Annotated in this window: 100 protein-coding genes, 1 tRNA gene and 2 pseudogenes (1 of these 103 running past the window's edge); 63 read left to right on the top strand and 40 right to left on the bottom strand. The window is 59.7% G+C overall.

Annotation, left to right across the window (positions count from 1 at the left end; all coding sequences use genetic code 11):
* On the top strand, nt 1-282 hold the 3' portion of the coding sequence (locus L1C91_RS08650; protein WP_234858911.1) for an HAD-IIB family hydrolase. It extends 1,656 nt beyond the left edge of the window; 282 of the gene's 1,938 nt are visible here — the last part of the coding sequence; its start codon lies beyond the left edge, outside the window; the stop codon is at nt 280-282.
* Nucleotides 279-1,166 carry an HAD family hydrolase gene (locus L1C91_RS08645; protein ID WP_234858910.1) on the top strand — a complete coding sequence of 296 codons (888 nt, stop codon included), beginning with the start codon at nt 279-281 and terminating at the stop codon, nt 1,164-1,166. The genes L1C91_RS08650 and L1C91_RS08645 overlap by 4 nt, the downstream gene beginning before the upstream one ends.
* A gap of 39 nt (nt 1,167-1,205) precedes the next feature.
* Here L1C91_RS08645 and L1C91_RS08640 read toward each other — a convergent pair whose 3' ends face one another.
* Nucleotides 1,206-2,723, bottom strand: a complete 1,518-nt coding sequence (locus L1C91_RS08640) for a peptidoglycan recognition protein family protein (RefSeq protein WP_419178732.1) — start codon at nt 2,721-2,723, stop codon at nt 1,206-1,208.
* Nucleotides 2,724-2,872: 149 nt separating this feature from the next.
* On the opposite strand from L1C91_RS08640, the gene glf reads away from it, so the two are divergent.
* A complete protein-coding gene (glf, locus tag L1C91_RS08635) occupies nt 2,873-4,039 on the top strand; it encodes a UDP-galactopyranose mutase (RefSeq protein ID WP_234858909.1) in 1,167 nt (388 codons plus the stop codon).
* A gap of 380 nt (nt 4,040-4,419) precedes the next feature.
* Nucleotides 4,420-4,707 (top strand): annotated as a pseudogene (locus L1C91_RS08630) (RtcB family protein); the annotation flags it as partial.
* Nucleotides 4,708-4,762: 55 nt separating this feature from the next.
* On the opposite strand, the gene L1C91_RS08625 reads toward L1C91_RS08630, so the two are convergent.
* Nucleotides 4,763-6,355 carry a DUF5129 domain-containing protein gene (locus L1C91_RS08625; protein ID WP_234858908.1) on the bottom strand — a complete coding sequence of 531 codons (1,593 nt, stop codon included), beginning with the start codon at nt 6,353-6,355 and terminating at the stop codon, nt 4,763-4,765.
* An 80-nt stretch (nt 6,356-6,435) separates the two neighbouring features.
* Entirely contained in the window at nt 6,436-6,672 is a 237-nt protein-coding gene (locus L1C91_RS08620; RefSeq protein ID WP_234858907.1) for a hypothetical protein, read from the bottom strand.
* A gap of 410 nt (nt 6,673-7,082) precedes the next feature.
* Here L1C91_RS08620 and L1C91_RS08615 point away from each other — a divergent pair, with 410 nt between their 5' ends.
* From L1C91_RS08615 to L1C91_RS08565, 11 genes are all read left to right on the top strand, one after another.
* The gene (locus L1C91_RS08615) at nt 7,083-9,266 is read left to right on the top strand and encodes a hypothetical protein (protein WP_234858906.1); all 2,184 of its coding nucleotides are present in this window, start codon (nt 7,083-7,085) and stop codon (nt 9,264-9,266) included.
* Nucleotides 9,267-9,510: 244 nt separating this feature from the next.
* Entirely contained in the window at nt 9,511-11,448 is a 1,938-nt protein-coding gene (locus tag L1C91_RS08610; RefSeq protein WP_234858948.1) for a glycosyltransferase, read from the top strand.
* Complete coding sequence (locus tag L1C91_RS08605) at nt 11,441-12,004, top strand: phosphatase PAP2 family protein (protein WP_234858905.1); 564 nt, start codon at nt 11,441-11,443, stop codon at nt 12,002-12,004. The genes L1C91_RS08610 and L1C91_RS08605 overlap by 8 nt, the downstream gene beginning before the upstream one ends.
* 35 nt (nt 12,005-12,039) lie before the next feature.
* Nucleotides 12,040-13,005, top strand: a complete 966-nt coding sequence (locus L1C91_RS08600) for a decaprenyl-phosphate phosphoribosyltransferase (protein ID WP_234858904.1) — start codon at nt 12,040-12,042, stop codon at nt 13,003-13,005.
* Nucleotides 13,006-13,264: 259 nt separating this feature from the next.
* Nucleotides 13,265-14,341: an alpha/beta hydrolase gene (locus L1C91_RS08595; protein ID WP_419178731.1), complete on the top strand. Its 1,077-nt coding sequence runs from the start codon at nt 13,265-13,267 to the stop codon at nt 14,339-14,341.
* Between the two features lie 240 nt (nt 14,342-14,581).
* A complete protein-coding gene (locus L1C91_RS08590; protein WP_234858903.1) occupies nt 14,582-16,534 on the top strand; it encodes an alpha/beta hydrolase-fold protein in 1,953 nt (650 codons plus the stop codon).
* Nucleotides 16,534-17,097, top strand: a complete 564-nt coding sequence (locus tag L1C91_RS08585; RefSeq protein WP_234858902.1) for a DUF732 domain-containing protein — start codon at nt 16,534-16,536, stop codon at nt 17,095-17,097. The genes L1C91_RS08590 and L1C91_RS08585 overlap by 1 nt, the downstream gene beginning before the upstream one ends.
* 90 nt (nt 17,098-17,187) lie before the next feature.
* Nucleotides 17,188-18,114: a cutinase family protein gene (locus tag L1C91_RS08580; RefSeq protein WP_234858946.1), complete on the top strand. Its 927-nt coding sequence runs from the start codon at nt 17,188-17,190 to the stop codon at nt 18,112-18,114.
* Between the two features lie 110 nt (nt 18,115-18,224).
* Entirely contained in the window at nt 18,225-20,066 is a 1,842-nt protein-coding gene (locus L1C91_RS08575; protein ID WP_234858901.1) for a FadD32-like long-chain-fatty-acid--AMP ligase, read from the top strand.
* A gap of 121 nt (nt 20,067-20,187) precedes the next feature.
* Nucleotides 20,188-25,086, top strand: a complete 4,899-nt coding sequence (gene pks13 / locus L1C91_RS08570; protein WP_234858900.1) for a polyketide synthase Pks13 — start codon at nt 20,188-20,190, stop codon at nt 25,084-25,086.
* A 76-nt stretch (nt 25,087-25,162) separates the two neighbouring features.
* Nucleotides 25,163-26,710 carry an acyl-CoA carboxylase subunit beta gene (locus tag L1C91_RS08565; RefSeq protein ID WP_234858899.1) on the top strand — a complete coding sequence of 516 codons (1,548 nt, stop codon included), beginning with the start codon at nt 25,163-25,165 and terminating at the stop codon, nt 26,708-26,710.
* A gap of 563 nt (nt 26,711-27,273) precedes the next feature.
* On the opposite strand, the gene L1C91_RS08560 is transcribed toward L1C91_RS08565, so the two are convergent.
* The 5 genes from L1C91_RS08560 to trmB are packed head-to-tail and all read right to left on the bottom strand — an operon-like array spanning nt 27,274 to nt 32,463.
* Nucleotides 27,274-27,657 carry a DUF3054 domain-containing protein gene (locus tag L1C91_RS08560; RefSeq protein ID WP_234858898.1) on the bottom strand — a complete coding sequence of 128 codons (384 nt, stop codon included), beginning with the start codon at nt 27,655-27,657 and terminating at the stop codon, nt 27,274-27,276.
* A 17-nt stretch (nt 27,658-27,674) separates the two neighbouring features.
* Nucleotides 27,675-28,694, bottom strand: coding sequence for a lysylphosphatidylglycerol synthase transmembrane domain-containing protein (locus L1C91_RS08555; protein WP_234858897.1), 1,020 nt, complete (start codon nt 28,692-28,694; stop codon nt 27,675-27,677).
* 13 nt (nt 28,695-28,707) lie between these two features.
* Complete coding sequence (locus L1C91_RS08550; RefSeq protein WP_234858896.1) at nt 28,708-31,008, bottom strand: MMPL family transporter; 2,301 nt, start codon at nt 31,006-31,008, stop codon at nt 28,708-28,710.
* Nucleotides 31,009-31,043: 35 nt separating this feature from the next.
* Nucleotides 31,044-31,682: an NYN domain-containing protein gene (locus L1C91_RS08545; RefSeq protein WP_234858895.1), complete on the bottom strand. Its 639-nt coding sequence runs from the start codon at nt 31,680-31,682 to the stop codon at nt 31,044-31,046.
* A gap of 10 nt (nt 31,683-31,692) precedes the next feature.
* Nucleotides 31,693-32,463 (bottom strand): tRNA (guanosine(46)-N7)-methyltransferase TrmB, encoded by a 771-nt coding sequence (gene trmB, locus L1C91_RS08540; protein WP_234858894.1) that lies wholly within the window; start codon nt 32,461-32,463, stop codon nt 31,693-31,695.
* Between the two features lie 291 nt (nt 32,464-32,754).
* Here trmB and L1C91_RS08535 point away from each other — a divergent pair, with 291 nt between their 5' ends.
* Nucleotides 32,755-34,584, top strand: a complete 1,830-nt coding sequence (locus tag L1C91_RS08535; protein WP_234858893.1) for a phosphoenolpyruvate carboxykinase (GTP) — start codon at nt 32,755-32,757, stop codon at nt 34,582-34,584.
* Nucleotides 34,585-34,633: 49 nt separating this feature from the next.
* On the opposite strand, the gene L1C91_RS08530 is transcribed toward L1C91_RS08535, so the two are convergent.
* On the bottom strand, nt 34,634-35,392 hold the full coding sequence (locus L1C91_RS08530; protein WP_419178734.1) for a class I SAM-dependent methyltransferase: 759 nt from the start codon (nt 35,390-35,392) through the stop codon (nt 34,634-34,636).
* A 46-nt stretch (nt 35,393-35,438) separates the two neighbouring features.
* Between L1C91_RS08530 and L1C91_RS08525 the strand changes: the two genes are divergently transcribed.
* The gene (locus tag L1C91_RS08525; protein WP_234858891.1) at nt 35,439-36,533 is read left to right on the top strand and encodes a glycosyltransferase family 4 protein; all 1,095 of its coding nucleotides are present in this window, start codon (nt 35,439-35,441) and stop codon (nt 36,531-36,533) included.
* On the opposite strand, the gene L1C91_RS08520 is transcribed toward L1C91_RS08525, so the two are convergent.
* Nucleotides 36,460-37,443 carry an acyltransferase family protein gene (locus tag L1C91_RS08520; protein WP_234858890.1) on the bottom strand — a complete coding sequence of 328 codons (984 nt, stop codon included), beginning with the start codon at nt 37,441-37,443 and terminating at the stop codon, nt 36,460-36,462. The two genes, L1C91_RS08525 and L1C91_RS08520, sit on opposite strands and share 74 nt — an antisense overlap.
* 30 nt (nt 37,444-37,473) lie before the next feature.
* On the opposite strand from L1C91_RS08520, the gene L1C91_RS08515 reads away from it, so the two are divergent.
* Complete coding sequence (locus tag L1C91_RS08515; protein ID WP_234858889.1) at nt 37,474-38,631, top strand: DUF3068 domain-containing protein; 1,158 nt, start codon at nt 37,474-37,476, stop codon at nt 38,629-38,631.
* 3 nt (nt 38,632-38,634) lie between these two features.
* On the top strand, nt 38,635-39,972 hold the full coding sequence (locus tag L1C91_RS08510; RefSeq protein WP_234858888.1) for a hypothetical protein: 1,338 nt from the start codon (nt 38,635-38,637) through the stop codon (nt 39,970-39,972).
* On the opposite strand, the gene L1C91_RS08505 is transcribed toward L1C91_RS08510, so the two are convergent.
* Genes L1C91_RS08505 through L1C91_RS08495 form a run of 3 tightly spaced genes read right to left on the bottom strand, consistent with a single transcriptional unit; the run spans nt 39,869 to nt 42,772 of the window.
* The gene (locus tag L1C91_RS08505) at nt 39,869-42,109 is read right to left on the bottom strand and encodes an alpha-(1->3)-arabinofuranosyltransferase domain-containing protein (protein ID WP_234858887.1); all 2,241 of its coding nucleotides are present in this window, start codon (nt 42,107-42,109) and stop codon (nt 39,869-39,871) included. The two genes, L1C91_RS08510 and L1C91_RS08505, sit on opposite strands and share 104 nt — an antisense overlap.
* 34 nt (nt 42,110-42,143) lie before the next feature.
* Nucleotides 42,144-42,305 (bottom strand): DUF2613 family protein, encoded by a 162-nt coding sequence (locus tag L1C91_RS08500; protein WP_160291997.1) that lies wholly within the window; start codon nt 42,303-42,305, stop codon nt 42,144-42,146.
* Between the two features lie 14 nt (nt 42,306-42,319).
* Complete coding sequence (locus tag L1C91_RS08495; protein WP_041747831.1) at nt 42,320-42,772, bottom strand: universal stress protein; 453 nt, start codon at nt 42,770-42,772, stop codon at nt 42,320-42,322.
* Between the two features lie 87 nt (nt 42,773-42,859).
* Between L1C91_RS08495 and L1C91_RS08490 the strand changes: the two genes are divergently transcribed.
* Both L1C91_RS08490 and L1C91_RS08485 read left to right on the top strand, forming a co-directional pair.
* Entirely contained in the window at nt 42,860-43,993 is a 1,134-nt protein-coding gene (locus L1C91_RS08490; RefSeq protein ID WP_234858886.1) for a glycoside hydrolase family 3 N-terminal domain-containing protein, read from the top strand.
* Nucleotides 43,994-45,634 carry a VanW family protein gene (locus L1C91_RS08485; RefSeq protein ID WP_442872272.1) on the top strand — a complete coding sequence of 547 codons (1,641 nt, stop codon included), beginning with the start codon at nt 43,994-43,996 and terminating at the stop codon, nt 45,632-45,634.
* A gap of 4 nt (nt 45,635-45,638) precedes the next feature.
* On the opposite strand, the gene L1C91_RS08480 is transcribed toward L1C91_RS08485, so the two are convergent.
* The gene (locus L1C91_RS08480) at nt 45,639-46,685 is read right to left on the bottom strand and encodes a TDT family transporter (RefSeq protein ID WP_234858885.1); all 1,047 of its coding nucleotides are present in this window, start codon (nt 46,683-46,685) and stop codon (nt 45,639-45,641) included.
* 155 nt (nt 46,686-46,840) lie between these two features.
* On the opposite strand from L1C91_RS08480, the gene L1C91_RS08475 reads away from it, so the two are divergent.
* The 3 genes from L1C91_RS08475 to L1C91_RS08465 all read left to right on the top strand — a co-directional run bounded on the left by L1C91_RS08475 (nt 46,841) and on the right by L1C91_RS08465 (nt 49,849).
* Nucleotides 46,841-47,632 (top strand): hypothetical protein, encoded by a 792-nt coding sequence (locus L1C91_RS08475; RefSeq protein WP_234858884.1) that lies wholly within the window; start codon nt 46,841-46,843, stop codon nt 47,630-47,632.
* Nucleotides 47,629-49,686 carry a YhgE/Pip domain-containing protein gene (locus L1C91_RS08470; RefSeq protein ID WP_234858883.1) on the top strand — a complete coding sequence of 686 codons (2,058 nt, stop codon included), beginning with the start codon at nt 47,629-47,631 and terminating at the stop codon, nt 49,684-49,686. Before L1C91_RS08475 ends, L1C91_RS08470 begins: the two co-directional genes overlap by 4 nt.
* 89 nt (nt 49,687-49,775) lie before the next feature.
* Nucleotides 49,776-49,849: transfer RNA gene (locus tag L1C91_RS08465), tRNA-Gly, on the top strand.
* Nucleotides 49,850-49,936: 87 nt separating this feature from the next.
* On the opposite strand, the gene L1C91_RS08460 is transcribed toward L1C91_RS08465, so the two are convergent.
* Together L1C91_RS08460 and L1C91_RS08455 are read right to left on the bottom strand one after the other, a co-directional pair.
* Nucleotides 49,937-50,128, bottom strand: a complete 192-nt coding sequence (locus L1C91_RS08460) for a hypothetical protein (protein WP_234858882.1) — start codon at nt 50,126-50,128, stop codon at nt 49,937-49,939.
* Between the two features lie 3 nt (nt 50,129-50,131).
* Nucleotides 50,132-52,126, bottom strand: a complete 1,995-nt coding sequence (locus L1C91_RS08455) for an MMPL family transporter (protein WP_234858881.1) — start codon at nt 52,124-52,126, stop codon at nt 50,132-50,134.
* Between the two features lie 47 nt (nt 52,127-52,173).
* Here L1C91_RS08455 and L1C91_RS08450 point away from each other — a divergent pair, with 47 nt between their 5' ends.
* Complete coding sequence (locus L1C91_RS08450; RefSeq protein ID WP_234858880.1) at nt 52,174-52,638, top strand: GatB/YqeY domain-containing protein; 465 nt, start codon at nt 52,174-52,176, stop codon at nt 52,636-52,638.
* On the opposite strand, the gene L1C91_RS08445 is transcribed toward L1C91_RS08450, so the two are convergent.
* Nucleotides 52,610-53,320 (bottom strand): DedA family protein, encoded by a 711-nt coding sequence (locus tag L1C91_RS08445; RefSeq protein ID WP_234858879.1) that lies wholly within the window; start codon nt 53,318-53,320, stop codon nt 52,610-52,612. The two genes, L1C91_RS08450 and L1C91_RS08445, sit on opposite strands and share 29 nt — an antisense overlap.
* Before the next feature lie 43 nt (nt 53,321-53,363).
* On the opposite strand from L1C91_RS08445, the gene dcd reads away from it, so the two are divergent.
* The 6 genes from dcd to L1C91_RS08415 are packed head-to-tail and all read left to right on the top strand — an operon-like array spanning nt 53,364 to nt 58,209.
* The gene (dcd, locus tag L1C91_RS08440) at nt 53,364-53,927 is read left to right on the top strand and encodes a dCTP deaminase (RefSeq protein WP_046204486.1); all 564 of its coding nucleotides are present in this window, start codon (nt 53,364-53,366) and stop codon (nt 53,925-53,927) included.
* Nucleotides 53,924-54,739, top strand: coding sequence for an ABC transporter ATP-binding protein (locus L1C91_RS08435; protein WP_234858878.1), 816 nt, complete (start codon nt 53,924-53,926; stop codon nt 54,737-54,739). The genes dcd and L1C91_RS08435 overlap by 4 nt, the downstream gene beginning before the upstream one ends.
* 1 nt (nt 54,740) lies before the next feature.
* Complete coding sequence (locus L1C91_RS08430; protein WP_234858877.1) at nt 54,741-55,367, top strand: ABC transporter permease; 627 nt, start codon at nt 54,741-54,743, stop codon at nt 55,365-55,367.
* On the top strand, nt 55,358-55,972 hold the full coding sequence (locus L1C91_RS08425; RefSeq protein ID WP_234858876.1) for an ABC transporter permease: 615 nt from the start codon (nt 55,358-55,360) through the stop codon (nt 55,970-55,972). Before L1C91_RS08430 ends, L1C91_RS08425 begins: the two co-directional genes overlap by 10 nt.
* A gap of 3 nt (nt 55,973-55,975) precedes the next feature.
* The gene (locus L1C91_RS08420) at nt 55,976-56,908 is read left to right on the top strand and encodes an ABC transporter substrate-binding protein (RefSeq protein WP_234858875.1); all 933 of its coding nucleotides are present in this window, start codon (nt 55,976-55,978) and stop codon (nt 56,906-56,908) included.
* Nucleotides 56,908-58,209: a UDP-glucose dehydrogenase family protein gene (locus tag L1C91_RS08415; RefSeq protein ID WP_234858874.1), complete on the top strand. Its 1,302-nt coding sequence runs from the start codon at nt 56,908-56,910 to the stop codon at nt 58,207-58,209. Before L1C91_RS08420 ends, L1C91_RS08415 begins: the two co-directional genes overlap by 1 nt.
* On the opposite strand, the gene L1C91_RS08410 is transcribed toward L1C91_RS08415, so the two are convergent.
* The 5 genes from L1C91_RS08410 to L1C91_RS08390 all read right to left on the bottom strand — a co-directional run bounded on the left by L1C91_RS08410 (nt 58,185) and on the right by L1C91_RS08390 (nt 65,564).
* A complete protein-coding gene (locus L1C91_RS08410) occupies nt 58,185-58,505 on the bottom strand; it encodes a hypothetical protein (RefSeq protein WP_234858873.1) in 321 nt (106 codons plus the stop codon). The genes L1C91_RS08415 and L1C91_RS08410 overlap by 25 nt on opposite strands.
* Nucleotides 58,506-58,625: 120 nt before the next feature.
* Nucleotides 58,626-59,987: a YibE/F family protein gene (locus L1C91_RS08405; protein WP_234858872.1), complete on the bottom strand. Its 1,362-nt coding sequence runs from the start codon at nt 59,985-59,987 to the stop codon at nt 58,626-58,628.
* Nucleotides 59,988-60,018: 31 nt separating this feature from the next.
* A complete protein-coding gene (locus L1C91_RS08400; RefSeq protein ID WP_234858871.1) occupies nt 60,019-61,260 on the bottom strand; it encodes a pyridoxal phosphate-dependent aminotransferase in 1,242 nt (413 codons plus the stop codon).
* Nucleotides 61,261-61,589: 329 nt separating this feature from the next.
* Nucleotides 61,590-64,319, bottom strand: coding sequence for a (Fe-S)-binding protein (locus L1C91_RS08395; RefSeq protein ID WP_234858870.1), 2,730 nt, complete (start codon nt 64,317-64,319; stop codon nt 61,590-61,592).
* A 54-nt stretch (nt 64,320-64,373) separates the two neighbouring features.
* Nucleotides 64,374-65,564: an AI-2E family transporter gene (locus tag L1C91_RS08390; protein ID WP_234858944.1), complete on the bottom strand. Its 1,191-nt coding sequence runs from the start codon at nt 65,562-65,564 to the stop codon at nt 64,374-64,376.
* 755 nt (nt 65,565-66,319) lie between these two features.
* Between L1C91_RS08390 and dnaK the strand changes: the two genes are divergently transcribed.
* The 4 genes from dnaK (at nt 66,320) to L1C91_RS08370 (ending at nt 70,477) form a co-directional block, all read left to right on the top strand.
* The gene (gene dnaK, locus L1C91_RS08385) at nt 66,320-68,140 is read left to right on the top strand and encodes a molecular chaperone DnaK (protein ID WP_234858869.1); all 1,821 of its coding nucleotides are present in this window, start codon (nt 66,320-66,322) and stop codon (nt 68,138-68,140) included.
* A 16-nt stretch (nt 68,141-68,156) separates the two neighbouring features.
* A complete protein-coding gene (grpE, locus tag L1C91_RS08380) occupies nt 68,157-68,717 on the top strand; it encodes a nucleotide exchange factor GrpE (RefSeq protein WP_234858868.1) in 561 nt (186 codons plus the stop codon).
* Between the two features lie 149 nt (nt 68,718-68,866).
* Nucleotides 68,867-70,051 carry a molecular chaperone DnaJ gene (gene dnaJ / locus L1C91_RS08375; RefSeq protein WP_234858867.1) on the top strand — a complete coding sequence of 395 codons (1,185 nt, stop codon included), beginning with the start codon at nt 68,867-68,869 and terminating at the stop codon, nt 70,049-70,051.
* Between the two features lie 6 nt (nt 70,052-70,057).
* Nucleotides 70,058-70,477, top strand: coding sequence for a heat shock protein transcriptional repressor HspR (locus L1C91_RS08370; RefSeq protein ID WP_234858866.1), 420 nt, complete (start codon nt 70,058-70,060; stop codon nt 70,475-70,477).
* 172 nt (nt 70,478-70,649) lie between these two features.
* Here the strand turns inward: L1C91_RS08370 and L1C91_RS08365 are convergent, their stop codons facing one another.
* The 3 genes from L1C91_RS08365 to L1C91_RS09485 form a co-directional block, all read right to left on the bottom strand.
* Complete coding sequence (locus tag L1C91_RS08365) at nt 70,650-70,847, bottom strand: hypothetical protein (protein WP_081761669.1); 198 nt, start codon at nt 70,845-70,847, stop codon at nt 70,650-70,652.
* A 12-nt stretch (nt 70,848-70,859) separates the two neighbouring features.
* Complete coding sequence (locus L1C91_RS08360; RefSeq protein ID WP_234858865.1) at nt 70,860-71,834, bottom strand: SPFH domain-containing protein; 975 nt, start codon at nt 71,832-71,834, stop codon at nt 70,860-70,862.
* Between the two features lie 222 nt (nt 71,835-72,056).
* Nucleotides 72,057-73,298: an alpha/beta hydrolase gene (locus L1C91_RS09485; RefSeq protein ID WP_234858864.1), complete on the bottom strand. Its 1,242-nt coding sequence runs from the start codon at nt 73,296-73,298 to the stop codon at nt 72,057-72,059.
* Between the two features lie 423 nt (nt 73,299-73,721).
* On the opposite strand from L1C91_RS09485, the gene L1C91_RS08350 reads away from it, so the two are divergent.
* Nucleotides 73,722-74,516 carry a nitrilase-related carbon-nitrogen hydrolase gene (locus tag L1C91_RS08350; protein WP_234858863.1) on the top strand — a complete coding sequence of 265 codons (795 nt, stop codon included), beginning with the start codon at nt 73,722-73,724 and terminating at the stop codon, nt 74,514-74,516.
* Here the strand turns inward: L1C91_RS08350 and L1C91_RS08345 are convergent.
* The gene (locus tag L1C91_RS08345; RefSeq protein WP_234858862.1) at nt 74,513-75,655 is read right to left on the bottom strand and encodes an oxidoreductase; all 1,143 of its coding nucleotides are present in this window, start codon (nt 75,653-75,655) and stop codon (nt 74,513-74,515) included. The two genes, L1C91_RS08350 and L1C91_RS08345, sit on opposite strands and share 4 nt — an antisense overlap.
* A 150-nt stretch (nt 75,656-75,805) precedes the next feature.
* Here L1C91_RS08345 and clpB point away from each other — a divergent pair, with 150 nt between their 5' ends.
* The 9 genes from clpB to L1C91_RS08300 all read left to right on the top strand — a co-directional run bounded on the left by clpB (nt 75,806) and on the right by L1C91_RS08300 (nt 85,339).
* Nucleotides 75,806-78,361, top strand: a complete 2,556-nt coding sequence (gene clpB, locus L1C91_RS08340) for an ATP-dependent chaperone ClpB (RefSeq protein WP_234858861.1) — start codon at nt 75,806-75,808, stop codon at nt 78,359-78,361.
* A gap of 189 nt (nt 78,362-78,550) precedes the next feature.
* Nucleotides 78,551-78,718: a hypothetical protein gene (locus L1C91_RS08335; protein ID WP_234858860.1), complete on the top strand. Its 168-nt coding sequence runs from the start codon at nt 78,551-78,553 to the stop codon at nt 78,716-78,718.
* Between the two features lie 116 nt (nt 78,719-78,834).
* Nucleotides 78,835-79,665, top strand: coding sequence for a sulfurtransferase (locus tag L1C91_RS08330; RefSeq protein WP_234858859.1), 831 nt, complete (start codon nt 78,835-78,837; stop codon nt 79,663-79,665).
* 3 nt (nt 79,666-79,668) lie between these two features.
* Nucleotides 79,669-80,427: a hypothetical protein gene (locus L1C91_RS08325; protein WP_234858858.1), complete on the top strand. Its 759-nt coding sequence runs from the start codon at nt 79,669-79,671 to the stop codon at nt 80,425-80,427.
* Nucleotides 80,420-80,968 carry an orotate phosphoribosyltransferase gene (pyrE, locus tag L1C91_RS08320; RefSeq protein ID WP_234858857.1) on the top strand — a complete coding sequence of 183 codons (549 nt, stop codon included), beginning with the start codon at nt 80,420-80,422 and terminating at the stop codon, nt 80,966-80,968. Before L1C91_RS08325 ends, pyrE begins: the two co-directional genes overlap by 8 nt.
* Entirely contained in the window at nt 80,955-81,662 is a 708-nt protein-coding gene (locus L1C91_RS08315; protein ID WP_234858943.1) for a TrmH family RNA methyltransferase, read from the top strand. Before pyrE ends, L1C91_RS08315 begins: the two co-directional genes overlap by 14 nt.
* Before the next feature lie 31 nt (nt 81,663-81,693).
* Nucleotides 81,694-82,881 carry a glycoside hydrolase family 76 protein gene (locus tag L1C91_RS08310; protein ID WP_234858856.1) on the top strand — a complete coding sequence of 396 codons (1,188 nt, stop codon included), beginning with the start codon at nt 81,694-81,696 and terminating at the stop codon, nt 82,879-82,881.
* A gap of 126 nt (nt 82,882-83,007) precedes the next feature.
* A complete protein-coding gene (fbaA, locus tag L1C91_RS08305) occupies nt 83,008-84,042 on the top strand; it encodes a class II fructose-bisphosphate aldolase (RefSeq protein WP_021012278.1) in 1,035 nt (344 codons plus the stop codon).
* A gap of 154 nt (nt 84,043-84,196) precedes the next feature.
* Complete coding sequence (locus tag L1C91_RS08300; protein WP_419178733.1) at nt 84,197-85,339, top strand: FUSC family protein; 1,143 nt, start codon at nt 84,197-84,199, stop codon at nt 85,337-85,339.
* Here L1C91_RS08300 and L1C91_RS08295 read toward each other — a convergent pair.
* Nucleotides 85,336-86,625, bottom strand: coding sequence for an adenylosuccinate synthase (locus tag L1C91_RS08295; RefSeq protein ID WP_234858855.1), 1,290 nt, complete (start codon nt 86,623-86,625; stop codon nt 85,336-85,338). The genes L1C91_RS08300 and L1C91_RS08295 overlap by 4 nt on opposite strands.
* Before the next feature lie 48 nt (nt 86,626-86,673).
* Between L1C91_RS08295 and L1C91_RS08290 the strand changes: the two genes are divergently transcribed.
* The 4 genes from L1C91_RS08290 (at nt 86,674) to L1C91_RS08275 (ending at nt 91,467) form a co-directional block, all read left to right on the top strand.
* The gene (locus tag L1C91_RS08290) at nt 86,674-87,432 is read left to right on the top strand and encodes a hypothetical protein (RefSeq protein ID WP_234858854.1); all 759 of its coding nucleotides are present in this window, start codon (nt 86,674-86,676) and stop codon (nt 87,430-87,432) included.
* A gap of 63 nt (nt 87,433-87,495) precedes the next feature.
* Nucleotides 87,496-89,082, top strand: a complete 1,587-nt coding sequence (locus tag L1C91_RS08285) for a peptide ABC transporter substrate-binding protein (RefSeq protein WP_234858853.1) — start codon at nt 87,496-87,498, stop codon at nt 89,080-89,082.
* A gap of 88 nt (nt 89,083-89,170) precedes the next feature.
* On the top strand, nt 89,171-90,007 hold the full coding sequence (locus L1C91_RS08280; RefSeq protein WP_234858852.1) for an ABC transporter ATP-binding protein: 837 nt from the start codon (nt 89,171-89,173) through the stop codon (nt 90,005-90,007).
* On the top strand, nt 90,004-91,467 hold the full coding sequence (locus L1C91_RS08275) for a hypothetical protein (RefSeq protein WP_234858851.1): 1,464 nt from the start codon (nt 90,004-90,006) through the stop codon (nt 91,465-91,467). The genes L1C91_RS08280 and L1C91_RS08275 overlap by 4 nt, the downstream gene beginning before the upstream one ends.
* 138 nt (nt 91,468-91,605) lie before the next feature.
* Here the strand turns inward: L1C91_RS08275 and L1C91_RS08270 are convergent, their stop codons facing one another.
* Complete coding sequence (locus L1C91_RS08270; RefSeq protein WP_234858850.1) at nt 91,606-92,106, bottom strand: phosphoribosyltransferase; 501 nt, start codon at nt 92,104-92,106, stop codon at nt 91,606-91,608.
* Nucleotides 92,107-92,115: 9 nt separating this feature from the next.
* Nucleotides 92,116-92,244 (bottom strand): annotated as a pseudogene (locus L1C91_RS08265) (hypothetical protein); the annotation flags it as partial.
* An 86-nt stretch (nt 92,245-92,330) separates the two neighbouring features.
* Here L1C91_RS08265 and purT point away from each other — a divergent pair.
* A complete protein-coding gene (gene purT, locus L1C91_RS08260) occupies nt 92,331-93,539 on the top strand; it encodes a formate-dependent phosphoribosylglycinamide formyltransferase (protein ID WP_234858848.1) in 1,209 nt (402 codons plus the stop codon).
* A 94-nt stretch (nt 93,540-93,633) separates the two neighbouring features.
* Here purT and L1C91_RS08255 read toward each other — a convergent pair whose 3' ends face one another.
* A complete protein-coding gene (locus tag L1C91_RS08255) occupies nt 93,634-94,992 on the bottom strand; it encodes an FAD-dependent oxidoreductase (RefSeq protein WP_234858847.1) in 1,359 nt (452 codons plus the stop codon).
* 110 nt (nt 94,993-95,102) lie between these two features.
* Here L1C91_RS08255 and pta point away from each other — a divergent pair, with 110 nt between their 5' ends.
* Nucleotides 95,103-96,512 carry a phosphate acetyltransferase gene (gene pta / locus L1C91_RS08250; RefSeq protein WP_234858846.1) on the top strand — a complete coding sequence of 470 codons (1,410 nt, stop codon included), beginning with the start codon at nt 95,103-95,105 and terminating at the stop codon, nt 96,510-96,512.
* Entirely contained in the window at nt 96,513-97,715 is a 1,203-nt protein-coding gene (locus L1C91_RS08245; protein WP_234858845.1) for an acetate kinase, read from the top strand.
* Here L1C91_RS08245 and L1C91_RS08240 read toward each other — a convergent pair.
* From L1C91_RS08240 to L1C91_RS08230, 3 genes are read right to left on the bottom strand one after another with little or no spacing between them, the layout of a single operon-like run.
* Nucleotides 97,685-98,227: a hypothetical protein gene (locus L1C91_RS08240; protein WP_234858844.1), complete on the bottom strand. Its 543-nt coding sequence runs from the start codon at nt 98,225-98,227 to the stop codon at nt 97,685-97,687. The two genes, L1C91_RS08245 and L1C91_RS08240, sit on opposite strands and share 31 nt — an antisense overlap.
* Before the next feature lie 11 nt (nt 98,228-98,238).
* Nucleotides 98,239-100,452, bottom strand: a complete 2,214-nt coding sequence (locus L1C91_RS08235; protein WP_234858843.1) for a serine/threonine protein kinase — start codon at nt 100,450-100,452, stop codon at nt 98,239-98,241.
* Entirely contained in the window at nt 100,449-101,687 is a 1,239-nt protein-coding gene (locus tag L1C91_RS08230; RefSeq protein ID WP_234858842.1) for a hypothetical protein, read from the bottom strand. The genes L1C91_RS08235 and L1C91_RS08230 overlap by 4 nt, the downstream gene beginning before the upstream one ends.
* On the opposite strand from L1C91_RS08230, the gene L1C91_RS08225 reads away from it, so the two are divergent.
* Both L1C91_RS08225 and L1C91_RS08220 read left to right on the top strand, forming a co-directional pair.
* Nucleotides 101,686-102,612, top strand: a complete 927-nt coding sequence (locus L1C91_RS08225; protein ID WP_234858841.1) for an ABC transporter ATP-binding protein — start codon at nt 101,686-101,688, stop codon at nt 102,610-102,612. The two genes, L1C91_RS08230 and L1C91_RS08225, sit on opposite strands and share 2 nt — an antisense overlap.
* Nucleotides 102,612-103,367: an ABC transporter permease gene (locus L1C91_RS08220; protein ID WP_234858840.1), complete on the top strand. Its 756-nt coding sequence runs from the start codon at nt 102,612-102,614 to the stop codon at nt 103,365-103,367. Before L1C91_RS08225 ends, L1C91_RS08220 begins: the two co-directional genes overlap by 1 nt.
* Nucleotides 103,368-103,417: 50 nt before the next feature.
* On the opposite strand, the gene L1C91_RS08215 is transcribed toward L1C91_RS08220, so the two are convergent.
* The 4 genes from L1C91_RS08215 to L1C91_RS08200 are packed head-to-tail and all read right to left on the bottom strand — an operon-like array spanning nt 103,418 to nt 107,357.
* A complete protein-coding gene (locus L1C91_RS08215; RefSeq protein ID WP_234858941.1) occupies nt 103,418-104,872 on the bottom strand; it encodes a phospholipase D-like domain-containing protein in 1,455 nt (484 codons plus the stop codon).
* A gap of 38 nt (nt 104,873-104,910) precedes the next feature.
* Nucleotides 104,911-105,771, bottom strand: coding sequence for an exodeoxyribonuclease III (locus L1C91_RS08210; protein WP_234858839.1), 861 nt, complete (start codon nt 105,769-105,771; stop codon nt 104,911-104,913).
* Entirely contained in the window at nt 105,771-106,766 is a 996-nt protein-coding gene (locus L1C91_RS08205; protein WP_234858838.1) for an N-acetylglutamate synthase, CG3035 family, read from the bottom strand. Before L1C91_RS08205 ends, L1C91_RS08210 begins: the two co-directional genes overlap by 1 nt.
* Nucleotides 106,767-106,784: 18 nt before the next feature.
* Nucleotides 106,785-107,357 (bottom strand): peptide deformylase, encoded by a 573-nt coding sequence (locus L1C91_RS08200; RefSeq protein ID WP_234858837.1) that lies wholly within the window; start codon nt 107,355-107,357, stop codon nt 106,785-106,787.
* 29 nt (nt 107,358-107,386) lie between these two features.
* Between L1C91_RS08200 and L1C91_RS08195 the strand changes: the two genes are divergently transcribed.
* From L1C91_RS08195 to L1C91_RS08185, 3 genes are read left to right on the top strand one after another with little or no spacing between them, the layout of a single operon-like run.
* Entirely contained in the window at nt 107,387-107,629 is a 243-nt protein-coding gene (locus L1C91_RS08195) for a DUF3263 domain-containing protein (protein WP_234858836.1), read from the top strand.
* Entirely contained in the window at nt 107,622-108,245 is a 624-nt protein-coding gene (locus L1C91_RS08190; protein WP_234858835.1) for a LytR C-terminal domain-containing protein, read from the top strand. The genes L1C91_RS08195 and L1C91_RS08190 overlap by 8 nt, the downstream gene beginning before the upstream one ends.
* 2 nt (nt 108,246-108,247) lie before the next feature.
* On the top strand, nt 108,248-109,390 hold the full coding sequence (locus L1C91_RS08185; RefSeq protein WP_234858834.1) for a glutamate--cysteine ligase: 1,143 nt from the start codon (nt 108,248-108,250) through the stop codon (nt 109,388-109,390).
* Here L1C91_RS08185 and L1C91_RS08180 read toward each other — a convergent pair.
* From L1C91_RS08180 to L1C91_RS08170, 3 genes are all read right to left on the bottom strand, one after another.
* Complete coding sequence (locus L1C91_RS08180) at nt 109,387-109,917, bottom strand: acetyl-CoA acetyltransferase (RefSeq protein WP_234858833.1); 531 nt, start codon at nt 109,915-109,917, stop codon at nt 109,387-109,389. The two genes, L1C91_RS08185 and L1C91_RS08180, sit on opposite strands and share 4 nt — an antisense overlap.
* Nucleotides 109,918-110,016: 99 nt before the next feature.
* Nucleotides 110,017-110,187, bottom strand: coding sequence for a hypothetical protein (locus L1C91_RS08175; protein ID WP_234858832.1), 171 nt, complete (start codon nt 110,185-110,187; stop codon nt 110,017-110,019).
* A 169-nt stretch (nt 110,188-110,356) separates the two neighbouring features.
* Complete coding sequence (locus L1C91_RS08170) at nt 110,357-111,724, bottom strand: dipeptidase (RefSeq protein WP_234858831.1); 1,368 nt, start codon at nt 111,722-111,724, stop codon at nt 110,357-110,359.
* 188 nt (nt 111,725-111,912) lie between these two features.
* Between L1C91_RS08170 and L1C91_RS08165 the strand changes: the two genes are divergently transcribed.
* The 6 genes from L1C91_RS08165 to L1C91_RS08140 all read left to right on the top strand — a co-directional run bounded on the left by L1C91_RS08165 (nt 111,913) and on the right by L1C91_RS08140 (nt 115,287).
* The gene (locus L1C91_RS08165; RefSeq protein WP_234858830.1) at nt 111,913-112,059 is read left to right on the top strand and encodes a hypothetical protein; all 147 of its coding nucleotides are present in this window, start codon (nt 111,913-111,915) and stop codon (nt 112,057-112,059) included.
* 270 nt (nt 112,060-112,329) lie between these two features.
* Nucleotides 112,330-113,973, top strand: coding sequence for a chaperonin GroEL (gene groL, locus L1C91_RS08160; RefSeq protein ID WP_234858829.1), 1,644 nt, complete (start codon nt 112,330-112,332; stop codon nt 113,971-113,973).
* Between the two features lie 200 nt (nt 113,974-114,173).
* Nucleotides 114,174-114,308, top strand: coding sequence for a PorH family porin (locus L1C91_RS08155; protein ID WP_234858828.1), 135 nt, complete (start codon nt 114,174-114,176; stop codon nt 114,306-114,308).
* 104 nt (nt 114,309-114,412) lie between these two features.
* Nucleotides 114,413-114,574, top strand: coding sequence for a hypothetical protein (locus L1C91_RS08150; protein WP_021012248.1), 162 nt, complete (start codon nt 114,413-114,415; stop codon nt 114,572-114,574).
* Between the two features lie 249 nt (nt 114,575-114,823).
* Entirely contained in the window at nt 114,824-115,021 is a 198-nt protein-coding gene (locus tag L1C91_RS08145) for a PorH family porin (RefSeq protein WP_234858827.1), read from the top strand.
* A 104-nt stretch (nt 115,022-115,125) separates the two neighbouring features.
* Nucleotides 115,126-115,287, top strand: coding sequence for a hypothetical protein (locus tag L1C91_RS08140; protein ID WP_021012248.1), 162 nt, complete (start codon nt 115,126-115,128; stop codon nt 115,285-115,287).
* Nucleotides 115,288-115,343: the final 56 nt, after the last annotated feature.

The raw sequence follows: 115,343 nt of genomic DNA, 5'->3' as shown, positions 1-115,343 counted from the left end.
TGGGGATTCGCCGAAATCTCGCCCGCAGGAGTCACCAAAGCCAGCGGACTGAAATGGCTACTCGCACAAGAAGGCATCGACCCAGCACGCGTCGTCGCCTTCGGAGACATGCCCAACGACATCGACATGCTCGCCTACGTCGGCACCGGCGTCGCCATGGGCAACGCAGACCCGGCAGTCATCGCACAAGCGCAATGGGTCACCTCCCCCGTCGACAAAGACGGCGTCAGTGAATTCCTCGCACCCGTATTCCAACGCGAGGAAACACCAGGCCAGGTATGATCCACACCCCAAACACAATCACGGACACCCCCAACAGGGGCACCCCACCACGCCTCGTCGCCAGCGACATCGACGGAACATTCATCCGCAGTGATGAACGCGTAAGCCCCCGCCTCCGCGACGTCATTAATAAAATGACCGCCCAAGGCACCGTGCTCTGCCTCGCCACCGGCCGCCCACCCCGCTGGATCGCCCCAGTCCTACAACAAATCGACGTCCGACCCGTCTGCGTATGCGCCAACGGAGCCATCACCTACGACGCACGCTCCGACAGCATCATCAACTCCCACGTCCTCAACCCCGACGCCCTCAACACCCTCGTCGACGCAGCCACCACCCACTTACCCAACCCCACCTTCGCCGTCGAAAGAGTCAACCTCAACGACATCCACGGGTGCGGATACGCCACCGGAACCGGCGGGCCCCGCGACAAACAATTCGTCGTCGACCCCCGCTACGACCACGCCTGGGACTCCGACGAACACGGCATCGAAGAACACCCACAACTACTCGAAAAACCAGCCGTCAAACTGCTCATACGCTGCGAAAACATGCACAGCGCCGATATGTATGCGCTACTCGAAGACCACATCGACCCGGCTCTCGCCCACGCCACCTACTCCATCCCCGAAGGCCTCATTGAATGCGCCGCGCCGGGCGTCAACAAAGCAGCCGCAGTCGCAGAAGTCGCCGCAGCCATCGGCATCGACGCGCGGGACACCATCGCCTTCGGAGACATGCCCAACGACATCGAAATGCTCCGCTGGGCCGGCACCGGAGTCGCCATGGGCAACGCCCAAGACAACGTCAAACAAGCCGCAAACAAAGTAACCGCCACCAACGACCAAGACGGCGTGGCGGCGATACTCGAAACCTGGTTCTAGGATGGTTCTAGGCTGGTTCTAGTTGCCCAATTGGAGGCGCTAGTTGCGCAGCTCCTTCGTGGCGTTATCGATCGTCTTGATCACATCAATCAGGTCGTTCGCGTGGTTAATGATGCGATCGACATCCCCGGCACCCTTCGAGCTACCTAGCATGCTTGAACCGGATGCGTCACCGTCGTAACCACCAGTGCCGCCGGGGTTGCGGCCGCTACCGCCACCAATGCCTCCATTTCCACCGGAGGGAGGCCGAACGCCGGTATCAGGGTTCGGATTCGTATCAGTCACCGTCGTCCCACTCAAAGAATCGTACTTCTGCTTCGCGATCCGTCGAATGTCATCCATCCGCGCATACCCGCCGTCACCAGGGCACACAGTATTGCCGACGTCGCGGTGAGCGAAAATATTCGGCAGAGTCACGGCAGCACCGTAGGGGTACTTCGAATAGCTGGTGCCCTCGGAATAGTGCGTGTCATATCCCAACGGATCAAAGCCGGACACGCGTGCCTTCCAACCGGCCAGTTCGCCAACGGAACGGATCGTGGCGTCGGACGGGCGAACATTAGAGTAATCGCCCATCATCGAAATACCCATGGTGTTCTCATTAAACCCACCGGCATGCGCACCTTCCACAGCACGGTTGAGCCCACCGTAGCGGCCCTCGTAAATAGTGCCGAACTTATCAACCAACGCGTGGTATCCGATATCGCACCAACCGAGGCGCTGCGCATGGTACTGGTAGGTTCCACGCACCACGCCGGCGGCCTCCGCACGGGTGTAGTTGTTCGAACCCGCAGTGTGGTGAATGGTGATCGCATTGACCTCATCGTTATAGGTGGGCGAAGAGCAGCGCAGGTTCTCGTCCGCACCCCAACCGGCACGGCTAACCACACGGGTGATGCCGTCGGAATCTGCAGTCAGCTCGATCGCCGGGCCAGAATCTTGCGCGGCTTTGCCATCAATAAAGGTTGCCTCGAGGTCCGCAGGCGCCTCTGTCATGTCGACGCCAGCCGTGGACACCTGGATGCGGTTCGTCTTCTCCACAAAAACCGGCTCCGTACCATTTCGCCCATTGTTGACGCCGCGGGGGCCCTGGTCGACAGGTTCCGCATCGAACCACTCAGTCCACGTGCCATCGGGTCGCTCGGAACGGAAGAACGCCGCGATTTCTTTGTCGCCGCTCCAATTCAAGGCGAACATGTCGAAAGGCTCTTCGCGGTAAAACTCCTTGACCGCCTTCGGCCCGGGGGCCTCGCCCTGGGTGACGATCGCCGGGTCATCCACAACGATGTTGTCGCCGGCGTCGAAACTCGTGGACTCGATTGCGGCGGTGATCGGACCGGAACCATTGTCGTCGACAACGAGCACCGCGGCGTCATCACCCGAGGCGAACAAGCCAGACGGGGAGTGCGCGATACCGAAAGTCGCGGCCGTCGCCAGGGCGATCCCGGTGATAGAAGTCAAGGCTAGGGATGGGCGGAGGCTGCTGCGGCGGTTGATGCGGCGACGTGACGCGCCGGGCCGAGGGAGGAAGCCGGGCAGGTGCGGGGTGATGGGCATGCAAGTCCTAACTGTTACAGCTGTTGCGTGCGTATAGGATTGTTAACGGATGTTACCAGTGTTAATGAAGTTTCGCATGATATTTAGCGTGGTGGTGTGGCGCCGTGTGAACAGCACACACCCCGCACCGACGTGTAAATTTGAACAACATGACCTATGACCTCATCGTTGTCGGATCCGGCCTCTTCGGACTCACCATCGCAGAACGCGCAGCACACGCAAACAAACGAGTCCTCATCGTCGAAAAACGCCCCCACCTGGGCGGAAACGCCTACTCCGAAGCCGACCCCGACACCGGCATCGAGGTCCACAAATACGGCGCCCACCTCTTCCACACCTCCAACAAACGCGTCTGGGACTACGTCAACCAATTCACCACATTCACCGGCTACCAACACCGCGTCTTCGCCATGCACAAAGGCCAGGCCTACCAATTCCCCATGGGCCTAGGCCTCATCGCACAATTCTTCGGCAAGTACTACAGCCCCGAAGAAGCCAAAGCACTCATCGCCGAACAAGCCGCGGAAATCAACACCGACGAAGCCACCAACCTCGAAGAAAAAGCAATCTCCCTCATTGGCCGCCCACTCTACGAAGCCTTCATCCGCGACTACACCGCCAAACAATGGCAAACTGACCCCAAAGAACTCCCCGCCGGCAACATCACCCGCCTACCCGTCCGCTACAACTTCGACAACCGCTACTTCAACGACACCTACGAAGGCCTACCAACAGACGGCTACGCGGCCTGGCTAGAAAACATGGCCGCCTCTGACAACATCGACGTACGCCTCGACACCGACTGGTTCGATGTCCGCGAACAAGTACGCGGCGAAAACCCTGATGCTCCCGTCGTCTACACCGGGCCCCTCGACCTTTACTTCAACTACGAGGCCGGCAAGCTGGGCTGGCGCACCCTCGACTTCGAAACCGAAGTGCTTGACATCCCCGACTTCCAGGGCACCCCGGTCATGAACTACAACGACGCCGAATACCCCTACACCCGCATCCACGAATTCCGCCACTTCCACCCCGAACGCGCCGACACCTACCCGACGGACAAAACCGTCATCATGAAGGAATACTCCCGCTTCGCCGAAGGCGACGACGAACCCTACTACCCAATCAACACCCCGGAAGATCGCGAAAAGCTGCTCCGCTACCGCGAACTCGCAGAAGCAGAAACCGCCAACAACAAGGTCTTCTTCGGCGGACGCCTCGGCACCTACCAATACCTCGACATGCACATGGCCATCGCCTCTGCGCTGAGCATGTGGGACAACAAACTCGCCGAACTCCTAAGGGTCGACGCTTAAAAACGCCTAAAAACCTCCTCAAACCTCCTAAAGACGCTGCGGGCGGACCGCCCACACCCCCAACCCCTGCTACCCCCAGATGTGGTAGGGGGTATGGACTAACGGGGCGTCATTAATTAATTAATATCTTCCGCCATGCGTGCTAACGGATACAGGTTTCACTGGCAAGAACAGCAAACATTGCTGTAACCTGGTCCTTTGCGTACCCGCGCACTGGACAGCCAGTGTGCACAAAGGGGGAACCTCGTAGCCAACACACCTTAAACCCAAGGTAAAAGGCGCGCATAAACACAACACCTTCTCGTGTACTGGCACACGGTCGCCGGCAAACAGCCACACAGCGGCCGAAAACATTCGACCACTACATGGAAGGTTTTTTCATGCACAACGTAAAGGGCACCTGGGGCCAAACCCAGGACAACACCACCGCACAGAGCACCCGCGTACCAGTGCACAACTTCGCCAGCATTCTGGATCCCAAGGTGACCGAACAGGTCAGCCTGACCGCCAACATTCCCTCCGTCGCCCCACACGTCGCCCTCATGCCCGACGCCCACTACGGGCTCGGAAGCAGCGTCGGCACCGTATTCGGAACCAAAGAGGCCGTGATACCCGCCGCCGTCGGGGTCGACATAGGCTGCGGGATGATAGGGGTGCTCACCGACCTCAACGTCAAGGGAACATAGCGCAGTTTCAGGTGGCGGTGCGGGTCCGGGCTGGGGCTTACCAGCTGCTGGAGCCGCCACCACCCGAAAAACCCGGGGTGGAATAGCCGACCGACACCCCGGAGGAATCGCCCGTATCCCAAGAATTGTCGCTGGCCGTGTCGTGCGAATGCCAAGTGCTCATCACCACGTACGGCGTGTAACCGTGGTAGCCGACGCCGGGGCGCCAATCATCGGCACTAATGGTGGGCTTCGGATGCTTGGCGGATTCGGTGACCCCGTCGAGTTCCTCAGCACTGATTGCCTTCATCACCACCGCGGCGTCAGCAATGAGAAGCGTGAATGCGTCGACGAAGCCCTCCTGTTGGGGATCATCCATCAGGACTTTCGCGCGGGCTTGCAACTGCGTGAGTTCCTCGGCGAAGCGTTCGTTGCTGGTGCCGAGGGCTGCCTCCTTAAAGTCTTCGCGCAGGCGCATCGCTTCGCGGATACGGGTGGCCTTGTCACCATTTTCGATGTCGTAGAGCGTATCGATGTTGGACATCGCGTTGCGCATCAACGACAGGGAGTTGTTTGCCGAGTAAAGGTCCCGCCCATGCTTCGTGAGCTGCTTATCGGAGGGATTGTCGGGGATCTTAGCGAGGGTCGAATCGATGGACAGGAATTGTTTGCGGACCTCCTCCCATTGATGGCGAAGCTCAGAATCGGCGAGGTCGCTGCGCAGGCTGTTGGCACGGATGTCGTATTCGTCGAGCTTGGGGGCGATTTCGGCGTGGCCGGTGGTGACGGTTTCGTACAGTCTGCGGTCGCGCTTGCGGTCCTTGCGGGAATTTTTGAAGATGAGCCAGACGACGCCGATCGGGACGAGGATTCCGATGGGCAAAGCGGTGATTTTGCTGAACCAACTCTGCTGGCGGTCATCGTCGGGGGTGTTGCCAATGAGGGTTTCGGGGTCGATGGTGGCTTGGGCGCCGGCGAAGAGGCCGCCCGCGAGGTTGCCGCCGCGCAGCGAGGGCTTCATCGCTTCGAGGGAATTGTGAAGGCGGGGGCCGCGGTTGAGGGTGAGGGCGGCGCAGGCGTCGTCGCCGCAGTAGATGCCGTTGCGGCGGGGTTCGAGGCCGACTGCGACGATGAGGTGGCCGGGGGCCCATTTGGTGGCGCCATCGTTGAGGAGGTCGGGGCGCTGCTCCTTGGCGAAATTCAGCATCCCCTCGTTGAAATCCTCGCTGTTGTGCGCCAGCAGTAGGTAATCGACGGTGGTGACCTGATCGGGGAAATCGAGTTTTTCGGTTTCGGCGGTGAGGAAGGCTTCGTCTTCGTCGGTGAGCTCGGAGCTGTCGGACCAGACGGTGACCGTGACGTGGTCGGTGGAGGGGGTGGATTGTGTAGAGAGAGTGGCCTGTGCGGAGAGGGCGGGGTGCGAGGCAGGGAGTGCGGTGGTGGGGAGGGAAGTGGCGAGGATGAAGGTGGCGATGGCGAAGATGGAGAGAGCGGCGGTGAAGGTCGCTTTCAACGCTGCGGTTGATGCTGCGCTTAATACTGCGGTTGTCGCTGTGGGGGCGCTGGTGGTGCTGGTGGCGCTGGCTGTGGTGAGTGCTGCCATGGATGAATTTGGGCGGTGAAAGTGGCGGCGAGGGTGGGCTGTGGTCATGGGGCCAATGTTAACAACGAAAGGGTGGGTAGGTGCGGGGAAGGGGTGCTGAGGGGTTGAGGCTGCATGTGGTTGCGTTTTCAGGTGTTTTCAATAATGGATAGTCGCCCGGTGTTGGTTTTGAAGCGGGTGTGGGGAGCCAGCTGGTCTAGTTCGTTAATGGTGCATGAGATAACTAGTGGGGCTTCTAGCTGGGTGTCTTTAGCAGCCCTAGTGTGAAGGTAGGTTTGGGCGATTTCTTCCAGGTTAAGGGACAAAATGTGTGTCTGTTGGCGGCTGGTGCGGGTTTGTTTTCCCTCGGTGTCCCGGGCGTGCATGCGGGCGGTGACTTTAGCCAGAGCAGCCCGTAGGGTTGCGGCTTGGTTCGCGTGCAGTTGTTGTGATTGTCTCCGTGACGGGCTGAGGTGCGTTTGCTCGTTGCATTTATTGAAAAACGGTTTGAAAATGAGACCGCATGCAGGGTTGTGCGTGAGTGTCGCGGATGCTTGCGGTTAGGGTTCACGCACGGCTGTTCTGTGCAGGCGCCATCCACGAAAACTTCCCCGCCCCAAACCCTCTCGGCGCACGCACCTCCAACGCCGCAGCGCAGCCCCGGTGAGGCAACCCACCCCCGACCCCTCACACGCCTACCATTACCACAGTATTTCGCACGCCCCAGCCCCCGCGGCGCGGAGCCCCAGCCGATACGTCCCTCACGTCTTTTGCAGGAAACCACAGGAGGACCCCAGTGGACGGCACCCCTCGCCCCGAACCCCACCGCGCCCACCCCGACGCCGACGCCCCCACCCGCGCCACAAACATGCGGGACACAACCACACACCCCACAACCAAGCACTCATCCCCCTATTCCCTCTCCGTTTCCCTCTCCTCGGCCTGGCTTTCCGCCCTCATCCTGGCCGCGTTCGCCGGCGTCGGCGGCTGGGAACGCCGCTGGATGAGCGACGACGGCCTCATCGTTTTGCGCACCGTCCGCAACCTCCTCGCCGGCAACGGCCCCGTGTTCAATGCCGGTGAACGAGTCGAAGCGAACACCTCCACCCTGTGGCAGTACCTCATTTATGTGGGCGCCCTCCTCACCCCCGCCCGTCTGGAGATCATTGCGTTGTGGCTGGCCTTGGGCTTTACTGTGGCGGCGATGGTCGCGGCGTCATTGGGTTCGGCGAAGCTGTATCGCGTTAAGGGCTCCAATCTACGGAGCCGTCTGCTCTTCGTTCCGTTGGGTGGGTTGGTGTATCTGGCGTTGCCGCCCGCGCGCGATTTCGCGACCTCGGGTCTCGAGTGGGGCTTGAACATCTTTTGGGTCGCGGTCCTGTGGTGGGTGCTGGTGACGTGGGTGCGTAACGATTCGCCCGGTGTGCTCAGCTTCGCAGCACTGTGGTGCGGCCTGAGTTGGCTGGTGCGCCCCGAGCTTGCTTTGTATGGTGCGATCGCTGGGCTTGTGCTGCTGTTGGGGGCGGGTTCGTGGCGGCGGCGCGGCTTGATTATGGCGGCAGCTCTGCCTCTTCCCGCTGGTTATCAGCTGTTTCGTATGGCGTATTACGGTTTGTTGGTGCCGCAGACGGCGGTGGCGAAGTCCGCGAGCGATGCGGAGTGGTCGACCGGTTGGGCGTACGTGACTGACCTGTTTGAGCCCTACAGTTTGTTGTTTGGTGTGGTTGCTGCGGCGGTCGCTGGGGTGTTGGTTGCGGTGTGGTTTGGGGTAGATCCGCGGCTGTTGGCGTCGCGCGCGCGTGCTGTGGGCGTTCCGGTGGCGGCAGCTGATGGTGAGGATTCTGGGGTGATGACGTCGCGGGGGTTGCGGGTGCGTCGCCCTGTCACTGTTGTGGTTGTGATGCTGGTGTGTGGTGTGTTGCATGGGCTGTATGTTGTTCGTGTTGGTGGGGATTTCATGCATGGGCGCATGCTGTTGATCCCTTTGTTTGCGTTGTTGTGTCCGTTGATGGTGGTGCCGGTGTGGTTGCTGGCGGCGGGTGGCGCTGAGGCCAGCGGAAGGGGCGACGTCATCACCCGTAGCGCACCTAACGCACCTAGCGCCCGCAGCGACCGAAGTGCCCGTACCACCAGTGCGAAGGGCGATGCGCGCGGCCGTGCTGTTCTTCCGGCGTTGGCTGTGGTTGCTGCGGCTGCGGCCGGGGGTTGGGCGATCGCCACGGCGCATGCGGGCACCGATTGGCAGCCGCCGGATAAGGATCTGAATAAGGAGTTGGGGGTTATTGACGAGCGGGAGTTTTGGATGTGGTTTAGCGGCCACACTGCCCAGGATCCTCCGCTGGTTGCTAGCGACTTCCTCGATATTGACCGCATGTGGGGTTATGAGGAGGCGATTGAGCGTGCCTATGAGCAGCCAACGGGGATGATTTTGTCGATCCAGAGCCAGGAGCCGGGGCATCCCTTCAATTGGATGACGGTTCCGGGGATGGAGCCTGGCACTCCGGATCCGGATGGTTTGGTGACGCTCCGTCCGACGGTCGCCTACATCAACCTGGGCATGACCGGTATGAATGCGCCTTTGGATATTCGCGTGGTGGATACGGTGGGTTTGGCGAATCCGGTTGCTGCCCGTCAGCCGCGTATTGAGGGTGGCCGGATCGGTCACGACAAGATGTTGCCGTTGGAGTGGGCGTTGGCGGATTCTTCGACGCGGATGGATATGGTGCCGGGGTATATCAGCACTCCGGGGACTATTGAGGCGCGCCGGGCTATTCATACGGATGATTTTGTGCGGATTTATCGCAGTTATCGTCAGCCGTGGTCGCCGCGGGTGGCTTTGTCGAATATTAAGTTTGCGTTGACGAGGGGGCGGACGATCGAGTTGGAGAAGGATCCGGAGGATTATCGTGATCAGCCGGAGGTGCCGGGTGCGGTGTTGGCGTGGCCGACGGAGATTCATCTGGATGATCGTGAAGGCTAGTTTGGTCTAGCGTGGTGCAGTGCGTGCGGGTTGGGTGGTAGCCGCGCGCCGCATGCCGTGGTGGGGTTGCTGCGGCTAGGGTTGAGGGAGATATGTGCGTGCCTTCGTTGGGTGCGCGCGCGTCACGAGATCCGAAAGGCTAGAGGTTTTTACCTTGAGTGAACGAACGACCGTTAAGTCTGACACTGTCGCGAATGCCGGCGCCCAGAATGCTGGCGCTCAGAAGGGTGGGGGCCCTGAGCAGTTGCAGCGCGTGCTGTTGCCGCGTTTGGGTGAGCCGCATGATGTGCGCACCTTGTATGTGTTGGAGGCGGAGACTAACCGGGAGCGTGCCCGGTGGGATAATCGCACCCAGGTGCGTATTCCGGCTGGTTCTGAGTTGAGTTTCCAGACGTATTTCAATGCGTTTCCGGCGAGTTATTGGCGTCGCTGGTCGCAGTTGTCTCGTGTTCTTTTGCGTGTTGACGTCGCGGGGACTGCGCGTGTGGATGTCTACCGCTCGAAGATTGATGGCAGCCGTATTGGTGTTGAGGGCAAGGTTGTTTCCGATGGGGTGGCGGAGTTCGATTTGGATTTGGCGCCGTTTGAGGATGGGGGTTGGTATTGGTTTGATGTGACGGCGGAGTCGGATACGGAGATTGTGTCGGCTGGCTGGTTTGCGGCTGAGGCGCCTGGTCCGCAGGTGATGCCGGATGGTAGTACGGTGGGGCCGTTTGAGCCGCGGGTGACTGTGGGTATTCCTACGTTCAACCGTCCTGCTGATGCTGTTGCTGCTTTGGAGGCGTTGGCTTCTGATCCGGCGGTGGATGCGGTGATCGATACGGTTATTATGCCTGATCAGGGTAATAAGCATCCTGCAGATGAGCCTGGGTATGCTGCCGCGACTGAGCATTTTGGGGATCGGTTCTTTGAGTTCCGCCAGGGCAACCTTGGTGGTTCGGGTGGTTATTCGCGCATCATGTACGAAGCTTTGGGCGGTCCTGATGGAACTAAGCCTGCTGGTGCAAAGAAGTCTCCTTACATTTTGTATATGGATGACGATATTGCGATTGAGCCGGATAGCGTGTTGCGTGCGTTGCAGGCTGCGCGTTATGCGAAGACGCCGACGTTGATTGGTGGCCAGATGCTGAATTTGCAGGAGCGCAGCCACCTGCATTCGATGGGTGAGGTCATTAATCGCGCTGATTTCATGTGGACGTCGGCGCCGCATGTGCACTATGACCATGATTTTTCCGAGATGCCTTTGAGTTATAAGGGCAGTCCGAATGATAAGCCGGATGCGAAGAATTCTCGTGATCTGCACCGCCGAATCGATGTTGATTACAACGGCTGGTGGATGTGCATGATTCCACATGTGGTTGCGGAGCGTATTGGACTGCCGCTGCCGTTGTTCATTAAGTGGGACGACGCCGAGTACGGTTTGCGTGCTGGTAAGGCTGGTTTTCCGACGGCAACATGGCCGGGTATCGCGATTTGGCATATGGCGTGGTCGGATAAGGACGACGCGATCGATTGGCAGGCCTATTTCCATTTGCGTAACCGTTTGATTGTTGCGGCGATGGATCACGATGGCCCGGTCAAGGGCATTATTCGCTCGATGCAGAAGGCGACGCTGAAGCATTTGTTGTGCTTGGAGTACTCGACGGTCGCTATTCAGAATGAGGCGATGAAGGACTTCTTGGCGGGTCCGGATCAGTTGTTTGACATTTTGGAGACGTCGTTGCCGAGGATCGCTGCGATTCGTAAGACGTATCCGGATGCGGTGGTGTTGCCGACGGCTGCGCAGTTGCCGAAGCCGACGGGTGCACCGGGTGTTCCGACGAAGGATATTGGTGGCCGTTTGGCTCCGGTGAAGAAGGCTGTGTGGTTGGCGAAGGGTTTGAAGCATTCGCTGACTAAGGAAGATCCGGCGCATCATGATGTGCCTCAGGCGAATTTTGCTCCGATCGAGGCGCGTTGGTTTAGCTTGTCGCGTGTTGACGGCGCGACGGTGACGACGGCAGATGGTCGCGGCGTCGTGTATCGCCAGCGTGATTTGAATAAGGCGAAAGATTTGTTGAAGGAATCGCGGCGTTTGCAGAAGCTTGTTGAGGAGCGTTTTGATGAGCTTCGCGGGCAGTATCGCGCTGCTCATAGCCGTTTGAGCAGTCTTGATGCGTGGAAGGACATCTTTGATGCCTAGTTCTTCGCAGGCGCTGTTGCGTGATGTTGCCGACCGCTGGTCTGCGTGGAAGGCGGGCCCTGAGTGGGAGGCCGATGCGTTGGTGGCGATTCAGTCTGCGACTCATGACGTCGCGGGGGTTCTGCCGACTGCGCGTGTGATGTCGCACGTGGGGGAGCATGCCCTTGGTTGGTTGGGTTTGTCTGCTGCTGGCGCGTTGTTTGATAAGCGTCGTCGTCGCCAGTGGTGTGGGCTGGGTACGGCTGCGTTGGTTGCGCATGCGGCGAGTGTGGTGTTGAAGCGGGTTGTGCGCAGGCCGCGGCCTCATGATGAGCGCATCGTGGTTGGCGTGTCGACACCGTCGAACCATAGTTTTCCCAGTTCGCACGCGACGTCAACAACTGCGACGATGGCTGCGTTGGCTGTGATGACTGGTTCTTCTGTGCCTTATGTTGGTGCGGGCGCTATGATGCTTTCCCGCATGATTTTGGGTGTGCATTATCCGACGGATGTCACCTGTGGTGCCTTGGTAGGTGTGGCGGCGGCGAAGGCCGTCATGCCGTACTTTGAGGGTTAGACAAGCTTTTTTACTTCTTTGGGAGAAAGACGATCGTGAGCACTGGACTTGGATCTGAACCGCATACTCGCGGTATCGAGCCCACCGAGGGCAAACCTCCGAAGGGGCTTGTTGATGGGATGATCAAGGCGTTGCGCCCTAAGCAGTGGGTGAAGAACGTCCTGGTGCTTGCCGCGCCTGCGGCCGCGGGTTCTGAAGTGCTGCTGAATGGCCGCACCCTTGCCGATGTTGGCATTGCGTTTGTGGCTTTTTGCTTCGCGGCGTCATCAATTTATTTGATTAATGATGCTCGTGACGTTGAGGCTGACCGGGCGCATCCGAAGAAGCGTTTCCGCCCGATCGCTGCTGGTGTGTTGCCGGTGAATGTGGCGTATGTGATGGCGGTGGTGCTGATTGTTGCGGCGCTTGGGGTGAGCCTGTTGGCGACTGCCGGGCATGCCTTGGGCATTGTTGTCGCCGTTTATATTGCGCTGCAGTTGGGTTATTGCTTCAGTTGGAAGCATCAGCCGGTGTTGGATATCGCGTTGGTGTCCAGTGGTTTTATGCTGCGTGCGATGGCCGGTGGTGTTGCTGGCGGGATTGATTTGTCGCAGTGGTTCTTGCTGGTGGCAGCGTTTGGTTCGTTGTTTATGGCGTCGGGTAAGCGTTATAGCGAAATTTTGTTGGCGCAGCGTTCTGGCGCGAAGATCCGGAAGTCTTTGGAGGGGTATACGCCGACGTATTTGCGTTTCGTGTGGACGTTGTCGGCGACGGCTGTGGTGATGAGCTACGCGTTGTGGGGTTTTGGTTTGTCGAAGGCTGCTGGGGGCGCGGCGGGTGTGTGGTATCAGGTGTCGATGGTGCCGTTTACTGTGGCGATTTTGCGTTACGCTGCCGATGTTGACCGTGGTGATGGCGGGGCGCCGGATGAGTTGGCGTTGAGTGACCGTACGTTGCAGGTTCTTGCTTTGGCGTGGGTGTTCTGCGTCGGTATGGCCGTGTATGTGGTCCCGTTGGTGTAGGTGTGGGCTAGTACGTAGTTAGGCAGTGTTTCCCCAGGTGGCTTATGACTGGTGTGAATGTTGTTAAGTAGTGTTACCCCGAGGTTGGGGTAGTCAGGCGAAAGTGACTTGGTTTTTCTCCGCTGACGTGTACTTTAAAACTTGGTAACGTTTTGGTCTCGGTGGCCGATGTTCCACATGTTAAGCAATTTTGACCTCGGTAAAACTTGCTCGAAAAAGGCTCAATCTGGCCACCTTAGAGGCCCTACAAAGGAGTGCAATGACGACTCGACACACAGCCCGCACCGGCTTGCTCGGCACACTGCGCGGCATCAAGAGCTCCGCGAAGTCGATCTCGCGGAAGGTTGCAGCCACCGTTGTCGCGGCGGCAACCGTCTGCAGCATCGGAATGGTGGGCACGGGCACCGCCCACGCAGGCAACCGCGATTGGCTGCGCCCCGACAACACTGGCTCCTGCGATTGGGACCCGGTTGGTTTCTGGGTTCAGCGCTGTGACGTGTGGAGCCCCGCAATGGGCCGCAACATTCCCGTCCAGATTCAGCCGGCTGGCCGCGGCGGTAACGCTGGCCTCTACCTGCTCGACGGCATGCGTGCGACCGACTACTACAACGCGTGGACCCATGATGCTAACGCTCCTGCGGCCTACGTTGACCACAACATCACCTTGGTGATGCCTATCGGTGGCGCGGGTTCCTTCTACGCTGACTGGGATGCTCCGGCCAACCTGTCTTCCATGTCTTCGGCTCCGGTGATTTACAAGTGGGAGACCTTCCTCACCTCTGAGCTGCCGGCCTACCTGCAGCAGCACTTCGGTGTTGACCCGCACAACAACTCCGTCGCTGGTCTGTCCATGGGCGGCACCTCTGCGATCTCCTTGGCTGGTAATCACCCGGATCAGTTCCGTCAGGCAATGTCCTGGTCTGGTTACCTGACCACCACGATGCCCGGCATGCAGACCCTGCTGCGTTTGGCTCTGCTGGACACCGGTGGATTCAACGTCAGCGCAATGTACGGCATCTTGATCAACCCCCGTCGCTTCCACGATGATCCTTTCTGGGCCACCGGTGGGTTGCGCAACACCGATGTCTACATTTCTGCGGCTACCGGCCTGTGGGGTCCGCAGGATGCCGGTATTCCGACCATGCAGAAGATCAACGGCTCTGTTTTGGAGGCGGTGTCCCTGGAAACCACGCTGGTGTGGGAAGCCAAGGCGCGCGCTGAGGGCATCAATGTCACCAACCACTACCGCCCGAACGGTATCCACGCGTGGAACCAGTGGAATGACGAGCTCTACCTCACTCGCGAGCGCGTGCTCAACGTGATGAACGCCTGGTAATAATTCCTGGCGCCGCCCCTAGCCCCCGGATGTACTCTAAGTAGTGCGCCCGGGGGTTTTGCTATTGGGGTAGGGGGAACACGCCGGGCCGCCCCTAATGCAAAAGTCTAAAGTTTAACTTAAACTTGAGGGTGCTTTATTTTAAGTACTTCACGACTGCCCTTTCCGGAGGCGGGGAACCTCCGGAGACCGCGGGAGTCAATTCAGTCACCCCTTTTTTCAGTCACTTAAGGATCTTTCATGCGCGACACCGCAATCAAGACCCGCCGCAACAAGCTCATTGCCGCCCTCGCGGTTCCCTCCGCACTTGCGATCGGCACCGGACTCATCGTCTTCCCCGCCGACAAAGCCGAGGCTGAACAGCGCGATGTGCTGGCTCAGGGCTCGAGCTTCGGCAGCTCCGAAATCTCCGGCTACCTCAAGGACGACAATGTCCCCGAGCGTAGCCCCATCCGCACCGACTTCCCGAAGATTGACGGCCTGCCCGACGGCGTATCCGTCGAACGCCAGGAGTGGTTGTCGGACCGCCGGGTCGCACTGTTCATCCGCTCCGCTGCTATGCCCGAGCAGTTGGTTCAGGTGCAGCTGCTGTTGCCGCGCGATTGGTACTCCCAGCCGGGCAAGAAGTTCCCCGAGGTCTGGGCACTCGATGGTCTGCGCGCGACCGATAAGGAAAACGGCTGGACCATCAACACCAACATCCAGCAGTTCTTCTCTGATAAGAACGTCATCACCGTCCTGCCGGTCGGCGGCGAGTCCTCTTTCTATTCCGACTGGGACCGTGAGGACAACGGCAAGAACTACAAGTGGGAAACCTTCCTCACTCACGAGCTTCCCGCGGTGTTGCACAACGGGTACCGCTCCAACGGCACCCGCGGTATTTTCGGCCTGTCGATGGGTGGCACTGCTGCTGTTAACCTGGCTGAGCACCGTCCCGACATGTTCAACTTTGTCGGTTCTTTCTCCGGCTACTTGGATACCACTAGCCCCGGAATGCCGCTGGGTATTCAGGGTGCGCTGAAGGATGCCGGTGGGTACGATGCGACTGCAATGTGGGGCCCGTTGGGCTCTCAGAAGTGGGTCGACCACGACCCGAAGCTGGGTATCGAGGCTCTCAAGGGCAAGACCGTTTACGTGTCCGCTGGTAACGGTGCGGATGATTTCGGCCAGAACAACTCGGTCGCAACCGGCCCGGCCAACCCCGCGGGTGCCGGCCTTGAGGTTCTGTCGCGCATGACCACCCAGACCTTCGTCAATAAGGCGAAGGCTGCGGGTGTTCCCGTGATCGCCCACTTCCGCCCCTCCGGCGTGCACAACTGGCCGTACTGGCAGTTCGAGTTGACCCAGGCGTGGCCTCAGATTGCTGATGCGCTGGCTCTCGATAAGGAGGATCGCGGTGCGGATTGCGCCCCGGTCGGTGCGATCGCCGAGGCCACCAAGGGTGGCGAGTTCGGCAAGTGCGTTAATAACGAGTACGACATGGCCGGCGGTAAGGCGGAGGACTTCCGTAACGGTCGCGCCTACTGGCACCCGGAGACCGGCGCTCACGTGCTGGTTGGTCTGATCAGCGCCCGCTACTCCGAGATAGGTGCGGCGGATTCGTGGCTTGGCTTCCCGCTGACCGGCGAGCAAGGTACCCCGGATGGCGTCGGACGCTACGTGCACTTCCAGAACGGTTCCATTTACTGGACCCCGAAGTTGGGCGCGCAGCCGGTGCCGAAGGACATGTTCGATGCATGGGGCGCTACCGGTTGGGAGAACGGCCCGCTGGGTTACCCCGTGGCGGAGCCCAAGGAATTGGGCGGCAAGCTGGTTCAGCAGTTCCAGCACGGCTACGTCGTCCGCAATGGCGACAAGGCCTTCGTTGTTCACGGCGACATCGCTAAGCGCTACGGTTCGATGAACACCACTAATTCGAAGCTTGGTGCACCGACCTCTAACGAGATTCCGCTGAAGGGCGGCGTGGTGCAGCACTTCGATAATGGTTCCTTCTATTGGACCCCGGAGACCGGCGCGAAGTTCATCTTCAACGGCCCGATACGTGACGCCTGGGGTGCTAGTGGTTGGGAGAACGGCCCCTTCGGTTGGCCGACCAAGGACCAGGAGGCCATCGCCGCTGGTGGCGAGACCATATCCTTCCAGCATGGCACCATCAAGCAGGTCAATGGCCGCGTGATCGAGGAGCGCAACTAATGCGTGCCCCGAAGCAGTTGGTACGTAAGAATGCTGGCCTGGCGCTAGCCGGCGTGCTGCTGCTAGGCGGGCTTGCGGCCTGTGGCTTCGCGACGTCATCAAGTGATGACGCCGACCCTGCCGCAACGTCGAGCTCTAGCCTGGCGCGCGCAGACAAGGATGCTTCCGGGCAGAAGTCTGGCGACAAGAGTCAGGATGCGAAGGCTGGTGATTCGGCGAAGAAGGACCACAATGGTGGGGCTGCGAAGTCTGCTCAGGGTGGTGCCGCGGTCAATGACCAGCCTGCGGAAGAGGTGTCGGAGGTGCCTTCGTTTAAGGATGACTACAGCGACGAAGACCACGCCTACCTGGATGATTTGAAGGATAAGGGCATCGACCCGAAGGGGATCGAGGCGCAACTGATCGGCACCGCCAGCGAGGTGTGCCGCGCGAAGGATGCCGGGGGAGAGTCTTTCCTGGTTGAGCCCATCGCGGGGCAGTTGGTGGAGTTGGGGCACACGGATTTGTCGCTCGAGGATGCGCGGACTGTCATCACCCAGGCAGCACAGCGAGCTTATTGCTAACGCTGCTAGGGTGGTGGCCCCACACAACGTGACGGAAGGGTTGTACTGATGGGCCGAAACGCTAGGGGTGCTGGACAGGATCGTTCCAGCATCGGCAAGTTGTTGATCGCCGTGTTGGCGGTGTTGGTGGTTATCGTGATTGGCGTTGGGCTGATGCGCCATTTCGAGGGACCTTCGGACACTGGGCCAACGGAAACGACCACTAGCCCTGATGCTGAGGGCCCGAAGCAGCCGGAGTGGTGCCCGTCGGTGGAGTTTATTTCTGCCCCGGGCACGTGGGAGTCATCCTCGGATGATGATCCGCTGAATCCGACGTTTAACCCGATGAGTTTTATGCTCAGCGTCACTAATCCGTTGAAGGAGCGTTACCCGGAGGGTGAGCCGGGTGGCGTGAAGATTTGGACTGTCCCGTACGCGGCGCAGTTTAAAAACCTGGGTGCTATGCACGAGATGGGTTATGACGATTCCCGTACCGAGGGCGCCAATAAGGTTGCCGCGGAGCTGACGATGATGCACGAGCAGTGCCCGCTGACTGATTTTGTGATGGCTGGGTTCTCGCAGGGTGCGGTGTTGTTGGGCGATATTGCTAATGAGATCGGCACGCAGGATATTCCGGTTCCGGCTGAACGCATCAGGGGTGTCGCCTTGGTTGCGGACGGTCGACGGGAGCCTGGGGTTGGCCAGACGGCGGGTATTGAGGTTGGGGGTGTTGGCGCGGAGGTGTCGCTCCGGTCGCTCAATGCTCTTGCCCAGGTGGTGACGCCTGGTGCGACGATGCGTGGCCCCCGGCCGGGTGGTTTTGGCAGTTTGAATGATCGGGTGTTTGAGATTTGTGCGCCGGATGATTCGATTTGTGACGCCCCGTTGGGTGTTGATGATGCGATTGGTCGCGCGCAGGCACTGGTTGATGCCAATGGTGTGCATGCGATGTATGCGACAAACCCGGTGATTTTTGAGGGGACGACGACGAATCAGTGGTTGGTCCAGTGGGCTGAGAATCTCATTGGGGCACCGTAGTCCTTAGCGACACGCGGGGGGCGAAACATTACAGCAATGTAATGTTTGTCGCTCCCAAACCTATATATTTAGCGAGTGAAACAAAACACCAGCTTGAAAGGCTAAACACTATGGACTTGCATGCAGCAATCGGACAGTTCTTCGATGACAAGGGCAACATCGCCCTCCCACCGCAGATCACCCTCGCTGGCTTGGCTGAAATGATGTACCAGGCCGATGCTGCACAGGGTGGGGCTGGCCGCCACTGCATGCGTTTCTGGGATTACTCAGAATCCCGTGAAGGCGTTGCCCACGACTTCACTCGTGCAGAGATCAACACCCGCATCAAGGCTGTTGCGGCGCGCCTTCAGCAGGTTGGTTCCATCGGTGACCGCGTGGCGATCCTGGCGGGCAACAGCCCGGAGTACATCTTCGGCTTCATCGGCTCCCTGTACGCCGGCATGGTTCCGGTGCCGTTGTATGACCCGAACGAGCCCGGCCACGCTGATCACTTGGCGGCGGTGTTGGGGGATGCGCAGCCGAAGTTTGTGCTGACCAATAAGCGTTCCGCGCCGAATGTGCGCCGCATGTTCTCTGACCGCCCTGCGGCAGAGCGCCCCCGCATCTTGGGCGTTGACTCATTGCCGGATTCCTTGGCGGAGAGCTTTGAAAACCCCCTCACGCGCCCCGAGGCTGCGGCCCTGGTTGCGGCAACCGGCGCGCCCATCGATCTCCCGGCGTTCCTGCAGTACACCTCCGGCAGCACCCGCACTCCGGCCGGTGTGGTGTTGACCAACCGTTCCATCTTGACCAACGTGCTGCAGATTTTCACTGCAGCGGGCTTGAAGACTCCTCTGCGTATGGTCAGCTGGTTGCCGTTGCACCACGACATGGGCATTATTTTGGCGGCGTTTGTCACCATTTTGGGTCTCGAGATGGAAATGATGACGCCGCGGGACTTCATCCAGCAGCCAAAGCGCTGGATCCAGCAGATTAACCGCCGCGAGAGCGATAACGCGCTGTACACGGTGGTTCCTAACTTCGCTCTGGAGTTGGCGGTGGCCTATGGCCAGCCGGAGGAGGGCGAGCAGATTGATCTCAGCCACATTGATGGTTTGATCATTGGTTCGGAGCCGGTCACCCCGAAGGCTGTGAACGCTTTCCGCGAGGTGTTTGGCCCTTATGGGTTGCCGGAGTCGGCGATGCGCCCGTCCTATGGTCTGGCAGAGGCGTCGTTGTTGGTCACCACCCCGCAGTCTCCGGTGCGTCCGCGTGTGACGTGGGTGGATCGTGACAAGCTCAACCAGGGCACTGTCGTTGTGGTGGAGGAGGGCCCGGGGGCTGTGCCATTGATGTCTAATGGTGAGGTCGTCCGCCCGCAGCAGCTGGTCATCGTCGATCCCGAGACCCGCAGTGAGGTCCCGGATGGCACCGTGGGCGAGCTGTGGGCGCATGGCGACAACATGGCGTTCGGCTACCTTGATCGCCCGGAGGAAACCCTCGCGACGTTCCGCAATACGTTGGCACAGCGTTTGCCGGAGAACTCCCGTGCCGCAGGCGCACCGGAGGATGATCGTTGGATGGCGACGGGCGACCTGGGCGTGTTCATCGATGGGGAAATCCACATCACTGGCCGCCTGAAGGACCTGATTGTTATCGCTGGTCGTAACCACTATCCGCAGGATATTGAGTACACCGTCGACCACGCGAGCGAGCACATCCGCCCGGCAGCTATCGCGGCGTTCGCTATCGAGGGCGACGAGACCGAGCAGCTCGTTATCATCGCCGAGCGTGATCTCGACAAGACCCCTGAGGGTGATGACGCCGCGAAGCAGGCGATCCGCGCGGCCGTAACGGAAGCGCACGGGGTTCAGCCCCACGACGTCATCATTGTTGCGCCGGATGAAATCAAGCGTTCTTCTTCGGGCAAGATTGCGCGCCGGGTGGCTAAGAAGCACTACTTGGGGCAGTAATTTTCCCAGTGGCGGGGTGTTTGTCCGAATGCCTGCAAGGCGTAACGGATTGAGCTGATTCCTATATATAGTAGAGAAGAATTTTTTTCGAGCTTGATGAGGTAAAGGCGGCCCTAGGTAGATGACTACCCCGAACACTGCGGAGTCCACCGGTGCAATGACAGTTGCCCAGTTGCGTCAATGGTTGCGTGACTGGGTGTGCACCACGACTGGGCTGGATGCCTCCGAGATCAGTGATGATAAGCCGATGCAGTCGTTTGGCTTGTCGTCGCGGGATGCGGTGGTGTTGTCTGGTGAGCTTGAGAATCTGCTGGATGTTCAGTTGGATGCGACCATCGCCTATGAGTATCCGACGATTGCTGCTTTAGCTCAGCGTTTGGTTGATGGGCCTGCCCAGGGTGGGGCGGGTTCGTCGGCTGCTGCGGATAGTATCCGTGCGTACGCCAGTGGTTCTGCAGATGCCAGTGATCATGACGTCGCGATTGTTGGCTTGTCGGCGCGTTTCCCAGGGGCGGCAGATGCTGAGGCAATGTGGAAGCTGCTGGTAGAGGGCCGGTCCGCTACCGGTGAGCTGCCGCTTGGCCGTTGGTCGGAGTACGCCAGTGACGAGGTCATGGCTGCGAAGATGCAGCAGGTCAACACCACTGGCGGATATTTGGAGGACATTGCCAGCTTCGATGCGGAGTTTTTCGGTTTGTCGCCGCTGGAGGCGGCCAATACGGATCCGCAGCAGCGCATCATGATGGAGCTCGCGTGGGAGGCGTTGGAGGACGCACACATTCCTGCGAATGAGCTGCGGGGCGGCAATGTTGGCGTGGTTATCGGTTCCACCAACAATGACTATGGGGTGATGATCGCTTCGGATCCTGCGGAGGCGCATCCTTATGCGCTGACGGGTAATTCCAGTGCGGTGATCCCCAACCGTATTTCTTATGCTTTTGATTTCCGCGGCCCGTCGATCAGCGTTGACACTGCGTGTTCTTCGTCGTTGGTGGCGGTGCACCAGGCGGTTCGTGCGTTGCGTGCGGGCGAAGCGGACGTCATGCTTGCCGGCGGCGTCAATATTATGGCTTCGCCGTTTGTTTCCACTGCTTTCGGTGAGCTCGGCGTGATTAGTCCGAGTGGTGCGATCAAAGCGTTTTCCGAGGATGCGGATGGTTTTGTCCGTTCCGATGGCGCCGGTTTGGTGGTGCTCAAGCGCGTGAAGGACGCCGTTGCGGATGGCGACACGATTTATGCCGTTATCAAGGGTACGGCTGTGAATTCCGATGGCCGATCCAATGGTTTGACCGCGCCGAATCCGGATGCGCAGGTGGCTGTGTTGCAGCGCGCTTACGCGGACGCTGGCATTGAGCCGAGCCAGGTTGATTATGTGGAGGCCCACGGCACCGGCACTATTTTGGGTGATCCGATTGAGGCTACTGCGCTGGGTGCGGTGTTGGGTCGCGGGCGCGACGCGGATAAGCCGCTGTTGCTGGGCAGCGCCAAGACGAACTTTGGGCACTCCGAGTCCGCTGCGGGTGCTGCTGGTTTGATCAAGGTTGTGCAGGGTATGCGCAATGGGACGATCGCCCCGTCGCTGCACTTCGCGGGGCCGAACCCGTACATTGATTTCGATGCTGAGCATCTGGAGGTTGTTGAGGATCCTCGTGAGTGGCCGAGCTATTCGGGCCGCGCGGTTGCGGGCGTGAGTGGTTTCGGTTTCGGCGGAACCAACGCGCATGCCGTGGTCAGTGAGTTTGTGGCTACGGATTATCCCGAGTTGGCGGACCCCGATGAGGCTCCCGCTTTGCTGTTGGACGCTGATGATCCTACCCCGTTGGTTGTGTCGGGTTTGTTGCCTTCGCGTCGCCGTACTGCTGCAGCTGATCTTGCGCAGTTTATTGATGACGCCGCGATTGATGACGTCGCGGGTTTGCGCGCGGTTGCCCGTTCGACTGCTCGGCGTAACCATGGCCGTTCCCGTGCGGCCGTGTTGGCTGCGAATGCAGAGGACGCCATCAAGCGTTTGAGCATTGTGGCTGAGGGCAAGAAATCCCCAGGTATCGAGGTTGCGGATTCTCCCGACCAGGCTGGTCCAGTGTTTGTGTACTCGGGGTTCGGTTCTCAGCATCGCAAGATGGCGAAGGACTTGATGGCAAGCTCCCCTGTGTTTGCCGAGCGCATGCGCCAGCTTGATGAGATTGTGGATTTCGAATCCGGTTGGTCGGTGTGCGAGATCATCGCCGATGACGAGCAGACTTACAACACGGAGACTGCGCAGGTTGCGATCACTGCCATTCAGATTGCTCTGACGGATCTGCTGGCGCAGCTGGGTGCCCGCCCGGCTGCTGTGATGGGCATGTCCATGGGTGAGATTGCTGCCGCTTACGCGGCCGGTGGTTTGAGCGCTGAGGACGCGATGCGTGTGGCTTGCCACCGCAGCCGCCTGATGGGGGAGGGCGAGCAGTCCCTTCCCGAGGATCAGCTGGGTGCCATGGCAGTGGTGGAGTTCAGCGTCGACGACCTCGATGCCTTCATCGCCGACAACCAGGAGTTCGAAGGTATCGAACCAGCTGTCTATGCAGGCCCCGGCATGACGACCGTTGGCGGCCCGCGCGAGAAGGTTATTGCGCTGGTTGAACACCTGGAAGCTCAGGAAAAGTTCGCCCGCCTGCTCAACGTCAAGGGCGCCGGCCACACCAGTGCCGTCGAACCCCTGTTGGGCGAACTGGCAGCAGAAACAGCGGACATCACCCCGATGCCGCTGCACACACCACTGTTCAGCTCAGTCGACCGCGGTGTCACCTATCAGCCCGGCCAGGTTATTCACGACTCCGAATACTGGACGCGCTGCACCCGCGGCCGCGTCTGGTTCCTGGATGCCACCCAGGAGGCCTTCGCAGCTGGCCACATGATGCTTGTTGAAATCAGCCCCAACCCGGTGGCATTGATGGGCATGATGAACACCGCTTTTGCCTCCGGCAAGCCCGACGCGCAGCTGACGTTCGCGCTGAAACGCAAGGTGCCCGCGACGTCATCACTGTTGGAGCTCCTGGCCAAACTGTACGCTGTCGGCCAACCCATCCGCTTCGATCGGGTGCTAGGTGACGGCAAGCGCGTCAGCGCGCCGGGCATGCGGTGGAAGCATCAGCGCTATTGGACGGCGGCCCGCCCGACCTCCACCCAGCGCACCGACCTTCCGGGTAGCCGCGTGAACTTGCCTGATGGTGCGGTGGCGTACTCCATCGTCGCTGACATGGTGCCCAGCGCTTTGGCGTTGATCGAGACTGCAGCGGAGGACGCGCTGCCGGGGTCGTCTGTCTTGGCGTCCGAGGAGCACGCGAGCCTGCCGGCGTCTGGTGACATTACGACCGTGGTCAATCGTCATATTGGTGGCGCGGTGATCAAGGTTTACCGCGTGATGGACGACAAGACCGTCCTGCTGGCCGAGGGTTTTGCTGCAGCCGGGCTACCTGGTTTTGGTGAGGCGGCGGGCGTGGTCGCTGGGGCTGCCACAGACGGTGGCGCTGCTGCGGCGTTTGCACCCACCGGTGGCATGCCGCTCGCCGCAGAGGTCGCGGAAGAGGCCGACGATTCCATGCGTTGGGACCCGGCCTCTGGCGAATCGGTGGAGGATCGCATGCGTGCGATCGTCTCCGAATCCATGGGTTACGACGTCGACGATCTACCCGGTGAGCTCCCGCTGATCGACCTAGGCCTCGACTCGCTGATGGGCATGCGCATTAAAAACCGCATCGAGCATGACTTCGCAATTCCGCCGCTGCAAGTGCAGGCGCTGCGTGATGCCTCTGTCGCAGACGTCGTGAAATTGGTGGAGGACCTCGTCGCCGGCCGCACATCTAGTGATGACGTCGCGACGGTTACTGCCCCAGAACCCTCCGCTGCGGACGGTGGCGACAGCTCCGAGGAGCCGCCGGTGGCTGCAACCCAGGCAACTGGCGTGGGTGTTGCACCCCGTGATGCATCCGAACGCCTCGTGTTTGCGACCTGGGCGACCATGACGGGCAAGGCGGCAGCCGGCGTCACCAGTGAATTGCCTGAGGTAGACGACGCCACCGCAACTAAGATCGCCGAGCGTCTCACCGAACGCGGCGGGGTAGAGATCACCGCGCAGCAGGTGCGTGAAGCTGGGGCGTTGGAGGACCTCGCCAACATCGTGCGTGAAGGCCTCGAAACCGAGGTAGAGGGCAACATCCGCGTGCTGCGGGCTAGGCCAGAAGGCTCCACCAAGCCGGCTGTGTTCATGTTCCACCCCGCAGGTGGCTCCTCTGTGGTCTACCAGCCGCTGATGCGTCGCCTACCCGAAGACATCCCCGTCTATGGTGTTGAGCGCCTGGAAGGGCCGCTGCCCGAGCGTGCCGCCGCATACCTGGATGAAATCAAGCAGTACTCGGACGGATTGCCTGTCGTGCTGGGTGGTTGGTCATTTGGTGGCGCCATCGCCTACGAGGTAGCCCACCAACTGGCACAACCCGGGGCGCCGGAGGTCGAGGTGGCGCACATCGTGCTGCTCGATACCGTCCAGCCTTCCGAGCAGGTCCCCGACACTGTGGAAGAAACCAAGGCCCGGTGGGAGCGCTACTCGGCCTTCGCGAAGAAGACCTACGGCCTGGACTTCCCCGTGCCCTACGAACTGTTAGAGACCGCCGGTGAGGACGCCATGCTGCAAATGATGGCGGACTTCCTCGCAACCACCGACGCCTCCGAACACGGGCTTAGCGCCGGCGTACTCGAACACCAACGCGCATCCTTCGTCGACAACCGCATCCTCGACAAAGTCGATCTTGCGCAATGGGCCGACGTGAAGGTGCCCGTGTTGCTGTTCCGCGCGGAACGTATGCACGATGGCGCCATCGAACTGGAACCCAGGTATGCCAAGATTGACCTAGACGGTGGATGGTCGGCTATCGTTGACGAGTTAGACATCATCCAGCTCCGCGGCGACCACCTGGCAGTTGTCGACGAGCCAGAGATCGCCAAGGTTGCGGCTCGCCTGGCGCAAGCAATCGGCGAATAAGCCCCCACCGGGTGTAAAACCTAAAACATGTGGATGACACATGACCACGATTTGTTAAGAGAGGCAGTAAGGCACAGTGAGTAGCACTACGGCAGAAAAGCTTGCTGACCTGCGCGCACGTCTAGAGCAAGCGCAGGACCCCGGCAGCGAGCGAGCACGCGAAAAGCGTGACGCCGCGGGACTAACCTCGCCACGCCAACGCATCAACCGCCTGCTCGACAAAGGCTCCTTCGTCGAAGTCGGAGCCCTCGGCCGCACCCCCGACGAACCCGACGCCCCCTACGGTGACGGCGTCGTCACCGGCTACGGTCGCATCGGTGGACGCCCCGTCGCCGTGTACGCCCACGACAAAACTGTCTACGGTGGTTCCGTCGGCGTCACCTTCGGCCGCAAAGTCTGCGAAATCATGGACATGGCCATCAAAATCGGCTGCCCCGTCATCGGCATCCAAGACTCCGGCGGCGCCCGCATCCAAGACGCCGTCACCTCCCTGGCAATGTACTCCGAGATCGCCCGCCGCCAACTACCCCTGTCCGGCCGCAGCCCCCAAATCTCCATCATGCTGGGCAAATGTGCCGGCGGCGCCGTCTACGCGCCCGTCACCACAGACTTCGTCATCGCCGTCGAAGGCCGCGCCGAAATGTACGTCACCGGCCCCGACGTCATCAAAGAAGTCACCGGAGAAGTTATCACCTCCGCAGAACTCGGCGGTGCCCTCCAACAAGCCCACAACGGCAACGTCTCCTACGTCGCCACCGACGAAGAAGACGCCTTCAACTACGTCCACGACCTACTCGACCACCTACCACTCACCTGCCACGAACCCGGCCCCCAATTCTGGGCCCCCAGCGATGACGCCGTGTCAGCCGACGAAGCACTCGACAGCTTCATGCCCGACGACACCAACGCCGGCTACGACATGCACGACCTCCTCGGCAAACTCTTCGATGACGACAACTTCCTCGAAATCCAAGGCGAATACGCCCAAAACATGATCACCGGATTCGCCCGCATCGACGGCAAATCCGTCGGCGTCATCGCCAACCAACCCCTCGTCTACGCAGGCTGCATCGACGCCGACGCCGCAGACAAAGCCTCCCGCTTCATCCGCATCTGCGACGCCTACAACATCCCCCTCCTCTTCGTCGTCGACACCCCCGGCTACCTCCCCGGCGTCGACCAAGAAAAACAAGGCCTCATCCACCGCGGCGCCAAACTAGGCTTCGCCGTCGTCGAAGCCACCGTCCCCAAAGTCTCCCTCATCGTCCGCAAAGCCTACGGCGGAGCCTACGCAGTCATGGGATCCAAAAACCTCACCGGCGACATCAACCTCGCATGGCCCACCGCACAAGTCGCCGTCATGGGAGCCGCAGCAGCAGTCGTCATGATCCAAGGACGCCAACTCGCAGCCGCACCACCCGAGCAACGCGACTACCTTAAAAAAGTCTTCATGGACTTCTACGACGAAAACATGACGAGCCCCTACGTCGCAGCAGAACGCGGATACATCGATGCAATGATCGCACCCAGCGAAACCCGCACCGCCCTCCGCCAAGCCTTCCGCCAACTCGAAACCAAACAAGAAAAAACCCTCGCCAAAAAGCACACCATCATGCCCATGTAGGGGGATGGTGGGGGAGCTGATGTAGTCGCTGTTCACTTGGCTTCGACGGCGCCACCGCTGTGCTCACGCCCCTAGTGCCAATCATGACAGTGAAATTAGCCTCCGCGGAGGTGGCTGCCTAAAACTGCGCCTTAGTGCCGAGCCTGCCTGCCTGCCTGCTGCGTCGGCGATGCGGCCGTGCGCTAGTGGAGGCCAAAAAGATGAAATAGTTCACAATATTATGGATTCTATGGTATGGGGCATTATTGTTCGCTAGGCTGCTTTTCAAGCAAAACTAATTAGCTGTCTTGAAGGTTCCACTGCTCGTCCCACCATGGGTTTGGAATCCCAACGGTTTGAGCATCATAGGGTTATTGCCCCAGGGCGGGCGACGCAGAGTTATGCGGATACACCACTCAAAAGGACTTGACCGATGCTGATGCTACGGGCGCTTATATCGTTGAATCCTTACGTGTCATCGACAGGCATACTGGAGAGGAAGTCGACCGGGTGAGGTTACCTAAGCCAGACTCTGAAAAGCACTTTCGGCAGTATACTTCTATGGCGTTCGCGCCTGAAGGGTTCTAGTCTCTGCTGTTCAGGGTGAGCAGCAGCCGCCAGCCGAAGAGCAGCAGCGCACTCATCACGGTAGCCACGATGATGAAGCTCCAATGCGGAACCCGGCCGTTATACAACGTCCATTCGACGAGTCCCACCACCACGGTGAGCGCCCACACCCACACACCTTGAGTGAAAAGAGGCAACCGTCCACGGCTGCGCTGCAGCCCGTGGACCACCAGCCATCCCAACAACACGCCGGTACCAAACTGAGCGACCGTGTGCAGCCACTCTTCGAAAGACAGGCTATGGTGCGCCATGTGGGCCAACAGAGAAAAAGCACCGATTGCCATCAGGTCGGCAAGGAGTCCCGGTAAGCCGTCGGTGCCCTGGCGTTCAGAAAGTTTCATAACGCCCAAGATAACAGCTATTCCTCGGCTAGCTGTTCCCGCACCGAATCCGCTAACTTATCCTTCGTCGCCGCATACACAATCCACCCAATGCCGGTCACCATGAAAAACGTAATCAGGCGATAAATCAACACCGTGCCCAACGCATCCACACCCGTCATCCCCACAGCCACCAGTGTGCCCGTCATCGCCGTCTCCACCGGCCCCAAACCCCCCGGTGTCGCTTGCACCGACCCCGCAATCTTCGCCGTCACGAAAGCCAAAATCACCCCAGTGACAGCAGGCCCCGTCGTCGGCCCCTCAACCGCATGCACCACCGCATGCCCCGTCACCGCCCACATGCACGCCCACAGCGCCACAATGTCGAAAACCCAATTGCCCAGGGACAACGCCGACACCCACACGAAACGCGGGGCAGTCAGCTTCACCGACTTCAAGCGATCCAATTGCAGCTCGGCCAGCTCCGCCCAGGCGGGTTTGCCGACGATAGCGCACACCCAACGCGCAGCGGGAAGCAGCACATCCGGGTGCTGAATCAACCAAAACACACTGCCCGCCGCCAACAGCGGCACAATTATTGACGCCGGGGGGATTGACGCCCCAAGAAACAATACGCCGATCACGCCGAGGGTGAGCAGCCACATCGTGGACATCAACCCAGACAGGACGATCTGCCAGGAGCACACCAGGTTGGTCGCCCCCCAGGACTTCATGGTGCGGAAAGAATACAGAGCGGCAAAGGCCTGCCCCGCAGGCAGCGTTGACGACCAAGAGTTGGCAATAAAAGTCAACCGCAGTGTCGAACCATGCCCGGTATGTGTGCCCCCGGCGGTCAGCAAACTACGAAGAACCTCCGCCATACACACCATCGCCAGCAGCGCCGCAGCCACCGCCACCAACAGAGGCCCAACCTCGGCGCTGAGCGCTCGCGCAAAGGACTGCTTCAGCGCATCCCAGTGCCGGTAACCACCCCAGACGAGCAACAGCAGCAGCACGGCGCTGAAGATCTTCTGGCGAGTACCGAACGTGGGCTTCATGGAACTACTCCCTTTAGGACTCTTCCTGCAGGCGCTTAACCAGCTGATCAAACGGGATCAGGTCCGGGTCATCAGTCGTAGTTCTACCACTACGCACCGGCCGAGTATCGACCTGCACATCATCCACAGTCGGCTCCGTGGCGACCTGAAGCGACGCGGCGTCAACGCTAGAACCATGCCCGAAACCACCGATGGCAGTCAGCCACCTGGGCCCCCACCAGTTATCCTCGCGCAGCAAATGCATCACCGCAGGCACGAGCAACATGCGGATCACCGTCGCATCCAACAACAGCGCAGCGATCATGCCGAAGGCGATGTACTTCATCATCACGATCTCAGAGAAACCGAACGCGCCACACACCACGATCATGATCACAGCCGCCGCCGTAATGATCGACCCAGTGTGGGCGGTACCGTACACAATCGCATCATCCGTGGACTTACCCTTGCCACGCGCCTCCACCATGCGGGAGACCAAAAAGACCTCATAGTCGGTGGATAAGCCGTAAACGATGGCCATGATCAGTACCAACACGGGGCTCATCAGCGGGCCCGGCGTGAAACCAAACAGCGAAGCCCCAACACCATCAACGAACATCAACGTCAACACGCCCAGCGTGGCGCCCATACCCAGGATCGTCATGATCACAGCCTTCGCAGGCAGAATCACCGAACTGAACACCAGCGACATCAAAATGAACGTCGCAGCGACAATGTAGAGCGCCATCCACGGAAGCTTCTTAAACAGGGCCTCAATGGATTCCACCTCCAAAGCGGGGCTGCCGCCGATGAACACCTCCGCGCCCTCCGGCACCTCAATGGCACGCAGCTGATCAACCACCGCGGCGTTATCACCCCGGTCGGTGATGCCCGCCGACAGCACTGTGGTGCCATCCTTCGTCGGCTGGCTAGGGGAGAAACGCCCGGTCAGACCCTCCACCTGGTTAGCCTGCTTAATGATGCTGCTCAAACCACGATTATCCGCGCCGGTCACCACCAATTTGATCGGCTCGGTGCGGTACTCCGGGAAATTCTCATCGAAGGTCTGCTGCGCGACACGCACCTTCTGCTGCGGCGGCAGATAGGTTTCGTTAATACCGCCGAATTTCACCCCAGCAAGCGGCAGCGTCAACGTCAACAGCACACCCACCAAAGCAACCGTCACCCACACCGAATGCTTAATCGCCCAGGCAGGAATCGCCGCCCACAGGCGGCTCGTGCCCGGCTGCACCAGATCAGCAGCGTCCGTGGTGTTTATGGTGCGTGCTTTACGGCGCCACGGCATCGACCACATGTCCACCCGGCGGCCCAACAAGCCAAAAATCGACGGCAGCACAGCGATCGACAACGCCGCCGCCAACCCCACCGCACTAATCGCGCCATAAGCCACCGACTTCAAAAACGCCTGCGGGAAAATCAACAACCCCGACAGAGCAACCGCCACCATCGCAGCGGAGAACACCACCGTCTTACCGGCAGTCGCCGTCGCATTGACCACGGCGTCCTCCACCGAGGAGCCAGCGTCCAACTCTTCGCGGAAACGACTGACCATAAACAGGCCGTAGTCGATCGCCAAACCCAGGCCCAACAGCGTCACCACGGACTGCGCGAACACATTCACCTGGGTAAAACCTGCCAAAATCGCCAGCACACCCAAGGAACCAAGAATGGACAGCACACCCACGATCAATGGCATCGCCGCAGCAACAACCGACGCGAACACAAGCAACAACAGCACAGCAACAGCGGGCAGCGCATAGACCTCCGCGCGGGAAATATCGCCGGCCATCCCATCATCCAACGCGTCAGCAATCGCCGTCTGGCCCGCAACTGAGACCTCCAGCCCATCAACCTCGGCAGGGATATCGCCCTCGATCGCCCGGAAATTCTTCAACACATCTTCGCCGTCACCCGCCAAACCGACAGCCGCGAACGCCAAAGTTTTATCCGCATTGAGCAAATTCGGATTGCGCTTTTCAAAGTACGAATTGATGTGTGAAATCTCGGACGGGTGGGCATCCTTAAACGCCGTCAGTTGCTTGTTGACGTCGCGCGCCACGGCGTCATCAGTCAAAGCATCGGGAGATCCCTTAAACATGAGGATGACATCGCCGTTGTTATCGCGGCCAAACACCTCTTGCTCGATTGCCGCCGCACGGGTCGACGAGGAGTTGGGATCATCCCACCCCTCCTGGCTCATACGAGCGCCCAGTTGAGTGCCCCAGACCAGGTAAATCCCCGCGATCAGCGCGACAATAGCCAAGGGCAGCACCCGGCGATACTTAAAGGCAAAGTGGCCCCAACGAACAAACACGGCTTAATCGAACTCCTTAAAAGTGGCGGCGACAACTACAACAAAGAACTCAACGGACGGAACGGTTGCAACCAGGCGCCACCATCCGGCAAGGTATCCAAGCTTACGCGGGGAAGAGGCTCGCGGAAGACACCCGGGATGTCCTCCAGATCGCAAAACTCATAGCGATCGTCTGTGACCGCCCACGAGGCGTGCTCCTGGAAACCCACCACGCACACGTGAACGCCATCGTCTACCAGGCGGTCCAGGGTGGGTTTGAAATTTTGCCCGTCGGCACTTGCAACAAACACCGAACGCAAAACACCCTGGTTATGGCGCGCATCGATGTGGGTCAGCATGTCGGGGTCGACGTCGGAAGTTTCCGTCAACTTCGGCTTAGCAAACACCGCAAAACCAACATTGCGCAGCGCCTCAACCCACGAGCGAATCCCGTCCGCAGCACCCGGAGTGACATTGGTAAACACCGTCGCCTCGGGGGAGACCGGCGTGTCTAGATCCTCAGAGAGCTCCTCGCTGCGTTCCAACAACCAGCGGCCCACCGCATCGAAACGCGGACGGTAGTTTGCCGACGGTCTACCCCCAAGGATCGAACCCAAGCCCATGTCGATATTCGGGGCGTCCCAAATCAGCAGGGCAATATCGTCCGCCGGCGCGGGGTAGGTATCAAAACTCATCGACAGCTCCTTAACGCTTGCGCCACAAGTACTCGCGGATCGTGTGCTCCTTGTCGAGGCCCTTTCCCTCGAACTTGGTGATCACCTGGCGATCCGTCAACTGGGGGCACTCCGGCCACGGCCAGCCCATGAACTCCAACTGGGGTTCGACGTCGACGAGCTCGTCAATCCACTCGGCATAGCCTGCGTGGTCGGTGGCCACGTGCAGCACCCCGCCCTTCTTCAATCGCGAAGCAATGAGGTTCAGCGGGCCGGACTGGATGATCCGGCGTTTATGGTGGCGGGCCTTAGGCCACGGGTCGGGGAAGAAAATACGCACCCCATCCAGGGATTCTGGGGCGAACATGCGCGCCAGTACCTCCACGCCATCGCCCTTAACCATCCGGATATTCGAGATATCACCCCGGACCACCGCACCCAGCAGCTTCGCCAAACCCGGTTTGTAGAGTTCGACCGCAACCACATTCGTGTCCGCCTCTACCGGGGCCATCGCTGCGGTGGATGTGCCGGTGCCCGAGCCGATCTCCACGATCAAAGGTGCCTGCCGGCCGAACCACTCCGCGGCGTCAATAATCGAAGAATCCTCCGACAGTTCCTTGCCGAAGATCGGCCAATTGTCCTCCCAGGTTTTCTCCTGGTTGTCGGTGAGGGTTCCGCGGCGAAAACTCACTGCGCCGAGGCGAGGGTAGTCCAGGTCGTTTCCGAAGTCTGTTTGGGGCGGGCGATTGCCCGACGGGCGCGGATCGACATGGGGGGCTGGTTTGTTAGCGTGTGTAGACATCCCCCTCATTCTGCCTGCGCTGCGGACTTATATCAATAGGGCGGCACAGAGGTCACTTGGAAAGTTCAACGCATTGAAAAACCGGGGGTGCGTTGTGGTTGTTCGGAGCGGCGCAGCACCCCCGTATCGGGGGTGATTAAACGAAAAACTAGGCCAAAAACATGTCGCACATAGTAGAAAGTGTACAGGTCATAGGACTGTGTGAACAGTGTCTCAAAAAAGGCCATGCGGGTGCCTCAGATAAGCGATTACCCTTTTAAACGTTGAGAACCAACTATGTCAGGAGAAGCGATGTCCGCTGTCACCATCCCCGGCCTCAAAGGCCAAGCCCCCACAAACAACGTCGAATTGCTCACCTGGATCGCCGAAGCAGTCGAACTGCTGCAGCCCGACGAAGTCGTATTCACTGACGGTTCCCAGGAAGAAGCCGACCGCCTCGCAGAAGAGCTCATCGAGGCCGGCACCCTCATCCGACTGAACCCAGAAAAGCGACCCAACAGCTTCCTCGCGCGCTCCAACCCCGACGACGTTGCCCGAGTCGAATCCCGCACCTTCATCTGCTCCGAGACCGAAGAAGGCGCCGGCCCCACCAACAACTGGGTCGACCCGGTCAAGATGAAGGCCGAGATGACCGAGCACTACCGCGGCGCAATGAAGGGCCGCACCATGTACGTCGTCCCCTTCTGCATGGGCCCCATCGACGCCGAAAGCCCCAAGCTCGGCGTACAGCTCACAGACTCCGCCTACGTCGTGCTGTCCATGCGCATCATGACCCGCATGGGCAAGGCCGCACTGGACAAGATCGGTGACCACGGCGACTTCGTCCGCGCACTCCACTCCGTCGGCGCACCCCTGGCCGAAGGCGAAAAGGACGTCGCGTGGCCCTGCAACGAAACCAAGTACATCACCCAGTTCCCCGAAACCCGCGAGATCTGGTCCTACGGTTCTGGCTACGGCGGAAACGCCATCCTCGCTAAGAAGTGCTACGCGCTGCGTATCGCCTCCGTCATGGCACGCGACGAAGGCTGGATGGCAGAGCACATGCTCATCCTCAAGCTCACCAGCCCCGAAGGCAAGGCCTACAACATCGCCGCAGCCTTCCCCTCCGCTTGCGGCAAGACCAACCTGGCCATGATCGAGCCCACCATCGACGGCTGGAAGGCAGAGGTCGTCGGCGACGACATCGCCTGGATGCACTTCGGTGAAGACGGCCGCCTCTGGGCCATCAACCCCGAAAACGGTTTCTTCGGTGTTGCCCCCGGCACCAACTACGCCTCCAACCCCAACGCCATGAAGACCATGGAACCGGGCAACACCATCTTCACCAACGTCGCACTGACCGACGACGGCGATGTTTGGTGGGAAGGCCTCGAAGGCAAGCCGGAGCACCTCATCGACTGGCTCGGCCGCGACTGGACCTCGGATTCCGAATCTCTGTCCAGCCACCCGAACTCCCGCTACTGCGTGCCGCTCGAGCAGTGCCCCGTCGCAACCCCGGACTTCAACGACCCCAAGGGTGTGCCGATCGACGCCATCCTCTTCGGTGGACGCCGCCCCGACACCATCCCGCTGGTCACCCAGGCATACGACTGGAACCACGCCACCATGATCGGTGCCCTCCTGGCATCCGGCCAGACCGCCGCAGCAGAAGGCCCCGTCGGCTCCCTACGCCACGACCCCATGGCTATGCTGCCCTTCATCGGCTACAACGCCGGTGACTACCTGCAGCACTGGATCAACATGGGCAAGAAGGGCGGCGACAAGATGCCCGCCGTCTTCCTCGTCAACTGGTTCCGCCGCGGCGACGACGGACGCTTCCTGTGGCCCGGCTTCGGTGAGAACAGCCGCGTCCTCAAGTGGATCGTCGACCGCATCGAAGGCAGGGTCGACGCCCGCGAAACCGTCGCAGGTCACACCGCCAACGTCGAGGACCTCGACCTTGATGGTCTCGACATCAACGTCGATGATGTTCGCGAAGCACTGCGTGCACACCCCTCCGAGTGGGCTGGCGACATCGACGACAACGAGGCATGGCTCAAGAAGCTCGGTCCTAAGGTTCCGAGCGAAGTGTGGGACCAGTTCGAAGCACTCAAACAGCGCATTCGTAACGCGACCATGTAAGATTAATAGCGTCAAGTCAAGATAGGCGGGTGACGGTTCATTTGAGCCGTTACCCGTCTTTCTTTTCCACCACAATTACCAGGTTGCTTGTCAAAAACTCCCGCAGGATCGGCACGCGGACAATCCACCACGCCCACCACGGGTGATACCGCGGAAAAAACAACGCCCCGTGCCGCCGCCCCCATCGCATCCCTTGCACACAGGACACCGCGAACAAGGATTCACCAAACACATTCTTCGGGCGCCGGCCATGCACACGCTCATAATGACGCCGCGCAAAATCACCGCCCACATAATGCGGCCACAGGCCTGTCTCGTGGCCACCGAAAGGACCCAGCCACACCGTATAACTCAACACCATCACCCCGCCGGGCTTCGTTACCCGCAGCATTTCTTCAGCCATCTGCCACGGCTTGGCCACATGCTCCGCCACATTCGACGAGTACACAATGTCGAAGCATTCGTCCCGGAATGGCAAGTCCATGCCGGAGCCACGCACGCTCGCCGGCACAGAGATCCCCGCCGCGGCCATCTCCCCAACATCCGGCTCTACTGTCACGTAATCCATGCCGCGCGAAGCAAAAGCCTGGTGGAAATACCCCGGCCCACCCCCAACATCAAGCACCGCAACAGGTTCCCCCGATACCCCCGTGTCGGCGGCGATCGCTTCAATGAGCTCTGCGGTATCTTCCGCAAGGGGCCCATAAAAACGCCCAGGGTCTGACTGCTCGAAAGAAAAAGACCGCAACAGCCGCCACGAGCGCCCCAGCGTAGCCAGCGCAGCCACCCTGCCTAGCGGCGCGCACAACCGATCGGATACGAAAGCACAAAGCACACCAGGTAGCCTAACGCTTATGAAGGTGCTCATGTTGTGCTGGCGGGACAGCACCCACCCCCAAGGCGGCGGTAGTGAACGCTACCTCGAACGCGTCGCCGAATATCTCGCCGCACGGGGGCACCAGGTTATCTACCGCAGTGCTAAGCACTCAGGCGCGCCACGAAAACAGCAACACAATGCGGTCACTTACATCCGTGCAGGCGGCAAGTTTGGCGTCTATCTGCGCGCACAGTTAGCGATTGCGCTGCGGCGTTACCGCGACGTCGACGTCATTATTGATACACAAAATGGCGTGCCCTTTTTCGCCCGACTGTTCACAACAAAGCCGGTCATCCTACTCACTCACCATTGCCACCGTGAACAATGGCCAGTCGCGGGCCCCGTACTGTCGCGTATCGGCTGGTGGTTGGAATCTGTACTGTCGCCGCGGGTGCATCGATCCACAACGACGGTTACTGTTTCGCAGCCCAGTGCGGATGAGCTTGTACAGCTGGGCGTCGGCGACATTAGGATCATCCGCAACGGCATCGATCCTGTCCCGGCCGCGCCGCAGAGCGTAGAAAAAGGCTATCCCCACCGGCTTGTGACTTTGTGCAGGCTGGTTCCGCACAAAAATATTGAACACGCACTCGATGTGCTCACCGCGATCGACAATACGCACTTGGATATCATTGGTAGCGGCTGGTGGGAGGACGAGCTCAAGGCCTACGCAACCGAACTGGGTGTTGCCGATCGCGTGACGTTCCACGGTCACGTCAGCGAAACCCGCAAGCATCAACTTCTCGCTGGTGCGGATATTCACTTGCTTCCTAGCCGCAAAGAGGGCTGGGGGTTGGCGGTCATTGAGGCGGCGCAGCATGGTGTGCCGACGGTCGGTTATCACAGTTCGCGTGGGCTTCAGGATTCCATCATCGACGGCACCACCGGCTTGCTGGTCGACAACAAGGCCCAGTTGATCACCAGTACCCGTTGTCTTCTTGATGACGCCGCGTTGCGTCACCGTCTCGGGGATGCTGCCCGCATCCGCGCGACTACGTTCAGTTGGGAAAAAACCGGGGAACAGTGGGAAAAGCTCCTCGAGAAAACGGTTGCTCCACCAACCGGTAGCTAATATCGCTGACCCACAAGGACAACACGATGGTCGCAAGCGTCACCACGAAGAAGTGGTCGGTGAACGGCGCTATGCCCAACACCGGGAAGACCAACGCCAGCACCGGTAGGTGCCAGAGAAACAGCGAGTAGCTGCGCAGCCCCACCCAACGCATGGGTCTCGAGGCCAGAAGCCCCCCTGGTGCGAGCGCAAACGGTGCGACTATGCACCAACCAAACACGGTGCCCAACACGATCCGCGCAACGAACTGAGTATGCGAGGGGTGCACCAAACCGTGCGGACCCACGATTGTGGCGGTAACCAATGCGGCCACAGCTAGCCCCAACAACGGCCACCGCCTGCGTGCTACAGCCACCAACCACCGTGGGGGAGAAGCCTCAAGGCGAGCCAGAATAATCCCAGCCACAAACCACGACGTAAACGCCGGGGGCATGATCTGCGGATTAGGCCCAAAAGGAACCCAATCCCAGCCCAAGCTCACACACGCCAGCGCAATCAATAGCCACGAAGGGACTCGGGAGGTAAAAGGCAACACCACGTACCACGCCACTTCCACGCACAGCGACCACAGGTGAGTAATGCCCGGCGCCAAGCCCACATAAATCTGCGTCAACGTCAGCGTCGACACGACCACCGACCACGGTTGGGGATAGATCGCGAAAGCAACCAAGACGCACAATAGGTAAGCAGGCATGATGCGGCGCACGCGTTTAATCGCATATTCCCCATACGGGCCGAAGCCGCCGCGCGAAAGCACAAACGCACTCAGTACAAAAAACACCGCTACGAACAAATCAAAACGCTCCAGCAGACGATGCCCCGTCTGAAAAGACGTATGTGTCAACAACACACCCAAGCTCGCCACGGCGCGCAGCCCATCAAGGCTGGGGTTGTAAGGTGGTTTGTACACTGTATAAAAACTAGTCGAAAGGTGGACCGCATGGCGGCAACGGCGCCACAGCGCATCCTCGTGGGACTCGGGACCTTCCTCTTCGTCCTATCCATCCTCATCCCCACAGTCCTTGTCCCCCGCCTGCGCGTCATCCCCCTTGACGCCGGCGGCCGCACCGTCACCGAAGAAACCACAGCAACCCTCTTCGACGCCCGCGCCTTCGCCACCAACACCGCCATCGACCAGCACAAAAACGACCCCGACTGCACAGTAGAAGGCGACCTGCCCACCAAATGCTTCATCGGCAACACCCCCGTACAAGGTGTCCGTAACATCTCCACCGTCGAACCCTCCGGCAAAAAACTCGTCACCCTCCGCGCAGGCAACGTCCTCATGCGCCTGGACAAAAACGAAGCCGAAGCCCTCATCTCCGCCACCGTCGACACCGTCACCCTCGACCGCGGAAGCGCCTACCCCAAAGACGACTCCACCTTCTACGCAGTCGCCCCCGACCTAGGCCTCGACGACTCCATCGGCGCCTTCCCTCGCGAAGGCCTCCAATACCAATTCCCCTTCTACTCCGAGCGCAAGTCCTACCCCTACTTCGACACCACAGCACAAACCGCCCACCTCATCGATTACCTCGACGATGAAACCCGACACGACGTCAACACCTACACCTACACACAAAAACTCGACGCCGTAAACATGTTTGACGCCATACAAGGCGTCTTCACCCGCGACGGAAACGTCACAGACAAAGAAAAAGCAGCCCTCGCAGGACTACGCATGCGCAGCACCGCAGGCCGCTGGTACAGCCCCGCAGAACTGGAAGAACGCGGACTCAAACCAGACGACAACATCGTCATGACCCGCTACTACACCGTCGAACGCACCCTCAACGTCGAACCCACCACCGGCGTCATCATCATGGGGCAAGAAAAACTCCACTACTTCTTCGCCTCCACCCCAGAAGAAGCCGATACCGTCGTACGCACCGGCGAAGTCAGCCCCTACCGCACCGCACTACGCGTCGACGCCCAATGGAACAGCGACACCCAAGAAGCACAAACGAGCAAAGCCACCGAAGGCCGCACCAAACTTAAAGCGCTAGCCACCGCCCGATACATCAGCCTGCTGCTAGGCGTAGCGATGCTCCTCTGGGCGGCCTACAGCATCTACCGCAGCCGACGAACCACCAGCTAAACCATGTGGGGATTCGCCTGGCGGGACTGGGTTGTCGTACCCCACCCAGCCCTAAGCCCCGACAACTTCGGAACCGGCGACCTCCCCGCACGCAACGCACCCCAAGACGGAGTACTCGCCCTCTGGGGAATCCTCGCACCCGCCCCGTGGCTGTGCCTCATACTCATGACGGTCGCGCTGCTCGCCGGAGCGCGCGCAGCATGGCGAGGCCCCAACCCCGCACTGGCACTACTAGTCTTCATCTGCAACCCACTGGTCATCGAACGGCTCCTCCAAGGACACTGGTCGCTCGTCATCTGCATCTGGCTCCTACCAGCCATCGCACACAGCGCACTGAAACAACACCCCAGCCTATGGGCCTACCTATGGCTCGCATCCATCACCCCCACCGGCTGCATACTCGCCGCACTCACCGCCTGGATCTGCCAAGGGCAACTTCGCAACTGGAGAACTCCACTAGCAGCCCTAGCCCTGTCTGCCCCCTGGCTCATCCCCACACTCATCAACCACCCCACCAGCCCACCCACCGACGCCTTCATCTTGCGCAGCCAAATCCACGCCCCAGCAGGCGAACTACTCACAGCCCTAGGCATGCGAGGCATCTGGAACACCGACGCCGTCGCCGCAGGACTCCCCATCGCCAGCGCACTGCTGACCATCATCATCCTCGCCCACCTTCGCCCCCGCGACGTCATCACCCGAAAACTCCTCCTACTCGCCGCCATCGGCATCGCAGCGGCACTCATCCCCGGGCCCTGGATCCTTCGCGACTCCACCAAAATGCTCGCCCTCGCAACACCACTACTCATCCACGGCGCACACACCATCACCAAGCCCACCATGAAGATCGCCGCAGCCGCACTCGCCCTAGCCGGCACCTGGGGCACGACCGCACAACTCACCGCGCTCGCACCCATCGACTACCCACACAGCTGGCAGCAACTCGCAACACAAGCCCACGGCAGAGAAGTACTGATCAAAGGCCCCAACGGGATTGTCACCTACCAACAACGCGTCGTCGTCGACCCACGCAGCAAAATACTCAACACCGTCCAATCCGGGGAACTCAGCGTCGACGGCCGCACCATCGACCCACCAAACCCCCGCTACCAATGGGCCCAACAAGCAAGCGACCAACACCTACGCGACGCAGGCATCGGAGTTGTCATCGAGCGTGACGGCACAATCCGCGACCTCGGACCAACACCAACACCCACCCCAACACTCGGAATCGCACTCACATGCTGGTGGATACTTCTAGGAGCATCCAGTGCGCTCTACTGGAGATACGCCACTCGCCGGGCTGCACATCCTCAACCCACGAGCCCACATCACTCGTGACACGCACCCGCATCGGAGCATGGATGACCAGCGTCCGCTCCAACGACGCCTCCGGAACCATCACCCGCTGCAACAACACCGCCCGCGTCCGAACCGGAACATCTACACGCACCGAACGATCCACATCAGCAAAACGCACATCCGCCACACCCACACCATCAACCCCCACACGCACGCGATCACTAGGCCCAGGCACACGCACGCGCACCCGCTCGCCATCAGTCACAAAGCGACCCACACGGCCAGCATCAGACTCGAACCACACCACACCACGACCAGAAGCAACAAACTCCACCCAAGGAGCAACCACAGGCGCAGCATTACGCAACTCAATCCACGCCGGGCCCACAGGCTCCCACGCAGACTCCACATCACCATCAATCGCTGCCGTGTAGCCAGGCTGCGACGCACGCACCGCACCACGAACAACCGCAGGCACAGGGTCCGCCACACTCGCATAATCCCGCGGAGAACCCCCAGTTAAAAACTCAGACGGGCGCCCAAGATCCCCAAAATCACGCCCCACCAACGCAGGCGTATCAGTCACAACATCCCCCGACGCCCCAGGAACACACCGCTGGCCATACAGTGCAGCCACCAACGCCACAGCCTCACCCGCACCCCGCATCGAGCAAGCCGGAAGATCCACGGCATCGCCCAGCACCGCGACGTCAACACGCCCAAAATGCTTCACAGACACACCCGCGCGTACCAAACGCCGCGAAATAGAATCCGAATCCGCCACCCACAACGACGGCTGGGCCACAGCAGACATATCCAGGTCATGACGCACCACAACCATGCCAAAACCCAACGCCCGCAACGCCCGCACCGCATCCACAGGCTCCACAGACTCGTCTCCCAACACAGCCATCACACCATCAAGCTGACGAATATCCTCCGGCTCAACAATCGGAATAGCATCCCGAAGCACCCACGGAACACGCAACAACGGCTGAAAAGGATCATCACGAGTCCACCCCCAATCCTGCCGAGCAAACTGCGCCGCCGGAGTGATCAGCGTCGTGCCCACAGCATTGGCATTGATGTAATCCGCAGCCTCCTGGTAATAGCCCGGCACCCGCTCGTAAGCACCCAACGGGGCTAAACGCCCAGTCCACGCAGGAGAAACCGCCAACACAACCAACAGCAGCACACCGCTACGCACAGCTGAACGCACAGAACTGCTCAACCCGATGCCCACCCCAACACACAGCGGAATACGAACCAACAGATCAAACTTGTGCACATTGCGAAAAGCCACCAACGGCCCATCCAACACCGACGGAACAAAACGCGAACCCACCAGAAGCACAACCCCCACCGCAAACATCAACAGCCACGGAGAACGCGCATGCACCAAACCGATCAACCCCACCACTGCCACCGCAGTAGTAATAAACACCCACTCCGGCTGCACCGCCATCTCATGGGCCGCCGCGCGCTCCCACGACACAAAAGGCACCCAACTGGTCGCACCACGCAACACATTAAGCACGCTCATCGGGGCCGTCGTCACAGACGCCGACTCGATATAGTCCATAAACGGCGGGGCCACCTTCGCGAAACGGAACAGCGGCACCAACCACCACAGGCTGACCAACACAACCCCGCCGCCCCACAACACAACACGACGCCACGGCACACCCCACAGCGCAACCAACGCTGCAGGCACCAACGCAGCCACAGTTGCCGCAGCATTCACCGCACCCAAACACCCCGCAGCAACAACCGAACCCCACAAAGGCAGCGCCCAACCATCACCCCGACGAATGAACGCCAACAACACCCACGGCGCCACCATCATCGGCCACGTCTCCGAAGAAATCGCTCCCAACGTAGCAACCGTATGCGGCGACAACACATACGCGATAGAAGCCACCGAAGACCCAGTCAGCCGGAAAAACCCCACATACCCCACCGACAGCACCAGCCACCACCACAAGCGCTGCGCCGCCCAATCAGGCAGCGGATCCGCTAAAGCAAAAAACAACCCCTGCGGAAACACATACCCATAGGCCTGATTCTGAACAGGAAAAACATCAAAAGCATGCTTCAGAAAATGCCACGGATCCGCAACCAAATCATGCTTAGTATCCGCAACAGTCAACCCTGGTGACTGAAGAAAACACAGCACGCCCAACAAGGGCACCGCAAGTTTCAGCGGCAGCCTATTGACGGCTGCCGTACTCGGCACTCCCAAGAAGCGCATCCTCGTTAGCAATCGGGCGATCATCAGGCAAAGAATTGTCCGACGCCACCGAAGCAACACCGAACACCAACGCCACCGCCGCAGCAGCACCAACCACTGCGCTCGCCAAAATTACTCTCACAACACAACACCCTATCAGTCCAGCGGCGGCACAATAAACACAGGCAAACCCGCATTATTAATAACGTTGTCCGCAGTGCTCGACTGCCACAAAGACTTCAAACCCGTCACCGCGCGCGTACCCGACACAATCACATCGGGCCGCAACTGATCCGCGGCGTCAACAATCGCAGACCAAATAGCCGTCGTCGACTCAACCAAATGCGCCTCCGCAGTAAGGCCCAAAGACTCAGCCAACTCCACCCCCTCGCGGCACACAGATAAAGCCTCCGCCCGCGCAGGATCCTCCATCTCATCAACCGCATTCCACGACACCTGATGCAAACCCGTCGCACCAGCAGCCTTCGCCGCCTGACGATGCAACGGCTCCCACGCGGTCAAAATGAACACATGACGCGGCGTCAACAAACGCGCAGCATACTCAACGGCATGCCGGGCCTCATCCGACCCATCAAAAGCGACAAGCATCGTAGTAGCCACAGCACACTCCTTTAACGACAACACAAACTTGCTGCCTACCACCCTAAACTAGACTCAGTTCGAAAGGAGGTCGGCATGCGCAACACTACACAGCACAACGCGCTACGTGCAGCTATCGGCATCGCGGCAGCCGCCCTCGTCGCCACACCCATCACACTGAGCCTATCGCCCCAGGACAATCAGCCCGCCGCCACACACAGCACACACGCCACGGCCGCACCGCCGGTCGCGGACATAAGTACTTACGAAGCCGCAGGCGTGCTGATGGTCGGCGTCAACAACTACGACGACGCACTCAACGTGCTCAACCAAGGCGCCGCAGGCATCTTCATCGGTTCCTGGACCGACCCAGTGCTCATTCAACAACTCCCGCAACTCAAAGAAGTCATCGGCCGGCCATTCAAAGTCAGCATCGATGCCGAAGGTGGACGGGTCGTGCGCCAACCAGCGCTGTTCGGCAACCTTCCCTCGTCGCGAGTTATGGCAGCCACCATGACCCCGCAACAAGTCCAAAACACCGCCTACGACCTAGGCACCCGCCTGCACAACGCCGGCATCAACGTCGACTTCGCCCCCGTCTTAGACCTCGACGCAGGAGAGCCCAACGGAGCCATCGGCGACCGCAGCTTCTCCGACAACCCCACCATCGCCGCCACCTACGGCGCCGCCTTCGCCCAAGGTCTCTCCGACGCTGGAGTCCAACCCGTACTCAAACACTTCCCTGGACACGGTCACGCTAGCGGCGACAGTCACACCGGCGACGTCACCACCCCACCCCTAGACGCCCTGCTGCGCGAAGACCTCACCCCCTACGCCACCATCCTCCAACACTGCCAACCCGCCATCATGGTCGGCCACCTCGATGTCCCAGGGCTCGGCGACCAGCCGGCAACAATAAACCCCGCCGCCTACGAACTCCTGCGCAGCGGAAACTACGGCGGGCCACCGTTTACCGGCACCATCTACACCGATGACCTATCCGGCATGCGCGCAATCTCCGAACGCCTCCCCCTGCCAGAAGCCGCAGCACAAGCCATCATTGCGGGTGCTGACGTCGCGTTATGGATTGACTCCAGTCAACTTCCGGCCGCAGCGCAAGCGCTCACCGATGCTGTCGACCGCGGCGAAATCACCGCGCAACAACTCCGCGACAAAGCCACCCGCGCCCAAGCAGACGTTGGACTTAATTCCTGCAGCTCACTAAGGTAAATTCCTGTGAAGCGTTGGAAGGTCTACACACTGAGCGTCCTGCTCGGCATCGGCATCGTCGGGGCCGCCGCATGGGGCATTGACGTCGCCGTCATGAAAGACCGCGTACCCCGTGGCACCACGGTCGCCGGGGTCAACATCGGTGGGATGAGCAAACCCCAAGCCGAAAAAACCCTCCAAGAACAACTACCCACCAGCGCCCCCATTACCGTCACAGCCGGAAACCTAACCGCAGAGTTCAACCCCGCGGCGTCAGGACTGAGCCTCGACCTTCCCGCAACAATCGAGCGCGCAGGAACCCCACGCCTCAACCCCGTAGCGCGCATTAGCAGCTTGTTTAACACCCACGAGGTGGGGGTCGTCAGCGTCGTCAACACCGCCACCTTCAACCGCGCAGTCACCCAACTCGCACAACAACTGACCGCCGCCCCAACCAACGCAGCACTCGACCTCGCCACCGGCCCCACCCAACCAGTTGACGGCCAACACGTAGACCAAGACGAACTCGCTGACAAACTCCAACGCGGCTGGCTCGCCCCCGTCACAATCGACGCAATCGTCGACCTGCCAGAAATCGGCGCCGACGCCCTCGCCGCAGCGCAACCCATCGCAGACAAAGCAACCAGCAGCGACGTCATCGCCAAAGGCCGCGACGCCCAAGGCGTCATCACCCCCGACCGCATGCAGGAAATACTGCACTTCATCCCCGAAGGCGGCCAACTGCGCGCCGACCTCGACGCCGAACGCGCCCGCGACATCCTCATGGAAGGCCTCGCCCCCAGCGAACGGCCCCTGAAAAACGCCACCTTCAAACTCGTCAGCGGCAAACCCACCGTCATCCCCAGCAGCGACGGCGTCAAAATTGAATGGAACCTCGAGGACCTCCCCAACCACATCATCGGGGACGCACCGCGAGAATTCGACGTCACCTACACCGACGAACCCGCAACATACACCACCGAAATGGCCGAAAAAGCCACCTTCAACGACACCGTCGGAGAATTCACCACCGGTGGCTTCACCTCCGCTTCAGGCGTCAACATTCGCCGGGTTGCCCAAATGGTGGACGGGGCGGTCGTCGCGCCGGGCGAGACGTTCAGCCTCAACGGATACACGGGGCCGCGGGGTACCGCCCAAGGGTTTGTGGAGTCCGGTATTATCCTCAACGGCCGCGCCGACAAGGCCGTCGGCGGTGGGATCAGCCAGTTCGCAACCACCCTCTACAACGCTGCGTACTTTGCAGGGATGGATGACGTCGCGCACACTCCGCACAGCTACTACATCTCGCGCTATCCGGCGGGTCGCGAAGCAACCGTGTACGAGGGTGGGATTGACCTGCAGTTTAAGAACAACACCCCCAATCCGGTGATCATCCGGACTTCGGCTAATAACAGCACGGTCACCGTGAGCCTGGTTGGCACCAAGAGCGTTAATGTTCAGTCGATCCCCGGCGCGCGGACCAACCCGACCCAGCCGAATACCGTCGAAGTGCACGGGCCGGACTGCAGCCCATCGTCTGGGACGCCGGGCTTTACTACCACCGACACCCGCGTTGTGACAGGTCTTGATGGGCGCGAAATTTCACGCACCACCACGACGACCAAGTACGACCCCGCCCCCATCGTGAAGTGCGTGAGCTAAAAACTTACAGGCGGCTGGAACGCTGGGCGTAGGTGAACCTGAAGGTGCGCACGGCAACCAACAGCCACGCTGACACCAAACCCGCATAGCTGGCGTAGGCCATGACCAACAACGTGGCCGATCCCGTGTGGAGCGCTAGGCCCGTAATCCCTGTGACGCATGTGCCCACCGGGAAGGTGAACGACCACCAGGTCAAACTAAACGAAAGCCCCTCGAGCGCAGTCTTAATAGTTACTGACGCCGCGATGCATGCCCACAGCAGCGCAAAGCCTAACGTCGGCAGGCCGTAGACGAGGGCGAAAGCCTCGAAGGCCTTCGCTACGGTGTCACTGAGATAGGTGTAATGCACCTGGTTCGCCAGGTTGTTCGTTGCGGTGATCGACTGGCCCAGGGGGCCCAAGATGATCCACAGTGTTGGGATCGCGCCGGCTGCGCCGACCTTGTGGTGGGCCAGCTTGTTCCACACGATCGTGATGATCACGATGGACGCAAACAAGCTGAGCCCGAACATCGCGTAGCAAGCAAACAACAAAATCGTCGCCGCGCTACCCACATGCGGAACCAATAGCGCGCCCGTGGCAGAGGAGACCATTGGCGGGACCACAGGCATTAACCAGCCAGCAAATGCGCTGTCAGCGTTCATCTCGTACCTGGTGAAGGTGAGGAAAGGAATCAACACCGCAGTGAAGACGCCGAACGCGGTGCCCACAGACCACAACACGACGTCAATAATCACGGCAGTATGCCCAAGGAAGGCTTCGCCCACCGTCAACGTGCCAGCGCCGACAGTCAAAAACGCCATAGCCGGAGCGCCATAAAAGTGCGCCATCACGGGGTTGAGGTGGTGGGAGCGGGCGACGTCGCGATGCTGAAGCCAGTGCAAGGCCGTCAGAACGCACAGAACGACCAGCCACGCGCTCGCCGCCAACCACACCACCACGCTAAAAGCACGCAACGCTGCGTTGTCTGTCGGGAGGGCGGCCGCGGCATTCGCCACGATACCGGTGCCCATCACGCTGGCAAACCAGTTCGGGGTCAGGTTTTCTTTCATCCGGCCAGTATGCCTCCGAAACAGGACGAACATCGATAGCAACACCCCTAAAGCAAACCTAGATAGGACAGTGTTGTGAGTAATATTTATACAGTTCAGTGGCAATAAACGAAATAAGTGGAAGAAGACCCTCCACTTCTGTAGAGTAGGGATCCATGCAAACAACAACCGGACACGGGCCGTCCGCCGCCAACAGCACACGAACACACGGGCGCACACCCACCGATGTCCCGCCCGCAGTCACCGCACACGGCATCTCCGTCGTCGGCGACCAAGGCCCCGTCTACGGGCCACTCGACGTAGAAATCCCCGGCGAAGGGCTCACCGTCCTGTCCGGACGAGGAGGCAGCGGACGAACCGCACTAGCACTGACCATCTCTGGTCGCATGAAACCCAAAACCGGCACCCTCGAAGTACTCGGACACACAAAACCCAGCGAAATCCGAAAACACGTGGCAATCGCCGGAGTCGAAGACATCGACCAGCTGGACCGCGACGTCAAAATCAGCACAGTCCTCGGCGAACACAGGGCCTGGTCGCGCCCATGGATCTCCCTGCGGAAACGCGCAACACAGGATTACTACGAAGAAATCTGCAGCCCCGTATTCGGAACCCGAAGCCTGCCGCCACTCGACGCATACGTCAGCCAAACCTGCGGGCTCGACCGAATCCTCATCCGCCTGGCGCTCGCCCTGCACCCCGCCAACCACAGCGAAATCGGCATGCTGATCATGGATGACCTCGACCAAGTCCACGAAACAGAAGACCGCCTGGTACTCATCAGCATCCTTAACCAACTCGCGCAAAAAATCCCCGTAGTAGTCAACGCCGTCAACCCACTACCACCAGACATCGCCGGCGACGCCACCGAAATCGAACTATTCACAGACGCCGCACACCTACAACCAGAAGAACACGGCCTCGAGCACCTTAAGGGAAAGAAATGATCTCCGGATTTAACCTAGGGACCGAACTCAAACGCTTCGGCCGCACAAAGCTCGGACGCATCGCCATCGCCGCGATCATCCTCATGCCCCTGCTGTACTCCGCGCTGTACCTCTGGGCTTTCTGGAACCCCTTCGGCAACGTCAACAAACTGCCCATCGCCTTCGTCAACGAAGACAAAGGCACCGTCGTCAAGGGCGAAAAACTCAACGCAGGTGACCAGATTGTCGACAACCTCAAAGGCAAAGACGAAATCCACTTCGACTTCGTCTCCAAACAGGACGCGCTGGACGGAGTTAAAGACGGCAAATACTACTTCGTTGTCGAGCTGACCCCCGATTTCTCCGAAGCAGTAGCCTCGCCGGCAGGCGACGAACCCCGCCAAGCCGTCATCAAAACCACCTACAACGACACCAACGGCTATCTTTCCACGATGATCGGTGAGAACGTCATGCGCACCATGCTGCCGGTGATCTCAGAAGAAATCGGTAGCCAAGCTATTGACAAGGTACTCGTTGGAATTCAGAGTGCCGGCACAGGCCTAACCCAGGCTGCCGATGGTGCAGGGAAACTCGCCGAAGGCGCAGGCGAACTGTCCCAGGGGCTCGACACCGCGACCGCCGGCGCAGACAAACTCGCCACCGGCGCAGGAACCGTAGACGAAAAACTCGGTGAACTCGGCGCCGGCGCGCACAAACTCGCCGATGGCACACAAACCCTCGCTGATGGCGTCGATAGCGCCACCGTGAAACTCCAGCAACTCACTACCGGCGTTGACCAGCTCAGTGGCGGCGTTGATGAACTCGGTGCTGGCGCAACGCAGATCAACAACGGTGTCCAACAGCTGAAGACCCAGCTTGACCAGGTCACCGCGACCCAGACAAATGCATCGGCACAGGTACGCCAGCTGGCCAACCAGCTGCGCGGAGTCGCCGGCACCGCAGACGCAGTGCGACAGCTCGACCAACTGGCCTACCAGCTCGACACGCAAGGCCTTGGCGCCAACGCTCCCGCAACCCAGCAAATCAACCAACTGGCGGGTGGGACAAGCCAACTGGCCTACCAGCTGTCAGACCCGAACGCACCATTTCGCAGCGGTTTCGATCAATTGCATTCCGGCACAGGGCAGCTCCCAGGCAAGCTTGGCGAGCTGCAATCAGGCATCACTCAACTCAATGACGGTGCCCACCAGCTAGCCCAAGGCGCAGACAAACTGAAGGCAGAGGGCACTGTTCCGCTCGCGGAAGCAGCAACCAAACTGTCTGGTGGTTTGCGCAAGCTAGACGAAGGCGCCAAGAAACTCGACGACGGTGCAGGCACCCTGTCCACCAAGCTGCGGGAAGGATCCGAAGCCGTACCGCAGTGGAGCACCGCGCAACGCGAACACACCGCAAGCGTCCTCGGAGGACCTGTCGCTCTGCAGCAAACTAACGAAGCCGGAAACAACACCTTCGGTGGCGGCCTGGCCCCCTTCTTCTTCTCCCTGGCGCTGTTCATCGGCGGCATCATCATCTTCTTGTTGCTCCGTCCCATGCAGAACCGTGCTGTCGCCAGCGGTGTGGCCCCCTTGCGTGCGACACTGGACGGTCTTTTCCCCGCAGGCCTCATTTCGATTCTGCAGGCAACCGTCGTGGTGGCGGTGACCATTTTCGGCGTCGGGATGGATCCGAAGTACCCCATCGGATTACTGTTGTTCGCTATGGCCGTGTCCATTATGTTCACTGCAGTTAACCAGATGCTTAACGTCGCGCTTGGCCCAGGACCAGGCAAGGTTGCCGCGATGTCACTGTTGATGTTCCAGATCCTGGCATCTGGTGGCCTCTACCCGGTGGAGACAGAGCCAAAGATCTTTGCCTGGCTGCACCCGATTAACCCAATGACCTACTCGGTTAATGGTTTCAGGCAATTGATGTACGGCAACGTTGATCACCGCTTGGCTCAAGCTTTGTTTGCCGTGGCCGTGATTACTGGGTTGGCGTTGTTCCTCACTGCACTTTGTGCTAGGAGGGACCGCATGTGGACGATGAAGCGTCTGCACCCTGCTATTAACCTTTAGGGGTGATGCGCAACCTGCCTGCGGTGTTTGAAAAAATCACTGCGGGCGGGGTATCGTCTTTTTGTCCGAGCGTTTGTAGTTACGGATTTGCCGATGTAGTTCAATGGTAGAACTCCTGCTTCCCAAGCAGGCGGCGCGGGTTCGATTCCCGTCATCGGCTCCAAACCCCTCTAGAACTGCAGTTTTAGAGGGGTTCAATTGTTTCTATAATCCCTTACGTTGCAGGTCAGGGTGCAAAACGATGCATCAATTAATGTGGGCAAGAATGTGGGCACGGCAATAGCACTCCGGTGCCGAGCCCGAGTAGTGGCCAGTAGAGGTTGCTGAATTCGGGGGCGTAGTCCAGCATGTCGTTGGCGGTGAACTTGAGTACTGCGCCGGTGGCGACGGTTGCGAGGATGAGCAGACTAATGACGCCGCGGAGGATGTGTGTTGTGCGCATGGCTCAAGGCTCCTGCTGTCTACGCGGCCACCACATAGCGTCCCGGAGGATCGCAAACAGCGCGGGAATCACCAGGGTGCGCACCACAAACGTGTCCAACACAATGCCGAACCCGACCAAGATACCCACCTGCGTCAGGGTGATCAGCGGCAGCACCCCGAGCGCCGCGAACACTGCGGCCAGCACGATGCCAGCGCTGGTGATCACCCCACCGGTCACGCCGACAGCCCGAACCATTCCCTCCTTCGTGCCGTATTCGTGGGCCTCTTCTTGGGCGCGCAGCACCAGGAAGACGGTGTAGTCGATGCCGAGCGCAATGAGGAACAGGATGGAGTACAGCGGCGCGCTTAAGTCCATTCCCGGGAAGCCGAAGATGTGGGTGGAGATGAAGGTGCCGGTGCCGATGGCTGCCCACGTTGACAGGGCGGCCGCAAGCAGCAGGATCACCGGCGCCACCAGGGCACGCAGCAGCACAACAAGGACGAGCAGCACAGCGAGGAAGATCAGCGGAATGATCACCTTCATGTCGTGCAGCGTGCCTGCTTTGGCGTCAATAATTTGCGCCGCTTGGCCACCAACAATGACGCCGCGGGGCGCGTTGTCGCGAATGTCCTCCACGGTGGCGGTGGGTGTTGTGTCGGCAGTGTCGACCGTGAGTGTCGCCTTTTTCCAGGTGCCGTCCGTGTTTGCGACGGGTTCTCCGAGTAGTTGCGCGCCGGGTATGCCGCGGATGGCATCAAGGGTGGCGGGCATGTCCCCGGTGGGTGCGTAGACATCGATGGGGCTGGAGGCGTCCAGTAGCGCGGCGGCGTTGACGGCTTCGGAGGTGGAGCGGAATTGCTCCTCGGGTTCGAGGCCAATGCGTGTGCCGCTGATGCCAAATCCGAGTCCGAGCAGCAGGACCGTTAGCGCTGTGAGTACTTGATGTGGGCGTTTGTTGACGCCGCGGGCGATGCTCTCGAAGCCACTGGTGCGGTTGTTTGTGTGTCCGACGCGGGGGACTTTGGGCCAAAACAGGCCACGACCGCACACGTTCAGTGCTGCGGGGAGGAGGGTGAGTGCAAACAGCAGTGCGATGAGCAGGCCAATGCTCGCCGAGGCACCTAGGCTGCGGAACGCAGGAACGCTGGCGAACCAGAGTGTTTGGAGCGCCAGGACAACGGTGAGGTTAGAAGAAATAATCGCCGGCAGAGTTGCCCGCCAGGCGCGGTGCAGAGCGTGATGACTGTCGTCGTTGGTGAGCAGCTCTTCGCGGTAGCGGCTGACAAGCAACAGTGCGTAGTTGGTTCCGGCACCAAACACCAGGACGCTGGTGATGCCCGCAGTGGAGCCGTCAGAGGCGAACCAGCCGGTGGCCTCCGAAATGCTGCCGGTAACCAGCGCGGCAGCCCGATCAGCCAGTGCCGTGACGGTAAGCGGCACAAGCCAGAGGATGGGAGAGCGGTAGGTGGCGATCAACAACACCGCCACCACCAGGGCGGTCACGCCGAGCAGGGCGAAATTGGCGCCATCGAATACGGCGGCAGTATCAGCGGCGAAACCCGCAGGGCCGGTGACATATGCGTCGACACCGGGGATCGCGGCGTCATTAATAGAGGTGCGTAAAGCTTTGACGGCATCGCTCACGCCGAAGCCACTGAGCTCCCCGGGAAGCGTCAGAGTTGCCTGCGCAGTGGTGTCATTCACCGGGATGACTGGCGACACAGCCTGGGCGCCGTCCACAGCCGAAGCAGCCCGTCCCGGAACCGACTGAAGGGCACCAATCTGCTCGGGACTCAAGGGGCCGCGAGCTGAATGGAACACAAGGATCGCCGGCAGAGTATCACCGCCGGGAAAGCCCTGAGCAAGCTCTGTGGCCCGGTAAGACTGCGAATCCGCTGGCAGCTGCTGGGGCGCCGACGATGACTCACTGCCGGACACTAAAGAAAACAGCGCCCCCAAACCAAGGACAAACACCGCAATAACAAGCCAACTCGGGCGCTTAGCGAAAAGATTCACGCAGCACAGTATCCCACGGGCAGCCACACAATCGATATGATCAGCCCATGAGCGAAATCAAAAACACACTCCAGGCCGACATCGCCGAATCCATGAAAAACGGTGACAAAGTACGCACCGGAACACTGCGCATGCTGCTAGCCGCAGTGATCGTCGAAGAAACCTCCGGCTCCAAGCATGATATTAACAAGGAACAATTCCTCAAACTGGTGGCACGCGAGGCGAAAAAACGCCACGAATCAGCGCAGATTTACACCGATGCCGGCCGCCAGGAACTAGCCGACGCCGAACTAGCCGAGGCAAAGGTGCTGGAAGAATTCCTTCCCGCACAGCTTGATGACGCCGAGCTCCGCGACGTCATCAAGCAAGCGATCGCCGCAGTCGAAGCAGACACCGGTGCGGCCCCCACCATGAAACAGATGGGGGCCGTGATGAAACAAGCCCAACAGTTAGTTGCCGGCCGGGCTGACGGCAAGCGCGTGTCTACTGTTGTTCGGGAACTTCTGCAGTAGCTGCTGCGGCGGCCACTGCACGGCGTTTCTTCATGTAACCCTGGAGGCCCTTGATTATCGCCGGCAGCAACGACACAAAGATGATGACCATCGCCAACACCTCGATGTTGTTGGTGATCCAGTCGATGCCACCAAGGCGAGAACCAAGGAAGGTCAGCCCCAGGCCCCACAGGGAGACGCCGAGCAGATCCCAGCGCAGGTAGCGGGGGTAGTGGAATTTAGCGATGCCTGCAGCCAGGGGGGTGTAGGTGCGCACGATCGGCACGAAACGCGCTATGACCAGCGCCGCACCGCCGTACTTCTCGAAGAAGGCCTCGGCGGAACGCAGGTGCTCGGTTTTAAGCACGCGCGCGTCGTCCTTAAACAGCTTGCGACCAAAGCGACGGCCAAGGAAATAACCAACGTGGTCACCCGCCAGCGCGCAGAAGAACACGCTGAACATCAACACCCACAGGTTCAGGCCGAGCTTGTCGTGCAGCAGACCCGCGGTGAAAATGAGGGAGTCGCCGGGGAGGAAGGGAAACAGCACACCTGATTCAATGAAGACGATCAGGCAGGTGATGCCCAGTACGTAAGGGCCGAGTGCGATGAGCATCTCGTCGACGTGTTTGAAGTAATACAGGATATCGCTCAAGCCGAAACTTCCCGTATCCGGTGCGGCGAGCAGCAGTGTTTCTAACATCGCAGGCCACATTACCAGGGGTTGGTTGGTTAGACTGGTGGACGTGCTTCTTTCTGATCGTGATATTCGTGCCACTATTGACGCCGGCGACCTGGTTATTGAACCTTTTGACGCCGCGCTCATCCAACCGTCCAGCATTGACGTGCGGATGGATCGTTTCTTCCGGGTGTTCAATAACTCTCGTTACACCCACATTGATCCGAAGCTGCAGCAGGATGAGCTAACCACCCTGGTCGAGGTTGCAGAGGATGAGCCTTTCGTGCTGCACCCGGGCGAGTTTGTTTTGGGTGCGACGCTAGAAAAGTTCACTCTGCCGGCTAATCTCGCGGGTCGCCTGGAAGGCAAGTCCTCTTTGGGGCGGTTGGGTTTGCTGACGCACTCCACCGCAGGCTTTATCGACCCCGGTTTTTCTGGCCACATCACCTTGGAGTTGTCGAATGTGGCGAACCTGCCGATCACGCTGTGGCCGGGGATGAAGGTTGGCCAGCTGGCATTGTTCGGCATGTCCAGCCCCGCAGAAACTCCGTACGGTGCGGGTAGCTTGGGCTCTAAGTACCAGGGGCAGCGCGGCCCGACTCCGTCAAAGGCGTATTTGAATTTCCGATGATTGTTTTCGAGCACGTATCTAAGAAGTATCCGGGGGCTGCGGCTCCCGCCGTCGAGGATTTCTCTTTCCAGATTCCCCGCGGCCAGACAACGGTGTTCGTCGGCAGCTCTGGGTCGGGCAAAACCACCTTGGTGCGGATGATCAACCGGATGGTGACGCCCACGTCTGGCCGGGTGCTTATTGACGGCGCGGATAGTGCGGAGGAAGATCCGGTGCGGCTGCGCAGGCGGATCGGCTACGTGATGCAGGATGCCGGCCTGATGCCGCACCGAACCGTGCTCGACAACATTTGTACAGTGCCCCGCCTGAATAAAGTGCCCAAAGCTCAGTGTCGGGAGCGGGCCTTCGAACTGATGGATGACCTCGGTCTGGATAGGGCGCTGGCGAAGCGCTACCCGAGGGAACTGTCAGGCGGGCAAGCTCAACGCGTCGGGATTGCACGCGCTCTGGCCGACGACCCAGCAACCATGATCATGGACGAACCCTTCAGCGCCATTGATCCGCTGGTGCGCCGGGACCTGCACAACCAGGTGCTGGATTTGAAGCGCCGCCTGAACAAAACCATCGTGATGGTCACGCACGATATTGAAGAAGCCTTTTTACTAGGGGACCAGATCGTCCTGCTCGGCCAGAGGGGGCGCATCGAGCAAGCCGGAACCGCAGAAGAACTGATCACACAACCAGCCAATGACTTTGTAGCGGACTTCGTCGGCGTGCAGGACCGCGTCGTGTCTGTGCAGCACAGGGACGGTCGCGACGTCATTATTGATAGACACGGGCGCGTGACAGCTTTCCTCCAGGGAGACGCTTGATATGGGTCTAAGCATCGAACAGTTGCACTACCTGGCGCATCTACTGTGGCAACACGCGGCGCTGTCATGGCCGCCGGTGGTGGTGTCTGCGCTGGTAGCAGTGCCACTGGGCTGGTTGGGTGCGCGGAATACGTGGCTGCGTAAGGTGGTCGCGGAGTCATCGGGGGTGTTGTACGCGATCCCTTCGCTGGCGCTGTTTGTCGTGCTGCCGCTGGTCGTAGGCACGTCTGTGCTGTCGCCCTACAACGTGATGATTGCGCTGAGCCTGTACGGTGTTGCGCTGATGCTGCGCACCGCCGTGGATGCGTTTGCTGGCTTGGCGCGGCAGCCGGTGGAAGCGGCGATCGCCGTGGGGTATCCGCTGTGGAAGCGTGTGCTGATGGTGGAGCTGCCGTTGGCCGGGCCGGTGCTGTTGGCAGGCCTGCGGGTGGTGAGCGCCAGCACGATCAGTTTGGTCAGCGTGGGCGCCCTGATTGGCGTGACCAGCTTAGGGACGCTGTTTACCGACGGGTTTGCGCGTGATTATCCGGTGGAGATCATCGTGGGTGTCGTGCTGACGGCCGTGCTAGCTGCGGTGTTTGACGCCGTGCTCATCGCGGTGGGGAAGGTGTGTTTGCCGTGGGTATAGAGTGGGGCAATGAGCTGCACGTGTTGGGCCAGCACGTCGGGTACTCTGCGCTGGCCGTCGGCTTTGCGGTGCTGATCGGTTTGCCGCTTGGCGTGGCGATTGGGCACTCGGGTCGGGGCCGCAATGTGATGCTGGCGGCCTCTGGGGTGCTGCGCGCATTACCGACGTTGGGTTTGCTGACGTGGCTGGCCCTCGCGTTGCCCTTGGGTGTGCGTATGCCTTTGGTGCCGTCGACGATCGTGCTGGTGGTGCTGGCGGTTCCGCCGGTGTTGGCAGCGGCGCAGTCGGGAGTGGCGTCGATTCCGCGCCCGATTGTTGACGCCGCGGTGGCTATGGGTCTAAATACTCGCCAGGTGGTGTGGTCGGTGGAATTGCCGTTGGCATTGCCGACGATTCTGGGCGGCATCCGATCGTGTGCGTTGCAGGTTATTGCAACCGCGACCATCGCCGCATACGTGGGCCTTGGTGGTTTGGGCAGGTACTTGTTGGATGGGATGGCGCTGCGCGATTACCCGCTGATGCTCAAAGGTGCCGTCATGGTGACGGTGTTAGCGCTGGTGGTTGATGGTTTGTTTGCGCTTGTGTTGAAGGGGCGGAAGGTTTAGGAAATGGTAGTGATGAAGTCTGTGCAGTCTGTAGTGGGTGTTGTGGTCGGCGCCGTTTTGTCGCTGGGGGTGCTAGCGGGCTGCGTAAGCCACGATCCTTTCGCCTCTGAAGGGGCGGGCGGGGGTACGCCGGGTGGCCCGGTGGTGATTGGCACGGCTAACTTCCCGGAGTCGGAGATCATCGGCCAGGTGTGGGCCGCGGCGTTGGAGGACGCGGGCTACGAGGTGCAGGTGAAGTCCGGTATTGGTTCCCGCGAGGTCTACATGGCTGCCCTGCAGGAGGGCAGCGTGGATATTGTGCCGGAGTATTCGGGTAATCTGGCACAGTTTTTTGGCGCAGAGCTTGACCCGGGTGCTTCCGAGGAGCAGGTGCTGGGCACGTTGCGTGGGGTGTTGCCGGAGGGCATTGTTGCTGGTGAGACTGCCCCTGCTCAGTCGAAGGATGCTTTTTGGGTGACGGAAGATTTTGCGCAGCGCCACAACGTGGCCTCGTTGGCTGACTTGGCTGATGTGCCCGTGCATTTGCGCTTGGCCGGCAACCCGGAGTTGTCGAAGCGCCCCTATGGACCGTCCGGTTTGCAGGAGCTCTACGGGGTAGGGGTGGACCTTGTGCCGATTTCTGACGGCGGTGGCCCCCTGACCATCGCGGCCCTGAATGAGGGCACCGCGGACGTTGCTGACATTTACACGACCACGCCCACCCAAGGCCTGGTCCAGTTGGACGACCCGAAGGGCATGGTGCTGCCCCAAAACGTGCTGCCGGTCATGCGTGCCCGCAGCGTGAGCGTCGGTGTGGCGTCGGTGATCCGCGACGTCAACACCCATGTGACAACTGAGGCGCTGACGCAGATGAATGACCGTAATGTGGGTGTGGGTAAGCAGTCGGCGGCGTCGGTCGCGCGTGAGTTTGTTGATTCTGTGGAGGTGGCCCCCTGATGCGTATGTCGGTGATTGGTACTGGGTACTTGGGGGCGACGCATGCTGCGTGCATGGCGGAGTTGGGCCACGAGGTGATGGGCGTTGACGTTGACGCCGCGAAAATCGAGGCACTGAGCGCCGGCCGCGTTCCCTTTTTCGAACCGGGGCTGCAGGAGGTGCTGCAGCGAAACATTAGAGCCGGAAGGTTGCGTTTTAGTACAAGTATTGATGACGCCGCGGGGTTCGCGAAGGTACATTTCCTTGGCGTCGGCACGCCGCAGCGCTCGCGTAGCTATGCCGCAGATGTGCGCTACGTCGATACGGCGGTGGATGCGTTATCCCAGGCTGCGGGACCAGGGCATGTGTTGTTGGGCAAGTCCACGGTGCCGGTGGGGACGGCGGAGCGTTTGCAACGGAACAGTGGGGTGGAGATTGCGTGGAACCCGGAGTTCCTGCGCGAGGGCTACGCGGTGAGGGACACGATTTCCCCCGACCGTATTGTTCTGGGGGTTCGCGACAACCCGTCGGTGGACGTGGTGGGGCTGGCGCGTGAGATCTATGCGGCGCCCATTGCCGCAGGTACGCCATTTATCGAAACCGACTTGGCGACGGCCGAATTGGTCAAGGTATCGGCTAATGCTTTTTTGGCGACCAAGATTTCCTTCATCAATGCGGTGTCAGAGATTTGCGAGCGCACAGGCGCCGACGTGGTGGCTTTGGCTGATGCCATCGGCTACGACGAACGCATCGGGCGGAAGTTCCTGGGCGCCGGTTTGGGCTTTGGCGGTGGGTGTCTGCCGAAGGATATTCGTGCGTTCATGGCGCGGGCGGGGGAGCTCGGCGTTAATGAGGCGCTGACGTTTTTGCGGGAGGTTGACGCGATTAACCTGCGTCGGCGTGAACGCATGGTGCAGTTGGTGCGCAAAGCCTGCGGAGGCAGTCTGCTAGGCGCGTGCGTGACGGTGCTGGGTGCGGCCTTCAAGCCCAATAGTGATGATGTTCGTGATTCGCCCGCGCTGGCGGTGGCTGGAGCGCTGTCGCTGGGTGGTGCAGCGACCACTGTGTACGACCCACAGGCGATGGCCAATGCTGCAGCGGTGTATCCGACACTTCGCTACGCGGACAGTTGCGCGGACGCCGTGCAAGGCGCAGACGTGGTGGTGTTGGCTACCGAATGGCAGGAGTTCATCGACCTCGACCCCGTTGAGGTGGGGGAGCGGGTGCGTTCGAAGGTGATGCTGGACGGGCGCAATGTGCTGGATTCTGCCGCGTGGCAGGCTGCCGGCTGGGACTATCAGGCCTTAGGGCGAAACGTATAGAGCTGGTCCCACGTGAGGACAAGGGCGCCAAGAAGTAACCCGACGCTGAGCGGGATCCCAATGCGCCCGATAGGAAAGATCATTGGTCCATCGGGGTTGATGTATTCGATGCGTATGATGTGCCCGCCTGCGTAGGCTGCGCCGATAGCAAGGGGGAGTAGCACCCAGCTGACCCATGGTGGGGTGCTGCTTCTGCTGAGCAGTCTGCTAGCCGTGTAGAAACTGGCTGCGATGATGAGCAACCCGATGAATGTGTCGGTATCCAGTAGCTCTTTGGGCCCGTAGAAGTAGGCCACTCGGTAAGGCTAGTGATGCCAGCTGCAGGCCGAAAGAGCTGCGAAGCATGTGGTGGCCTCCTTCGACGGTGGTCGCGGGACCCGCACTCTACCAGCTCTGTCCCCCACCTTTGCGCTGTTTTAAGGCAGCTTCATCCCTTGCGCCGCCGCCGCATCCAGCCGACGCTGACCAACCACACTAAACGCCGCGATCGCAGTCGTAATCGGCACCGCCAACGCCAACGCCAACGCACCAATCGCAGAACGCAACAACTCCGTCGCCATCACATCAGACGTCAACACCTCACCAAACGGACGATCCGCGACACTCAACAGCAACAACAAAGGCAACGCCGCACCCGTGTACGACAACACCAACGTGTACACCATCGACGCAATATGGTCACGCCCCACCTTCATCGCACCAGCAAACAACCGCCACGGATTCGCATCCGGCTCAATGTCCGCCAGCTCATTGACCGTCGACGCCTGCGCAATCGTGACGTCATTAAGCACACCCAACGCGCCAATAATGAACCCACACAACATCAGCCCCGTGACCGTCACATCCGGCAAATACAACTGAATCAGCAGATTGTCCTCATTGCCCAAGCCGCGCAACTGATTCTGGCCAATCGCAAGATGCGCCAATACCGCCGCCAACACCAACGAAATCACAGTGCCAGCCAACGCCGCTGACGTCTTCCAACTAAACCCATGCACCAAATACAACACCAGGTACAACACCGCAGAGCCGCACACAACAGCCAACGCCAACGGCGGACCGCCATGCAACAACGCAGGGATCAAAAACACCCCAACCGCACCAAACGTGATCGCCAAACCAACCAACGACCGAGCACCCCGCCACGCACCAACCAGCACAATCGCTAACGCCGTCGCAATCCCCCAACCCAGCAACTTATGCCCACGCTGATAATCCGTAAACGTGTAGCCCACCTGGCCATCAGCAGACTCCTGCTCCGCCAAACGGACCTTCTCCCCCTCCTTCAGCTGAGGATCTCCCGGATGCTCCCCAATCAACAACAAGGTGCGCTTGCCCGCATTCTGCCCAGAATCAATCTGCACAATCGCACGCTCACACTGCGCCTCCTGGGTCGACAAAGGAGTCACCGGAGCCGAATCAAACACCCTCCCCACCGATGGCGTATGACACGCACCCTGGTCACGGATAACAACCTCGCCCGACACCTGATTCTTCGGCAGCGGTGACGTCGCGGAAAACTCCGGCGCCACACGCGGCTCACTGCTCGCCGGCCACAACACAACCAAGCCAACGACAGTCGCCACCGCACCAAGCATCAAGAAAATCGACAACACCCACTGCACCACAGTGAACGGCTCACGATAATCCCTACCAGTGGCACGCGCACGCGGACGCCAACCAGAACCCGACGCGGCGTCATTACCCGAAGAAGCAGGCGTGCGTGCGACAGAAGAATCAGAAGCGGCAGAACCCGAAGGCTTATGATGACGACCCATAAACAGGTAGCCTACCGTCCCCAACAGCCCACTACTGCTTGTAGCTGGCCAAGAAGTTACCGATCCGATCGATCGCGTTCTCCAGATCCTTCGCCCACGGCAACGTCACCACACGGAAATGATCCGGCTCCGGCCAGTTAAAACCCGTCCCTTGAACCATCAGAATCTTCTCCGCGCGCAGGAGATCAAGCATGAACTGGGCGTCGTCATGAATGTCATAAACATTGCGGTCGATCTTCGGGAAACAATACATTGCGCCCATCGGCTTAGTGCAGCTAATACCCGGGATCTCGTTGAGCTTCTCGTACGCAACATTGCGCTGCTCGAGGAGGCGGCCGCCCTCGCACGTGAGATCATAGATAGACTGACGCCCACCCAAAGCCACCTGAATAGCGTGCTGAGCAGGAGAATTCGGACACAAGCGAGTACCGGCCAGCAGCTCGAGGCCCTCAATAAAGCCAGCCGCATAATGCTTCGGTCCCGTCAAAATCATCCACCCCGCGCGGTAACCCGCCACACGATACGCCTTCGACAAACCATTAAACGTAATGCACAGCATGTCGGGAGCAACCTGGGCCATCGAAATGTGCTCGGCACCGTCGTACAAGATCCGATCGTAAATCTCATCAGCGAGAATCAGTAGATCGTTTTCGCGCGCAACCTGGGCGATCTCCTCCAACACCTTGCGGGAATACACCGCACCCGTCGGATTGTTCGGGTTGATCACAACAATCGCCTTAGTCTTGTCCGTCACCTTCGCGCGGATATCCTCGATGGAAGGATTCCAATCATCCTCCTCATCGCACAAGTAGTGCACCGGCTTACCGCCAGCCAGAGACGTTGCCGCAGTCCAGAGAGGATAATCCGGCATGGGGATCAATACCTCGTCGCCGTCATTGAGCAACGCCTGAGTGACCATACTGATCAGCTCAGACACGCCATTGCCCAAGAAAACATCATTGACGTCGAAGTAAGGGAAACCCTCAATAACCTCGTAGCGCGTCACGATCGCGCGGCGAGCAGGGATGATGCCCTTCGAAGTGGTGTAGCCCTGTGAGGTTGGAAGCGCGGCGATCATGTCGCGCATGATCACATCCGGCGCCTCGAAACCGAAGAGCGCCGGATTGCCGGTGTTCAGCTTCAAAATACGGTGTCCGTCCAGCTCAAGGCGTTCCGCTTCCGCAGACACCGGGCCGCGAATCTCGTAGAGAACGTCCTTCATCTTTTCCGACTGGTCAAAAATACGTCGGGGCCTGTGCTGCGAGTTACTCATTAGCACAGTATATAAGGAGCACCTCTAGTTAGTGGGGTGTGTTGGTGGCGGGCGGTGTTGAGGGCGGATTTGATGTGAGAAGTACAAAAAACCAGCAGATTTAGAGTTTACGGGACCTTTCCGCAGGTCAATTTAGTGGGAAAGGGAAATCTGCCGGTTTTCTGTACTGCGTAATAGGCGGCGGTCGGTGTAGGGCTCTGCAGGGCGGGTTGGTGGGAGCAGCGCAGTGAAGACGACGCCGTGCACCGAAATGGGCAAATATGCGACTTTGGGAGAAACGACCAGGCAAAACACTCGACGAAGGGTGTAATTTGCCCATTTCAGTGCACTTAGGAGTCTGCGTCAGAGCCCGGGCGGGGCACGGCGCCGCCGGGGCGGGGGACACTGCTGCCTGGTTTTGGTACTGACGAGCCCGGTTTCGGCACGGATGCACCTGGCTTGGGGACGGCGCCGCCGGGGCGGGGGACACTGCTGCCGGGCTTGGGGGCGGCACTGCCGGGTGCGGGTGCTGCGGGCTTCGGCACTGATGCGCCTGGTTTCGGCACTGATGCGCCGGGCTTGGGGACGGCGCCGCCGGGGCGGGGGACACTGCTGCCCGGTTTTGGTACTGACGAGCCCGGTTTCGGCACGGATGCACCTGGCTTGGGGACGGCGCCGCCGGGGCGGGGGACACTGCTGCCCGGTTTTGGTATTGACGAGCCAGGTTTCGGCACGGATGCGCCTGGCTTGGGGACGGCGCCGCCGGGTGCTGGTGCAGCGGGCGCTGGCGGAGCAGGTGGGACAGGCGTCGCTGGGGCGGCAGGCTTCTTAGAATCCACTGACGCGGCAGGCTTTTCAGCGACTGCAGATTCGTTACCTGCAGTTTCGATGCGCTGTCGCCGAACCGGTGTCCCGAGGAACGCTTTCGCGCGGGGTGCGGGAAGCGCGCCGTCGACCATGATTGAGTCGCGTAGCATCACGGCAACGTCCCGCACCTGGGGTGCATCGGCGGCGTCTTCACCAGCGGCAGCTGTCGCCTTAATGCCTCCGCCGAGCATGGTGTTGCAGAAGGGGCAGCCGACGGCAACTTCGCCGGCGCCGGTTGAGCGGGCTTCTTCTGCGCGATTGTCGGCGATGCGTGTGCCGAGTTTTTCTTCCATGAACATGCGCGCACCACCGGCACCGCAGCAGAAGCCATTGTTGCGGTTGCGGTCCATTTCGACCAGCCCGGCTGGCCCGCCGGCGATGGATTCCAGCAGTTCGCGAGGTGGGTCGAACACCTTGTTGTGTCGGCCGAGGAAGCATGGGTCGTGGTACGTGATCGGCTTGCGGTCGCTTGCCGTCCGGGGGATCGGCTTCAGCAGCCCTTCGCGGACCAGGCGGTTAAGCAGTTGGGTGTGATGGAATACATCGAAGTGTCCGCCGAAGTCGGGGTATTCGTTGCGGAGGGTGTTGAAGCAGTGCGCGCAGGTGGTGATGATTTTGCGCTGTGCGCGTGATGACGTCGCATCTTCCGCGGCGTCATTGTTGCCGAAGGCGTTGTTTAGGGTGTTGACGTTTTCTTGCGCCAGCATTTGGAACAGGAATTCGTTGCCTGCGCGGCGTACGGGGTCGCCGGTGCAGGTTTCGCCGCTGCCGAGGACGGCGAATTTCACGCCGGCTGTGTGCAGCAGTTCGACGGTGGCGCGGGTGGTTGCGCGGGCATTGTCGTCGTAGGTGCCGGCGCAGCCGACCCAGAAGAGGTATTCGAAGTCGTCGACTTCGTGGGCGAGTGGTACCTCGATGCCGTCGCGGCGGGCGGCGTCGATCCAGTCCATGCGTTCGCTGGCGTTGCGTCCCCAGGGGTTGCCTTTGGTTTCGACGTTTTTGAACAGGCTGGTGAGTTCGCTGGGGAAGTCGGAGGCGCCGAGTACTTGGTAGCGGCGGAGGTTTGCGACGTGGTCGATGTGCTCGATGTCGACGGGGCATTGTTCGACGCAGGCGCCGCAGTTGGTGCAGGACCACAGAACGTCGGGTTCGATGACGTTGTCGACGAGGGTGAGGTAGGCGGGGCCGTCGAGGGCGGCGTCGCGGAGGTCGCGGACGAACAGTTTGGGGCTCAGTGGCTTGCCGGTGTTCCATGCGGGGCATTGTTCTTGGCAGCGGCCGCATTCGGTGCAGGTGGCGGCGTCGAGCAGCATTTTCCACGGCATGTGGCCGACGGTGCCGACTCCGGGTGGGGTGTCTTCGCCGGTTGATGACGCCGCGTCAAGGTTGGGGGTGGGCAGTTTGCCTAGCGCGGGCGCGCCGTCGGGGTTGCGCTGGTAGAAAATGTTGAAGAATGCGAGGAATCTGTGCCAGGCGATACCCCAGGATAGTTGTTGGCCGACGATGTAGAGCCACACCATGCCGGTGAGTAGTTTGAGCAGTGCGAAGGCGCTGACCATGGTGGCGTTGGCGGGTAGCCACTGTGCGATGAATCCGGAGACAGGGGAGGTCCAGTCGGCGTGGTTGAGCAGCGGGTAGGTGGAGATTTTGCCTGCTTTGACGAGGATCATCCCGACGCCTTCGAGCAGGACGACCAGTTCGACGAACAGTGCTGCGCGTTCGTTGGAGCCATAGAAGCGGCGGCGGTTGAGCCTGCGAATGACCATCAACACAACGATGCCGAGCACTGTGCCGACGCCCAGGAACTCGTCGACCACATGGTACGCGGCGGTGCGGCCGATGAGTGGCCATCCACCCGCGGGGTTGAAGGTTTGGATATAGGCCTCGAACCACACGAAGGAACCGAGGAGGAATCCGACCATCACCAGCCAGTGGGCTGCGGCGACCAGTGGCTTGCGGGCGAGTTCGGTGTGCAGTGCCACCTCTTTGATGAGGGTGGCCAGCCGTCGGCCTGGCTGGTTGAGCCTGCTTACCGCGGTGAGCTCCGCGACGTCATTAATTGTGTTTTCTTTCGCGCCTGAACGGATGAAGGTAACCAGGCGGGCGACTCCCTTGCCGAAAAACCACCAAGCTGGGGCGGAGAGGATGAGGCCAAGGAGGCCTATGGTCATCGTCTCTGCGGTGATCGTGGGGCAGGAAGCGAAAAGGGGCATGGCCAGTAGCTTAAATCAGCTGGCCATGCCCGAAAAGCTAGGGGCGGGTTAGCTCTATGCCTTTTTGGTTTTAGTTGCCATGGCGGAGAGTTTCGTCTTGATGGTGTCGAGGACGTTACCGCTGTCGTCGTTGTTGTCGCCGGTGGCAAGTTCGATGTCATCGGTGGTTTTTTCGCCAGCGCGCAGAGCCACGAGGTCACCGTGGTAGCGGATCCATACGGCGATGGTGGCGGCGACGGGGACAGCCAGGAAGGCGCCAACGATCTTGAACAGGCTGCCGCCGACGGTGACGGACAGAAGCACAATAACCGGGTGCAGATCCATGGCCTTGGACTGCAAGATGGGCGACAGAATGTGGCTCTCCAACTGCTGCACGGCGATGATCAGGACGAGCACCATGATGGCGTTGGTGACACCGTTAGATACCAAAGCGATGAGGACGGAGATCGCGCCTGCGGAGATGGCGCCGACGATCGGGATGAAGCCGGCGAAGAAGGTCAGGACGACCAGCACGAGCGCGAGCGGCACCTTCAAAACGATCAGGCCGATGCCGATGAAGATGGCGTCGACAAGGGAGACCATGGCCTGCGCGCGGATGAACCCTGCGAGGGTCACCCAGGTGCGGCTGAGAACCTCGGTGAGGTGGTAGCCCCAGCTAGGGCCGGTGGTGCGGCGTACCCAGGGGAGGAACTTGGGGCCGTCTTTGAGGAAGAAGAAGGTGAGGACCAGGCAGATCACGCCGGTGACGATGACCTCAGAGGCGGTGGATACGCCGCTGATCACGCCGGAGGTGATGGCGTCGCCCTGCGCGCGCGCCTTGTCCAGGAGTTCGTCAACGGCGTTGTTGACCTGCTCGGCCTTAATGTTCAGCGGCGGGCCCTGGATGTAGTCCTGCAGTTTGTACGCGCCGGCGAGGGCCTGGTCGTAGAGCTCCTTGGATTGGCTGGTCACCGTGGGTGCCATGGCGGCGAAGATGCCACCGACGATGGCGAAGCAGCCGAGCACGACGGTTGCGACGGCTAGTGCCGGCGGGAATTTATGCGCGCGTAGCCAGCGCACGGGCGGCCAAAGGACGGTGCACACCAGGATGGAGAGCAGGATGGGGAGGATGCCGCTCCATACCTTCGCGAGCCCGATGCTGGCGATGTATAGGGCGATGGCGACGACGATGAAGCGCAGTGCCCAACCAGCGACCCAGCGGCCGTCGCGGCCGATGATGATGGCGCGGTCGGTGCTGGCGGACATAGTCGCGTCGGAGCCGTCGGCGGTGTCGGCGACGTTGTCGGCGATGGTGTCGGCCAGGTCTGGCAGGCTGTCACCATTGGAAGGGCTGTTGGTGGGCCCTTGGGGGGTTGTGTTCACGTTTCACCTTTTCTTCATTACGCATTTACTGTGCAAACCATAGAGGACAACGCGTTGCAGTTGCTACTTTCGTTGCTACTTGGGTGATGGGGTTGTCGTGTGGGTTCTAAGTGTTGTATTCGCTACACTGTGCAATCGTAGCGCTCCGAAAGCTTCACTTGTGCTGTCGTCCTTTGTCGGGGGCCATAGTGTGGCCGTGCACGTTATGGCATGTGGTTTATCGCCGTCGGTGGCGTCCGTATTGCATCGTTTTTGAGGAAGTTATGCAGATTTTTCGTGTGCGAACAGGCCTTGTAGCTGCGGCTACGTGTGTTTCTTTGGCAATGGCATGTTTGCGACCTTTGGCGCGAATGGTTCCTCCGGTGCCGGAGTTCCCTTCTGGGGGCCGCACGGGCGCAATTAGTGTTAATTAGCGTCGGCCCGGCGGCTTGGAGCCGCTGACAATGGGCACCTGATTTGGTTGTAAAATTCCAGCTTAGGTGCCCTTTTTGCATTTATGTGATGCAAAACACATGCAAAACTTGAGTCTAGTGGGAACAAGTTTGTAGGATGCATACGTTGTACGGTGTGAAAGGTTGAGTCAGGCAGGCTCAACCGGACTGTAGAAGAAACGTAGAAAACTAATAAGGAGAATCATTATGGGACGTGCAGTAGGCATCGACCTCGGAACCACTAACTCTGTTGTATCTGTACTTGAAGGCGGCGAGCCCGTCGTTATTGCCAACGCTGAAGGCTCTCGCACCACCCCCTCGGTGGTTGCTTTCGCTAAGAACGGCGAGGTTCTTGTCGGCCAGTCCGCTAAGAACCAGGCAGTCACCAACGTTGACCGCACCATCCGCTCCGTGAAGCGCCACATCGGCCAGGACTGGACTGTCGACATCGACGGCAAGAACTACACCCCTCAGGAAATTTCTGCCCGCACTTTGATGAAGCTCAAGCGCGACGCTGAATCCTACTTGGGTGAGGACGTGACTGACGCCGTCATTACTGTCCCGGCTTACTTCTCTGACTCCCAGCGTCAGGCAACCAAGGAGGCTGGCCAGATCGCGGGTCTCAACGTCCTGCGTATCGTTAACGAGCCCACCGCAGCTGCACTGGCTTACGGCCTTGAGAAGGGGGACAAGGAACAGACCATCCTGGTCTTCGACCTTGGTGGCGGTACCTTCGACGTCTCCCTCCTGGAGATCGGTGATGGCGTGGTCGAGGTTCGCGCAACCTCCGGCGATAACGAGCTTGGTGGCGATGACTGGGATCAGCGCATCGTTGACTGGTTGGTTGAGAAGTTCAAGGCAGCCAACGGCATCGACCTGACCAAGGACAAGATGGCTCTGCAGCGTCTGCGTGAGGCTGCTGAGAAGGCAAAGATCGAGCTGTCCTCTAACCAGTCCGCAAACATCAACCTGCCCTACATCACTGTGGATGCAGAAAAGAACCCGCTGTTCTTGGACGAGACCTTGTCCCGTGCTGAGTTCCAGCGCATCACCCAGGATCTGCTGGACCGCTGCAAGGCTCCGTTCAACCAGGTCATCAAGGATGCCGGCATTAGTGTTGGCGACATTGACCACGTTGTGCTCGTCGGTGGTTCCACCCGTATGCCTGCAGTCTCCGAACTGGTGAAGGAACTTACCGGTGGCAAGGAGCCCAATAAGGGCGTTAACCCGGATGAGGTTGTTGCGGTCGGTGCTGCCCTCCAGGCTGGTGTGCTGCGTGGCGAGGTCAAGGACGTGCTCCTGCTCGACGTCACCCCGCTGTCGCTTGGTATTGAGACCAAGGGTGGCGTGATGACCAAGCTGATCGAACGCAACACCACCATTCCGACCAAGCGTTCGGAGACTTTCACCACCGCTGAGGACAACCAGCCCAGCGTTCAGATCCAGGTCTTCCAGGGCGAGCGCGAGATGGCTGCTGCCAACAAGCTGCTCGGTTCCTTCGAGCTGACCGGTATCGCTCCGGCTCCCCGTGGTGTTCCGCAGATCGAGGTCACCTTCGACATCGACGCTAACGGTATCGTCCACGTCACCGCGAAGGACAAGGGCACCGGCAAGGAAAACACCATCAAGATTCAGGATGGTTCTGGCCTGTCCCAGGATGAAATCGATCGCATGATCAAGGACGCCGAGGTTCACGCTGAGGAGGACAAGAAGCGCCGCGAGGAGCAGGAGGTCCGTAACTCTGCTGAGTCCATGGTGTACCAGACCCGCAAGGCTGTCGAAGACAACGCCGACAAGCTGTCCGATGACGTCAAGAACAAGGTCGAAGAGGCCGCTAAGGGTGTCGAAGAGGCTCTGAAGGGTGAGGACATCGAGGCAATCAAGTCCGCTGTCGAGGAGCTGTCCAAGGGGTCCATGGAAATGGGCAAGGAGCTCTACGAGACTCAGGCTGCAGAGGCCGGTGCTGAGGGCGACTCTGACGATGATGTTGTTGACGCTGAGGTTGTCGACGACGAAGACAACAAGTAAGTAGAGGTGTTGTGTCGTGAGCGATCAGCAGGAAGAGCCGACCACGCTGTCTGAAGAGGAAGCTCTCGCCAAGTTGGCGGAGCAGTCGGAGCAGTCGGAGTCTGAACAGCCGGACGATGACGCCGCGTCGGTTGAGGAAGCAGTTGACGAAACGGTTGAGCCTGACGTCGCGCAGCAGCTTGCTGAGCGTACAGAGGACTTGCAGCGGGTGACGGCGGAGTACGCAAACTTTCGCCGTCGCACCGAGCGCGACCGAGCAGCAGTGGTGGCTGCCGCGAAAGCTAGCGTCGTTGCCGAATTGTTGGCCGTTGTCGACGACCTGGAGCTCGCCGAAAAGCACGGTGACCTGCAGGGGCCACTGAAGGCGGTTAATGACAAAATTCGTGCGACCTTCACCAAGTTCGACGTTGTCGAGTTTGGTGCAGAGGGCGACGAGTTTGACCCTGAGCGCCACGAGGCTGTTCAGGACACCTCCACCGGTGAAACCAAGGTGATCGGTACGGTCCTTCGCTCTGGTTGGGCGATGGGTGATCGTCTGATCCGTACCGCAATGGTGATTATTGCGGATCCGGCCTAAGCGAGGCTGCTTTTAGGCCACAATAGCGGGGTCGGTGGACAGTATTTCTGCTGCTGACCCCGCTTTTTAGTGGAAATTTTAGACAACATTAAAACAAAAATTATTTATTTAGCTATCCGGTCGAATAGCCGGAAAGGAGGAGATGCCCAGTGAGCAAAGCTGAATGGGCTGAAAAGGACTATTACGCGGATCTGGGGGTCTCCTCGTCCGCAACCCACGACGAGATTAGGAAGGCGTACAGGACGCTTGCCCGGGATAATCACCCGGATAAGAATCCCGGTGATGCTGCTGCAGAGGAGCGTTTCAAGAAGGCTGCGGAAGCTTACGACGTCATTGGTGATGAAAAGAAGCGCGCGGAGTACGACGAGCTGAAGGCCATGATCGCCCAGGGTGGTTTTGGCCGGTTTGGAGGCGCTGAGGGCGGCAGGTTTCGCGGGCAGGAAGGGTTCAATATTTCCGACCTCTCGGATCTCTTCGGTGGATCTGGACCGGGTGGAGGTTTTTCTGCGGAGGGCGGTCTTGGCGACATCTTCGGCGGCATGTGGGGTGGCGGCGGTGGCTCTTCTCGCCGCCAAGCGCGGCCGCGGCGAGGGTCGGATGTAGAAACCGACGTCACCCTGGATTTCCGCGAGGCTGTGTTGGGTACGCAGCTGAGTTTGCAGATCAAGGGCAATGCTCCCTGTAAGACCTGTCATGGGTCGGGGTCGACGTCTGGTAACCCAACGACGTGCGGTACCTGCCACGGTAGCGGTTTCGTCAATGAAAACCGTGGTGCTTTCGGTTTCAGTGCGCCGTGTTCAGACTGCAATGGTTCCGGCCGCGTCGTCACGGATCCGTGTGCGGATTGCCGCGGTGCTGGTGTGCAGAATCGTGATCGCACGATCAACGTGAAGATCCCTCCGGGGATGAATGATGGGCAGAAGGTGCGCTTGGCGGGCCGCGGCGAGGCTGGGCCTAATGGTGCTCCCAGCGGCGATGTGTTGGTCACCGTGCACGTTCGGCCTGACAAGTTGTTTGAGCGCAAGAATGACAACTTGTTGTTGACGGTGCCGGTATCCTTTGAAGAGTTGGCTTTAGGTACAACTTTGTCTGTCCCCACGCTGAATGGTCGTGTGAAGGTGAAGGTTCCTGCCGGCACCAACGATGGCCGTGTGTTGCGGGTTAAGGGCAAGGGTGTTCCTCGCCGCAAGGGCGCTGCCGGTGACTTGCTGGTGAAGCTGGCTGTGCAGGTTCCCAGCTCGCTTGATGACGCCGCGAAGCAGGCGCTGCAGGCTTACGCTGACGCTGTGGCTGCTCAGGGTGTTGATCCGCGTGATGGCTGGGCAGGGGCGTGATGAGTGATGAGCAACAATTCGCGTTCTTCGGCCGGGCAGTCGGAGCAGGGTGAGAAGGCGTATGTCATCTCGGTAGCTGCCGAGCTTGCTGGGATGCATGCGCAGACGTTGCGTACGTACGATCGCATGGGTTTGGTGACCCCCGCCCGGACTCGTGGGGGTGGCCGCCGCTATTCGCAAGATGACGTTGATACATTGCGTACGATTCAGCGGCTAAGCCAGGACAAGGGCGTTAACCTTGCTGGCATTAAGGAAATTCTGCAGCTCAAGGTGGAAAATGAGGCTTTGCGTGCTGAGAATGCTCAGTTGCGGCGGGACAATGAACGTCTTTCGGCGCAAAGGGGTCGGCCGCGCGGTGAGCTGGTGCATGTGCCTCGTTCGACGTCGATTGTGGTGTGGGAAAACCGTAGAGGTCGCAGCTGTTAGTTAGTGCGGTTCTTTTAGGACAGTGCCGCCAACAGGATAGGTACTACGACGAGGGCGACGACGAACACTAGGAAAACTTTCGCTGACCAGTGCGCCAAGTACGTAGGGCTGCCAAGATATTCTGTGCATTTGGTCTTCCGGTGAATGTTTCCAATAGTGGGTAGTTGGTAATTTACACCTCTTTTTCAGGTGGTCGACCCCGGCGGGGTAGTGGGCCGGCGCTGCGGGGCATGCGGCCCTCCCGCTTGAGGGCATCGCGAAGGAGCACTTCGATGAGTGCGTTGACGCTACGGAGGTCATCAGCCGCCCACCTGGCAAGGGCGGCATAGACGTCGGGGTCTAGCCGAAGGGGGACTTGTTTCCTTGGCATGAGGCGGTCGTTTTAGGGGTACAGATTGCCGGCATTGACCACGGGGGTGGTGTTGTTTTCGCTGCACAGTACGACCAGGAGGTTGGAAACCATCGCTGCTCGGCGTTCGGGATCGAGGTCAACGATGTCGCGCTTTTCCAGCTGGTCGAGGGCGGATTCGACCATTGAAACTGCGCCCTCGACGATGGTTTCCCGCGCATCCACGATTGCCGAGGCCTGTTGGCGTTGCAGCATTGCCTGGGCAATTTCCGGCGCGTAGGACAAGGCGGAGATGCGAGCCTCGACGATTTCGAGGCCTGCGACGGCGACGCGGGCGGCGACCTCATCGGCGATTTCCGCGCTTACGACGTCGGTGGATCCGGAGAGGGAATGCGCATACTGCGCTGAGGGGGCGTAGGGGTGGGTTGAGGCGACGTGGCGCAGGGCTGATTCTGCTTGGGCTCGGATGAACTCATCGACCTCTTCCACGGCGAAGGTGGCTTTAGCGGTATCGGCTACCTGCCAGACGATGATGGCTGCGATGTCAATGGGGTTGCCGCCGGCATCATTGACCTTGAGGACGTTGGTCTCGAAGTTGCGGACACGTACGCTGACTTTCGTTGCGTAGGACAGCGGTGGGACGACAGTTAGTCCCGTCCGCCGGTTGGTGCCTAGGTACTTGCCAAACAGCTGCAGGACCTGGGTGTGTCCGGGGGAGACGACCTTGACCATGCTGAACAGGATGGGCGAGGCGATCAGTGCCAGTACGGCGACAATGCCAAGTAGTATGCCCAGGCCAACGCTAGTTTCCATGAGTGCCGCCATGGCTTGAAGCGCGAGCAAGGCTGCAATTCCCAGCAGGGCGACTGCAATGACGAGGGTGCTAATGGCGGCTGCTGCCCCGCCTGTGGTTGCGGGCCGTTCCTGGACATCAACGTTGGTGCCTGTGTGGCCTACTGGATCGGTAGACACTTCGACGGTTTGGGGGATTTTTGGGTCATTACTCATACATAAAGTGATATCACATTTTGAGGATTTGGGACATTATCGAGGGGGGCTTACCAGCGATTTTTAGCTTAACGAAAGTGATCTGCAAATTTAAGCAAAGATTTTTGTAAATTTTTTTCTCAAATATGGTGGCGCACTACACCCAGACCAAGTGCATGCTTGTGTCTTACTCCTACAAGCCCACCGGCCTGTTCTAAGGAGCCATATCCCCCCGGGTTGGCCCTAGGGAGCTGAAGCCCGGCGGAGTACATCGAGGAAGTCCTCGCTTTCCCAGTAGCCACTGTGGTCCGCGGGGACTTCCACCCCAATCGCTCCGAAAGATTCACCACCCGGGTCGGGACCGAACAGCCCCTGATGGTTGCTGGTTGCCACCCGTATCGGATCTGAAGTGCCCATCACCGCATACACTTTTCCGCCGGGCTTGATCCGAAGATCCTCCACATCATGCGCCCCAGTCCCCGGGCTGCCCACAAAAACCACGGAATCCACGGGCAGGCCCTGGCGCGCTGCAAGGCCCGCTACTAGAGAACCATAGGAATAGCCCACCAACGTTAAGGTACGATCCGAGCCACTACTGGAATCATTGTCCCTTAGTTGATTGGCGTAGTGCTCGATGAATGAATGAACATCCCCGGCGGCGTCATGCGCGCGTCGGTCGCTGATACCGAAGGGCAGCACCCCCGGGGCGTCATAACCCGTCCACATCACTACACGAGAATCTGTTGCGGCCGCTGTCGTCAACGCCCGCTGCAGGTTGCGTTCCCACGAACTGTCGCTGCTGGACCCAACACCGCCGACAATAATGATGTGGCTGCTGGCGCCGGGATCGCCGACTGCGTAGGCAAAGCCTTCACCGGGGGAGTCGAGCAATTCCGCCTCAGGGTGCTGTGAAACCCACAGCTTCACGTCATGGGGATGAGGCGGCCACGGCGCATCGAGCTGGTCGAGGCCATCTGCCGCGGCAGTTAACACGGGCATGAGGGAAGGATTGGTGAATTGCGCGATACGGCGAAGCTCAGCGGCACCATGCTGGTCTATGGCCCAGGAAATCTGACCAAAAGTATCAAACAATGCCCGAGCGTCAGGAAGTAGTTCGACCGCATGGTCCGCGGCATACAACATATTCCCCGAGCGCAGGTAAATCCCCACGGCAGCAAGATGATCGATTGCTTCGGCCACTCGATGCTCAAGATTCCGACGGGCGGTGGCGATTGCGCTGGTAACACCTGCTGCCTGCTGCAACACCGAGATGACCTGTTCAGCGGGGGAGGTCAGCCGCAGGTGGGTGGTGAACGCTTCGTCGAAGGCTGCTCCGCTGACGCTTCGCCCAAGGTGGGCATACCAGCTATCGCTGACGAGCTCGCGATGATCCGACAGTTGCTGTGCCCACACGTACAAGGCTGCCTCGAGGGTGGATAAGCCATGGGATGCTGGGGGTGGGCCGGTGGGTAGACGAAGACTCACCGCGTGCGCCCTCCATCCAACACCTCGGCCAGGACATCGTCCTGCTGCCACACGTTGGCAATAAACTCTGCAACCGATGCCCGCAGCTGGGCAACTGCCTGATCCATAAGCGAAGTTGAGTGCTCGCAGGCAGATACTAAATCTGATGCGGCGGATCGGAAGGTTTCTAAGGATCCTAGGTGTTCGCAAAAGCCTAAGCCTGTTGAGTCGGGCGGTGACACTTGTGGTCGCGGCATCGGGTCGAAACAAGGCATCGCATCCAAAAAGCTGGAGTTCATAATGCTTAAGTGTTCGTTGAGCGGTGATTGTTTGGAAGTCATGGCACCAGTGTGCGAGATACCTGTGCTGTGGGCACTGTATCCGCATAGCTTGGTTGTGGACAATAGTGCTGCGAGTTAGAAGAATTTCACATAGGCTTGACCCATGCGTGTTGCACTAGCCCAGCTCACAACAGGTCCCAGCCCTTCCGATAATGCCCGGCAAGTATGCCAACTAATTTCCGAGGCAAGCGGGAAAGGCGCGCAACTTGTGGCGTTTCCGGAGGCAACGTCGCAGGCTTTTGGAACCGGGCGGCTCGATCACAATGCGGAGTGCATCGAAGATTTCCTAGCCCCCATCCGGCAGGCAGCTCAAGAGCATTCCATCGCGTTGGTCGTCGGTGGCTTCACCCCAGCCGACAACCAACAGGGGCGCAATCGGGTGCACAATACCTTGTTCGTCGTCCTGCCGGACGGCACTGAGCACCGGTATAACAAGCGCCACTGTTACGATGCCTTCGGGTTTAAAGAGTCTGACAACGTCAAGCCAGGCGAAGCCAATCTGACCTTCACCTACGAAGGGATCTGCTGGGGCGTAGCAACCTGTTACGACATCCGCTTCCCGCAGCAGTTTAAACAGCTCGCACGCGCTGGGGCCCAGGCGATCATCGTGTCCGCATCGTGGCAAAGTGGGCCGGGCAAAGTACGCCAGTGGAACACCTTGGGCTCTGCTCGGGCAATGGACTCCACCTGCGTGGTTTTCGCTGTCGACCAGGCGGACCCCGAAACCCAAGGGATTACTCGCGAAGGCCCATGCGGCGTGGGCAATAGCGGTGTTTTCCTAGCGGACGGAACCCCTGCAGATAGCCTTGGTGCCGAGCCCGGACTGCTCATCTACGATCTGGACGTCGAGGGTGTTGACGCCGTGCGAAAAACTCTGCCGGTGCTGGCCGACGATTAGCCGGAAGCAGTACGCAGCGAGCGGATGTGACTGCCCGGAGTGCCTGCTGCACGCATGGCCGACGCGACGTCATTGATGGTGCGATCGTGTGCGAAGATCAACACGTCCCGGTCCTCCCAGCTGCCGAAGCGCGGAACTACGTCAGCAAGGGACCCGATGTGGGGCAGGTGTAGGCCGCGGGGGCAGGAACAATGCTCGGTGGGGGACAACCACCAGGGATCTTGTTCTTCCTGGTAGACCGGGGTGATGGATAACCACGGGCTTGTGCCGGCCAACTGCCACAGCCCCAAAAGGTCATAGAGCCGGCCCGGTGAAGTGCCACCGAAGAATAGGTGAGTGCGGGTAGTGACGCCGCGTTGGAGCAGGTCGAGGATGATCGCGCGGGCCGATGCGAGACCTGTTTCTTCGGCAATGAGAAGTAGTTCCTGATCGCCTGTCACGGCGGTATTCCCGCTGGCAAGCCCCAGTGTCCAGGTGTCGCCCGTACGGGGCATCGGGGAAGGCTTGTGCAAGTGAAATTCGACGTGGCCTTGATCGTTGGGTGGCAGGGCGGGGGCGAGGCGGCGCCACTGACCGGGGGTGATATCCGGGCAGGCCTGGACGTGCTGTCCGGCGAGGTAAGTGATGGGGCGTTGCGCGACCATGCGGACGACAACAATGTCCGCGTTGCGCTGTTCGACGTCGACGACGGTTGCGGTGGTGGTTGTGGACTCTAGGGTTTCGGCGTGCGTAGCCATGAGCGAACATGCTGCGCGCAGCGCTTTTTCGGCTGCGAGTACCTGCTGGAAGGGCTGGTCGGCGCAGCTATCGCGTAGTGCTTCGCAGAGGGCGTCCGCTGCGGCAAGGTACAGCGCGGGGTCGGGTGGCATGTAGGCCACGTGTTCGGCGGCGAGGGCGCGCAGGGCACTGACCCCCGCGGCGTCAATACGCGGTGAGAGGGGTGTTTGTGTGCCGGAATCCTGCGGGCCCGGGGTGCTGTGGGTGAGGGTGAACAGGACTGCGGTGGTGAGTTCGGTGTGGGGGTTGGGGCCGAAAAACGATATGAGGCCTGGGGCTCGGCGCAGGAGCGCGGAGTGTGCGAGGTCGCCGAAGTGGGTGAGGCGCTGTGGGTCGGCGCGGAGGGTGTCGGCGAGAGTCACCACCTCATTATGCCGCAGCGCGCGAGGTTGAGTGTGGTCGACTCAAAAAATTTTGTAGATTTTTTTACTTGAGTGGAACACACTCAACTTCTCGTGCGTTATACATAATAAGAGGGCGCAACAAGCCCCATAGACAAAAGGAGAAACATAATGGATACATTCACACCAACCACAAAAACCAATGAAGCTTTACAGGCAGCCTTGCAGCAGGCCAGTGCATTAGGAAACCCCGACATTCGCCCAGCCCACATACTGGTGGCGTTGCTTAAACAGCAAGATTCCATCGCTTACCCGGTGCTTAAAGCCGCAGGCGTTGAAGCCGATGAGGTGCTGACTAAGGCGCAGGCACTTGTCGATTCTTACCCCAAAGCCCAAGGCTCCGGTATCGCGAAGCCGAACTTTAACCGCGACTGCCTGAACGCTTTTACCGCAGCCCAAGAGCTAGCCGGTGAGCTTGGCGACGAGTTTGTCTCTACCGAAGTCCTGCTTGCAGGTATTGCGCGCGGAGAATCCGATGCTGCGAAAGCTATGCAAGAACTGGGCGCTACCTACGACGCTGTGAAGGGTGCTTTTCCGACTGTGCGCGGTAGCCAACGCGTCACCAGCGAGGACCCCGAGGGGCAGTTCCAGGCATTGGAGAAGTACTCCACCGACCTCACCAAGCGTGCCCGCGAAGGCAAGATCGATCCCGTCATTGGTAGGGATGAGGAAATCCGCCGCGTGGTACAGGTGCTGAGCCGACGTACCAAAAATAATCCGGTGCTTATTGGTGAGCCCGGTGTGGGTAAGACAGCCATTGTCGAAGGTCTTGCACGCCGTATTGTTGCGGGTGACGTCCCTGAGTCCCTCAAGGGCAAGACGCTGATTAGCCTTGACCTGGGTTCGATGGTCGCCGGCGCTAAATACCGCGGTGAGTTTGAGGAACGCCTTAAGGCCGTGCTCGACGAAATCAAGAATGCCGACGGGCAGATCATCACCTTCATCGACGAGATCCACACCATCGTTGGTGCCGGCGCGACCGGTGACTCCGCAATGGACGCCGGCAATATGATCAAGCCGTTGCTTGCCCGCGGTGAGCTGCGTTTGGTTGGTGCCACAACTCTGGAGGAGTACAGGAAGTACATCGAGAAAGACGCCGCGTTGGAGCGTCGTTTCCAGCAGGTTTACGTGGGTGAACCCAGTGTTGAAGACGCCGTGGGTATCTTGCGTGGCCTGAAGGAACGCTACGAGGTGCACCACGGTGTGCGCATCCAGGACTCTGCGCTAGTTGCTGCGGCTACTCTGTCTGACCGATACATCACGTCCCGCTTCCTGCCGGATAAGGCCATTGACCTCGTGGATGAGGCTGCCAGCCGATTGCGTATGGAGATTGATTCCTCCCCGGAGGAGATCGACGCTTTGGAGCGCACGGTTCGCCGCTTGGAGATCGAGGAGATGGCTCTGGCGAAGGAAACGGACGCCGCGTCGGTCGAGCGCCTGGCTAAGCTGCGCCAAGAACTCGCGGATGAACGCGAGACTTTGAGCGAGCTGACTGCCCGCTGGTCCAATGAGAAAACCGCCATTGACAAGGTGCGTGAGGCCAAAGAGCAACTGGAATCGCTGCGCCAGGAGTCCGAGATTGCCGAGCGTGAAGGTGACTTTGGCAAGGTTGCAGAGCTGCGCTACGGCCGCATCCCCGAGTTGGAGAAGCAAGCCGAGGCGGCTGAAGCGGAGGTGGCGGAATCCGGTAACAATTCTATGCTGTCGGAGGAAGTCACCCCGGACACCATCGCCGAGGTGGTCAGCGCCTGGACTGGTATTCCCGCCGGCAAGATGATGCAGGGTGAGACCGAAAAACTGCTGGAGATGGAGTCCTTCCTCGCCAAGCGCGTTGTTGGCCAGGACGAAGCCGTCGTGGCAGTGTCGGATGCTGTGCGACGTGCCCGCGCGGGCGTGTCCGATCCTGACCGCCCCACCGGTAGCTTCCTGTTCCTCGGCCCCACGGGTGTGGGTAAGACGGAGCTTGCGAAGTCCTTGGCGGAATTCCTCTTTGACGACGAGCGCGCTATGGTCCGCATCGACATGAGCGAGTACGGCGAGAAGCATGCTGTTGCCCGCCTGGTTGGTGCTCCTCCCGGATACGTTGGTTACGACCAGGGTGGCCAGTTGACGGAGGCTGTGCGCCGCCGCCCCTATACCGTGGTGCTGTTCGACGAGGTGGAAAAGGCCCACCCGGATGTCTTTGACATTTTGTTGCAGGTGTTGGACGAAGGTCGCTTGACCGATGGCCAGGGCCGCACGGTGGACTTCCGCAACACCATCTTGATCCTCACCTCCAACCTGGGTGCCGGCGGTACTAGGGAGCAGATGATGGACGCGGTGAAGGCAGCGTTCAAGCCGGAGTTTGTGAACCGCTTGGATGATGTTGTGATCTTTGATCCTCTAAGCAAGGAGCAGCTGACCAGCATCGTTGACATCCAGATTGGGTCTCTGCAGAAGCGTTTGGCTGCCCGCAGGTTGACGCTGATCGTTGATGACGCCGCGAAGGTCTGGTTGGCGGAGCGTGGTTACGACCCTGCGTATGGTGCCCGCCCGTTGCGCCGTTTGGTGCAGCAGGCCATTGGTGACCAGTTGGCTAAGAAGCTGTTGGCTGGCGATGTGCGTGATGGTGATGCCGTGTTGGTGAGTGTCGCCGAGGACGGCGAGTCCTTGAGCGTAGGCGTTTAGTTTCCCGTCGCCCTAGGTAGTTGAAGTAGGGGATGCCAATTGACTGGCATCCCCTACTTCTTCATATTATCCACAGGTATGTGAGTGCATTTTCCCGGTTTTTTAATCTATTTTTAAGCTTTGCTGCAGTATGGGTCACATTCGGGGGTAGCCTGCCACGGCGTATCCTTAAGCACCCACAACCGTTGGATGTCGCAACGCCTCGGCACCGAAGGCACCGGCTCCGGTAGCCACAACAAGCAACCCTTCGCAGATGCGCACACACTGGCGGACAAAGGCCGCTACATCACCCAACTGGAAGCCGAAAACGCGTTTGTAAAAAAAGCGGCCGTCTTCTTCGCGAAACAGCAACCGTAGACAACAAATGCTGCTTTATTGCCCGTGAAGAAGGCACAACGATGTTGACCATCACTGATATGTGTCGTCTACTGGACACTCACCGACCCACTCTGACCAGGGTTACACTGATAGGCATGAGTATCATTGTTAGCGTCGAGGAACTCACCAACCGGCTTTACCACGGCAGCCGCACAACACTGCTGGCCTGCACCTGGGTCGCTGGCGAAGGCGCAACTCAAAAAAAGTTTCACTCCGAGCACATCCCCACAGCACTGAGCTGTGACCCAGCAACCCAACTGGCCGCGGTACCCAGCAGCAAGCTCGGACGAAACCCACTGCCTGACAAAGCAATACTCCAACGCGCATTCAACTCCTGGGGTCTCCAAGACAACCATGAGGTCGTCGTCTACGACCAAGGCAAAGGCATCTACGCCGCACGTGCCTGGTGGATCCTCACCTGGGCGGGCGTGAGCAACGTCAAAATCCTCGACGGCGGACTCGATGCATGGGAAGCAGCCGGCGGCGACACTGTAGGCGGCCCCGGCAACCTACACAACAACTGCACCCTAACCCCAGAGCCCGGCCAACTTCCCGTCGCCACCATCGATGACGTCAAAGCAGGCAACAAACTACTCATCGACACTCGCGAAGCAAACCGCTACCAAGGCCGCAAAGAGCACCTAGACCTCAAGGCAGGACACATCCCAGGCGCAGTCAACCTGCCCTCCCGCGAACTGCTTAACGAAGACAACACATACAAAACCCCCGAGCAGATCCGCACAGCGTTTGAATCCGTCGGAGTCACCGACCCCCGCGACGTCATTATCTATTCCGGATCCGGCATCCACAGCTGCCAAGCCGTCGCCGCCATGCACCACGCAGGACTCCCCGGAGCAGCAATCTACATGGGCGGCTGGTCACAATGGTGCGCCAACCCCAACAACCCGGTACAACACGGGGCCTAACACATGCTCACGGGCCTGCTCACGCGCATCGCAGACGCACTCCAACGCGCTGCAAACAAGGGCTCCCGCATGCTCCGAAAAAACACCGCCACAAACAGCCAGGCGGAACTAGCGGAAGCATGGGGGCTGCCCGGCAAAAAACTCAAGCACACTCAGAAGCACGAGTACCTCAGCCACCACGTGTACACCACGCAGGACCCACCACTCGTCGCTGTCAAACGCACCGTCGGCTCGCCGCAAACACTCAGCTTCTTCCGGGAAGAAAACCAATGGACCTGCGACAACCCCCACATGGACGCAGACCCCCGCACTCACCCCGCACTGCAAGAACTGCCGGAAAAATTCACCAAAATATGGTGCATCTCCGACTGGCTCGTCGCAGCAGGCGATACCGAACCACACCCGGGCCTGATCACGCTGGCCAACATCGCGCACATACTGCCCAGCAAACACACCCCGTGGGAAGAACTTTTACGCGTCGACACAGACGACAACAACGCACAGGCCGTCACACCCCCACTGCCCCAACCCCCCACCATCAAACTGCCCACCCGATACCAACACGAACAACGCGGCAGCATCACCCCCACAGGGCTCGGCGCAGACGAAGTGGAGGCCATCGCAGAAAAACTCGAACAGCCCAACGTCAGTGACTTCGCCGGCACCCGCGTCATACGCAACCTACCCAACACCTCAGTTATCTTTGAAGACGCAACTGAAGAGGCTGACACAGCAACAACAAAGAAAGAAACCAATGACTAAAGTCGACCAACTTGCCCTCAAACGCCTCGCCGAACTGGTGAAAAAACTCGCCGTCGTTCACGGACGAGTGACCTTGAGCTCCGGAAAAGAAGCCGACTACTACGTCGACCTACGCCGTGCCACCCTCCACCACGAAGCCTCGCCTCTCATCGGTAAACTGCTGCGCCAACTCACCAGCGACTGGGACTACGCCCACGTCGGAGGCCTCACCCTCGGTGCAGACCCGGTAGCAACAGCCATTATGCACGCAGAAGGCCGTCCCATCGACGCGTGCGTCGTGCGCAAAGAAGCCAAGAAACACGGCATGCAACGCCGAATCGAAGGCCCTGACATTGTCGGCAAAAAGGTACTCGTCGTTGAAGACACCACCACCACAGGCAACTCGCCGCTCACCGCTGTCGCAGCACTGCGAGAAGCCGGTGCAGAAGTAGTAGGTGTCGCAACAGTAGTTGACCGCAACACCGGCGCAGGCGACGTCATCGCCGCCGAAGGCCTCGAATACCGCTACCTCCTCGGCCTCGAAGACCTTGAGCTCGCATAACACCCCTCAGTCCGACGCTGCGACAGGTGAGGCCGCACAGGCAGTAGGCCCAACAGAGTGGAACCCCCGCCCCGTTGGGCTCGGGCCTTGGGTCGAAGAACACCCCGGCCAACCACTGCCCGACGACCCGCGCTACGACCCAGTGCTGTTGGCCGAAGGCGACCGCCGTAACGTCGTCGACCACTATCGCTACTGGCGGCGCGAAGCCATCGTCAAAGACCTCGACACCAAACGCCACCCGTTGCACATCGCGATCGAAAATTTCGAAAACGACGCCAACATCGGCACCGTGGTGCGCACCGCCAACGCCTTCGCCGCATCCATGGTTCACATCGTGGGGCGCAAGCGCTGGAACCGCCGGGGTGCGATGGTCACCGACCGCTACCAGCACCTCATGCACCACCCGGACGTCGACCACCTGTTGAAGTGGGCACGCGATAACGACCTTGTTGTCGTGGCGATCGACAACACCCCCGGTTGCGTACCACTGGAAACCACAGACCTTCCACGCAACTGCCTGCTGCTCTTCGGCCAAGAAGGCCCCGGCGTGACCGAAGCCGCCCAACAAGGCGCCCTCATGACGTGCTCCATCGCCCAATTTGGGTCGACACGATCCATCAACGCGGGGGTGGCTGCGGGTATCGCCATGCACGCATGGATCCGCCAACACGCCGATTATGGTAATAGTTGGTAACAATCAGCATTACCACGACGAAAAGATAATCGTGCAAGAAAAATGGGCGTACCGCGCTGACCTCGCGGAGCAAGCAATCAACGAACGGCATGCCAGCCGAGTCTGGGGTATTCCCAAAACCAACCTTGCGGTCGTCACCTGGCCACCCACCGGCCGGGACAAGCTGTTCTTCCACTGGCACTACTGGTGGCAGGCACACTATCTCGACTGCCTCATCGATGCTGCACACCGTCACACCACCCCAGCCCGTCTCGCACGGGTGAAATACACACTGCGGGGTATCCGTGTGCGCAACCTACGCAACGTGCGAGCCAACCGCTACTACGACGACAAAGCGTGGCTGGCGCTGGCCTCACAACGCGTCGCCGGCTTGAAAAAACAAAAAGTACCCAAGTACCTTAAGCCGCTGGAAAGCGACATCCAAGGTAGCAAAGACTCCCTCATGGGTGTGGTGCCCTGGCGTACAAACGAAACTTTCTACAACGTTCCCACCAACGGTCCCGCAGCCATCATGTTTGCGCGGGCAGGGCAATTGGGTGCGGCCAAAGAGCTCACCGACTGGGTGTTTGACAACCTAGTAGGCGACGACGGACTGGTCATGGACGGCGTGCGTATGCGCATGCACGGGCCCGAAGTGGTCAAAGACATCCACCCGTACTGCCAGGGCGTCATGCTGGGTGCCTGCCTAGAAATCTCCGATGCCCTACGCAAAGCAGCGGGTCTGGAGCAGCCCATCAGTTCGATCGCTGACGCAGAAAAAGCCGATGAAGCCATGGGCTACATCACCAAACTTCGGGACCTAGTGCACTCCATCGCCAAGACAATGGCAACGCCCGGGGGCGTTATTGACTGGCAGACCGGTGGCGGTGACGGTGGACTATTCAAGGGGATCCTCGCCCGCTACCTCGCAGACGTCGCTGTCCGATTGCCCGATGATTCCGGACTTAATCGGGCAACTCGGAAGATCGCTGCCCGTTTGGTTCTGTCTTCTGCGGAGAGTGTCTGGAACCACCGCCTCGAAATAGATGGGCTCCCCGTCTTCAGTGCCGATTGGGTTAATGACGCCGCGTTGCCACAGAATTCAGGCGTCGTCGGCTCCTCCATTTCTGGTGCCGTGAGCAGCTCACAAATTGCTGAACGAGACCTATCCGTGCAGTTATCAGGCTGGATGCTGCTCGAGGCTGCAGCACGAGTATCGCAGGCTGGCTACGCGCGATAACCTGCGGTAGGGGCGACGTCAGGACCCCAAAAAGGTGGGATATCTCACGACTCCAGCGCGAAAGTGTCCAATCGGGCATAATCGGAAGGTAGAGAACTTAAGACACCCAACTTGGAGGTTTGTTTAATGCCCATCGCAACCCCGGAAGTCTACGCCGAGATGCTCACCAAGGCGAAGAACGGCGGCTACGCCCTTCCCGCCATCAACTGCACCTCGTCCGAGACCATTAACGCAGCCCTCAAGGGCTTCGCCGACGCAGAAAGCGACGGCATCATCCAATTCTCCACCGGTGGTGCAGAGTTCGGCTCTGGCCTCAACGTCAAGAACATGGTCAAGGGTGCAACCGCCCTCGCCGCGTTCGCACACGAAGCAGCAAAGAACTACCCGATCAACATCGCGCTGCACACTGACCACTGCCAGAAGGAAAAGCTGGACACCTACGTCCGCCCCCTGATCGCCATCTCCCAGGAGCGCGTCGACCGCGGCGAGCTGCCCCTGTTCCAGTCCCACATGTGGGACGGCTCCGCTATCCCGATCGATGAGAACCTCGAAATCGCCCAGGAGCTGCTGGCTAAGGCTAAGGCCGCCAACATCATCCTCGAGCTCGAGATCGGTGTCGTCGGTGGCGAAGAAGACGGCGTCGAAGCCAAGGCTGGTGCACAGCTGTACACCTCCGTCGAAGACTTCGAAAAGACCATCGACGCCATCGGCGCCGGTGAGCAGGGCCGCTACCTGCTGGCTGCAACCTTCGGCAACGTCCACGGCGTCTACAAGCCCGGCAACGTCAAGCTGCGTCCCGAGGTCCTCCTCGAAGGCCAGAAAGCAGCCGCTAAGAAGCTCGGTCTCGACGAAGGAGCAATGCCCTTCGACTTCGTCTTCCACGGTGGCTCCGGCTCCGAGAAGGAAAAGATTGAAGAAGCCTTGCGCTACGGCGTTGTGAAGATGAACGTCGACACCGACACCCAGTACGCCTTCACCCGCCCCGTCGCCGGCCACATGTTCACCAACTACGACGGCGTTTTGAAGATCGACGGCGAAGTCGGCAACAAGAAGGTCTACGACCCCCGCTCCTACCTCAAGGCTGCTGAGGCCGGCATGGCAGAGCGCGTCGTCGAGTCCTGCACCGACCTGCACTCCGTAGGCACCACCCTGAACAAGTAAACCCTGTACCCCTGCAGCTAAAGCAGGCGGAACAGCTTAAAACCCTGCAGCGTTACCCACCACTACCATGGAAGGGCAACGCCGCGGGGTGTTTGCTTTTGTACTGTTTAAACCCAGCACAGTAACCTCACGAGCCAACAATGGGAGGCCGACGATGCCCACGATGGGCCTGTACTACGCACCCAACCTCATCACCACACGATGGCAACGACTCAAAGCCTCGCTGTTTCCCATCCTCCAAGTAGGCGTCGCAGCGGGCTTCGCAAACCTCATTGCCGTCCACCTGTTCAGCCACCACCAGCCTTTCTTCGCCCCCATGGCCGCAGTTATCGTCCTCGGCCTTACCGGTGGGGACAGACTGCGGCGAGCAGTCGAACTCAACATTGGTGTGTCCTTGGGTGTTGGTGTGGGTGACCTTTTCGTCGGGCACTTCGGTACCGGCTGGTGGCAAATGCCGCTGCTCGTCATAGCCTCCCTCGCCGTAGCCGTGTTCCTCGACAAAGGCCCGCTCATGGCCACCCAAGCCGCCCTGGGGTCGGTGTTGATCGCAACCATCATGCCGCCCGGCACCTCCGGCGGATCGAGCCGCATGCTTGACGCTTTCGTCGGTGGCTTTATCGGCGTCATCGTCATCGCTCTCATGCCAACCAGCCCGCTTAAGGGCGGGCGCATGGAAATTTCTAAAGTGCTCGCATTAACTGCCTCCACCCTCGCAGAAGTTGCTGCAGCAATTCCCGAACAAGACGCCGAGCGCATTCAGAAAGCTCTGAAGAAAGCTCGTGGTTCGCAGGCAAACATCAACAGAATGATCGCCGCAGCGAAAGAGGGCGAGGAATCAGTCGCGGTGTCGCCCCTGTTGTGGCGCCATAAGCGTCGCATCAAGTCCTTGGTGCGCATCCTGAACCCCGTCGATAATGCGATGAGAAACACCCGTGTGCTCTCGCGACGGGCACTCACCCTGGTTGAAGACCATGACACCGTGTCGAAAGAGCAGCTGTGGATTATCTCCAGTCTTGCGGATGTAGCTGGCCAATTAGCTGAGCTCTACACGAAATCCGGCGACCTAGATGAACATGTTGCGATCCCTGAGCTAGTTCGACGCTTGCGCGAATTGGGGGCTCGCGCTGGACTGGAAGTGGCCGAGGGTGGGGTGCTGACCGCGCAGGTGATTCTAGCGCAGTCGCGGTCGATCATTGTCGACCTGTTGCAAGTATGCGGGATGTCGCGCTACTCGGCTGTGGCAGTGCTTCAGCCGACGAGCGAGCACCCCGCGATGCCCCCCGAGGTGCGCGACTAGTTGTCCATCACGTCGTGGCGGACGATGGTCTGGTCGCGGCCGGGGCCAACGCCAATGTAGGAGATGCGGCAACCAGATAGCTCCTCCAAGCGCAGGACGTAGTCCTGAGCCTTCTGGGGGAGTTCCTCAAAGGTCTTGCAGCCCGTGATGTCTTCGTCCCACGCCGGCATCGTTTCGTAGATGGGGGTTGCGTGGTGGAAGTCGGACTGGGTCATCGGCATCTCGTCAAAGCGAGTTCCATCAACGTCGTAGGCAACGCAGATCGGGATCTCACCGATGCCGGTGAGCACATCGAGCTTGGTGAGGAACAAATCGGTAAAACCGTTGACGCGGGAAGCGTAGCGGGCAATCACAGAGTCGTACCAACCACAACGGCGCTTACGGCCGGTGTTCACGCCGATTTCACCGCCGGTGGTTTGCAGGAACTCGCCCCACTTGTCGAACAGTTCAGTGGGGAAGGGGCCGGCACCGACACGGGTGGTGTAGGCCTTGATGATTCCCAGGGAGCTGGTGATCTTCGTGGGGCCGATGCCGGAGCCGACGCAGGCACCACCAGCGGTCGGGTTGGAGGAGGTCACGAAGGGGTAGGTGCCGTGGTCGACGTCCAGCATGGTTGCTTGGCCGCCCTCCATCAGCACATGCTTGCCCTCATCAAGAGCCTTGTTGAGCTCCAGTTCGGCCTCGATAACCATGGGACGTAGGCGGTCGGCGTAGGACAGGAAGTACTGCACAATTTCTTCAGCCACGATGGCTTTACGGTTGTACATCTTCACCAAGATTTGGTTCTTGACGTCCAGTGCGGATTCGACCTTCTGGCGCAGGATGGACTCGTCAAAGATGTCCTGGACGCGGATGCCAACGCGGGAGACCTTATCGGCGTAGGTCGGGCCGATACCGCGGCCGGTGGTGCCGATAGCGCGCTTGCCTAGGAAGCGCTCCTGTACGCGGTCGAGGACCTGGTGGTAGGGGGCAACAACGTGGGCGTTGGCGGAGATACGCAGGCGGGAAGCGTTGGCGCCGCGGGCCTCTAGGCCATCGATTTCCTCAAACAGGGCTTCGAGGTTGATGACGACGCCGTTGCCGAGGATGGGGGTGGCGTTTTCGGAGAGCACACCGGCGGGCAGCAGCTTGAGTTCGTATTTTTCACCGCCGACGACGACGGTGTGGCCGGCGTTGTTACCACCGTTGGGTTTGACGACGTAGTCGACGAGCCCGCCGAGGATGTCTGTGGCTTTGCCTTTTCCTTCGTCGCCCCATTGGGCACCGACGATGACGATTGCGGCCATTATGTTCCTTATTTCGCGTGCGTACTGCGGACGTTGCATCATTGTACTATGTTGATCTTGCGCTGTGGCCAGGCCGTCTGCCCTGTGGAATGCGTGGACCTTCCTGCGGTCCCAGGCCGTCGTGACTTGCGGGTGGTTGACGACTACTGCGCGCAGGCATTGCCGGAGGATCCGACCCCTTCGTTGGACGAGATGTTCCGCAGTCCGGAAGCGCCGCACCAGGGGGAACCCGGCCCTGCCCCGCAGGCGGCGTACATCCAGGGGGATCCGCGGATTGTGGTTGTGGGTTGTGACGCCGCGTTGTCTGCCGTCCTCACGCGTTTGATGCGCCGCGATAGCCTGTGGATGCCCGTGGCGTGGGTGCCCGAGGATATGCGCAGCCCGGCCGCTGTGAACTTTGGCATCGTTGACCCGTGGTCGCTGGCATTCGAGGGCACCGTGCGCCCTGCTCCGTGTATTCGTGATGACGCCGGGGTGGTTGTTGCCGGTCAGGCGGAGATTACCGTGCCACTGGGTGAGGTGGTGGTTGATTCGCAGGTGTTGGTGTCGAAGGTGCGGCAGCGTCGCTTCTTTGATGCGCCGGAGGTTGCGCGGTTGGTGCCGCTTATGGGGGCGCCGGGGATTGCGGCGACGGTCGTGGGGCGCCGGGGTAACGCGGCGTCATTAATTAAGACGGGTAGGGCAGTGCAGGCGGGGGGAAGTGGACTGATTGTCAGTGTGGATGGGGTGCAGCGGCCACGGGAAGTGGATAAGGTGACTTTCTATAGGCACGTGCGTGATCTGCAGATTGTGCGGCCTGGCCGCTAGAGATACTTTACTGCTACACTTTAGACCGCTTGGTCTATATTGAATGAATAGGTAGGTACAAACATGAATGGAGCTAAAGCCATAGCGTTTGGCACTGCAGCACTCGCCCTGATCGGTTTGAGCGCATGCTCCACCGACACCGCCGACGAGGGCGCAACCGGACACAACTACGTCACCGCCTACGGCTGCGAACCGAAACGCGGACTCGTGCCCGCGGACACCAACGAAATCTGCGGCACCCGCGTAGTACGAAGCATCTTCGCAGGCCTCGTCAGCGTCGATGAAAAAGGCGACCCCCACAATGACCTCGCAGAGGATATCAGCCTCGAAGGTGACCGCACCTACCATGTCACCCTCAAAGACGGCCTCAAGTTCTCCGACGGTTCGCCGCTGACCTCCCACAACTTCGTCGACGCATGGAACTTCGCAGTCGCCAATGACCTGGTGAGCGCCAAGTTCCTCAAACCCATCAAGGGTTACGCAGATAGCGTCGAGAAGCTCGAAGGACTGAGCGTCCAAGACGACCGCCACTTCACCATCGAGCTCGGCCAACCCCAGTCAGACTTCCTGCTGGCCTTGTCCTACCACGCGTACTTCCCCATGCCGGACTCCGCGCTGGAAGACATCAAAGCCTACGGTGAGAACCCCATCGGCGCAGGCCCCTACAAGCTGGCCGATTGGCAGCACGACAGCACCCTGACCATCGTCCCGAACGAGAACTACACGGGCGAGTTCAAGCCACGCAACGACGGCATCAAGTTCGTCATGTACCCCAAGCTCGAATCCGCCTACGCGGACTTGCAGGCCGACAACCTCGACGTCCTCGACCAGATTCCCACCAACGTCTACGACACCTTCAAACAGGACCTCGATGGTCGCGGTGAGTCCCAGCCGGCAGACGTCGCCCAGTACCTTGGCATTAATTACAACTCCCCGCACTTCGGTAACACGGAGGAAGGCCGCCTGCGCCGCAAAGCCATCTCGATGGCTTTCGACCGCAAGGAGATCTCCGACAAGATTTTGGGTGGTGTGCGCGAGCCCGCCACCGAGTTCACCGCAGCCGTCAACAGTGGCTACTCTGCTGACATCCCCGGCCACGAATTCCTGGAATTCAACCCCGAGCGTGCACGTGAACTCTGGGCGCAGGCTGACGCCATCAGCCCCTACGAGGGTCAACTGAAGCTTTCCTTCAACGCCGACGCCGACCACCGCCCGTGGATGGAAGCCATCGCCAACCAGCTGCGTAACGAGCTCAAGGTCGATGCCGTCCTCAACCCCTACCCCGACTTCAAGTCAATGATTTCTGACGTTGCGGACGGCTCCATCGAAGGCATCTACCGCACCGGATGGTTCGGTGACTACCCGAGCCAAAATAACTTCCTCACCCCGATGTTCAGCACCGGCGGCGCGGGCAACGACGAGCTATACAACAGCGAACGTTTTGACGCCGCTTTGGCTGAGGCCAATTCCAAGCCGACTGTTGAGGAAGCCAACAAGGGCTACCTGAAGTCGCAGGAGATCCTGTTCGACGACATGCCGCTGATCCCGACGTGGTACGGCGCGGTCGCCGGCGGCTACTCCACCAAGGTCCACGATGTGACCTTCTCGTGGAACAGCTTCCCGCTGTACTACAAGATCACCAAGGACTAGTAGTACACGCGAGTCCAGCCCCGGGAGCCACCCCTGTTCGTGGAGATCCCGGGGCTTTCCTTATCCCTTCTTCTCTATGGTGGTAGTCATGACTGACTCAGCGTACTTCGACCCGTCCCCAGCCTCCGATGGCCTACCGGAGCAGTCGGGTGTAGACCGCTCGGTGCCCGCGCTTGCGTTGCGTGGTCTGAGTAAGAACTTCGGCACCCAGGTCGCCGTCGATGCGATTGACCTGGATGTGCCCCGGGGTAGTTTCTTCGGCGTGGTCGGCCCCAATGGTGCCGGTAAGACCACCGCCCTGTCGATGGCGACAGGACTGCTGCGCCCCGATGCCGGACAGGCGTGGGTGTGCGGTTATGAAGTGTGGCTAGACGCCAAGCACGCCAATATTGAGGCCAAACGCCGGTATGGCCTGCTCGCCGATAACCTTCCGGTCTTCGACCAGCTCACTGCTCGCGAGCACCTTAATTATGTCGGTTTGCTGCGGGGGATGGATCCGGAGGTCGTCACACAGCGCGCCGATTCGCTGCTGGATGCACTGGAACTGGCCGACACCAAGGGCAAGTACATTAGTGACTTCTCCGCCGGCATGACCAAGAAGATCCTGCTCGCGGGCGCTTTGTTGCACCGGCCGGAGCTGCTCATCCTCGACGAGCCCTTCGAAGCCGTCGACCCGGTGTCCGCAGACGTTATTCGTGCGATCCTGCACCGCTACGTCGACGCCGGCGGCACCGTCGTGATGAGCTCCCACGTGATGGAGTTGGTGGAAGGCATCTGCGACCACGTGGCCATCATCAACAAGGGCATTGTCGCTGCTACCGGCACCCTGGATGAAGTCCGGGCAGGGCATTCCCTCCAGGAGCGTTTTGTTGAGTTGGTCGGTGGCCGTGATATTTCCGGCACGGACCTGGGGTGGTTGGGATGACCAAGACCCTATGGAAGCTGCAGTGGACACTGTGGCTGCGCAGCTTTAAACGCAGCAAGACCCAAGTCATCCTCAATGTCATGTTGCTGATATATCTCGGGCCCGCGGTTCTTGGAGCGACCGCGTGGGTCGGGTGGGCTATGCACGAGGGGGTGACTGCTCGAGAGATCATGTGGCTGCCGCTTACCGGTGCACTTGTCTACATCTTGTTGGAAGTCATGTGGGCCTTCAGCGATGATCAGCTCCGCCCCGAAGTACTCGGCACATTACCCCTGACGCCGCGTCAGGTACTGCCGACGGTTATTGCCACGGCCCTGGTTACCTCCCGCGGCCTGGCGTACCTGTTGTTCACCGTGGGCACTATCGGCGCTGCGCTCATATTCGGCGGGGCACAGGGCGCACTGTTTGCGCTTATCAGCGTAGGAGCCTTCATCAGTGGCTTTCTAGCAACCCAGTGGCTGAGCTCGATCAGCATCCCCAACTGGCTGACAGCAGTGCTCATCCTGGGAATCTCATTTACACCCATGCTATTCCAAGCTTTCGACGTCAGCTTCGGCGACCTCAACCTATTTGGAACCAGCGTCCAGTGGCTACCCTTCGGCGGCTACACCACAGTTGTCGGGATCCCACTGTTCGCGTGGTTTTTGTACAAGGCGTTGGAAGAAGCCATGGCCGAACCCGCGCGCTCGCATTCCAAAAAAGCCAGCCTGAAAGGCAGTGAGCGCTTGCTGGTGCTGGGGGCCAAACCCACGGTTGGCGGGGCACTGTTTTCGCGCCAAGTGCGCTACTGGTGGCGCGACAGCAGGACGAAGAACTTTTGGCTGCTCCCCGTCATGGTCCTGGCGTTCATGTTCTTCGGGGCGAAATCCGATGTGAGCTTTTTGAAGTGGTACGGCCTATTTTTCGTCGCCACCGGATGCATGCAATCCAGCTCTAACATCTTCGGTCTCGACGGCCCCTCGAACTGGGTGCACATGACCGCAGGGGTTGAGCCTAAGACGATGTTCCACGCGCGAGCTGCGGCTACAGCTGTGCTGATGCTGCCAACATCACTGGCTTTTGTCATCGGAGCCGCGTTCCTCATGGACTTCAAGACGTGGTTAATTGCCACGGTAGCCGTCGTCTCCGTGATGATCATGAGCGGCGGTTTGGGTTCGATCTTTTCTGCGGTGATACCTTTTGCGGCACCCAAGCCAGGCGGAAACCCCTGGAAGAACGGCGGAAGCACCAGTGGTCGGGCCTTCGCCTCCGTCTTCGCTGGTATGGCAGCACCGTGGATCCCCCTGCTACCCGGCAGCGCATTGATGCTCATCAACCCCTTCCCAGGGGCAATACTGCTGGGTGCTGTGATCAGCCTGGGGATCGCCGCCGCTATCTACATCGCTGGCGTGAACTTCGCGGTGAAGAAACTCGACTGGCCGCGCGTGTTCGCATACGTCCGAAACTGGACATCGGTCTAAAAACCCCAGGGCATAAGTGCAAGGGGCGCGGAGCGGCTTATCGCCGTTCGCTACACTCGCTTGCGCTGGAGTCCGCTTATGCGGGCTCCAGCGGGCTCATAATCGCTCACGTCGACAAGTCCTCCGCGCCCCTGAGTCTTACTGTGCCTGGACGGGCTTTTCAGCAGACCAGGGGAAGACGATCCAATCGTCGGTGCGCTTCCACACGTAATCCGGGGAGATCTCGGAACGGGACTTACCGTACAACACGGCAGAGCGGCAGTCCGCGCCTTCCTGGGCCAGCAAATCCAGCACGAGAGCCAGCGTGCGTCCGGAGTCCGCGACGTCATCAACCACGAGAAGCTTCTTGTTGCGGATCGAATCCACATCCAGCAGAGGCTCCAATAGAACCGGATCAGGCAGGGTTTCCTCAACGTCGGTATAGAACTCAACGTTGATGGCATCGGAGAGCTTCACGCCCATTGCATAGGACAATGCGCCTGCGGGCAGCAAGCCACCGCGAGCAACGGCGATGATGATGTCCGGTTCGAAACCACTGTTGACGATCTGTTGGGCGAGCTCACGGGAGGCAACACCGAAGCCCTCCCACGTGAGGATTTCTTTAACTTCAAGGTCTGATGAGTCCGCGTGGTAAGCCATGGTGAAATCCTACCCCGTTGCGGGAATAGTCTCACGGATACGGTTCGCGGCCTCCACCATGTTGCGCAGGCAGGCCCGTGTTTCCTCCCAGTCGCGGGTCTTCAAACCGCAGTCTGGGTTGACCCACAGGAGTTCCGGATTCTCACCGGATTCCCTGAAACAACGTGCCCCGCAAACATAAAGTGAACCGAGCTGTCTACAAAATTTGGTCTAGACTTGTGTGCATGTTTACCCCTCGAAAGATCGGTACCCCTTTGTCGCCAACCGCAACCCGGGTGTTGCTCCTGGGCTCCGGTGAGCTAGGTAAAGAGGTGGCCATCGCTTTCCAAAGGCTTGGCGTTGAGGTGCATGCCGCGGATCGCTATTCGGATGCCCCTGCCCACCAGATTGCCCATTTCGCTTACACCCTGGACATGACGGACCCGGAAGAGGTCACGGCGCTGGTGGAAAAAGTCCGCCCGCACTTCATTGTCCCCGAGATTGAAGCAATCGCCACCGAGGCGTTGCGTGATTTGGAGGAAGCCTCCTTCACTGTCATCCCGACCGCGGAAGCAACGCAGTTGACGATGAACCGCGAGGGTATCCGCAGGCTCGCAGCCGAAGAACTCGGCCTTCCCACCAGCAACTACGCTTTCGCGGACAACTTTGAAGAGTTCGAGCAAGCGGTGGAAACCATTGGTATTCCCTGCGTGGTCAAACCGGTGATGAGCTCCTCCGGCAAGGGGCAATCCATCATCAAAAACACCGATGACGTCGCGTCGGCTTGGGAGCATGCGATTGCTGGCGGTCGCGTGAGTGCCAGCCGGGTGATTGTCGAAAGCTTTGTGGAATTCGATTACGAAATCACGTTGCTCACTGTGCGTTCCATTGATCCCGTCAGCGGGGAGGCCGCCACCTGGTTCTGTGAACCCATCGGCCACAGGCAGGACAGCGGCGATTACGTTGAAAGCTGGCAGCCCATGCCGATGAGCGACGAGGCCTTGGACAACGCTCGCAGCGTTGCGGCGCGCATTACGCGCGCCCTGGGCGGCCGTGGTGTGTTCGGTGTTGAGCTGTTTATTTCTGGTGACGAGGTCTACTTCTCTGAGGTCTCCCCCCGACCCCACGACACTGGGATGGTCACGATGTGCTCCCAGCGCTTCAGCGAGTTCGAATTGCATGCCCGAGCAATCCTGGGCCTGCCCATCGATGTCACCGTCACCTCACCAGGTGCATCCGCTGTTATCTACGGCGGAATAGAAGCCAAGCACATCAGCTACGAGGGCGTTGCAGAAGCGCTGTCCATCCCGGAATCCGAGGTGCGCCTGTTCGGCAAGCCAGAAGCCCATGTGCGCCGCAGAATGGGCGTGGCACTAGCTACCGCAGAAGACATCGACACTGCTCGAACGCGGGCGACTCGCGCCGCCGCGGCAGTCACTCCGGTAAAGGCCTAAGAGCAAAAAGCTTTGTAAAAAGGACGATGGGGCTGCCCGGCATAGGGCAGCCCCATCGTCATTAACGTCTATCCAGTGCGAGGGTGCGCGGCGATTAGCTGCGGCTGTGGCGCACCATCTCTTCCCACTCGACGACCTTCTTGCGTTCGCGGCCCTCAGCCTCGCCGCGCTCACGCTCGACGGCGTCAAGCTTGTGCCAACCCTCCCAGGTTGTGTACTCGATGCCCTTACCCTCGAGGAAACCGATGACGGCATCCAACTCGGGCTGTGCAGGAGTGGGCAGGTTGCCCGCGGCGTCATCGGCAAGCAACATCTCGATGGTTTCCTTCGCATCGCCCTTAGTGTTGCCAATCAGACCAACGGGACCTCGCTTGATCCAGCCAGTGGTATACAGGCCAGCGATCGGGGAGCCGTCAACACCGTCAAGCACATGCCCGCCATCGTTGGGAATAACCGCAGCCTGGTCGTCGAAAGGCACATCGGTGACAGCATCGGATCGATAACCAACCGCGCGGTAAATCGCCTGCACAGGCCAGGTGTTGAACTCGCCGGTACCGACGACACCACCCTTGCCGTCCAGCTGCATACGCTCGGTCTTCAAACCCGCAACCTTACCGTCTTCCCCAATGACCTCCACCGGGGATTCAAAGAAGTGAATGAACAGCTTGTGCGGCGCGCCCTTGGGGTCGCGGATGGCGTACTGCTCCAAGGTCTGGCACACCAAATCCTGCGACTTGGATTCGCGCCGGGCTGCTTCGGAGGCTTCGTCGTAGTCGATGTCCTCGGGGTTGACCACAACTTCAATGGTGGGGGAGTGGTCGAGCTCCTTGAGCTCCAGCGGGGTGAACTTCGCCTGGGCGGGCCCCCGACGGCCGAAGACGTGCACCTCGGTGGCCTTATTGGTCTTGAGTGTTTCGTACACATTGTCGGGAATCTCCGTGACGTGCAGTTCCTCACCGGTTTTGGCGAGAACGCGCGCGACGTCAAGACCCACGTTGCCCACGCCGATCACGGCAACTTTTTCTGCAGACAGGTCCCAGGTGCGGGGGAATTCGGGGTTACCGTCGTAGAAACCAACGAATTCCGCAGCGCCGTGGCTGCCCTCTAGGTCAATGCCGGGAATATTGAGGTCGCGGTCGGCGGTCGCACCGGTGGCGAACACGACGGCATCGTAGAATTGCTGCAGCTCAGAGACGGTGACATCTTTGCCGACATCAACGTTGCCGAGCAGGCGAAGCTCGGGCTTTTCCATCACCTTGTAGAGCGCGTTGACAATACCCTTAATTCGGGGGTGGTCGGGGGCGACTCCGTAGCGAATTAGACCGAAGGGAGCAGGCATACGCTCAAAAAGATCGACGCGGACGTCGCGGTCGGACTTCATCAAAAGGTCGGAGGCGTAAATCCCGGCTGGGCCGGAACCGATGACAGCAACACGCAATGGACGCACAGACATTCCTTATGGTTCAAAAGATAGGGTTTGCTCTCAATGCTTACACACGCAGGCACCAAACAGCTAAACTTGTTCGATGTATCACAAAAGCCCTGCGTGGCGAGCGGCCGCACATGATGGAAGGACCAACCTTGAGCGCTAACTCCGTGATCTTCACGTCGATCGGACGCACGTGCAAGGGGGTGGACGTCGCGGGCCTTGCCCGGGCGTTGGGCCTCACACACAAATCACTCGTCGCGGGCGAGGTCAACTCCTTGGCCGCGGTGATCGCTGCGGAGCCCCTGAGCGAGCCCTCCCTTTTGCAAGGCACTGGCTCTCTGGACTTCGACGCCAAGGCAGCCGCAGCACTGGGCGTTCCCCTGCTGCTGTTGGTTGCAGAGGACATCGACGCCCGCGTGGCCTTGTCCTACGAGCACGCGGAAGATCTGGGCGCGGTGATCGCAGGTCACGTGACTGCCGCAGAGCTCGACAATCTTGATGATGCCGCGACGCTCGAGCGCATCACGGAACTCACGCGCACCCCGGCTGACGTGGTGATGAATGCTGTGACCTTCGAGCACTGGTTGCTTAAAGAGGCCGCCCAGCACCGCGCGCACATCGTGCTGCCGGAAGGCGATGATGACCGCATTTTGACCGCGGCGTCACAACTGCTCGCACAGGATATTTGTGAGCTGACGATCTTGGGTGATCCTCAAGCCATTGAGGCGCGTGCCGCAGAGCTGGGTGTCGACCTTAGCCGCGCGCACCTGAAGGACCCAGAGACCGACCCTCAGCGGGAGGAATTTGCCCAGCAATTCGCCGAGATGCGTAAGGCGAAGGGGCTGACGCTGGAAGAAGCCCGCGAAACCATGCGGGATATTTCCTACTACGCCACCATGATGGTGCACAACGGCCTGGCTGATGGCATGGTGTCGGGTGCCGCGCACACAACCGCGCACACCATCAAGCCTTCCTTCCAGATCATCAAGACCGCCCCCGGTGCCTCGGTCGTGTCCTCGATCTTCCTGATGGTGCTGCGCGGCCGCCTGTGGGCGTTCGGTGACTGTGCGGTCAACCCCAACCCCACCGCGGAACAATTGGGCGAGATCGCTGTGGTGTCCGCCCAGACCGCAGCGAAGTTCGGTATCGACCCGCGCGTCGCCGTGTTGTCCTACTCCACCGGTACCTCCGGTAGTGGCCTCGATGTGGACCGTGCCGCGCGCGCAGTGGAGATCGCCCGCGAGCTCGACCCGGAGCTCAAGGTTGATGGGCCGCTACAGTTTGACGCCGCGGTGGACAAGGGCGTTGCGGCAAAGAAGATGCCCGGCAGCGAGGTTGCGGGCCAAGCAAGCGTGTTTATCTTCCCCGACTTGGAGGCCGGCAACATCGGCTACAAGACCGCCCAGCGCACCGGCCACGCGCTGGCCATTGGGCCGATCCTGCAGGGTTTGAACAAGCCGGTCAATGACCTATCCCGTGGCGCTACTGTGCCGGATATTGTCAACACTGTCGCGATCACCGCTATTCAGGCAGGTGGGCGTTAAATGGCACTCGCTCTAGTGTTGAACTCTGGTTCAAGCTCGATCAAATTCCAGCTGGTGGATCCCACCTGTCACGCCACTGATACTCCCTTCGTTTCTGGTTTGGTGGAGCAGATTGGCGAACCTCAGGGCAGCATCACCCTGAAGTACGACGGGAACAAGTACACCAAGCAGGCGCCGATCCCGGACCACTCCGTCGGGTTGGATCTTGCGTTTGAGTTGATGAATGAGCACGGCTGCGGCCCCCGCGACGTCGAAATCGCGGCGGTCGGCCACCGTGTGGTGCACGGCGGTATTTTGTTCAGCCAGCCAGAGATCATCACCGATGAGATCCTGGACATGATCCGCGACCTTATCCCGCTCGCGCCTTTGCACAACCCAGCGAACATTGATGGCATTGAGGTCGCCCGCCGAATCTTGCCGGATGTGGATCACGTCGCTGTGTTCGATACTGGTTTCTTCCATTCGATGCCACCTGCCGCAGCGCTCTATGCGATTAACGCTGACGTCGCGATCAACCATGGGGTGCGCCGTTACGGTTTCCACGGCACCAGCCACGAGTATGTTTCCAGCCATGTGCCGGAGATGCTGGGTATGCCGGCGGAGGCGGTCAACCAGATTACCCTGCACCTAGGTAATGGTGCCTCTGCGGCGGCGATCCGTGGTGGCCGCGCGGTGGATACATCGATGGGCATGACCCCACTGTCTGGTTTGGTGATGGGCACTCGCTCGGGTGATATTGACCCGGGTATTGTGTTCCACCTTCACCGCAGCGCGGGCATGAGTATCGACGAGATCGATAAGCTGCTCAACCGCAAGTCCGGCGTGAAGGGTCTATGCGGGGTTAATGACTACCGCGATATTGAGCGCCTGATTGCGGAAGAAAACGAAGACGCTTGGCTTGCCTACAACGTCTATATTCACCAACTGCGCCGTTATATCGGCAGCTACATGATTGCGTTGGGCAGGGTTAACGCCATTACCTTCACCGCTGGTGTGGGCGAGAATGCAGCCAATGTGCGCGCGGATGCCCTGTCGAATTTGGAGGGCTTCGGCATCAAGATCGATCCAGAGCGCAACGCCCTGCCCAATGAGGGCGCGCGTGAGATCTCGACTGATGATTCCCAGGTGAAGGTCTTCGTGATCCCCACCAATGAGGAGCTAGCGATTGCTCGCTATGCGGTGAAGCTGGCTTCGAACTCGTAGTACAAAGGATCAGGCCCGCTTACCGCTAACCCGTTGGGCGAAATGTGGAACATGGCCGGGTATGCGGGCACCTCGAAAGTAGAGGACCCGAGGTCGGAGTACGAGACGTCGGCTTCCCAGCTGCCGCCATCGAAGTAGCCGCGGTAGTACAAACCACCAGATTGTCCGACTCTGCAGATCGTCATGTAGTTGCCGTGGCCCTCAGCGGCGAACACCCAGGTGTCGTTGCTGTTGCAGCTGGCGCCGGGGTATCCGGACCATCCGTGGTCGCTCAGGTTGGAGGGGCGGCCACTATCTTTTTTCTGCGCCATTGTGGTGCTGGTGGTTTGTTGGGGTGTTGGCTTTTGCACGATTGATGACGCCGTGGATGTCACTGTTGTCGTCATCGTCGCAGATGCCTTGTCGGCGGTGCTACCCGGCTTGTTTTGAAACACAACAAAGCCGAACGCGCCGATTGCGCAGATGGTGGCAACGACGGCGAAACCTAGAAGACCCCACAAAAAACGGTTCATGGGTTTCTATTTTAAAACCATGTTCGTGGTCGCACAGCATTAGCCATGTCGACTAGTGCGTAGCGGTGGCGTGGGAAGGGGGCGTTTCTTGCGAGCAACCGCAGGGAATGGGCGAGCTCTTCACGTAGTCCATGCTGAGTAAATGGGGCGTCGAACAGTTCGCCACTGCTGGCGGCTGCGTCCAAACCTGTGGTGCGCAACCAGTTGAGTGCGGCGAACATCACTGCAATTTTCAGTTGCAGTAGGCGTGGTTCGTTGGTGGGAATTTCTTCCAAGCGGCGGGCCGCACGCCGGATGCGGGATTCGGACGCGTCCGTACCGGTGATCAATTGCACGATGGTGGTGAGTTTCGCCATGCGCTGGTGCCTGGATGCCTGCGGTACGCGGTCCAGTGCTGCGACCGCTGCTTCTACTTGGTCCTCTGCCATTAGTTGGCGTGCAAACCCAAATGCCGAGGACACGGTTGTAGGGTTGGTTGCCCACACCACTGCGTAGAGCTGCATGGAGTGGAAGCGAAGCGCCATCGGATCATCGGTCACATGCCCCCATGTTGGGTCCATAAATTCGAAAGCCTCAGAGGGGACTTCTTCGATGGAGTCCATGCTGGCAGCGGTCAGAATATCGGGCGACAACAGGGATTCTTCGCTTAACAGTATCAGTTCGTCGACAGCGGCGAGGGCGAACTTTGGCGCAGATTCTCCGGGCAGCATGTTTAGCACCTCCGCAAAGAAGCGCTGGGCGGCCGGAAAATCCTCAAGCAGTAGGCTGGTGACTCCCGAATACCATTGATGCCGCCAGTCGCGACCCAACCGTGGCTCCAGCGATTGCAGCCACTGCTGTGCTTCTACCGTAAAACCGAGATCGAGCAGCGCCCTCACAACACCGAGCGGGATCTCGACACTCCCAGCAAATTCTTGGGAGTCTATTGCTGTGCGTAGCGCTTCGAGTGTTTCTTGGGGTTCTGCGTAGGAAGATCCGCTGAGCAGTCGCGCGCCGGGGTCCTTATGGTCAATCAGCGGCACGGGCAGGGCCGAGACCACCTCGGGTGCGGTGATGGTGACCCGGCGGGCGATACCGTCGACCAATTGATCGGTGCGAAACACCACATGTTTGGTGCCGAAGGTCGTACGCTGAGGGGAAAACAGCGAGTACTGCGCCGGGAAGTGCCTGCCGTCCCGCAAGGCCAGGATTTCGCGCAGAACACCGTAGAGCTGGTTGCGGAGCTCATTGATCGTGGAAAATCGACGCGAAGGGTCGGGGTCTGTTGCCCGCAGCAGGAAGCGGTACAGGGCAAGGTTGCGGCGCAACATTGGCACGTCGGTGGGGGAGGGGATTCCCGGGGCATAAGCCCCATCTACTACCGGCAAACCACAGGTCAGAGCCGCAAGAGTGCGGCCAACGGTGTAAACATCCGAGGCGACGGATGGGCCCTCTTTAGCGACCTCCGGCGCTTGGAAACCCTTGGTGCCGTAGATGAACCCGAAGGCGCCGATGCCGGTCACCGCACCCAAGTCAATCAACTTCACCTGGTCTTCGGAGACAATAATGTTGTCCGGCTTAAGGTCGTTGTACACCACCCCACGGCTGTGCAGGTATTCAAGGGCGGGCAGGATCTCCAGGATGTATCCGATGGCCACATCGACATCCAAACGCCGACCTTTCAGCGATGGCCCGCCCACATACTCCATGACGATAAAGCCACCAGGCACCCGAGGATCATCAACAAAGTTAAAAATCTTGACGATCTCCGGGTGGGTAATATCCGCCAAAAACTCCCGCTCGGCCTGAGCAATGTGGGCGGCCCCATCCAACATGCCCTTCAACACAACCCAGCGTTCGGACACGTTGCGGTCAACAGCCAGGTACACCCACCCCATGCCACCATGGGCGATGACGCCGCGGATAACGTACTGCCCCGCAACAATATCGCCGGGCTTCAGCACGGGCGGCTCAAAACGCGGATCCGGTTGGACCACAGCATCTTCCGGGTCCTGCAGCGGAATGAACGGCAACTCCACCATTCCGTCGGCGACCAGGCGCGCAGCACGCGACGTCGTTCTTCTCTGTTTAAATGTGTTGAGCGCGGCCTGGTGATTATCTAAACCACTGACCAGCTGATCGAGCTCGTCCTCATCATCGGCGAAAGGATCAAAAGGTACAGCCGCCGTAGCCGCAGTCGGCCCGGGATCCGCAGCATTCGGTCGAGTCACGTTGCTGTCTGTCATAGGTACTCCTGCAAACGAGGCCTGATGCCCAACCACAGAGCCAACACTGATGCCAGCGACAGCACAAACACGACCGCGCTGACCACCCGGCTGGCGGAAAAACCAACATTGAAATAACTGCGCAGTTCCTGGCGGGCGTTGCGCATGAGCTCGGCAACATTGTCATCCACCGACTGATAAGCCGCGCCCTGTGCCACCGTGCCACTGAGCTTCAACGGGTGAGCCTGCTTCCACTGTTCCACCGCCGAGCGGGCTGCCTCGAGGCGCTCGGCATTCGTCGGGGTTTCCGCCAAATCAGAACGCGCATACACATCCAAAGCGTAGGAAATACGCTGCATATCGTAGGTAAAAGTGTCGACGGTGGTGCGCTTTTCAACAATCAAACCGAGGGTCTCATCGGTGCGGGCCTGCTGAGCGTACACCCGGGCGTTGGTCAAAGCCTTCAACGGGTCAGAGGCCTCCTCGAAGCCTTTCACACCAGCATTAAACGTCATCCAATTGGACACACCCACCCACAACAAAGCGGTCGTCATCATGACCGTCGCCGCCGCAAAACCCTTATTGAGTCGGCGATTAGTGCGCCATGCCAAGAAAACCTGGGCCAAAAGCAACATGCCCACGGCAACAACCAAACCAGAAATCGGCACCCACTGGGGGTGCGTCAACGCCACCTGATCATCAGAGACCTTACGGTTGGTGCGCACAAACAAGGCCTCCGCAGTGGGAAGAATGGTGGTACGCATCAACGCAGTCGCATCCGACATTTCCGCGGTATCATCCAGAGCCTGCGCTCTGGCAACCATCGCCGAATACACCGGCAGCTGCTGCTGAACCTCCTGCACCAACGCCATCGTCTTCGCGTCGTCCGGATCCTGGGTGTCCAAACCACCTGCAACATCAGTGGCTGCCTCCACAGCGTGACGCAACGCGACGTCATAATCCGCAGCATCCTCACCAACAAATGCGGTGGTGGCTGACATATCGGCCACCGACAAGGACGAATACAAACGGTGGGCAGAAAATGCCGTGGGTTCAGTGGTGGAAATCAAAACCCCCATGTCATGACGCCGCGCATCCGACGTATTCGCCATAGAGACGCCGGCAGCCAGAATCCCCACCGTGACAATCACGGTGACCAGCATCATCAAACCAGGCGAGGTCGCTAAGAAACGAAGCCCTCGCAGGCGGCGCCGCCAAAAGTCCAGCATCACACCATCATATAAGGTAAAAGTCATGATTGAAGTCGAAGGGCTTACGAAAACCTACCGCGCCACCCGAGCCGTCGATGACCTGAGCTTCCACGTCAGGCCAGGGATCGTCACAGGATTCCTCGGGCCCAACGGCGCCGGAAAATCAACCACCATGCGCATGATCCTCGGGCTCGACCGGCCCAATTCCGGTACCGCAACAATCAACGGCGTGCCCTACAACAAACTCAGCAACCCCCTGCACACCGTAGGCGCGCTGCTGGACGCGAAGGCGGTGCACCCCAACCGCAGCGCACGCAACCACCTGCGATGGATCGCTCACTCCGCAGGCATACCCACCAGCCGCGTCGATGAGGTTCTCGCCCTCGTCGGCCTCGAAGAGGTAGCCAAAAAACGCGTGGGCGGGTTTTCACTCGGCATGGGGCAGCGTCTGGGGCTTGCCCAAGCACTCTTGGGGGATCCCGAGGTGCTCATGCTGGACGAACCCGTCAATGGCCTCGACCCGGAAGGCATCCTGTGGGTGCGCAACTTCCTCAAAACCCTTGCCAGCGAAGGCCGCACCATTTTCGTCAGCTCCCACATGCTCAGCGAAATGGCACTGACAGCCGACGAGCTAGTGGTCATCGGCCGTGGCAAGCTCATCGCCCAACAGCCCACGTACGAATTTATTAAAAACAGTGCGCACTCCTCGGTGGTTGTTCGCACCCGCGAACCCGAGCACCTCGAACCACTGGCCAGCGCCTTTGAAGAAGAGCAATTCAGCTTCACCCGCGGCCAAGATGAGGAAGGCCGGCACACCCTCGTGGTCAACGGCAGCAGCGGCGAAGACGTCGGCGGACTCGCCTTCTCCGTGGGCATCCCCCTAGCCGAGCTAAGCACCCAACACGCCAGTCTCGAAGAGGCTTTCATGGCATCCACGAGCGATTCCGTCCAGTACCAAGGAGAGCACTAATGCGCACATTTCGAGCCGAATGGACAAAGCTGCACACCACGGCCTCGCTGTGGTGGACAACCAGCCTGTTTTTGTTCTTCTCCTTCCTATTCCCCCTCATCCAAATCACGATGACTGACAAGGATGCACCCGGGGCCGCGCTTGGCTTTACCCCGTCGAACATGCTGATGGGCATGACCGCCGTAGCCATAGTCGTCATCATCATCCAAGCGGTCATGGTGGTCACCACCGAATACCGCTACGGTGTTCACACCGTGACATACACAGCCACACCCCAACGGTGGAAAGTCCTGGCAGCCAAGCTGTTCCTCTACGCCACCTACGCCGCGGTGTTGTCTTTCCTAGCAACCGTGGTCGTGTTCGCTGTCGGACGCCTGATGCTCGGCTCAGAGTACGGTGCGGCGCTAGAATTTGGTCTCGACGCCGTGCAGGAGCAGCTGTGGAAGGTGCCGTTGACGGCAGTCATGATGGTCGTCCTCGCCATGGGCGTTGGAATGCTGGTTCGTCAAAGTGCCGGCGCCATCTCCATCGTTTTGGTGTGGTACCTCATGCTCGAAGGCTTGCTGAGCATGCTGCCGAAGATCGGTAAATTCTTCGCACGCTTCGGCCCCATCACCAACTTCAATGCCTTCATCAATGACTCCCCCATCTCGGACGCGCCGTGGGAAACCACAGGCTCACTGGTGTACTCGGTGGTGGTCTTCTTTGTGATCCTGCTGCTGGGCATGCTGCTGATCAACAAACGCGACGTCTAAACTGCGTCGCCCCACCCAGGGTTTTGCGGGAAGAGCGCCTGGCTTTCGCCCTACTGAAGGGCGGAGGTCAGGCGCATCGCATTGTCCACATAGCGTCGGAACAATCCCCGCTGCTTCCACTCCTCCAACGACAGCTCCCTGGACACATCCATGTACTGCTTGGCCAGGTCAGTGAGCTGATTTTTCAAATCCCCGGAAGAATTCATCATCGAAATTTCGTAGTTGAGGCCGAAGGAACGCATGTCCATGTTGGACGAGCCCATCACCGCAATGGCATCGGAGCCAGGGTCGCATACCAAAAACTTCGAATGCAGAACAGCCGGCGCGGGGTAGAGGTGAATATGCACACCAGCCTCGAGGAGCGACTGGTAATAGCTGGATTGGGCGTGGCCCACCACAAACTGATCCGATTGCTCGTTAACCAATAAATCAATCCTGACGCCGCGGTAACACGCCGTTGTGATGGCCTCCAACAGGGATTCATCGGGGATGAAATAGGGGCTGCACAAGATCAAGCGTTCCTTGGCGTGGTGCACCAAAGACACGAACATCCTCAAGTTCGGTTCAGTGGAATAACCCGGGCCGGAGGGAACCAATTGCAAAATGTTCGCCCCGGGGGAGGAATCCAAAGCGATGTCGTTGGCGGCGGGCACGATCTCTACCAACTCGTCGGTTTCCATAAACCAGTCCATGGTAAACACCATTTCCAAGGAGCTGACGATCGGGCCTCCGAGTTCCACCATCACATCAACCCAGTGGGTGCCCTCCTTGACATTCTTGCGCAGCAGGTAGGAAGAATCGATCATGTTCTGGCTGCCCATGAAGGCGTGCTTACCGTCAACGATCAACAGTTTGCGGTGATTGCGTAGGTCCGGCCGGCGGAAACGCCACTTCCATGGGGCCAGCGGAAGCATCATGCGCCAATTGACCCCAGCCTGGGTGAGCCTGCGGCCAAGCTTGCGGTACCCCGGATACTTCCAGGAGCCAACCTGGTCGAACAACAATCTGACGTCGACGCCACGGGCTGCCGCGCGCTGCAAAGCGGAGAAAAACACCTCCGTGGTGTGATCCCACGCCACGATGTAGATCTCCACATAGACATAATTCTCGGCGGCATCCACCGCATTAGCCATAGCCTGGATCGACTGCTCATAATCAGAATGCAGGCCCTGGTTCCAACCCACTACCGCAGGCATGCCGGTCAGCACCCGATTAAGACGAATAATTGACGCAAGCTCCGGACTGACAGGCGCAGGAACATCAGGCAAATCCGCCTGCACATCCTGAATGGCCTCATTAGCTTCCCGCTGAATACGGTGGCGACGACCATCGATATAAGGGCTGCCCATCAGCAAAAACAGCGGCAGACCAATCAAAGGAATCAACAAAATCGCCAACAGCCAGGCGCTAGAAGAACTAGGCTTGCGACCAGCCGGCACCCAACCGATCGCAACAATCTTGATCGTATATTCGATAAACAACGCCACCCACTGCCACGAGCTCAGCGAAGAATCAAAAGGAACCAGCGAAGCAAAAGTATGTATCACGAGGCGCAGTCTTCCTGCTCACGCTGCGGGCAGTCTTCGGGAGCAAGCATCCACTCGCGTGAAGGCTCAAGATCGTAATCCACAACAACCGGCGCATGATCCGATGTGCGCTCCGCAGAACGCTCCTCGACATCAATCAGAGCAGCCCGCGCACGCGATGCAAGATCGGGGCTAGCAAACTGAAAATCAATACGCATGCCCTCATTCTTAGCGAAACGGTCCTGAGTGTAATCCCAATACGTAAAACCTGGGCCCGTAAGCGGACGCGTGACCTCAACCAACCCGGCGTCATTAATTAAATTCAACGCCGCGCGCTCGGTCTCAGACACATGCGTCGAACCCGAAAAATAAGCAATATCCCAGACGTCCTCATCCAAAGGTGCCACATTAAAATCCCCACCCACAACCGTCAACCCCGACGAAGACACCTGCTCGGCAAAAGCCTTCAACCAGACAATCTTGTAATCGAAATGACGATCCTTCAAGCTACGCCCATTAGGTACATACAGCGACCAACAATCCACCCCACCACACTGCGCAAACACGGCCCGAGGCTCCAGTGACTGCTCTGCCGCCGGATCCTTAGCGAAACCAGGCTGGCCAGCAAAAGAGATCCGAACGCTGTCATGATCAATACCCACCCGAGACACAATGGCCACCCCATTCCACTGATTCACACCGTTATGCGCGACGTCATAACCACGCTCAAAAAAAGCCTCAAAAGGAAAAGCCTTCGGCGGGCACTTCGTCTCCTGCAACAACAACACATCAATATCGTGGCGCTCCAGCACACCAACAACCCGATCCACCCTGGAACGAATTGAATTAATATTCCACGTCGCAACCCGGAAACCCACTACGCACCACCAACCACAAGCTCTGCATAACGATGCCGATGATGCTCATAAAAACCCAAAGAATCATACAGCCCAATACCCGCCACATTACTGCTAATAACCTGCAAATACGAGCTACTGGCGCCCTGAGTATGCCCCCACGCCAACATCTGCGAACACAAATGCGTCCCCAAACCGCGCCGCCTAAAACTCTCCGCGACCTCCACCGCAGAAAAACCCAACCACGTGCGCCCATCATCCGACGACGTCACCGTGCCACGAGTGATCGCAACCGTCCTCTCCCCAATAAGCAAACGGCCAAAGCCCATCACCCCATCAATCTGATGCCGCAACAACTCCAACGCATGGGCAGGCAAAGGCTTGCCCCGGAAGTGGTACAAACCCATCCACTCCTCATCAGGCTGCTCATCACAACGAAACTCCACCCCCTCCAGTTTCGGCGGCTGAGCAGGCTCAAGATCCTTCACCATCACGCTGATCTCCGGCCCCCGCCGCCACCGCGGAGGCAGACACACAGCCTCCGCCGGCCGTCCGATACGATCCGGCAGCATGATACGCGGCGTCATCGAATGGCGCGCATAAAAATCAACGATCTCTTCCACAGGGACCGGCTCGAAACCCGCAGAATGCCCCAAGGGAGCTGCCGAATTACTCCGCTCCGTAATCCCATCCCCAGCACGCAGCAACCAACCCCCACACCACACATGCTCCAAACCAGGGAAAGCCTTCGCCGTCGCCACCTCAACAGCACGAATGTCAGAATTACGCACCCTACGCGCAGGTAACACACGCAACGCCACAACACTGTCCGCATCAATAGCAACAGCCTCAGCCGACGACTCCAAACCACCCACCGACTGCGGGCGCACCAGCAACGGCTCCACACTCAACACATGGCCAATGACATCCGTCAAATAGCCCTGCGCATCCCCCAACTGGCGTCGAACAATAACGCGATCCCCAACGTTCGGGGTCTGCACAACATACTGGCGCATGGTGTCTACACCGCCTCGCTAGTCTTCGTGCCCAAAGGGATCCGGATCCACCCCGGGCATCCACGTCAGGCCAGCATCCGTCCACCCCTCGCGACGAATCGCTTTCGCCGCAGCCTTCTTCCACCGGCCCTTCAACACATCGGTGTAGACAAAACCATCCAAGTGCCCACACTCATGCTGCAAACAGCGGGCGAAAAAACCGGAACCCTCATAGGCCACAGGTTCCCCCGCGACGTCAACACCCGTGACGCGAGCCCACGACATGCGCTCAGTGGGGAAGGACGCGCCGGGCAGCGACAAGCAGCCTTCCTCATCCTTTTCGGGTTCGCCCCTGACCTCTAGCTGCGGATTAATGACGACGCCGCGCAAGTTAGGCGCATCAGGATCGTCCAGGTCCGTGGGGCAGTCGAAGACGAACACCCGCAGCCCGACGCCAATCTGATTGGCCGCCAAACCCACGCCGTGGGCGCGATCCATGGTGTCGAACATGTCGTCGACCAGTTGGCGTAGTTCGTCATCGAAACGCTCCACCGGGGCAGTAGGGGTGTGGAGCACCGGGTCACCATTGATAACGATCGCGCGAATAGTCATGCGGATAAGTATTCCATAGTATTCATTGCATGCTCAGCGAACGCGATGCCGAACTATTGGCCTTTGAACAGCAGGCGGGGTCACGCAACCCGGGTGCGAAGGAAGAGCTCATTGTGCGCAGGTTCGGTATCAGCCCGGTGCGTTATTATCAGCGGCTTAACCAGCTGGTTGATTGCCCGGATGCGTGGGAGGCGCACCCGTTGTTGATGGGTAGGCTCGCGCGCATTCGTGATCGGCGGGCCCGCGACCGCTACGATAGTGCCCATGAGTAATGAGATCCCCGCAGCAGCGCAGTCGGTAGCAGAAGACGAACCTGGTCGTGCGCCTATTCGCGGAATCGTGATGATTTTGCTGGCAGTGGCGGTGCTGCTGGGTTGTTGGGTGTTTTTCGCGAAGTTCAATTCTTCTCATGATGACGCCGCGGGGGCTGCGGCACAGTCCTCACAGTTGGCGTCCAAGGATGCTGGTGCTGCATCGGATAAGGCGGATAAGCCGCAGGTTGAAAGCGGTGCGAAGCCTTCTGCCTCTGATGGGACGCAGCCTGCTGATGCTGATAAAGATAAGGACAAAGACAAGGACAAGCCTGGTGCTGCTCCGGCTGTCGTAGCTGACAAGAAGGTTGAGGTACAGGTCCTCAACAACTCGGATGTTCCCGGCTTGGCTGCCCGCGTGAGCGAAGGCCTGCGCGAATGGAATGTTGCGAACGTTGGCAATTTCGCTGACGAGATCTTGCCGCAGTCCGCTGTGTTCTATACCCCCGGTAGCACCATGGAAGAGGTCAACGCTAGGGCTTTGGCCCAGCAACTGCACGTTGGTGTGCAGGAAAAGACCGGCTCCATGCTTCAGTTGCCTGGTGTACTGGTGATCGTCACTCAAGACTTAGGCTAAAAATGTTTCCTGGCTCGGGCCCCACTGTAGGGATTGAATACGAACTTGCGTTGATTGACTCCGAGGGGCAGTTAGTCAATCGTGCGCAGGCGGTGATTGACGCGGCGTCACCGATGTTGGCTGAAGCTGAGGCAGATGCGCCTCGCCTGGAACGCGAGTTTTTGGCTAACACCGTTGAGGTTGTCACCGGTGTGTGCGACACGATCCCGCAGGCTATGGAGCAGATCCGTGGTGGAGTCCGCGCGGTGGCTGAGGCCGCTGAGCGCGAGGGCCTTGCGGTGTGGAGTGCCGGTAGCCACCCTTTTGCCCAGTGGGAGGACCAAGAAGTCTCCGACAAGGGCACGTATTCGGAGATTATTGAGCGCACGCAGTTTTGGGGCCGCCAGATGCTTATTTGGGGCCTGCACGTCCATGTGGGTGTCAGTGAGCAGCGCCGGGTGTGGCCGATTATTAACGCGCTGATGGTGAAGTTCCCGCACCTTCTGGCATTGTCGGCAAGTAGCCCGGCGTGGAATGGTGTGGATACTGGCTATGCGTCGAATCGTACGATGTTGTACCAGCAGCTGCCGACCGCCGATATGCCCTATACCTTCCACTCCTGGGCGGAGTACGAGGACTATATGGCGCAGCAGGGGCGTTCTGGCGTGACCAGCCATACGGGTTCAATGCATTTCGATATTCGTCCCGCGGTGGAGTACGGCACGGTCGAGGTTCGCGTGTGTGATGCTCCTGCGTCGCTTGATGACGTTGAGTCGATTGCGGCACTCATCCACGCTCTGGTTGTTTTTTATGACAACCGGCTGGGTGAGTACATTGACGCCCACGGGCCGGAGGTTAGCGATGAGGAACTGTTTGGTGTGCTGCCCAGCTTGCCTCATTGGCATAATGCGGAAAACAAGTGGCGTGCTGCTCGCTATGGTTTGGATGCGCTTGTGATCGCTGATCGTGACGTGCGCGAGGTCGATGTTCGCGAGGATCTTGCCGCGCTCGTGGAGGAGCTGCGCCCAGTGGCGGATGAGCTTGGGTGTGCGCAGGCTTTAGAGCGCGTGTTGTCTATTGAGCCCGGATATGTTGCTCAACGTCGCGCTGATTCCTGGAAGGACGCTGTGCTGGAAACCTCCCAGGTGCTGCGCGCCAGCTGCTAGCCGTAGAGTCGGCAGCTAGCAGCGCTCATGACGGATGCTGCGGTCAGTTCTTGGCTGGGGCCAAAACCGACAGCCCAGCAGGTTTCGCGATTGTTGGTTGCGCGGATGAAGGTGACGGTGCCTTCGAAGATGCGGTACTGGTGGAAGTTTAGGATCTCGATGCGTCGACCCATGTCGGACAGCAGATTGGTGCATGCGCTGATCGGGCCGGTTGCGACGATTTCGCGGTGGGTTCCGTCGATGTCAGCTTCAAAGCGGAAGGTGCCCAGTCCGATCTTTTCTTGGGAGAGGTGTCGGATGTGGTGGGTGTCGATGCGGCCGTAGGTGCCGATGAATTCCTGCCAGCTCATTCCTTGTGCTTCTTCGCGCAGGCCGCGGGGCAGTTGTTGGCCGAAGCGTTCAAAGAAGGGGTCCGATTCTTCGCTGCGGGTGCAGGGTTGGGGTGAGCGGGTGGGCTGCGTGGCGGTGTCCGGGGTGGAGGTGTGGGTGGTGGTGAAGGTGGTGTGGGTGATGGTTGAGGTATTCACGGGGATTGTCCTTAAAGCGAGACTTGGTTTTTGGTGGGTGTGACTGACTCGGGCTGCCTGGGTGTTTTAACGGCCATTCCCCGTGTGAGGAGTCAGTCTTTAAACCTCACCGGGGCACATGGCCTTGAGCACTCGTAGCTCCGCTACTGCGGCTACGGTGGCTAGGGCTACAGGGGCCTTAATCGCTTTAAAGGGGCACTGAATGGCCTGAACGGCATTGGAGCCCGCTGCGGGGGCTGCAATGCCGGAGGTGTTCAGTGCGAAAGTCATGACGATCAATGTAATGGCGCTCACTAGTGTGTGCAAGTCGTGTACCAGCGCATGGGGGTAAAGGAAGGCCCCGGGTGCCGCATTTCTGCAGTACGTCGAGGTTGTTCAACAATAATGAAGGGGGTGTTAACCACCTTTAGAATCGCTTAATACCTTCTGGGGTGGGCTTTTAAGAGCGGTTGAGCAAGTACAGAGCCTCCGCTGTAGCGATCGCCTCGATCTCGGTCGGATCAACAGACTCATTGGGGGAGTGGATGGTGCACAATGGTTCCTCCACGCCGTAGAGCACGATCTCCGCATCCGGGTAGGCCTCCTGCAAAGCGGTGCACAGCGGGATCGACCCACCGGAGCCACAGAATTCAACATCCTTGCCGTAGGCAGCGCCGAGGCAATCACTGACCAAGGTGCGGCCCGTGTTGCCCTGGAAGGGCTGGTTGACGTCACTGACCTCGATGTCCACCTTCACACCCCAAGGAGCGTGCGCACGAAGATGCGCCTCGAGCTTGGCGACGACGTCGTGGGCGTCCAGGCCGGCGGGGATGCGCAGGTTCAACTTCGCTTGGGCAGTGTTCGGCACAGCATTAACAGCATGAGCCACCGGGGTGGAGCTAAAACCAGTGACGCTGATGGCCGGCCGAGCCCACAACTGCGAGGCAATCTCGGTGTTGTCACCGAGGATGTCGACACCGTCGAGGATGCCTGCATCGCTGCGGAAGGTCTCGGCGTCATAACCCACGCCCTCCCACTGGCGGGTGCAGTCCACTCCGTCGATGGTGACCGCCCCTGACTCATCACGAAGGCTATTAATAATGCGCATCAGTGCAAAGGTCGCGTCGGGTGCGGGGCCGCCGAAACTACCGGAGTGAACCTGGGTGCGCAGCGTGTCCACCGTGACGACAACCTGCGCACCGCCACGAAGCGACGTCGTAATTGTTGGGACGCCCACCGCAACGTTGCCGGTATCGGCGATGATGATGGTGTCTGCCTCGAACAGCTCGGGGTGGCGCTTGATCAGATCATCGAGGCCTTCGCCGCCGCGCTCTTCGGAGCCCTCCACCAGCATGGTGATGTTGCACTTCGCCCCGCCGAGCTCCTCCACCGCACGCAAGGCAGCAAAGTGCATGACCACGTTGCCCTTGCAATCGGCGGTGCCGCGGCCGTACCAGCGGCCGTCGCGTTCGCTCAGCTCGAAAGCGCCGGAGACCCACAGGTCGGGGTTGCCGGCGGGAACCACGTCGTAGTGGCAGTACAGCAGGACCGTCGGGGCAGTGTCGCTTAAACGCTTGGTGCCGATGTATGCCAGGGATCCGTCAGCGGTTTTTTCTTCGCGGACGTCGAGCCCGACTTCAGCCATCGCGGACTTCACCCACGCGCCTGCTGCGGCGCAGTCTTGTTCGCAACCGGGCTCGTTGTGGACGGAGTTGTAGGAGACCAGTTCGGTGAGTTGCTGTTTGATCTGCTCCCGCTGCCCGTTGATGACGTCGCGGATGCGTGCTGCTTGATCATTGAGTTCAGGATTGATGGTGGTTTCGCTCATGCCATCCCAGTGTAGTGAGGCCCGACGGGGAACCGCAGGGGTGCTGCTAGCAGGCATGATTGGGGTTAAACGGGGTAGTTTTCAAGACGTGCTGCAGATTTGCGTTTTAAAGTGAGGGTGAAAAGTGAAAGCAGCAGGCCACTTTCTACAGGCGCTGGTGATAGTGATGACTGCAGGAGCCGCCGCTGATGGGTTCTTATGAGCCGTACTTCTTGCTGCGTGGTATTTACGACAACGCTGATTCCCCGACGTTGGCTGGTGGGCGTACTAAGAATGCGCAGCGCCTGTTGCGCAACCTGCTGCGAATTAGCCGGCTTTCCCTGCTGGTTGTATGACCCGTCGGCTGTGGGCGAACATCGTGCCCACGGCGGCGGGTTTTATTGCACTCGGTGGTATCGAGTGCTAGAAATGGCTTTAGCACTTAGCTACTTCAAGTGCCAGATTTTTCCAGGATGATACCGGGAGAGGTCGGGTGCGAGGGGTGGCTTGGAAACTTCGGTGGGTTCGGCGCCCTATAGATGGGGTGTCGTGGCCGTCGCGGGCTTATCGCTGAGGTGTCCAGTGGCTGAACAATTTCCGATAAAAATCGAGGAGAAACACCACTTATGGCTAAGATTATTGCCTTTGATGAGGAAGCACGCCGTGGCCTAGAAAAGGGCCTGAACACCCTCGCAGACGCCGTCAAGGTCACCCTCGGCCCCAAGGGTCGCAATGTCGTCCTGGAAAAGTCCTGGGGCGCCCCGACTATCACCAACGATGGTGTCTCCATTGCTCGCGAGATCGAGCTCGAGGATCCTTACGAGAAGATCGGCGCCGAGCTGGTTAAGGAAGTCGCCAAGAAGACTGATGACGTCGCGGGTGACGGCACCACCACCGCAACCGTTCTGGCCCAGGCTCTCGTCCGCGAGGGTCTGCGCAACGTTGCTGCTGGTTCCAACCCGATGGGTATCAAGCGCGGCATCGAGCAGGCCGTTGCCAAGGTGACCGAGCAGCTTTTGAGCTCTGCTAAGGAGATTGAGACTGAGGAAGAGATCGCAGCTACCGCTGGTATCTCTGCTGCTGACCCCGCTATCGGTGCCAAGATCGCTCAGGCTATGTACGCGGTCGGCGGCGGCAAGCTGAATAAAGAGTCCGTCATTACCGTTGAAGAGTCCAACACCTTTGGTGTCGAGCTCGACGTGACCGAGGGCATGCGCTTCGACAAGGGCTACATCTCCGGCTACTTCGCCACTGACATGGAGCGTCAGGAAGCTGTTCTGGAGGATCCCTACATCCTTCTGGTCAGCTCCAAGATCTCCAATATCAAGGACCTGCTCCCCCTGCTGGAGAAGGTCATGCAGACCGGCAAGCCGCTGCTGATCATTGCTGAGGATGTTGAGGGCGAAGCCCTGTCCACCCTGGTGGTTAACAAGATCCGTGGCACCTTCAAGTCTGTTGCTGTGAAGGCACCGGGCTTCGGTGACCGCCGCAAGGCTCAGCTGCAGGACATGGCTATCCTCACCGGTGGCCAGGTCATCAGCGAAGAGGTCGGTCTCTCCCTCGAGACCGCCGACATCCCGCTTCTCGGCCGTGCGCGCAAGGTTGTTGTCACCAAGGACGACACCACCATCGTCGAGGGTGCAGGTTCCGCAGAGCAGATCCAGGGCCGTGTTAACCAGATCCGTGCGGAGATCGACAACTCTGACTCCGAGTACGACCGCGAGAAGCTTCAGGAGCGCCTGGCAAAGCTCGCTGGCGGTGTCGCAGTGATCAAGGTTGGTGCCGCTACCGAGGTCGAGCTCAAGGAGCGCAAGCACCGTATTGAGGACGCCGTACGCAACGCTAAGGCTGCCGTGGAAGAAGGCATCGTTGCCGGCGGTGGCGTCGCCCTGCTGCAGGCTTCCCACGTCCTCGACTCCGACCTGGACCTTGTTGGTGACGAAGCAACCGGTGTGAAGATCGTCCGTGAGGCACTGTCTGCACCGCTGAAGCAGATCGCCTTCAACGCCGGTCTCGAGCCCGGTGTGGTTGCCGACAAGGTTGCTTCCCTGCCCAACGGTGAGGGCCTGAACGCCGCCACCGGTGAGTACGTCGACCTGATGGCTGCAGGTATCAACGACCCGGTGAAGGTCACCCGCTCTGCTCTGCAGAACGCTGCCTCCATCGCGGCTCTGTTCCTGACCACCGAGGCTGTTGTTGCTGACAAGCCTCAGCCTGCTGGCGCTGCTATGCCTGGCGCTGACGAGATGGGCGGCATGGGCGGCTTCTAAGCTGCATTACTGCTAACTCAGAGCCCCCGTCACCTTGGGATTTATTTCCCTGGGTGGCGGGGGTTTACCCCGAATAGGGGACTAAATGGAATGTGCTGGCATTTGCGCCCCTCGGGTGTTTTAATAAGGGTGGCGTTAAGAGGCGCCAGCATTTTCACATTTGCGCCGGCAATGGCTGGCACCGTCTTTAGGAGACTTACATGGATCTTTCCGTTATCAAGGACCAGCTCGGTAACTTCGCTACCTTCGTCAAGGGCTTCGGCGACATCGTCGATAACCTGCCCATGGCTGTTAAGGCTCTTGGCATGGCTGTCAAGACCTTCTCTTCCAAGTAAGAGTTAAGTCTGCGGCCCAGCTGGTCGCTTTCTGATCCCCCGATGTTTGGTGTCTGGGGATCGCCCCCCAAATCTTTTCTATTTTCTCTTAAAGGAGATTTCACATGAACGCAGTCATCGACTTCCTCACCAAGCTCACCTCTTACTCTGTTGAGGGTGGCACCGACTTCTTCAAGACCGTCAACTTCGCTGACATCGCTCACTTCCTGGCTCCCTTCGGCAAGGTTGCTGAGGGCTCCAAGGACCTCCTCGGTCTGGTCAAGTAATTTGACGCCCTTCCGAGGCTTCTAATCCTTGGAAAACTGAAATCCCGCGCTGTGTGTTGCAAGCACATTCCGCGGGTTTTTTGTTGGGTTCTTCGTCACGAAGCCGGCTAGGGGGTAGGTGCGCTATAGGTCTTGAACTGGCCTAATAGTCCGGAAGGTGACAACGGGGGTGTAAGTTGCGCCGCTGTAATTAACGATTTGTGGTGAAAGAATTTCGGCAATGTTGTAACATTTTCATCGTCGCTTCGGATGAAGCGTGTGTACACACTGCGGCACCGGCACTGCGTGTCGCAACTATCCAAGGAGATACTCATGGATCTTTCTGTCATCAAGGACCAGCTCGGCGACTTCGCTACCTTCGTCAAGGGCTTCGGCAAGGTCGTCGAGAACCTGCCCATGGCTGTTAAGGCTCTTGGCATGGCTGTCAACACCTTCTCTTCCAAGTAAGAGTTAAGTCTGCGGCCCAGCTGGTCGCTTTCTGATCCCCCGATGTTTGGTGTCTGGGGATCGCCCCCCAAATCTTTTCTATTTTCTCTTAAAGGAGATTTCACATGAACGCAGTCATCGACTTCCTCACCAAGCTCACCTCTTACTCTGTTGAGGGTGGCACCGACTTCTTCAAGACCGTCAACTTCGCTGACATCGCTCACTTCCTGGCTCCCTTCGGCAAGGTTGCTGAGGGCTCCAAGGACCTCCTCGGTCTGGTCAAGTAATTTGACGCCCTTCCGAGGCTTCTAATCCTTGGAAAACTGAAATCCCGCGCTGTGTG

It is taken from the genome of Corynebacterium argentoratense (genome assembly GCF_021491455.1).
Classification (GTDB): Bacteria; Actinomycetota; Actinomycetes; order Mycobacteriales; family Mycobacteriaceae; genus Corynebacterium; species Corynebacterium argentoratense_A.
Note: the sequence above shows the minus strand (reverse complement) of the source record. Positions and strands in the feature narration are given on the sequence as shown.

What these genes read in the sequence shown, in the direction of transcription:
- L1C91_RS08645 (WP_234858910.1), top strand. Translation starts at nt 279, where the DNA reads ATGATCCACACCCCAAACACAATCACGGACACCCCCAACAGGGGCACC.
- L1C91_RS08640 (WP_419178732.1), bottom strand. Translation starts at nt 2,723, where the DNA reads ATGCCCATCACCCCGCACCTGCCCGGCTTCCTCCCTCGGCCCGGCGCG.
- glf (WP_234858909.1), top strand. Translation starts at nt 2,873, where the DNA reads ATGACCTATGACCTCATCGTTGTCGGATCCGGCCTCTTCGGACTCACC.
- L1C91_RS08625 (WP_234858908.1), bottom strand. Translation starts at nt 6,355, where the DNA reads ATGACCACAGCCCACCCTCGCCGCCACTTTCACCGCCCAAATTCATCC.
- L1C91_RS08620 (WP_234858907.1), bottom strand. Translation starts at nt 6,672, where the DNA reads ATGCACGCCCGGGACACCGAGGGAAAACAAACCCGCACCAGCCGCCAA.
- L1C91_RS08605 (WP_234858905.1), top strand. Translation starts at nt 11,441, where the DNA reads ATGCCTAGTTCTTCGCAGGCGCTGTTGCGTGATGTTGCCGACCGCTGG.
- L1C91_RS08595 (WP_419178731.1), top strand. Translation starts at nt 13,265, where the DNA reads ATGACGACTCGACACACAGCCCGCACCGGCTTGCTCGGCACACTGCGC.
- L1C91_RS08590 (WP_234858903.1), top strand. Translation starts at nt 14,582, where the DNA reads ATGCGCGACACCGCAATCAAGACCCGCCGCAACAAGCTCATTGCCGCC.
- L1C91_RS08585 (WP_234858902.1), top strand. Translation starts at nt 16,534, where the DNA reads ATGCGTGCCCCGAAGCAGTTGGTACGTAAGAATGCTGGCCTGGCGCTA.
- L1C91_RS08575 (WP_234858901.1), top strand. Translation starts at nt 18,225, where the DNA reads ATGGACTTGCATGCAGCAATCGGACAGTTCTTCGATGACAAGGGCAAC.
- pks13 (WP_234858900.1), top strand. Translation starts at nt 20,188, where the DNA reads ATGACTACCCCGAACACTGCGGAGTCCACCGGTGCAATGACAGTTGCC.
- L1C91_RS08560 (WP_234858898.1), bottom strand. Translation starts at nt 27,657, where the DNA reads ATGAAACTTTCTGAACGCCAGGGCACCGACGGCTTACCGGGACTCCTT.
- L1C91_RS08555 (WP_234858897.1), bottom strand. Translation starts at nt 28,694, where the DNA reads ATGAAGCCCACGTTCGGTACTCGCCAGAAGATCTTCAGCGCCGTGCTG.
- L1C91_RS08545 (WP_234858895.1), bottom strand. Translation starts at nt 31,682, where the DNA reads ATGAGTTTTGATACCTACCCCGCGCCGGCGGACGATATTGCCCTGCTG.
- trmB (WP_234858894.1), bottom strand. Translation starts at nt 32,463, where the DNA reads ATGTCTACACACGCTAACAAACCAGCCCCCCATGTCGATCCGCGCCCG.
- L1C91_RS08535 (WP_234858893.1), top strand. Translation starts at nt 32,755, where the DNA reads ATGTCCGCTGTCACCATCCCCGGCCTCAAAGGCCAAGCCCCCACAAAC.
- L1C91_RS08525 (WP_234858891.1), top strand. Translation starts at nt 35,439, where the DNA reads ATGAAGGTGCTCATGTTGTGCTGGCGGGACAGCACCCACCCCCAAGGC.
- L1C91_RS08515 (WP_234858889.1), top strand. Translation starts at nt 37,474, where the DNA reads ATGGCGGCAACGGCGCCACAGCGCATCCTCGTGGGACTCGGGACCTTC.
- L1C91_RS08510 (WP_234858888.1), top strand. Translation starts at nt 38,635, where the DNA reads ATGTGGGGATTCGCCTGGCGGGACTGGGTTGTCGTACCCCACCCAGCC.
- L1C91_RS08495 (WP_041747831.1), bottom strand. Translation starts at nt 42,772, where the DNA reads ATGCTTGTCGCTTTTGATGGGTCGGATGAGGCCCGGCATGCCGTTGAG.
- L1C91_RS08490 (WP_234858886.1), top strand. Translation starts at nt 42,860, where the DNA reads ATGCGCAACACTACACAGCACAACGCGCTACGTGCAGCTATCGGCATC.
- L1C91_RS08480 (WP_234858885.1), bottom strand. Translation starts at nt 46,685, where the DNA reads ATGAAAGAAAACCTGACCCCGAACTGGTTTGCCAGCGTGATGGGCACC.
- L1C91_RS08475 (WP_234858884.1), top strand. Translation starts at nt 46,841, where the DNA reads ATGCAAACAACAACCGGACACGGGCCGTCCGCCGCCAACAGCACACGA.
- L1C91_RS08470 (WP_234858883.1), top strand. Translation starts at nt 47,629, where the DNA reads ATGATCTCCGGATTTAACCTAGGGACCGAACTCAAACGCTTCGGCCGC.
- L1C91_RS08460 (WP_234858882.1), bottom strand. Translation starts at nt 50,128, where the DNA reads ATGCGCACAACACACATCCTCCGCGGCGTCATTAGTCTGCTCATCCTC.
- L1C91_RS08450 (WP_234858880.1), top strand. Translation starts at nt 52,174, where the DNA reads ATGAGCGAAATCAAAAACACACTCCAGGCCGACATCGCCGAATCCATG.
- L1C91_RS08445 (WP_234858879.1), bottom strand. Translation starts at nt 53,320, where the DNA reads ATGTTAGAAACACTGCTGCTCGCCGCACCGGATACGGGAAGTTTCGGC.
- L1C91_RS08435 (WP_234858878.1), top strand. Translation starts at nt 53,924, where the DNA reads ATGATTGTTTTCGAGCACGTATCTAAGAAGTATCCGGGGGCTGCGGCT.
- L1C91_RS08430 (WP_234858877.1), top strand. Translation starts at nt 54,741, where the DNA reads ATGGGTCTAAGCATCGAACAGTTGCACTACCTGGCGCATCTACTGTGG.
- L1C91_RS08420 (WP_234858875.1), top strand. Translation starts at nt 55,976, where the DNA reads ATGGTAGTGATGAAGTCTGTGCAGTCTGTAGTGGGTGTTGTGGTCGGC.
- L1C91_RS08415 (WP_234858874.1), top strand. Translation starts at nt 56,908, where the DNA reads ATGCGTATGTCGGTGATTGGTACTGGGTACTTGGGGGCGACGCATGCT.
- L1C91_RS08405 (WP_234858872.1), bottom strand. Translation starts at nt 59,987, where the DNA reads ATGGGTCGTCATCATAAGCCTTCGGGTTCTGCCGCTTCTGATTCTTCT.
- L1C91_RS08400 (WP_234858871.1), bottom strand. Translation starts at nt 61,260, where the DNA reads ATGAGTAACTCGCAGCACAGGCCCCGACGTATTTTTGACCAGTCGGAA.
- L1C91_RS08395 (WP_234858870.1), bottom strand. Translation starts at nt 64,319, where the DNA reads ATGCCCCTTTTCGCTTCCTGCCCCACGATCACCGCAGAGACGATGACC.
- L1C91_RS08390 (WP_234858944.1), bottom strand. Translation starts at nt 65,564, where the DNA reads ATGTCCGCCAGCACCGACCGCGCCATCATCATCGGCCGCGACGGCCGC.
- dnaK (WP_234858869.1), top strand. Translation starts at nt 66,320, where the DNA reads ATGGGACGTGCAGTAGGCATCGACCTCGGAACCACTAACTCTGTTGTA.
- L1C91_RS08370 (WP_234858866.1), top strand. Translation starts at nt 70,058, where the DNA reads ATGAGCAACAATTCGCGTTCTTCGGCCGGGCAGTCGGAGCAGGGTGAG.
- L1C91_RS08365 (WP_081761669.1), bottom strand. Translation starts at nt 70,847, where the DNA reads ATGCCAAGGAAACAAGTCCCCCTTCGGCTAGACCCCGACGTCTATGCC.
- L1C91_RS08360 (WP_234858865.1), bottom strand. Translation starts at nt 71,834, where the DNA reads ATGAGTAATGACCCAAAAATCCCCCAAACCGTCGAAGTGTCTACCGAT.
- L1C91_RS08350 (WP_234858863.1), top strand. Translation starts at nt 73,722, where the DNA reads ATGCGTGTTGCACTAGCCCAGCTCACAACAGGTCCCAGCCCTTCCGAT.
- clpB (WP_234858861.1), top strand. Translation starts at nt 75,806, where the DNA reads ATGGATACATTCACACCAACCACAAAAACCAATGAAGCTTTACAGGCA.
- L1C91_RS08335 (WP_234858860.1), top strand. Translation starts at nt 78,551, where the DNA reads ATGTCGCAACGCCTCGGCACCGAAGGCACCGGCTCCGGTAGCCACAAC.
- L1C91_RS08330 (WP_234858859.1), top strand. Translation starts at nt 78,835, where the DNA reads ATGAGTATCATTGTTAGCGTCGAGGAACTCACCAACCGGCTTTACCAC.
- L1C91_RS08325 (WP_234858858.1), top strand. Translation starts at nt 79,669, where the DNA reads ATGCTCACGGGCCTGCTCACGCGCATCGCAGACGCACTCCAACGCGCT.
- pyrE (WP_234858857.1), top strand. Translation starts at nt 80,420, where the DNA reads ATGACTAAAGTCGACCAACTTGCCCTCAAACGCCTCGCCGAACTGGTG.
- fbaA (WP_021012278.1), top strand. Translation starts at nt 83,008, where the DNA reads ATGCCCATCGCAACCCCGGAAGTCTACGCCGAGATGCTCACCAAGGCG.
- L1C91_RS08300 (WP_419178733.1), top strand. Translation starts at nt 84,197, where the DNA reads ATGCCCACGATGGGCCTGTACTACGCACCCAACCTCATCACCACACGA.
- L1C91_RS08295 (WP_234858855.1), bottom strand. Translation starts at nt 86,625, where the DNA reads ATGGCCGCAATCGTCATCGTCGGTGCCCAATGGGGCGACGAAGGAAAA.
- L1C91_RS08290 (WP_234858854.1), top strand. Translation starts at nt 86,674, where the DNA reads ATGTTGATCTTGCGCTGTGGCCAGGCCGTCTGCCCTGTGGAATGCGTG.
- L1C91_RS08285 (WP_234858853.1), top strand. Translation starts at nt 87,496, where the DNA reads ATGAATGGAGCTAAAGCCATAGCGTTTGGCACTGCAGCACTCGCCCTG.
- L1C91_RS08280 (WP_234858852.1), top strand. Translation starts at nt 89,171, where the DNA reads ATGACTGACTCAGCGTACTTCGACCCGTCCCCAGCCTCCGATGGCCTA.
- L1C91_RS08275 (WP_234858851.1), top strand. Translation starts at nt 90,004, where the DNA reads ATGACCAAGACCCTATGGAAGCTGCAGTGGACACTGTGGCTGCGCAGC.
- L1C91_RS08270 (WP_234858850.1), bottom strand. Translation starts at nt 92,106, where the DNA reads ATGGCTTACCACGCGGACTCATCAGACCTTGAAGTTAAAGAAATCCTC.
- purT (WP_234858848.1), top strand. Translation starts at nt 92,331, where the DNA reads ATGTTTACCCCTCGAAAGATCGGTACCCCTTTGTCGCCAACCGCAACC.
- L1C91_RS08255 (WP_234858847.1), bottom strand. Translation starts at nt 94,992, where the DNA reads ATGTCTGTGCGTCCATTGCGTGTTGCTGTCATCGGTTCCGGCCCAGCC.
- pta (WP_234858846.1), top strand. Translation starts at nt 95,103, where the DNA reads ATGATGGAAGGACCAACCTTGAGCGCTAACTCCGTGATCTTCACGTCG.
- L1C91_RS08245 (WP_234858845.1), top strand. Translation starts at nt 96,513, where the DNA reads ATGGCACTCGCTCTAGTGTTGAACTCTGGTTCAAGCTCGATCAAATTC.
- L1C91_RS08240 (WP_234858844.1), bottom strand. Translation starts at nt 98,227, where the DNA reads ATGAACCGTTTTTTGTGGGGTCTTCTAGGTTTCGCCGTCGTTGCCACC.
- L1C91_RS08235 (WP_234858843.1), bottom strand. Translation starts at nt 100,452, where the DNA reads ATGACAGACAGCAACGTGACTCGACCGAATGCTGCGGATCCCGGGCCG.
- L1C91_RS08225 (WP_234858841.1), top strand. Translation starts at nt 101,686, where the DNA reads ATGATTGAAGTCGAAGGGCTTACGAAAACCTACCGCGCCACCCGAGCC.
- L1C91_RS08230 (WP_234858842.1), bottom strand. Translation starts at nt 101,687, where the DNA reads ATGACTTTTACCTTATATGATGGTGTGATGCTGGACTTTTGGCGGCGC.
- L1C91_RS08220 (WP_234858840.1), top strand. Translation starts at nt 102,612, where the DNA reads ATGCGCACATTTCGAGCCGAATGGACAAAGCTGCACACCACGGCCTCG.
- L1C91_RS08205 (WP_234858838.1), bottom strand. Translation starts at nt 106,766, where the DNA reads ATGCGCCAGTATGTTGTGCAGACCCCGAACGTTGGGGATCGCGTTATT.
- L1C91_RS08200 (WP_234858837.1), bottom strand. Translation starts at nt 107,357, where the DNA reads ATGACTATTCGCGCGATCGTTATCAATGGTGACCCGGTGCTCCACACC.
- L1C91_RS08195 (WP_234858836.1), top strand. Translation starts at nt 107,387, where the DNA reads ATGCTCAGCGAACGCGATGCCGAACTATTGGCCTTTGAACAGCAGGCG.
- L1C91_RS08190 (WP_234858835.1), top strand. Translation starts at nt 107,622, where the DNA reads ATGAGTAATGAGATCCCCGCAGCAGCGCAGTCGGTAGCAGAAGACGAA.
- L1C91_RS08185 (WP_234858834.1), top strand. Translation starts at nt 108,248, where the DNA reads ATGTTTCCTGGCTCGGGCCCCACTGTAGGGATTGAATACGAACTTGCG.
- L1C91_RS08175 (WP_234858832.1), bottom strand. Translation starts at nt 110,187, where the DNA reads ATGACTTTCGCACTGAACACCTCCGGCATTGCAGCCCCCGCAGCGGGC.
- L1C91_RS08170 (WP_234858831.1), bottom strand. Translation starts at nt 111,724, where the DNA reads ATGAGCGAAACCACCATCAATCCTGAACTCAATGATCAAGCAGCACGC.
- L1C91_RS08165 (WP_234858830.1), top strand. Translation starts at nt 111,913, where the DNA reads ATGGGTTCTTATGAGCCGTACTTCTTGCTGCGTGGTATTTACGACAAC.
- groL (WP_234858829.1), top strand. Translation starts at nt 112,330, where the DNA reads ATGGCTAAGATTATTGCCTTTGATGAGGAAGCACGCCGTGGCCTAGAA.
- L1C91_RS08155 (WP_234858828.1), top strand. Translation starts at nt 114,174, where the DNA reads ATGGATCTTTCCGTTATCAAGGACCAGCTCGGTAACTTCGCTACCTTC.
- L1C91_RS08150 (WP_021012248.1), top strand. Translation starts at nt 114,413, where the DNA reads ATGAACGCAGTCATCGACTTCCTCACCAAGCTCACCTCTTACTCTGTT.
- L1C91_RS08145 (WP_234858827.1), top strand. Translation starts at nt 114,824, where the DNA reads ATGAAGCGTGTGTACACACTGCGGCACCGGCACTGCGTGTCGCAACTA.
- L1C91_RS08140 (WP_021012248.1), top strand. Translation starts at nt 115,126, where the DNA reads ATGAACGCAGTCATCGACTTCCTCACCAAGCTCACCTCTTACTCTGTT.